General features: G+C 70.6%; 98 protein-coding genes and 15 pseudogenes (1 of these 113 running past the window's edge). 59 read left to right on the forward strand and 54 right to left on the reverse strand.

Annotated elements, in window-relative coordinates:
* Positions 1–193 precede the first annotated feature (193 nt).
* The 3 genes from ACZ8ZB_RS34570 to ACZ8ZB_RS34580 all read right to left on the reverse strand — a co-directional run bounded on the left by ACZ8ZB_RS34570 (position 194) and on the right by ACZ8ZB_RS34580 (position 3,202).
* Entirely contained in the window at positions 194–1,057 is an 864-nt protein-coding gene (locus ACZ8ZB_RS34570; protein WP_470741749.1) for an AfsR/SARP family transcriptional regulator, read from the reverse strand.
* 304 nt (positions 1,058–1,361) lie between these two features.
* On the reverse strand, positions 1,362–2,894 hold the full coding sequence (locus ACZ8ZB_RS34575) for an acyl-CoA carboxylase subunit beta (protein WP_470741942.1): 1,533 nt from the start codon (positions 2,892–2,894) through the stop codon (positions 1,362–1,364).
* Between the two features lie 119 nt (positions 2,895–3,013).
* Positions 3,014–3,202 (reverse strand): acyl-CoA carboxylase epsilon subunit, encoded by a 189-nt coding sequence (locus ACZ8ZB_RS34580; protein WP_470741750.1) that lies wholly within the window; start codon positions 3,200–3,202, stop codon positions 3,014–3,016.
* Between the two features lie 231 nt (positions 3,203–3,433).
* Between ACZ8ZB_RS34580 and ACZ8ZB_RS34585 the strand changes: the two genes are divergently transcribed.
* Complete coding sequence (locus ACZ8ZB_RS34585) at positions 3,434–4,420, forward strand: ScbA/BarX family gamma-butyrolactone biosynthesis protein (protein ID WP_470741751.1); 987 nt, start codon at positions 3,434–3,436, stop codon at positions 4,418–4,420.
* A gap of 133 nt (positions 4,421–4,553) precedes the next feature.
* Here ACZ8ZB_RS34585 and ACZ8ZB_RS34590 read toward each other — a convergent pair whose 3' ends face one another.
* The 3 genes from ACZ8ZB_RS34590 to ACZ8ZB_RS34600 form a co-directional block, all read right to left on the reverse strand.
* Complete coding sequence (locus ACZ8ZB_RS34590; protein WP_470741752.1) at positions 4,554–5,198, reverse strand: ScbR family autoregulator-binding transcription factor; 645 nt, start codon at positions 5,196–5,198, stop codon at positions 4,554–4,556.
* Positions 5,199–5,686: 488 nt separating this feature from the next.
* Positions 5,687–7,294, reverse strand: coding sequence for an alpha/beta hydrolase (locus ACZ8ZB_RS34595; RefSeq protein ID WP_470741753.1), 1,608 nt, complete (start codon positions 7,292–7,294; stop codon positions 5,687–5,689).
* Between the two features lie 297 nt (positions 7,295–7,591).
* The gene (locus ACZ8ZB_RS34600) at positions 7,592–8,311 is read right to left on the reverse strand and encodes an HAD family hydrolase (RefSeq protein WP_470741754.1); all 720 of its coding nucleotides are present in this window, start codon (positions 8,309–8,311) and stop codon (positions 7,592–7,594) included.
* A 170-nt stretch (positions 8,312–8,481) separates the two neighbouring features.
* Between ACZ8ZB_RS34600 and ACZ8ZB_RS34605 the strand changes: the two genes are divergently transcribed.
* From ACZ8ZB_RS34605 to ACZ8ZB_RS34615, 3 genes are all read left to right on the forward strand, one after another.
* Positions 8,482–9,246, forward strand: a complete 765-nt coding sequence (locus ACZ8ZB_RS34605; protein WP_470741755.1) for an SDR family oxidoreductase — start codon at positions 8,482–8,484, stop codon at positions 9,244–9,246.
* 238 nt (positions 9,247–9,484) lie between these two features.
* Positions 9,485–10,579: a hypothetical protein gene (locus tag ACZ8ZB_RS34610; RefSeq protein WP_470741756.1), complete on the forward strand. Its 1,095-nt coding sequence runs from the start codon at positions 9,485–9,487 to the stop codon at positions 10,577–10,579.
* A gap of 113 nt (positions 10,580–10,692) precedes the next feature.
* Complete coding sequence (locus ACZ8ZB_RS34615) at positions 10,693–10,938, forward strand: recombinase family protein (protein ID WP_470741757.1); 246 nt, start codon at positions 10,693–10,695, stop codon at positions 10,936–10,938.
* A 645-nt stretch (positions 10,939–11,583) separates the two neighbouring features.
* Here ACZ8ZB_RS34615 and ACZ8ZB_RS34620 read toward each other — a convergent pair.
* Positions 11,584–12,879 carry an ATP-grasp domain-containing protein gene (locus ACZ8ZB_RS34620; RefSeq protein ID WP_470741758.1) on the reverse strand — a complete coding sequence of 432 codons (1,296 nt, stop codon included), beginning with the start codon at positions 12,877–12,879 and terminating at the stop codon, positions 11,584–11,586.
* A gap of 640 nt (positions 12,880–13,519) precedes the next feature.
* Here ACZ8ZB_RS34620 and ACZ8ZB_RS34625 point away from each other — a divergent pair.
* The 3 genes from ACZ8ZB_RS34625 (at position 13,520) to trxB (ending at position 17,309) form a co-directional block, all read left to right on the forward strand.
* The gene (locus ACZ8ZB_RS34625; RefSeq protein ID WP_470741759.1) at positions 13,520–14,452 is read left to right on the forward strand and encodes an isopenicillin N synthase family dioxygenase; all 933 of its coding nucleotides are present in this window, start codon (positions 13,520–13,522) and stop codon (positions 14,450–14,452) included.
* A 333-nt stretch (positions 14,453–14,785) separates the two neighbouring features.
* Positions 14,786–16,309, forward strand: coding sequence for an FAD-binding oxidoreductase (locus tag ACZ8ZB_RS34630; protein ID WP_470741760.1), 1,524 nt, complete (start codon positions 14,786–14,788; stop codon positions 16,307–16,309).
* 40 nt (positions 16,310–16,349) lie between these two features.
* On the forward strand, positions 16,350–17,309 hold the full coding sequence (trxB, locus tag ACZ8ZB_RS34635) for a thioredoxin-disulfide reductase (protein ID WP_470741761.1): 960 nt from the start codon (positions 16,350–16,352) through the stop codon (positions 17,307–17,309).
* A 52-nt stretch (positions 17,310–17,361) separates the two neighbouring features.
* Here the strand turns inward: trxB and ACZ8ZB_RS34640 are convergent, their stop codons facing one another.
* Positions 17,362–18,351, reverse strand: a complete 990-nt coding sequence (locus ACZ8ZB_RS34640; protein WP_470741762.1) for a helix-turn-helix transcriptional regulator — start codon at positions 18,349–18,351, stop codon at positions 17,362–17,364.
* A gap of 158 nt (positions 18,352–18,509) precedes the next feature.
* On the opposite strand from ACZ8ZB_RS34640, the gene ACZ8ZB_RS34645 reads away from it, so the two are divergent.
* Both ACZ8ZB_RS34645 and ACZ8ZB_RS34650 read left to right on the forward strand, forming a co-directional pair.
* Complete coding sequence (locus ACZ8ZB_RS34645) at positions 18,510–18,932, forward strand: VOC family protein (RefSeq protein ID WP_470741763.1); 423 nt, start codon at positions 18,510–18,512, stop codon at positions 18,930–18,932.
* A gap of 176 nt (positions 18,933–19,108) precedes the next feature.
* Positions 19,109–20,203 (forward strand): winged helix DNA-binding domain-containing protein, encoded by a 1,095-nt coding sequence (locus ACZ8ZB_RS34650; RefSeq protein ID WP_470741764.1) that lies wholly within the window; start codon positions 19,109–19,111, stop codon positions 20,201–20,203.
* A gap of 159 nt (positions 20,204–20,362) precedes the next feature.
* Here the strand turns inward: ACZ8ZB_RS34650 and ACZ8ZB_RS34655 are convergent, their stop codons facing one another.
* On the reverse strand, positions 20,363–21,481 hold the full coding sequence (locus tag ACZ8ZB_RS34655) for a helix-turn-helix domain-containing protein (protein WP_470741765.1): 1,119 nt from the start codon (positions 21,479–21,481) through the stop codon (positions 20,363–20,365).
* A gap of 325 nt (positions 21,482–21,806) precedes the next feature.
* Between ACZ8ZB_RS34655 and ACZ8ZB_RS34660 the strand changes: the two genes are divergently transcribed.
* Both ACZ8ZB_RS34660 and ACZ8ZB_RS34665 read left to right on the forward strand, forming a co-directional pair.
* Positions 21,807–22,037 carry a type II toxin-antitoxin system CcdA family antitoxin gene (locus ACZ8ZB_RS34660; protein ID WP_366482501.1) on the forward strand — a complete coding sequence of 77 codons (231 nt, stop codon included), beginning with the start codon at positions 21,807–21,809 and terminating at the stop codon, positions 22,035–22,037.
* The gene (locus ACZ8ZB_RS34665) at positions 22,034–22,351 is read left to right on the forward strand and encodes a type II toxin-antitoxin system PemK/MazF family toxin (RefSeq protein WP_470741766.1); all 318 of its coding nucleotides are present in this window, start codon (positions 22,034–22,036) and stop codon (positions 22,349–22,351) included. Before ACZ8ZB_RS34660 ends, ACZ8ZB_RS34665 begins: the two co-directional genes overlap by 4 nt.
* 298 nt (positions 22,352–22,649) lie before the next feature.
* Here ACZ8ZB_RS34665 and ACZ8ZB_RS34670 read toward each other — a convergent pair whose 3' ends face one another.
* Positions 22,650–23,012 carry a DUF1304 domain-containing protein gene (locus tag ACZ8ZB_RS34670; RefSeq protein ID WP_470741767.1) on the reverse strand — a complete coding sequence of 121 codons (363 nt, stop codon included), beginning with the start codon at positions 23,010–23,012 and terminating at the stop codon, positions 22,650–22,652.
* A 247-nt stretch (positions 23,013–23,259) separates the two neighbouring features.
* The gene (locus ACZ8ZB_RS34675; RefSeq protein WP_470741768.1) at positions 23,260–23,709 is read right to left on the reverse strand and encodes a DUF5707 domain-containing protein; all 450 of its coding nucleotides are present in this window, start codon (positions 23,707–23,709) and stop codon (positions 23,260–23,262) included.
* Between the two features lie 1,168 nt (positions 23,710–24,877).
* Here ACZ8ZB_RS34675 and ACZ8ZB_RS34680 point away from each other — a divergent pair.
* The 3 genes and pseudogenes from ACZ8ZB_RS34680 to ACZ8ZB_RS34690 all read left to right on the forward strand — a co-directional run.
* Entirely contained in the window at positions 24,878–25,417 is a 540-nt protein-coding gene (locus tag ACZ8ZB_RS34680) for a hypothetical protein (RefSeq protein WP_470741769.1), read from the forward strand.
* Between the two features lie 2 nt (positions 25,418–25,419).
* Positions 25,420–25,965, forward strand: coding sequence for a hypothetical protein (locus ACZ8ZB_RS34685; protein ID WP_470741770.1), 546 nt, complete (start codon positions 25,420–25,422; stop codon positions 25,963–25,965).
* 179 nt (positions 25,966–26,144) lie between these two features.
* A pseudogene (locus tag ACZ8ZB_RS34690) lies at positions 26,145–26,340 on the forward strand (TetR/AcrR family transcriptional regulator); the annotation flags it as partial.
* A 306-nt stretch (positions 26,341–26,646) separates the two neighbouring features.
* On the opposite strand, the gene ACZ8ZB_RS34695 reads toward ACZ8ZB_RS34690, so the two are convergent.
* The gene (locus ACZ8ZB_RS34695) at positions 26,647–27,045 is read right to left on the reverse strand and encodes a VOC family protein (RefSeq protein ID WP_470741771.1); all 399 of its coding nucleotides are present in this window, start codon (positions 27,043–27,045) and stop codon (positions 26,647–26,649) included.
* A gap of 93 nt (positions 27,046–27,138) precedes the next feature.
* On the opposite strand from ACZ8ZB_RS34695, the gene ACZ8ZB_RS34700 reads away from it, so the two are divergent.
* A complete protein-coding gene (locus ACZ8ZB_RS34700) occupies positions 27,139–28,152 on the forward strand; it encodes a helix-turn-helix transcriptional regulator (protein ID WP_470741772.1) in 1,014 nt (337 codons plus the stop codon).
* 211 nt (positions 28,153–28,363) lie between these two features.
* Here ACZ8ZB_RS34700 and ACZ8ZB_RS34705 read toward each other — a convergent pair whose 3' ends face one another.
* On the reverse strand, positions 28,364–29,464 hold the full coding sequence (locus ACZ8ZB_RS34705; RefSeq protein WP_470741773.1) for a hypothetical protein: 1,101 nt from the start codon (positions 29,462–29,464) through the stop codon (positions 28,364–28,366).
* Positions 29,465–29,917: 453 nt separating this feature from the next.
* Here ACZ8ZB_RS34705 and ACZ8ZB_RS34710 point away from each other — a divergent pair, with 453 nt between their 5' ends.
* The 5 genes from ACZ8ZB_RS34710 (at position 29,918) to ACZ8ZB_RS34730 (ending at position 35,072) form a co-directional block, all read left to right on the forward strand.
* Entirely contained in the window at positions 29,918–31,081 is a 1,164-nt protein-coding gene (locus ACZ8ZB_RS34710) for a ParA family protein (RefSeq protein WP_470741774.1), read from the forward strand.
* Complete coding sequence (locus tag ACZ8ZB_RS34715) at positions 31,078–32,214, forward strand: ParB/RepB/Spo0J family partition protein (protein WP_470741775.1); 1,137 nt, start codon at positions 31,078–31,080, stop codon at positions 32,212–32,214. Before ACZ8ZB_RS34710 ends, ACZ8ZB_RS34715 begins: the two co-directional genes overlap by 4 nt.
* A 397-nt stretch (positions 32,215–32,611) precedes the next feature.
* The gene (locus ACZ8ZB_RS34720; protein WP_470741776.1) at positions 32,612–33,955 is read left to right on the forward strand and encodes a hypothetical protein; all 1,344 of its coding nucleotides are present in this window, start codon (positions 32,612–32,614) and stop codon (positions 33,953–33,955) included.
* Positions 33,956–34,012: 57 nt separating this feature from the next.
* Positions 34,013–34,249, forward strand: a complete 237-nt coding sequence (locus tag ACZ8ZB_RS34725) for a hypothetical protein (RefSeq protein ID WP_470741777.1) — start codon at positions 34,013–34,015, stop codon at positions 34,247–34,249.
* A gap of 226 nt (positions 34,250–34,475) precedes the next feature.
* Entirely contained in the window at positions 34,476–35,072 is a 597-nt protein-coding gene (locus ACZ8ZB_RS34730) for a hypothetical protein (protein WP_470741778.1), read from the forward strand.
* Between the two features lie 181 nt (positions 35,073–35,253).
* On the opposite strand, the pseudogene ACZ8ZB_RS34735 reads toward ACZ8ZB_RS34730, so the two are convergent.
* Positions 35,254–35,538: pseudogene (locus ACZ8ZB_RS34735) on the reverse strand (SAM-dependent methyltransferase); the annotation flags it as partial.
* A 498-nt stretch (positions 35,539–36,036) separates the two neighbouring features.
* Positions 36,037–36,507 (reverse strand): nuclear transport factor 2 family protein, encoded by a 471-nt coding sequence (locus ACZ8ZB_RS34740; protein WP_077797483.1) that lies wholly within the window; start codon positions 36,505–36,507, stop codon positions 36,037–36,039.
* 161 nt (positions 36,508–36,668) lie between these two features.
* Here ACZ8ZB_RS34740 and ACZ8ZB_RS34745 point away from each other — a divergent pair, with 161 nt between their 5' ends.
* Positions 36,669–37,112: an Rrf2 family transcriptional regulator gene (locus tag ACZ8ZB_RS34745; protein ID WP_470741779.1), complete on the forward strand. Its 444-nt coding sequence runs from the start codon at positions 36,669–36,671 to the stop codon at positions 37,110–37,112.
* Positions 37,113–38,091: 979 nt separating this feature from the next.
* Here the strand turns inward: ACZ8ZB_RS34745 and ACZ8ZB_RS34750 are convergent.
* The 5 genes from ACZ8ZB_RS34750 to ACZ8ZB_RS34770 all read right to left on the reverse strand — a co-directional run bounded on the left by ACZ8ZB_RS34750 (position 38,092) and on the right by ACZ8ZB_RS34770 (position 42,394).
* Entirely contained in the window at positions 38,092–39,696 is a 1,605-nt protein-coding gene (locus tag ACZ8ZB_RS34750; protein WP_470741780.1) for a polyamine aminopropyltransferase, read from the reverse strand.
* Positions 39,697–39,708: 12 nt separating this feature from the next.
* Entirely contained in the window at positions 39,709–40,146 is a 438-nt protein-coding gene (locus tag ACZ8ZB_RS34755; RefSeq protein ID WP_470741781.1) for a DUF350 domain-containing protein, read from the reverse strand.
* Positions 40,147–40,244: 98 nt separating this feature from the next.
* Complete coding sequence (locus tag ACZ8ZB_RS34760; protein ID WP_470741782.1) at positions 40,245–40,649, reverse strand: DUF4247 domain-containing protein; 405 nt, start codon at positions 40,647–40,649, stop codon at positions 40,245–40,247.
* On the reverse strand, positions 40,646–41,152 hold the full coding sequence (locus tag ACZ8ZB_RS34765) for a DUF2617 family protein (RefSeq protein WP_470741783.1): 507 nt from the start codon (positions 41,150–41,152) through the stop codon (positions 40,646–40,648). Before ACZ8ZB_RS34765 ends, ACZ8ZB_RS34760 begins: the two co-directional genes overlap by 4 nt.
* A 207-nt stretch (positions 41,153–41,359) precedes the next feature.
* Positions 41,360–42,394 (reverse strand): endonuclease/exonuclease/phosphatase family protein, encoded by a 1,035-nt coding sequence (locus ACZ8ZB_RS34770; RefSeq protein ID WP_470741784.1) that lies wholly within the window; start codon positions 42,392–42,394, stop codon positions 41,360–41,362.
* Between the two features lie 193 nt (positions 42,395–42,587).
* Here ACZ8ZB_RS34770 and ACZ8ZB_RS34775 point away from each other — a divergent pair, with 193 nt between their 5' ends.
* From ACZ8ZB_RS34775 to ACZ8ZB_RS34785, 3 genes are all read left to right on the forward strand, one after another.
* A complete protein-coding gene (locus tag ACZ8ZB_RS34775; RefSeq protein ID WP_470741785.1) occupies positions 42,588–43,487 on the forward strand; it encodes a bifunctional helix-turn-helix transcriptional regulator/GNAT family N-acetyltransferase in 900 nt (299 codons plus the stop codon).
* A gap of 230 nt (positions 43,488–43,717) precedes the next feature.
* Positions 43,718–44,518 carry a GAF domain-containing protein gene (locus tag ACZ8ZB_RS34780; RefSeq protein ID WP_470741786.1) on the forward strand — a complete coding sequence of 267 codons (801 nt, stop codon included), beginning with the start codon at positions 43,718–43,720 and terminating at the stop codon, positions 44,516–44,518.
* A 100-nt stretch (positions 44,519–44,618) separates the two neighbouring features.
* A complete protein-coding gene (locus ACZ8ZB_RS34785; RefSeq protein ID WP_470741952.1) occupies positions 44,619–44,810 on the forward strand; it encodes a hypothetical protein in 192 nt (63 codons plus the stop codon).
* 196 nt (positions 44,811–45,006) lie between these two features.
* Here the strand turns inward: ACZ8ZB_RS34785 and ACZ8ZB_RS34790 are convergent.
* Positions 45,007–45,213, reverse strand: a pseudogene (locus ACZ8ZB_RS34790) (hypothetical protein); the annotation flags it as partial.
* A 191-nt stretch (positions 45,214–45,404) separates the two neighbouring features.
* Here ACZ8ZB_RS34790 and ACZ8ZB_RS34795 point away from each other — a divergent pair.
* The 7 genes and pseudogenes from ACZ8ZB_RS34795 to ACZ8ZB_RS34825 form a co-directional block, all read left to right on the forward strand.
* A complete protein-coding gene (locus tag ACZ8ZB_RS34795; RefSeq protein ID WP_470741787.1) occupies positions 45,405–45,614 on the forward strand; it encodes a hypothetical protein in 210 nt (69 codons plus the stop codon).
* Between the two features lie 314 nt (positions 45,615–45,928).
* Entirely contained in the window at positions 45,929–46,150 is a 222-nt protein-coding gene (locus ACZ8ZB_RS34800) for a hypothetical protein (RefSeq protein ID WP_470741788.1), read from the forward strand.
* Positions 46,151–46,316: 166 nt separating this feature from the next.
* Positions 46,317–46,787 (forward strand): hemerythrin domain-containing protein, encoded by a 471-nt coding sequence (locus tag ACZ8ZB_RS34805; RefSeq protein ID WP_470741789.1) that lies wholly within the window; start codon positions 46,317–46,319, stop codon positions 46,785–46,787.
* 145 nt (positions 46,788–46,932) lie between these two features.
* The gene (locus tag ACZ8ZB_RS34810) at positions 46,933–47,403 is read left to right on the forward strand and encodes a DUF4158 domain-containing protein (RefSeq protein ID WP_470741790.1); all 471 of its coding nucleotides are present in this window, start codon (positions 46,933–46,935) and stop codon (positions 47,401–47,403) included.
* A gap of 52 nt (positions 47,404–47,455) precedes the next feature.
* Complete coding sequence (locus ACZ8ZB_RS34815; protein WP_470741379.1) at positions 47,456–47,755, forward strand: transposase; 300 nt, start codon at positions 47,456–47,458, stop codon at positions 47,753–47,755.
* A complete protein-coding gene (locus tag ACZ8ZB_RS34820; RefSeq protein WP_470741791.1) occupies positions 47,752–48,639 on the forward strand; it encodes an IS3 family transposase in 888 nt (295 codons plus the stop codon). The genes ACZ8ZB_RS34815 and ACZ8ZB_RS34820 overlap by 4 nt, the downstream gene beginning before the upstream one ends.
* A 6-nt stretch (positions 48,640–48,645) precedes the next feature.
* Positions 48,646–48,876: pseudogene (locus tag ACZ8ZB_RS34825) on the forward strand (site-specific integrase); the annotation flags it as partial.
* 449 nt (positions 48,877–49,325) lie between these two features.
* On the opposite strand, the gene ACZ8ZB_RS34830 reads toward ACZ8ZB_RS34825, so the two are convergent.
* Complete coding sequence (locus tag ACZ8ZB_RS34830) at positions 49,326–56,471, reverse strand: polymorphic toxin-type HINT domain-containing protein (RefSeq protein WP_470741792.1); 7,146 nt, start codon at positions 56,469–56,471, stop codon at positions 49,326–49,328.
* Between the two features lie 539 nt (positions 56,472–57,010).
* Here ACZ8ZB_RS34830 and ACZ8ZB_RS34835 point away from each other — a divergent pair.
* From ACZ8ZB_RS34835 to ACZ8ZB_RS34850, 4 genes and pseudogenes are all read left to right on the forward strand, one after another.
* The gene (locus ACZ8ZB_RS34835; protein WP_470741793.1) at positions 57,011–60,478 is read left to right on the forward strand and encodes a DNRLRE domain-containing protein; all 3,468 of its coding nucleotides are present in this window, start codon (positions 57,011–57,013) and stop codon (positions 60,476–60,478) included.
* 52 nt (positions 60,479–60,530) lie between these two features.
* Entirely contained in the window at positions 60,531–60,656 is a 126-nt protein-coding gene (locus tag ACZ8ZB_RS34840; RefSeq protein ID WP_470741794.1) for a Scr1 family TA system antitoxin-like transcriptional regulator, read from the forward strand.
* Positions 60,657–60,901: 245 nt separating this feature from the next.
* Positions 60,902–61,029, forward strand: a pseudogene (locus tag ACZ8ZB_RS34845) (transposase); the annotation flags it as partial.
* A 193-nt stretch (positions 61,030–61,222) separates the two neighbouring features.
* Positions 61,223–61,771: a hypothetical protein gene (locus ACZ8ZB_RS34850; protein ID WP_470741795.1), complete on the forward strand. Its 549-nt coding sequence runs from the start codon at positions 61,223–61,225 to the stop codon at positions 61,769–61,771.
* On the opposite strand, the gene ACZ8ZB_RS34855 is transcribed toward ACZ8ZB_RS34850, so the two are convergent.
* The gene (locus tag ACZ8ZB_RS34855) at positions 61,728–62,519 is read right to left on the reverse strand and encodes an IS5 family transposase (RefSeq protein WP_470741796.1); all 792 of its coding nucleotides are present in this window, start codon (positions 62,517–62,519) and stop codon (positions 61,728–61,730) included. The two genes, ACZ8ZB_RS34850 and ACZ8ZB_RS34855, sit on opposite strands and share 44 nt — an antisense overlap.
* A 229-nt stretch (positions 62,520–62,748) precedes the next feature.
* Between ACZ8ZB_RS34855 and ACZ8ZB_RS34860 the strand changes: the two are divergent.
* Positions 62,749–63,483: pseudogene (locus tag ACZ8ZB_RS34860) on the forward strand (transposase); the annotation flags it as partial.
* A gap of 18 nt (positions 63,484–63,501) precedes the next feature.
* Here ACZ8ZB_RS34860 and ACZ8ZB_RS34865 read toward each other — a convergent pair.
* The 3 genes from ACZ8ZB_RS34865 to ACZ8ZB_RS34875 all read right to left on the reverse strand — a co-directional run bounded on the left by ACZ8ZB_RS34865 (position 63,502) and on the right by ACZ8ZB_RS34875 (position 66,175).
* Positions 63,502–64,041, reverse strand: coding sequence for a GNAT family N-acetyltransferase (locus ACZ8ZB_RS34865; RefSeq protein WP_470741943.1), 540 nt, complete (start codon positions 64,039–64,041; stop codon positions 63,502–63,504).
* A 474-nt stretch (positions 64,042–64,515) separates the two neighbouring features.
* Complete coding sequence (locus tag ACZ8ZB_RS34870) at positions 64,516–65,046, reverse strand: hypothetical protein (RefSeq protein ID WP_470741797.1); 531 nt, start codon at positions 65,044–65,046, stop codon at positions 64,516–64,518.
* A 64-nt stretch (positions 65,047–65,110) separates the two neighbouring features.
* Positions 65,111–66,175 carry an alpha/beta hydrolase family protein gene (locus tag ACZ8ZB_RS34875; protein WP_470741798.1) on the reverse strand — a complete coding sequence of 355 codons (1,065 nt, stop codon included), beginning with the start codon at positions 66,173–66,175 and terminating at the stop codon, positions 65,111–65,113.
* A 121-nt stretch (positions 66,176–66,296) separates the two neighbouring features.
* On the opposite strand from ACZ8ZB_RS34875, the gene ACZ8ZB_RS34880 reads away from it, so the two are divergent.
* Both ACZ8ZB_RS34880 and ACZ8ZB_RS34885 read left to right on the forward strand, forming a co-directional pair.
* Complete coding sequence (locus ACZ8ZB_RS34880) at positions 66,297–66,932, forward strand: GNAT family N-acetyltransferase (RefSeq protein ID WP_470741799.1); 636 nt, start codon at positions 66,297–66,299, stop codon at positions 66,930–66,932.
* Positions 66,933–66,979: 47 nt separating this feature from the next.
* Positions 66,980–67,825 (forward strand): PaaX family transcriptional regulator C-terminal domain-containing protein, encoded by an 846-nt coding sequence (locus tag ACZ8ZB_RS34885; protein WP_470741944.1) that lies wholly within the window; start codon positions 66,980–66,982, stop codon positions 67,823–67,825.
* 56 nt (positions 67,826–67,881) lie between these two features.
* On the opposite strand, the gene ACZ8ZB_RS34890 is transcribed toward ACZ8ZB_RS34885, so the two are convergent.
* Positions 67,882–68,538: a class I SAM-dependent methyltransferase gene (locus ACZ8ZB_RS34890; protein WP_470741800.1), complete on the reverse strand. Its 657-nt coding sequence runs from the start codon at positions 68,536–68,538 to the stop codon at positions 67,882–67,884.
* A gap of 524 nt (positions 68,539–69,062) precedes the next feature.
* Between ACZ8ZB_RS34890 and ACZ8ZB_RS34895 the strand changes: the two genes are divergently transcribed.
* The 3 genes and pseudogenes from ACZ8ZB_RS34895 to ACZ8ZB_RS34905 form a co-directional block, all read left to right on the forward strand.
* Positions 69,063–69,464: a hypothetical protein gene (locus ACZ8ZB_RS34895; RefSeq protein WP_470741945.1), complete on the forward strand. Its 402-nt coding sequence runs from the start codon at positions 69,063–69,065 to the stop codon at positions 69,462–69,464.
* Between the two features lie 125 nt (positions 69,465–69,589).
* Positions 69,590–70,114, forward strand: coding sequence for a hypothetical protein (locus tag ACZ8ZB_RS34900; RefSeq protein ID WP_470741801.1), 525 nt, complete (start codon positions 69,590–69,592; stop codon positions 70,112–70,114).
* Between the two features lie 551 nt (positions 70,115–70,665).
* A pseudogene (locus ACZ8ZB_RS34905) lies at positions 70,666–71,695 on the forward strand (Tn3 family transposase); the annotation flags it as partial.
* A 290-nt stretch (positions 71,696–71,985) separates the two neighbouring features.
* Here ACZ8ZB_RS34905 and ACZ8ZB_RS34910 read toward each other — a convergent pair.
* Entirely contained in the window at positions 71,986–72,807 is an 822-nt protein-coding gene (locus tag ACZ8ZB_RS34910; protein ID WP_470741802.1) for a hypothetical protein, read from the reverse strand.
* Positions 72,804–73,346 carry a SigE family RNA polymerase sigma factor gene (locus tag ACZ8ZB_RS34915; RefSeq protein ID WP_470741803.1) on the reverse strand — a complete coding sequence of 181 codons (543 nt, stop codon included), beginning with the start codon at positions 73,344–73,346 and terminating at the stop codon, positions 72,804–72,806. The genes ACZ8ZB_RS34910 and ACZ8ZB_RS34915 overlap by 4 nt, the downstream gene beginning before the upstream one ends.
* Positions 73,347–73,668: 322 nt before the next feature.
* Here ACZ8ZB_RS34915 and ACZ8ZB_RS34920 point away from each other — a divergent pair.
* Together ACZ8ZB_RS34920 and ACZ8ZB_RS34925 are read left to right on the forward strand one after the other, a co-directional pair.
* Positions 73,669–73,899: pseudogene (locus ACZ8ZB_RS34920) on the forward strand (transposase family protein); the annotation flags it as partial.
* Positions 73,900–73,913: 14 nt separating this feature from the next.
* A pseudogene (locus ACZ8ZB_RS34925) lies at positions 73,914–74,362 on the forward strand (IS701 family transposase); the annotation flags it as partial.
* Positions 74,363–74,385: 23 nt separating this feature from the next.
* Here ACZ8ZB_RS34925 and ACZ8ZB_RS34930 read toward each other — a convergent pair.
* The 3 genes and pseudogenes from ACZ8ZB_RS34930 to ACZ8ZB_RS34940 all read right to left on the reverse strand — a co-directional run bounded on the left by ACZ8ZB_RS34930 (position 74,386) and on the right by ACZ8ZB_RS34940 (position 77,540).
* Positions 74,386–74,805: a hypothetical protein gene (locus ACZ8ZB_RS34930; protein ID WP_470741804.1), complete on the reverse strand. Its 420-nt coding sequence runs from the start codon at positions 74,803–74,805 to the stop codon at positions 74,386–74,388.
* 437 nt (positions 74,806–75,242) lie between these two features.
* Positions 75,243–76,099 (reverse strand): annotated as a pseudogene (locus ACZ8ZB_RS34935) (IS5 family transposase).
* A gap of 97 nt (positions 76,100–76,196) precedes the next feature.
* Positions 76,197–77,540: an MFS transporter gene (locus ACZ8ZB_RS34940; protein WP_470741946.1), complete on the reverse strand. Its 1,344-nt coding sequence runs from the start codon at positions 77,538–77,540 to the stop codon at positions 76,197–76,199.
* A gap of 467 nt (positions 77,541–78,007) precedes the next feature.
* On the opposite strand from ACZ8ZB_RS34940, the gene ACZ8ZB_RS34945 reads away from it, so the two are divergent.
* The 3 genes from ACZ8ZB_RS34945 to ACZ8ZB_RS34955 all read left to right on the forward strand — a co-directional run bounded on the left by ACZ8ZB_RS34945 (position 78,008) and on the right by ACZ8ZB_RS34955 (position 80,789).
* Positions 78,008–78,475 carry a hypothetical protein gene (locus ACZ8ZB_RS34945; RefSeq protein ID WP_470741805.1) on the forward strand — a complete coding sequence of 156 codons (468 nt, stop codon included), beginning with the start codon at positions 78,008–78,010 and terminating at the stop codon, positions 78,473–78,475.
* Positions 78,476–78,487: 12 nt separating this feature from the next.
* Positions 78,488–79,293 (forward strand): IS5 family transposase gene (locus ACZ8ZB_RS34950; RefSeq protein WP_470741806.1). Its coding sequence is split into 2 segments (ribosomal slippage): positions 78,488–78,829 and positions 78,832–79,293, totalling 804 coding nucleotides; the frame shifts between segments, so codons are not numbered across the junction.
* Positions 79,294–80,006: 713 nt separating this feature from the next.
* Positions 80,007–80,789, forward strand: coding sequence for a TSUP family transporter (locus tag ACZ8ZB_RS34955; RefSeq protein WP_470741807.1), 783 nt, complete (start codon positions 80,007–80,009; stop codon positions 80,787–80,789).
* A gap of 122 nt (positions 80,790–80,911) precedes the next feature.
* On the opposite strand, the gene ACZ8ZB_RS34960 is transcribed toward ACZ8ZB_RS34955, so the two are convergent.
* On the reverse strand, positions 80,912–81,706 hold the full coding sequence (locus ACZ8ZB_RS34960) for a hypothetical protein (protein WP_470741808.1): 795 nt from the start codon (positions 81,704–81,706) through the stop codon (positions 80,912–80,914).
* A 278-nt stretch (positions 81,707–81,984) separates the two neighbouring features.
* Entirely contained in the window at positions 81,985–82,404 is a 420-nt protein-coding gene (locus ACZ8ZB_RS34965; protein ID WP_470741809.1) for a hypothetical protein, read from the reverse strand.
* A 187-nt stretch (positions 82,405–82,591) separates the two neighbouring features.
* Between ACZ8ZB_RS34965 and ACZ8ZB_RS34970 the strand changes: the two genes are divergently transcribed.
* A complete protein-coding gene (locus ACZ8ZB_RS34970) occupies positions 82,592–83,767 on the forward strand; it encodes a site-specific integrase (protein WP_470741810.1) in 1,176 nt (391 codons plus the stop codon).
* Between the two features lie 350 nt (positions 83,768–84,117).
* On the opposite strand, the gene ACZ8ZB_RS34975 is transcribed toward ACZ8ZB_RS34970, so the two are convergent.
* On the reverse strand, positions 84,118–84,762 hold the full coding sequence (locus ACZ8ZB_RS34975) for an SMI1/KNR4 family protein (RefSeq protein ID WP_470741811.1): 645 nt from the start codon (positions 84,760–84,762) through the stop codon (positions 84,118–84,120).
* 209 nt (positions 84,763–84,971) lie between these two features.
* On the opposite strand from ACZ8ZB_RS34975, the gene ACZ8ZB_RS34980 reads away from it, so the two are divergent.
* Positions 84,972–85,247, forward strand: coding sequence for a hypothetical protein (locus ACZ8ZB_RS34980; RefSeq protein ID WP_470741812.1), 276 nt, complete (start codon positions 84,972–84,974; stop codon positions 85,245–85,247).
* Positions 85,247–85,645 (forward strand): PIN domain-containing protein, encoded by a 399-nt coding sequence (locus ACZ8ZB_RS34985; RefSeq protein ID WP_470741813.1) that lies wholly within the window; start codon positions 85,247–85,249, stop codon positions 85,643–85,645. The genes ACZ8ZB_RS34980 and ACZ8ZB_RS34985 overlap by 1 nt, the downstream gene beginning before the upstream one ends.
* Before the next feature lie 135 nt (positions 85,646–85,780).
* On the opposite strand, the gene ACZ8ZB_RS34990 is transcribed toward ACZ8ZB_RS34985, so the two are convergent.
* Positions 85,781–86,341, reverse strand: a complete 561-nt coding sequence (locus tag ACZ8ZB_RS34990) for a TetR/AcrR family transcriptional regulator (protein ID WP_470741814.1) — start codon at positions 86,339–86,341, stop codon at positions 85,781–85,783.
* A 153-nt stretch (positions 86,342–86,494) separates the two neighbouring features.
* On the opposite strand from ACZ8ZB_RS34990, the gene ACZ8ZB_RS34995 reads away from it, so the two are divergent.
* Positions 86,495–88,093: a carboxylesterase/lipase family protein gene (locus ACZ8ZB_RS34995; protein ID WP_470741815.1), complete on the forward strand. Its 1,599-nt coding sequence runs from the start codon at positions 86,495–86,497 to the stop codon at positions 88,091–88,093.
* A gap of 70 nt (positions 88,094–88,163) precedes the next feature.
* Complete coding sequence (locus ACZ8ZB_RS35000; RefSeq protein WP_470741816.1) at positions 88,164–88,877, forward strand: VOC family protein; 714 nt, start codon at positions 88,164–88,166, stop codon at positions 88,875–88,877.
* A gap of 73 nt (positions 88,878–88,950) precedes the next feature.
* Here the strand turns inward: ACZ8ZB_RS35000 and ACZ8ZB_RS35005 are convergent, their stop codons facing one another.
* From ACZ8ZB_RS35005 to ACZ8ZB_RS35015, 3 genes are all read right to left on the reverse strand, one after another.
* Positions 88,951–90,036, reverse strand: coding sequence for an alkene reductase (locus ACZ8ZB_RS35005; RefSeq protein WP_470741817.1), 1,086 nt, complete (start codon positions 90,034–90,036; stop codon positions 88,951–88,953).
* Positions 90,037–90,284: 248 nt separating this feature from the next.
* Positions 90,285–90,764 carry a MarR family winged helix-turn-helix transcriptional regulator gene (locus ACZ8ZB_RS35010; protein ID WP_470741818.1) on the reverse strand — a complete coding sequence of 160 codons (480 nt, stop codon included), beginning with the start codon at positions 90,762–90,764 and terminating at the stop codon, positions 90,285–90,287.
* A gap of 34 nt (positions 90,765–90,798) precedes the next feature.
* On the reverse strand, positions 90,799–91,713 hold the full coding sequence (locus tag ACZ8ZB_RS35015; protein WP_470741819.1) for an NADP-dependent oxidoreductase: 915 nt from the start codon (positions 91,711–91,713) through the stop codon (positions 90,799–90,801).
* Between the two features lie 232 nt (positions 91,714–91,945).
* On the opposite strand from ACZ8ZB_RS35015, the pseudogene ACZ8ZB_RS35020 reads away from it, so the two are divergent.
* Positions 91,946–92,224: pseudogene (locus tag ACZ8ZB_RS35020) on the forward strand (AraC family transcriptional regulator); the annotation flags it as partial.
* 108 nt (positions 92,225–92,332) lie between these two features.
* Here the strand turns inward: ACZ8ZB_RS35020 and ACZ8ZB_RS35025 are convergent.
* Complete coding sequence (locus tag ACZ8ZB_RS35025; protein ID WP_470741947.1) at positions 92,333–93,340, reverse strand: ArsR/SmtB family transcription factor; 1,008 nt, start codon at positions 93,338–93,340, stop codon at positions 92,333–92,335.
* Positions 93,341–93,400: 60 nt separating this feature from the next.
* Between ACZ8ZB_RS35025 and ACZ8ZB_RS35030 the strand changes: the two genes are divergently transcribed.
* Positions 93,401–94,579, forward strand: coding sequence for an MFS transporter (locus ACZ8ZB_RS35030; RefSeq protein ID WP_470741820.1), 1,179 nt, complete (start codon positions 93,401–93,403; stop codon positions 94,577–94,579).
* 258 nt (positions 94,580–94,837) lie between these two features.
* On the opposite strand, the pseudogene ACZ8ZB_RS35035 reads toward ACZ8ZB_RS35030, so the two are convergent.
* The 5 genes and pseudogenes from ACZ8ZB_RS35035 to ACZ8ZB_RS35055 form a co-directional block, all read right to left on the reverse strand.
* Positions 94,838–95,011: pseudogene (locus tag ACZ8ZB_RS35035) on the reverse strand (DUF4259 domain-containing protein); the annotation flags it as partial.
* Positions 95,012–95,172: 161 nt separating this feature from the next.
* Positions 95,173–95,679 (reverse strand): GNAT family N-acetyltransferase, encoded by a 507-nt coding sequence (locus ACZ8ZB_RS35040; RefSeq protein WP_470741821.1) that lies wholly within the window; start codon positions 95,677–95,679, stop codon positions 95,173–95,175.
* On the reverse strand, positions 95,676–96,092 hold the full coding sequence (locus ACZ8ZB_RS35045; RefSeq protein ID WP_470741822.1) for an arsenate reductase ArsC: 417 nt from the start codon (positions 96,090–96,092) through the stop codon (positions 95,676–95,678). Before ACZ8ZB_RS35045 ends, ACZ8ZB_RS35040 begins: the two co-directional genes overlap by 4 nt.
* On the reverse strand, positions 96,085–96,984 hold the full coding sequence (locus ACZ8ZB_RS35050; protein ID WP_470741823.1) for an arsenic resistance protein: 900 nt from the start codon (positions 96,982–96,984) through the stop codon (positions 96,085–96,087). Before ACZ8ZB_RS35050 ends, ACZ8ZB_RS35045 begins: the two co-directional genes overlap by 8 nt.
* On the reverse strand, positions 96,981–97,385 hold the full coding sequence (locus ACZ8ZB_RS35055; RefSeq protein WP_470741824.1) for an ArsR/SmtB family transcription factor: 405 nt from the start codon (positions 97,383–97,385) through the stop codon (positions 96,981–96,983). Before ACZ8ZB_RS35055 ends, ACZ8ZB_RS35050 begins: the two co-directional genes overlap by 4 nt.
* A gap of 80 nt (positions 97,386–97,465) precedes the next feature.
* Here ACZ8ZB_RS35055 and ACZ8ZB_RS35060 point away from each other — a divergent pair.
* Both ACZ8ZB_RS35060 and ACZ8ZB_RS35065 read left to right on the forward strand, forming a co-directional pair.
* A pseudogene (locus tag ACZ8ZB_RS35060) lies at positions 97,466–97,873 on the forward strand (ArsI/CadI family heavy metal resistance metalloenzyme); the annotation flags it as partial.
* Positions 97,801–98,382, forward strand: a complete 582-nt coding sequence (locus tag ACZ8ZB_RS35065; RefSeq protein ID WP_470741825.1) for a Tn3 family transposase — start codon at positions 97,801–97,803, stop codon at positions 98,380–98,382. The pseudogene ACZ8ZB_RS35060 and the gene ACZ8ZB_RS35065, both read left to right, overlap by 73 nt.
* 170 nt (positions 98,383–98,552) lie before the next feature.
* On the opposite strand, the gene ACZ8ZB_RS35070 is transcribed toward ACZ8ZB_RS35065, so the two are convergent.
* Together ACZ8ZB_RS35070 and ACZ8ZB_RS35075 are read right to left on the reverse strand one after the other, a co-directional pair.
* The gene (locus ACZ8ZB_RS35070; protein WP_470741826.1) at positions 98,553–99,749 is read right to left on the reverse strand and encodes a macrolide family glycosyltransferase; all 1,197 of its coding nucleotides are present in this window, start codon (positions 99,747–99,749) and stop codon (positions 98,553–98,555) included.
* Positions 99,750–99,807: 58 nt separating this feature from the next.
* Positions 99,808–100,461, reverse strand: coding sequence for a CatB-related O-acetyltransferase (locus tag ACZ8ZB_RS35075; RefSeq protein WP_470741827.1), 654 nt, complete (start codon positions 100,459–100,461; stop codon positions 99,808–99,810).
* Positions 100,462–100,560: 99 nt separating this feature from the next.
* On the opposite strand from ACZ8ZB_RS35075, the gene ACZ8ZB_RS35080 reads away from it, so the two are divergent.
* The 3 genes and pseudogenes from ACZ8ZB_RS35080 (at position 100,561) to ACZ8ZB_RS35090 (ending at position 103,017) form a co-directional block, all read left to right on the forward strand.
* Positions 100,561–101,187: a TetR/AcrR family transcriptional regulator gene (locus ACZ8ZB_RS35080; protein WP_470741828.1), complete on the forward strand. Its 627-nt coding sequence runs from the start codon at positions 100,561–100,563 to the stop codon at positions 101,185–101,187.
* Between the two features lie 103 nt (positions 101,188–101,290).
* A pseudogene (locus ACZ8ZB_RS35085) lies at positions 101,291–102,642 on the forward strand (amidase).
* A 138-nt stretch (positions 102,643–102,780) separates the two neighbouring features.
* The gene (locus tag ACZ8ZB_RS35090; RefSeq protein WP_470741829.1) at positions 102,781–103,017 is read left to right on the forward strand and encodes a sigma factor-like helix-turn-helix DNA-binding protein; all 237 of its coding nucleotides are present in this window, start codon (positions 102,781–102,783) and stop codon (positions 103,015–103,017) included.
* A 137-nt stretch (positions 103,018–103,154) separates the two neighbouring features.
* Here ACZ8ZB_RS35090 and thrS read toward each other — a convergent pair whose 3' ends face one another.
* The 6 genes and pseudogenes from thrS to ACZ8ZB_RS35120 all read right to left on the reverse strand — a co-directional run bounded on the left by thrS (position 103,155) and on the right by ACZ8ZB_RS35120 (position 109,969).
* Positions 103,155–104,381, reverse strand: coding sequence for a threonine--tRNA ligase (gene thrS, locus ACZ8ZB_RS35095; protein WP_470741948.1), 1,227 nt, complete (start codon positions 104,379–104,381; stop codon positions 103,155–103,157).
* Positions 104,382–104,587: 206 nt separating this feature from the next.
* Positions 104,588–104,803: pseudogene (locus tag ACZ8ZB_RS35100) on the reverse strand (DUF4158 domain-containing protein); the annotation flags it as partial.
* A gap of 230 nt (positions 104,804–105,033) precedes the next feature.
* Entirely contained in the window at positions 105,034–105,912 is an 879-nt protein-coding gene (locus tag ACZ8ZB_RS35105) for a hypothetical protein (RefSeq protein ID WP_470741830.1), read from the reverse strand.
* 764 nt (positions 105,913–106,676) lie between these two features.
* Positions 106,677–107,762, reverse strand: a complete 1,086-nt coding sequence (locus ACZ8ZB_RS35110; protein WP_470741831.1) for an alkene reductase — start codon at positions 107,760–107,762, stop codon at positions 106,677–106,679.
* 58 nt (positions 107,763–107,820) lie between these two features.
* The gene (locus ACZ8ZB_RS35115; RefSeq protein ID WP_470741832.1) at positions 107,821–108,471 is read right to left on the reverse strand and encodes an SAM-dependent methyltransferase; all 651 of its coding nucleotides are present in this window, start codon (positions 108,469–108,471) and stop codon (positions 107,821–107,823) included.
* A gap of 61 nt (positions 108,472–108,532) precedes the next feature.
* Entirely contained in the window at positions 108,533–109,969 is a 1,437-nt protein-coding gene (locus ACZ8ZB_RS35120) for an MFS transporter (protein WP_470741833.1), read from the reverse strand.
* Between the two features lie 192 nt (positions 109,970–110,161).
* Between ACZ8ZB_RS35120 and ACZ8ZB_RS35125 the strand changes: the two genes are divergently transcribed.
* Positions 110,162–110,731, forward strand: a complete 570-nt coding sequence (locus ACZ8ZB_RS35125) for a helix-turn-helix domain-containing protein (RefSeq protein ID WP_470741834.1) — start codon at positions 110,162–110,164, stop codon at positions 110,729–110,731.
* Positions 110,732–110,742: 11 nt separating this feature from the next.
* Here the strand turns inward: ACZ8ZB_RS35125 and ACZ8ZB_RS35130 are convergent, their stop codons facing one another.
* Positions 110,743–111,086, reverse strand: the 3' portion of a protein-coding gene (locus ACZ8ZB_RS35130; RefSeq protein WP_470741835.1) for an NAD(P)/FAD-dependent oxidoreductase. Its footprint extends 715 nt past the window's final position; the window shows 344 of its 1,059 coding nt (coding positions 716–1,059); the start codon falls outside the window, past its right edge; its stop codon occupies positions 110,743–110,745.

The raw sequence follows: 111,086 nt of genomic DNA on the forward strand, positions 1-111,086 counted from the left end.
GAACTCGAGGAAACGGGCCGGGCGGTCGGCTTCCGCCCTCGGGACCGCGCGTCGCGGTGGGTGTCACCGTGGTACGGCGCCCCGGGGCGGAGCCGGCACCCGGGCCCGGCAGCCCCGGTCACGCCTGAGGGGGCCGCCCCGGGCGGCCCCCTCGACATCACTTCGACGGTCGCTCCCTACGACCGCACGGCCCTCACCGGGCGCTGCCGCCCGCTGGGGCCGGCGCAGCCGCGGCCGCCATCCGCGGCTCCGACAGCGGCGCGGTCTCCTGGGCGGCCACCAGGATCGACCGCTGGAGCCGGCGCAGCCGTTCCGACGGCTCCAGGCCGAGCCCTCGTACGAGCGTGCTGCGCAGCCGCTGGTACACGTCGAGGGCCTCACCGCGCCGGCCCGAGCGGTGCAGTGCCAGCATGAACTGGGCGTGCAGGTTCTCGTGGGTGCGGTACCTGCTGGTCAGCACCGTGAGCTCGGCGAGCAGCTCGCGGTGGCGGCCGAGCCGCAGGTCGGCCTCGATGCGCTGATCGAGGGCGCACAGCCGGCTCTCCTCCAGCCGCCTGGCCTCCGTCTCCAGCAGCGCGCCGGTCTGCACGTCGGCGAAGGCCAGCCCGGTCCAGAGGGCGAGCGCCTCACGCAGCAGGCGGGAGGCGCCCTGGAAGTCGCCCGCGTCGAGCGCGCGGTAGCCCATCCCCGCGAGCCGTTCGAACTCCCGCACGTCGTTGGCGCCGCCGCCGGAGACGAGCATGTATCCCCCGGGCGAGGTGACCAGGACGTCCTTGGCGCTGCGCGGCCGGTCCGCGGCCGGCCCGGCGGCAGCGGTCTCCTTCTCCAGCGCGAGGCCGATGAGATCGCGCAGCTGCAGCACGTACGTCTGGAGCGTGGTGCGCGCGCTGCGCGGGGGCCGACCGGCCCACAGTTCGTCGATCAGCGCGGAGACCGGCACCACTTGATCGGCGTGCAGCGCCAGAAGCGCCAGCGCCTGACGGGGCTTCGGCGCGGTTGGAGTGATGGAGACCCCGTTCTCCCGGATGTTCAATATGCCCAGTAACCCGATCTGCACGCCTTATCCCCCTAGTTGTGTGCTGTCACTCAGCAAATCACGAGTACAAAACAGGCCAGATGGTTTGTCAATATCAAACCATCCGAGATGTTTTGTTGGACCGTGCAACTGTTTCGCCGCGGCTCCCGAAAGAGCCTCTGGCGTGCGCTTTTCTCTCAGCGGGACGCAGGGGGCACAGCAAGTCCCGGTGAACGGCCAGGCATCTCCACCATTGAAAACAGACGATCATGCGGCTGTTCGAGACGACTCGAACCGGGATAACAGACCCTGCGTGCGGTTGCCGCAACCCTACTGGAGTCGGGGGTCACTGCGGTGGGTTGCCGTGCTTGCGGGAGGGCAGGTCGGCGTGCTTGGTCTGCAGCATCGCCAGCGAACGGATCAGCACCTCACGCGTCTCGGCGGGGTCGATCACGTCGTCGACCAGGCCGCGCTCGGCCGCGTAGTAGGGGTGCATCAGCTCGGACCTGTACTCCTTGACCATGCGGGCGCGCATGGCGTCGGGGTCCTCGGCCTCGGCGATCTGCCGGCGGAAGATGACGTTGGCCGCGCCCTCCGCGCCCATCACCGCGATCTCGTTGGTGGGCCAGGCGTAGGTGAGGTCGGCGCCGATGGACTGGCTGTCCATGACGATGTAGGCGCCGCCGTAGGCCTTGCGCAGGATCAGCGAGATCCGCGGCACGGTGGCGTTGCAGTAGGCGTACAGCAGCTTCGCGCCGTGGCGGATGATGCCGCCGTGCTCCTGGTCGACGCCCGGCAGGAAGCCGGGGACGTCCAGGAAGGTGAGGATCGGGATGTTGAAGGCGTCGCACATCTGGACGAAGCGGGCGGCCTTCTCGGACGCCTCGATGTCCAGCACGCCCGCCAGCGACTGCGGCTGGTTGGCGACGATGCCGACGACCTGGCCGTCCATCCGGGCCAGGGCGCAGATGATGTTGCGCGCCCAGCGCTCGTGGACCTCCAGGTACTCGCCGTCGTCGACGATCTCCTCGATGACCTTGGCCATGTCGTAGGGCCGGTTGCCGTCGGCGGGGACCAGGTCCAGCAGGACCTCGCCGCGGCGGCCCGCGGGGTCGTCGCCGCGCACACGGGGCGCCGCCTCGCGGTTGTTCTGCGGGAGCATCGACAGCAGATACCGCACCTCGTGGATGCACGTCTCCTCGTCGTCGTAGGCGAAGTGGCACACCCCGGAGGTCTCGGCGTGCACGTCCGCGCCGCCCAGGCCGTTCTGGGTGATCTCCTCGCCGGTGACCGCCTTGACCACGTCCGGACCGGTGATGAACATCTGGGAGGTGTCGCGGACCATGAACACGAAGTCGGTGAGGGCGGGGCTGTAGGCCGCGCCGCCCGCACAGGGACCGAGCATCACGCTGATCTGCGGGATGACGCCGGACGCCCTGGTGTTGCGCTGGAAGATGCCGCCGTACCCGGCCAGGGCCGACACGCCCTCCTGGATGCGGGCGCCGGCGCCGTCGTTCAGCGACACCAGCGGCGCGCCGGCCGCGATGGCCATGTCCATGATCTTGTGGATCTTGGTGGCGTGGGCCTCGCCCAGCGCGCCGCCGAAGATCCGGAAGTCATGGGCGTAGACGAAGACCGTGCGGCCCTCCACCGTGCCCCAGCCGGTGATCACGCCGTCCGTGTACGGCTTCTTCTCCTCGAGACCGAACCCGGTGGCCCGGTGCCGGCGCAACTGCTCGACCTCACGGAAGGACCCCGGGTCCAGCAGCAGCTCGATACGCTCCCGCGCGGTCAGCTTGCCCTTGGCGTGCTGCGCCCGGGTCGCCTTCTCGCCCGGGCCGGCCAGTGCCCGGGCACGGATCTCGCGCAGCTCCGCCACCTGCCCGTGGACGCTGGCCGGCTTGGGGGCACTGGTGATCGCCATGTCTGGGCCCTTTCGATGTAGCCGCCTGTTCGGTTCCATGTGGCTGTGCCGGGGGCCCGCGGGCAGCGGTCGGCTCACCGCCAGCTGCCGGGCGCCGCGTACCGCCGCGCCTGCTCCCACCAGTTCCATCCGAGGTTCGGCGGCGGTTCGGGCTCTGCCTGGCCGCGTGCCCGCAGGACCAGCAGCACCGCGGCGAGAGCGGCCAGTTCCTCCCCGCCGGCCCGGCCGCGTTCCACGCGGAGCACGGTGTCTGCGCTCTCCATCCGGTTTTCCCCTCCGATACGTACCCGGACATGGTCGGGGCGGGAACTCGAAAAACGCTGAGGAATCGCTCGAGACGCGTGCGGGAGGCAATCCGAAACGGAAGTAATCGCTCCACCTCACGGGCCGCGAGCCGGTGAATGTCTGGAGATTAAACCGGATGATATGTATCTTTGCTGGCTGCGGAGAACCTGTCGCTCAACGCCATGCAACGCAGCTCAGGGGGACCAGACATGTCTGCCAGCACGTTCCGCATCGAGCGCGCGACAGCGGACGAAAAGGAATCGGGTGACGGCAGGGGTGGACGGGGACGTTCCTTCGGATTGTTCCACCCGTCCCTGACCACCACCGTTCCCAGGGAATTCGTCCACCGTGCCGGCATCGCCGAGGTGTTGCTCACCGACTGGGAACGCCTGGACGACAGCCACTTCGTCGTGACCGCCCAGTGGCCCCGGCTGCACGGGTTCTTCACCGCCGTCGAGGGCTGCCACGATCCGCTTCTCGTGGCCGAGACGATCCGGCAGGCCGGACTCCTGCTGGCCCACACCGAGTTCGGGGTGCCGCTCGGTCACCACTTCCTGATGTGGGACCTCTCGTTCGACGTCCGGCCGGAGCATCTGCTCGTCGGCACGACGCCGGCCGCTCCCGAGATCGAGATCGTCTGCACGGACGTCAAACGCCGGGGCGACAGCATCGCGGGGCTCCATCTGGAGGCGGTGATCCGCCGTGACGGACAGGTGGCCGCGACCGGCTCCGCCACCTTCAACTGCACGTCACCGGCCGTCTACCGTCGTCTGCGGGCCCCCTGCACCGGTGACGGTGTGCCCGCGCCGCTTCCGCTGACCAGCCCCTCGGCACCGCAGGACGTCGGGCGCGTCTCGCCCACGGACGTGGTCCTGTCCCCCGTGCCGGCGCCGAACCGCTGGCGGTTGCGGGTGGACACCCGCCACCCCGTGCTGTTCGACCACTCCGTCGATCACGTACCGGGCATGGTCCTGATGGAGGCCGCCCGCCAGGCCTCGGTCGCGTTCCTGGGCCGGGTGTGCCTGCCGGTCGGCATGACCAACAAGTTCGCCCGCTACGCGGAACTCGACGCCCCGTGCATGATCGAGGTGTGCTCCGTGCCCCGCGACGCGGACGGCAGGGAGCGCCTGTCGGTGACCGGCCGCCAGGACGGTCACACGGTCTTCACCTCTCTCGTGACCGCGGCGCCCGCCTGACCCCTTTCCAGTGCCCCGGCGTCGGGTCGCTCCGGTCGCCGCCCGCCCCGCACACCCCCCCGGCTGTCGCTCTCCTCGGCGGCCGGAGCGGCCCGGCGGCGGCCCCCGGTCCCGCCCGGCCGGGTGGCGCGCGTCAGACCGCGGGGGCCAGCGGAACCGTCTCGCTCATCAGCCGCGCCCCGCGGTCCGGGGCCGCGTCCAGGCGCATCAGGACCGCCGGTGAGGCGATGGAGGGCAGCAGGTGCTCCAGCAGCACCGAGACCCGCTGCTCGACGTCCTGCAGACCGGTTTCGAGCTGGGCGTAGAGCTGCACCCCGTTGAACGCGCTGACCATCATCTCGGCGGTCTCGCGCGGCACCACGTGCGCCAGCGTCTCGCCGCGCCGGTGGGCCTCGGCCACGAGGTCCGTCAGCTTGTCGACCCACAGCGGCCACGCGCTGCCGTAGTGCTTGCGGCCCACGGGGTCCGCGGAGAGCCGCGCGCCCGCGCGCAGGAGGACATCGTGCTTCAGCCGGTGGGCCACCGACATGGCGACGTCCACGACCTCCTGGAGCTTGATCTCCTGCGGGAGCACCCACTGGGCGGTCTGGATCTCCAGGATCCCCTTGGCGAGAGCTTCCTTGGAGTCGAAGTGGAAGTAGAGCGCACCCTTGGTCACCCCGGCGAGCTTGAGGATGTCCGCAACCGTCGCGGCCGAGTACCCGTGCTCCGCGAAGACGGCCGCGGCCGCCTCCAGCACCGCACGGCGGGTTCTGACCGCTCGCTCCTGTCGGACCACCGGACCTCCCTGTCAGTGGACCGCGGCGCGCAGGAGCGCACCGGGCCCCATAAGAAACCGCCTGAGAGGTACCGTAAGCCGCGACGGATCACCGCACCAGTGTTTCCGGTCCGTTCACTCCCCCGCCTCCGCACCCCACCTGGGAAAACCGCGGCGGTAGACGAAGCCGGAGCCTTCTCGGGAATCCGCCGCGTCCGCTCACGGATCGCCCCCTCGGGCAGGGGTTTCCGGGCTTGAACATTCCAGCACGACGGTTTCTTTCCCCCGGCCGACCGGAACCGGGGCTGCGTCGTTCAGGCGATGCGCCTCGGTTGATCATGTGATGCCGGGGGTGAGCAGCGGACGGATGGCGTTGCGGGTGTGGTGGCGGAGTGCGGCGGCGATGTTCGTCTGGCCGGTGCGGCGTCGGCGAGTCGCCCCGGAGGGCACCGTCGAGGCGACACCGACCGGACAGCGGGCCGGACAGGGAAGCACCGTGTTCCGGCGGGTCACTTCTGGGTGACGTCGGTGCAGTAGACGTCCTTGTCCGGCAGGTGGCCGGTGGCCAGGAAGCCGACGGCGGCCTCGTCGGCGCAGGCGGAGCCTTCGCCGTAGACGTGGTGCCCGCCGTTGTCGACGCCGACGAAGGCAGAACCGTCGCCGAGGGACTTGCGCAGCCCGAGGCCGCTTTCCCACGGGGTGGCGTTGTCCCGGCGGTTCTGCAGGATCAGGGTGTTGCGCGGGCCGCCCTTCACGACCTTGACCGTCGCCTCAGCCGGCTTGTCCCAGTAGGCGCACGCCCAGATGTTGGCGGGCATGCCCGCGGTGAGCGGCCACTTCTCGCGGTCGGCGGCGGTGCGGGCGGCGTAGCCGTCCACGTCGTGCGGCCATTCGGCGTCGCCGCAGGTGAGAGCCATGAACATGGTGGCCTGGTTGTCCGCGGGGATGCCCGGGGACACCGGTGTGCCGGCGAACACCTCCTTGAGAACCGCGGTGTCGGCGGCCGTGGTGCCGCCGTGGGTCAGGTTGTCGGCGGCCTTCCAGAACTTGGCGAGCACGGGAAGGGTGTCGTTGCTCAGAAGCAGGGCGTAGGTCATGTTCCGCAGCAGCGCCCCGTCCAGTGACACCGAGGCGCCGGGAATCGCTGCGGGCGTGCGGTCGAGCCGGTCGGCGAGGGCGAGGTAGGTGCGGGTCACCTGCGCGACGTTCGTGCCCAGTTCGAGGGTGTCGGCCTGCGCCGCGGCGACGCGGGCGGCATCGGGGAACCGGTCGGCCATGCCCTTGCCCCAGGTGCCCGCCACCTGGTCGGCCCATACCTTGGTGGGGTCGACGTTGCCCTCCAGGATCATCCGGTCGGTGTGGTGCCGGAAGAGGGAGCGGTAGACGGCGCCGAGGTAGGTGCCGTAGGACTGGCCCCAGTAGGAGATCTTCTTCTCACCGAGCGCCCGGCGGATGCGGTCCATGTCGCGGGCGGTGTTGGCGGTGTTGTAGTACCGCAGGTTCTTGCCCGCCGTGTCGGCGCACTGCTTGGCGTCGGCTTCGGCGCGGGCCACGTTCCCGGTGATCGAACCGTCCGCGGCAGGATAGGGGAAGAGCCCGGGCACGCCGGGGTCCTGCAGACCGCAACTCTGCGGGGTGCTGTGTTCGACGCCGCGCGGGTCGAAACCGATCAGGTCGTAGCGGTCCAGCACGGACTTCGGCAGTGTGGACGCCATGGTCTCGGGCATGCCGAGACCGCCCAGGGCCGGCCCGCCGGGGTTCAGCAGCAGAACGCCACGTCGCTTCCCGGGCTGTGCGGTGGACAGCCGGGAGACCGCCACGTCGATCTTCTTGCCGCCCGGGTTCCGGTAGTCGAGCGGCACCTTCAGCGTTCCACAGGCCAGGTGGGGGTCACGGGTCCGTCCCTCGGCCAGGGCCGGACACTCGCCCCAGGTGATCTTGGCGCTGCCCGCGGTCCCGCCGACGCTCTCGACGGAGACCTCGGCCGGTGGCGAACCCCCGGCGTCGGCACCACACGCGACCAGCGCGGTTCCTGCCAGCGTGGAAGCCAGCAGAGCTGCGGCGACTCGGCGGCCTCCGGGGAAGCCGTACTGCGTGGAACTGCGTGTCGCGGTCATGGTGCCGTCCTTGGCTACTGGGCTGGTCGGCCTTGTCCGGCCGCTGTGTTGACGGTTCGAGTCAACAAGAGACCACCGGTGGCGCGCGTCACCCTGGAGAGGACAAAACAGGTAGCTCGCTCGGGGGACCCGGGGCCGGTCCGGAGAACGGAGCGGCCGCCGTGGGGCGTATCGGATGAGCTGTGGACGGGAACCGCCGTCCGACCGCCGATCGCCCCCGGCACCACGTGATCGACCAGGGCGCCTCACCTGAACGACGCAGTCCTGTCCGGGACATGCTGGACTTTCGCGACAGGCCTAGGACTCCAGCGCGGCCCGTTGGTCGGCGTCCGCGGCAGTCCGCGGCCACAGGCGGCCCTCGGCGGCCTCGGCGTCGACGGTCCGCAGCAGCCGCCCGTCGATCGCGTCGAGGGATCCGACCAGGTGCCGCACGCCGGCCTCGTGCATCAACTGCCGCTGGAAACTGTGCTCGTAGGCGGTGGGGTGACCGATGAACGCCGTCCCCAGGCGCCGTGCGGCCTCGGCCACGCGCGCCACGTCGTCGATGAACAGCGCCTGGTCGCAGCGGACCCCGAAGACGTCCTCGGCGATCTCACGGATCCCGGGACGCATCGCGTCGGTGCAGACGTACCGCGGCTCGTCGAAGTACCCGGCGAAGGGAGCGAGGTGGCGGTCGAAGTGGGCGCGTCCGAGCCCTCCGTAGCACACCAGGCGCGCACCGGTGGCGCGCAGCCGCTCCAGCAGCGCGCCGGCGCCGTCCAGTACACGCACCGGGTGCTCCTCCAGATACTCCGCCCGCTCACGGAAGTACGCCTCCACCACCTCCTCGGCCGGCATCGGAAGGTTCAGTGCCGCCGCGGCCCGCAGCTGCGGCTGGGACAGCAGGTCCCGCTCCAGCCCGGCGGTCCAGGTCCGGCCCCGGCGCGCCACGAACCGGTGGATGACCGGGCTGAAGGTGTCGCTCAGCAGTACGCCGTCGATGTTCACCGCGATCAGACGCAGATACCGTAGGGCCATCGGAACCGCCTGGCGTCGAGCCGCACGGACACTGCGTGCGGCGGCTGGTGGGGGACGTGCCGGCTCTGCGCCGGTCGCCGCCGCCACCGAGCCATCCAGGACGATAAACCGGACACGAGGCCCGTTCAATGGTCCTCGGACCGCCGCGCACACCACACAACGGGGGACCGATGAGCGCGCTGAAGGGAAGAACGGCGCTGGTCACGGGTGCCGGACGAGGAATCGGCCGGGCCATCGCCCGTCGGCTGGCCGCGGACGGGGCGCTCGTCGCCGTGCACTACGGCAGTGACGAGTCCTCGGCCCGGGAGACCGTCGACCTGATCACCGGCGGCGGCGGCCGCGCCGTCCGCGTGCACGCCCCGCTCGGCGTGCCCGGCGACGTGCGGACGCTGTACGAGCGGCTGGACCGCGCTCTCGAGGAGCTGGGCGCGGCGCCGGGCCTGGACATCCTGGTCAACAACGCGGGTTTCAACATCCGGGGCGGGGTGGCCGACGTGACGCCGGAGGACTTCGACCGGCTCATGGCCGTCCACGCCAAGGCGCCTCTGTTCCTGGTGCAACAGGGTCTGCCACGGCTGCGGGAGGGCGGCCGGATCGTCAACATCGGCTCGGCCGCCACCCGGGTGGCCTTTCCGACCTCCCTCGCCTATGCCATGGCCAAGAGCGCGCTCGACGCCCTGACCCGCACGCTCGCCAAGGAGCTGGGGCCCCGGCGGATCACGGTGAACTCCGTGGCCCCGGGCTTCGTCAAGACCGATCTGAACAAGCGGCGCTGGTCGACGCCCGAGGCGGAGGCCGCCCACGCCGCCCTCTCCGTGTTCGGCCGCATGGGGCAGCCCGGGGACGTCGCCGACATCGTGGCCTTCCTCGCCTCGGACGACTCCCGCTGGGTGACGGGCCAGTGCATCGACGCGTCGGGCGGCACGGCCCTGTGACGTACCGGGCACCCGCGCGGGCGCACCCGCACACCCTGACGGCCCGATCACGGTCTGTCAGAAGTTCTGACAGCAACACCGGTTTCCTGGTCCGTTCCTGCTCGGCCCCCGAGTCCCTGAAGGACGGGGAGGCGCCTGCACCGCGTGCCCGGCCGGCTCCGCTGTCAGCGCCCCGTGTCATCATGCGGGCGCGCCCGGGAAAGTGGGCTGCGGTGTACTGACTGCCAGGGGGTAGGGGATGGGTGCGGGTACGGGGCCGGACGGTTCGTCCAGGTCCGACGAGGAATGGGAGCGGTTCCTGCGTGAGTCGGTGGCGGGTGCCGTCGACGCGCCCAAGGAGCCGTCGGCGCGGGCCCGTGACGTGGCGAAGCGGCTGCGCGCGGAGCCCGGCCGCAGCCCGGAGGGCTGGCGCAGCTACACGCCCGCGCGGCCCGCGCGGCGCACCGGCTGGTACGTGGCCGGGCTGCTGACCGCGCTGGTGCTGCTGGTGGTGGCGCTCGCACCGGGGCGGACAGTGGACTTGTTCACCGGCGACGACCCTGACTCCGCGCCACTGTCGGCCGAGACCGCCCGCCCGGCCCAGGCGCCTCCGACGGAGGCGGCCCGACGTGCCACCACGGACGAGCCGTTCCGCGGCTCGCCGGCGGCGAGCTGGGCGAGCGGAGCGGCGGGGATCACCGTGCCCGAGGCCCGTGCGGTCGGCTGGATGAGCGCGGCCGAGGTGGAGCGGGCCCTCGCCCGCAGCCGGGACTTCCTCGTCACGTCCAGCCTGGACCGCGGGGTGCTGCGGGGCGAGCGTCCCGAGAAGGCGATCTCACTGATCAACCCGCACCAGAAGGACGTCCAGGACCTCCTGAGAACCGCTTTCCGGACCCCGAGCGGGAAGAACGACCCTCTTCTCCTCTTCAGCCGCTTCCAGCCCTCCCACACCCGCCTGATCGGCGACGTCGTGAAGACCCGGGGCCGGCTCACCTACCGGGAGGGGGAGCGCGGCGCGCTCCAGGTGACCGCCGACGTCACCTTCGTCTACCCGGTCGCCCGCGCGGGGAGCGACGACGAGATCGTGCGCACGATCGTCCGGCGCGAGCTGGTCCTGAGCTGGGACGACCCTGACAAGGTGATCACGGAGCCGGGCACCTTCTCGATCGTCTCGTACAAGTACCACGTGACCAACGGCGGTTGTGACGCTTCCACGGGTTACTTCACCCCGCCCTTCGGCACGGGCAGCCGGGCGGACGAGGCCGGCACGGAGATCGACCCGTACGACCGCAGCGCGCCGGTCGGACGAAGCGGGTCCGCCGGGGGCGAGTGCGGGAAGGCGACGCGTTCCTGACGTGATCCCTGGCCTGTCCGGCGGGGTCGTGGAGAGCTGACGGACGCGGCGTGCGAGCGGATGGCGCCGCCGGCGGCCGTCGACTGTCAGTGCGCGTCGTAGATTCCCCGGTAGTGCCCCAGGGCGGTCTCACCCCGCTCCAGCGGCCGAAGTTCGGCGAGCTGCTGACGTACGCGCGGCCGGGCGACACCGTGCACATCTCCGAGATGTTCCGCCTCGTGCGCGGCACCGGGCACATCCTTGGCGTACTCGACGTCCTCCACCGTGACCGCCTCGCCCTGCGCATCCACGACGGCGCGTTCTCCACGATGGACCTCACCGCCTGCCACCCCGCACCGGAGAACTGCTGTCCACCGTGAAGTTCATGGTGCAGACCCTCGCCGCCGCCGGCGAACCCCAGCGCGAGCTGACCTACGACGGACTGCGCGTGGCCGAGGCCAAGGGCAGCAAGGGCGGGCGTCGCCCCGCCGTGGCGGCCGAGAAGACCGGCGACGTACGCACCGCGTCGACTGTGGGAAGAGGACACCGGTTCTTCCGGGCCTCCCCGCCCCGGGCCCGCAGGGGAGCCGACTCCCACGGGTCCCACTCGCCGGCCGGCCCAGGAGCCGCCGCTGCCGCCTCCGCGGCGTTTCCGGCACCCTCACAGGCCCCCGGCCCCCGGCCCCCGCCACCGGAACGCAGGCTTCCCCCGGCGCGGACGGACCGCTCGCCCCGGCCGGCACAACCGTCCGCACGACCGCCTCCACCGCGGCCCGGCGGCCCGGGGACGCGCAGGCGACCAGGCCGCCGCCGCGCCCAGCGCCTGTTCGAAGGAGGCGACCGCCGCCAGGGCGAGGGGCACGGCCCCAGCAGGAACGCGACCCCCGAGGCGCCGAGCACGGTGCCGATCCGGTGGTCGGCCGGTTCGGCCGCCTCGTCGGGGAACAGCGCCGACAGGGACAGGTGCGTGCCGGGACCGAGGGCGTCGCACGGCCCCGCCACCTGGAACCCGCGCGACGGCGGGTTCAGTCGCGGTCGGCCCCGGTCGTCGCGTCGAACCCCGGTACCAGCCGGATGTCCAGCGCCCGCTCCACCTGCCGGGTGACGGCGCGGGCCGTGTCCCGGTCGGGGGCGTTCACCATGAAGCTGACCAGGTGCAGGGTGCGCTGCCGGCTGACCCGCTGGCCGGGGGCGAAGCGGGGGGAGAGGTGGACGAGTTCGGGGAAGGCGCGCAGCACCTCCTCGACGGGGGTCTGCGCGGCCACCCGCCAGTTGCCCACCGGGATCGGCAGGAACCGCAGCAGGGCGACCCGGGTGAACTCCGGCAGCCCGCTCGGCTGCAGACCGAGCGCGGCGCGGCCGATCTCGGCGGCGTAGTCGTAGCCGGCCGCCACCTCGAACATGGTGGGCAGCGGGCCGCCGGCGCGCGCGTTGACCTCGATGACGCGGGGCCCGTCGGCGGTCAGCGCGATCTCGGTGTGCACCGCGCCCGAGACCAGCCCGATCGCCCGGATCGCCCGGTCGGCGACGTCGACGGCGGCCGCCTGGGTGGCCTCGTCCAGCCGGCTGGGCAGCAGGACGCCCTCCTCGGCGTAGCCGTGCTCCAGGGGCAGCCGGTCGGCGACCGCCAGGTGGTGGGCGGTGCCGTCGGCCAGCAGCGACTCCACGCTGCAGTAGGCCGCGTAGCCGCTGTCGCCGTCCGTCTCCAGCGCCATGCGCTGCTCCAGCAGGTACGCCTCGTCGGACTGGAGGAAGGCGGTCTTCTCGGCGCGCGCGGCGGTGAAGGCGTGGATCAGCTCGGCGTACGTGGACACCAGCCGGACGCTCTGGCCGCCCGCGCCCAGCGAGGGCTTGAACACACCGGGCAGCCCGACGCGGGCGGCGGCCGCCGCGAGGTCCCGCTCGCTGGTGATGATCTCGAACTCGGGCGAGGGCACCCCGTCCTCGGCGAAGGCCAGCCGCTGCCGGGCCTTGGACTGGGCGACGGCCACCGCCTCGGGCGGGTTGCCGGGCAGGCCCAGGCGGGAGGCGATCTCGGCCTGCGGGCGCAGCAGCAGTTCGGAGTAGGTCACCACGCCGTCCAGGGGCAGCCGGCCGTGCAGGTCGGCGGCGGCCAGAACCGCCGCGTCCAGGTCGGGGACGTCCAGGAACTCGCCGCGCAGACCGCGTTGTTCCCAGTCGGCGCGGACCGGATCGGAGGAGCGCCAGGCGGTGACGTACACGACGCTGACGGCTTCGGTCAGCGTGGACAGGGAGTCGAGGGCCTCGTCAGGGGCGTGGCCGCCGATCCCGGCGAGGAGCAGAACGTGGGGGGTGCCCATGATGGTGGGACCTTTCATCCGAGGACGGGGAGGAACGGGAGGGCGTACGGAAGGACAGGGGTCCGCCGACCAGGTCGTCGAGCCTGTGGTCGAGGAGGTCGAGTGGCTCCCCGGGCGTCAGGCCGGCCGCGGTGGTGCCGCACGTGGGTGGGTGCGGGCCCGGCCGGCGGGACCGCCGCGGGCCGGGGACGGCACCTCGACGACGCGCGCGGCCCGTGAAGGAGCGTCCGCATCCCGGCTTTCCCCGGCAGGCGTCCGGACCGCCGGTGACGAGACCGGCCTCGATTCCCGCGCCCGCCGTTTCCGCGACCCTGTCGGATCCGCGGACGGACGCCGTCTCCACCAGGACCATGTGCACTCCGCTCAGCTCCCCGGCCCGGTCCTGCCTTCCGCGCCAGCGTCCGCCGGGCTCGCCGGACTCCTCAAGGAAGCCGGGACGAATGGGTCAAGTGGCCCGCTCACAGCGCCCGTCGGCGCGGGCCGGGCCCGCTGTCAACCCGGCGGAGGGGGATACCGGAAGTTGCCGGATTCCGTTCTGTCCGCTCGCCGCAGGGAAATCCGCCCGTCTACTTTCGGTACTCGGCGCCGCCCGATCCCCGGTGGCCGACGGACGACCCCGCCGCCCGTGAAGGGACGGAACATGCTCAAGGAAATCGACCTGGAACGGCCCGGCGGCCGGGAACACCTGCGCGGCGCGCTGCGCGACGGGTTCTTCCTCGTCCGCAACACCGTTCCCGAAGGCCTGCTGGACGAGGCGTGCGCCTTCCTGCACGCCTTCTTCGCCCTGTCCCCCGACGCCAAGAGCACCTGCCGGGTGGCGGGCGGCAACGACCAGGCCGGCTACACCCCGCCCCTGGTGGGGCATGCCGGGAAGGACGCCGTACCGGACTGGAAGGAACTCTTCCACTGGGGGGCGCCGCTGCCCGCACGGCATCCGCTGCGCCTGCGCTACCCGGCCCGCTACCCCGACCCGTACTTCCCCGACCACCTGGTGCCCGGCATCGGCTCCGCGCTGCGCGAACTGCACACCCGCACGGTGCGCTTCCAGCACGACGTCGTCCGCACCCTCGCCGACGCCCTCGGCGCCCACCCCGACTACTTCACCGACATGCTGGAGGACGGCCCCGTCGTCAACCGGGCCACCTGGTACCCGCCGATGGACCGGGCGCCCTCCGCACGCCACGTGTGGGCGGTGGAGCACCAGGACCCCGACCTGATCACCGCCCTGCCCCGGGCGACCGCGTCCGGCCTGGAGGTCCTGGTCGACGGCGAGTGGCTGGCGGTGGACGCGCCGCCCGGCCACGCCGTCGTCAACGTCGGCATGGCCCTGGACCGCCTCACCAACGGCTTCGCCCGCGCCGCCGTCCACCGCGTCGTGGCCCGGCCCGGCCAGGGCGGGGGCCGTCTGTCCCTCGTCCAGTTCTGCCACCCCGCCCCGTGGACCACCCTCACCCCCCTGCGCGTCCCGGACACCGAACCGGCCCCCCAGCGCTTCGCCACCCTCACCGCGGACGAGCTCTTCCAGCGCGCCATGTACCGCACCAACCGCCTGGACACCGTTGCTGTGGGCTGAGCGGGAGTGAGTCCGCCCGGCCGCACGCCCCGAACGGTCGTGGGCGCTCCCCCACCCCCTTGAGGGACGTGGGAGGCACCCCCAGGTCCCCGGCGTGCTCGACCCCGGGGCGGCGGCACGCGTCCTGTACGCGGTCCGGTCCCGGGAGGCCGCCGCGGCCGCGGACCGCCGAGGGACACCGCCCTGCCCGCCCCAAGCCCGCGCAAGCGGCGCGGAGATGACGGACTCCGCACCGATTCCGCCGTACCCCCGCCGCCCTCGGGGATGCTGCACCTGAACCGCGCACCCGCACACCGCACACCGCCCGTCCGGACACAACGGAGAGTGACCCACGTGCTCAGCAGACGCTCCCTCATACGGGCCTCGGCCGGCTCCACCGCGGCGGTCGCCCTCACCGCCACCACCGGCGGCCTCGTCCTCGCGGCCGGCACCGCGGTGCCCTGGAGCACCCTGCGGGACGGTCTCACCGGCCGCCTCGTCCTGCCCGACGACACCGGCTACGACACCGCCCGACAGCTCCAGCTCGCCCAGTTCGACGCCGTCCACCCGCAGGCCGTCGCCTACTGCGCCACCGACGCCGACGTCGCCGCCTGCGTCCGCTTCGCCCGGGACAACGGCCTGGCCACCGCCGTCCGCAGCGGCGGCCACAGCGCCGCCGGCTACTCCACGAGCCCCGGCCTGGTCATCGACGTCTCCCGCCTCGACACCGTGCGCGTCGGCGGCTCCACCGTCCACCTCGGCGCCGGCAGCCAGGGCGTCGACGTCGTCGACGCCCTCTCCCCGTACGGCGTCCAGGTCGCCGGCGGCACCTGTCCCACCGTCGCCATGGGCGGCTGGATCCAGGGCGGCGGCCTGGGCTACACCTCCCGCAAGTACGGCATGGGCTCCGACCGCCTCGTCTCCGCCCGCGTCGTCCTCGCCGACGGCCGCACCGTACGCGCCTCCGCCACCTCCCACCCCGACCTGTTCTGGGCGCTGCGCGGGGGCGGTGGCGGCAACTTCGGCATCGTCACCGCCTACGAGGTACGGCCCGTGCGGATCCCGGTCCTGACCCTCTTCAACCTCAACTTCCGCTACGCCGACGCCGTCCAGGTGATCCTCGCCTGGCAGGACTGGATGGCGTCCGCGCCCCGCGAACTCTCCTGCGAACTGATGTTCCTGCACTCCACCGACGCCCCCGCCGGCACCGAGCCCGACGTCGTCCTCACCGGCGGCTACCACGGCGCCAAGAGCGACTGCGACCGCCTCCTGGACCGGCTCACCACCGCGGTCGGACACCCCGGAACCAGCCGCACCAGCAGCGAACTCCCCTACACCCAGGCGATGATGCAGGTGTACGGCTGCGGCGACACGACCGTCGACGCGTGCCACCGCGTCGGCTTCACCCCCGAGGCCCAGCTCCCCCGCGACTCCCACACCACCCAGCGCAACCTGTTCTTCGACCAGCCCTGGACCTCCGCCACCGCCCGGGCCGCCCTGGACGCCTTCACCGCCGACCCCACCCCCGGCCAGTTCCGCTTCCTCGGCCTGTTCCCCTACGGCGGCCGCATCAACGAGGTGTCCCCCACCGCCACCGCGTTCGTCCACCGCGACGCGGTGCTCAACGCCGGCTACGCCGTCACCCTGCCCACCGCCGACCCCGCCGCGGGCGACCGCGACCGGGCCCAGGCCTGGGCGGACGAGGCCTACACCACCCTGGACCCCCGGTCCAACCACCGCTCGTACCAGAACTACATGGACCCGGCCCTCACCACCTGGCGCCAGGCCTACTACGGCGACAACTACGCCCGCCTGCGGACCGTCAAGCGGGCCTACGACCCCGACCGCTTCTTCCGCTTCGCCCAGGCCGTCGACTGACCCACCCCGCCACGGCCCGCCTCCGACCGAAGGACCCACCGTGACCCGCACCGGCGACCGCGTACGCGACGTCATCATCATCGGCTCCGGCCCCGCCGGCTACACCGCAGCCCTCTACACCGCCCGCGCCCAGCTGGCCCCGCTGGTCTTCGCCGGCTCCCTCCTCGTCGGCGGCGCCCTCACCACCACCACGGAGGTGGAGAACTTCCCCGGCTTCCCCGAGGGGGTCATGGGCCCCGACCTGATGGACCGCATGCGCGAACAGGCCGAGCGGTTCGGCGCCGAGATCGTCGACGACGACGTCACCGCGGTGGACCTCGCCGGTGACATCAAGTCCGTCACCGACTCCACCGGCGCCGAGCACCACGCCCGCACCGTGATCGTCGCCACCGGCTCGCAGCACCGCAAGCTGGGCCTGCCCCGCGAGGACGCGCTCTCCGGCCGCGGCGTCTCCTCCTGCGCCACCTGCGACGGCTTCTTCTTCAGGGACCGGGACGTCGCGGTCGTGGGCGGCGGCGACACCGCGATGGAGGAGGCCACCTTCCTCACCCGCTTCGCCAGGTCCGTGACGGTCGTCCACCGGCGCGACGCCCTGCGCGCCTCCAAGGTCATGCAGGAGCGTGCCTTCAACAACCCGAGGATCTCCTTCGCCTGGAACAGCGAGGTCGCCGAGATCCACGGCGAGGACCGCCTCACCTCCCTGACCCTGCGCGACACCGTCACCGGCGAGGACCGCCCCCTCCCGGTCACGGGCCTCTTCGTGGCCATCGGCCACGACCCCCGCACCGACCTGTTCAAGGGCTGGCTGGACCTCGACGACGCCGGCTACATCGTGGTCGCCTCCCCCACCACCCGCACCGGCGTCCCCGGCGTCTTCGCCGCGGGCGACGCGGTCGACCACACCTACCGCCAGGCCGTCACGGCCGCCGCCACGGGCTGCGCGGCGGCCCTGGACGCGGAACGCCACCTCGCGGACCACCCCGGGATCAGACTCTGCTGAGGAGTCGCGGCCGGAGGCCGGACCGGGGCGAGGGGCTGCTCGTCGTCGGTCCTCACGGCGGCGGACCGCTCCCCGGTCCTGCGGCGCGGGCGTAGCGGGCGGCGAGGTCCGCGAACGCCGTGGCCAGTTGCGGTGGGCCGATGACGTCGAGGTCGGTGTCGAAGCGGCCGAGGGTGGTGGCGAGTTCGGTCCAGGACCAGGAGCCGAGGGTGAGCCGGCAGCGGCGGGGGCCGAGTTCCTCGACGACTCCGTCCTGGGCGAAGGGTGCGACGTCGGCGGCCGGGAGGTGGAGGACGACTTCGCCCCGGCAGGGCCAGTCGGTGGTGGTGCCGTCGTTGCCGCGGAACCGGCCGGTGATGAAGGTGGAGACGTCGCCGCCGGGGAGCTCGCGCGGGGTGAAGCGGGGGCCGGCGGGTGTGCGGGGTCGGATGCGGTCGACGCGGAAGGTGCGCCAGTCCTCGCGGTCGAGGTCCCAGGCCACGAGGTACCAGCGATGGCGCCAGGTGACCAGGTGGTGGGGTTGTACGCGGCGGGGGACGTCGGCTGAGGTGCTCGGGCCCGGGACGTGGTCGAGGCGCAGTTCCTGGCGGGCGTGGATGACGCGGCTGAGCTCCATCAGGACCTGAGGGTCCACCTCGGGGGTGCCGTCGGCCGCGGGCGGCCGGACGGCGGTGACGCGCAGCAGGTCGATGCGGTGGCGCAGGTGGGGCGGCATGACCTGGCGGAGGGTGGCCAGGGCCCGGGCGGCGTCTTCGGCGACGGCGGTGCCGGTGGCCGCGGTCTGCAGCGCGACGGCCAGGGCGACCGCCTGGCCGTCGTCGAACAGGAGGGGTGGCATGCGGGTGCCGGCCTCCAGCCGGTAACCGCCGGCCGGTCCCTTGACCGTGGTGATCGGGTAACCGAGGTCGCGCAGCCGGTCGATGTCGCGGCGCACGGTGCGCGCGGTGACGTCCAGACGCCCGGCGAGGTCCTCGCCGGACCAGTCGCGGCGGGTCTGGAGCAGCGAGAGCAGCGCGAGCAGCCGGGAGGACGTCTTCTGCATGGGATCCATCATCCCCGCAGTAGAGGACACATCCTGTCCGGTACTCCTGCCACTGTGGCGTACAGCCGCCCAGGAGACATCACCCCTGGTCACGGCAGCCGCCCCCGGGCAGGACCGGGTCGGCGGCGCATCCGTCACACCGAGGCGAGGAGCAGGCCGTGTCCGTCACGACCACCACCCATCTGAACTTCCGGGGCGCCGCACGCGAGGCGCTGGACTTCTACCGGTCCGTCTTCGGCGGACGCACCGTCGCGGTCACCTACAGGGACGCGGGCGCCGTGCAGAACGAGAGCGAGGCGGACTGGGTGATGTGGGGCGAGGTGGCCGGCGACGACGGCTTCCACGTCATGGCCTACGACGTGCCCTCGCAACTGCCCTGGAACCAGGGCGAGAACCCGTTCTTCGTCTCCGTACGCGGGGACGACGCCGAGGAGATCAGCGCCCTGTGGGGCAAGCTCGCCGAAGGCTCGGCCGTCGTGCGTCCGCTGGAGCCCGCACCGTGGGCGCCGCTGTACGGCATGCTCACCGACCGCTTCGGCGTCACCTGGGTCCTGGACGTCACCGCCCCGTACAACGGCTGAACCGGGCGGCCCGACATGAACCGCGCCGTCCGGACCGCGGCCACACGCGCGGCCCGGACGGCACGGGCACCGAACACGTACAGCGACGGAAGGAGACGGGGCACCGTGCGGATGCGGAAGCTGGGACGAACCGGCATCGACGCCCGCCCACGACCGAGCCGCGGCCTGAGCACGCCATGACCATCCTCGACAACCGCGCCCTCAACCGCGCCACCCTCGCCCGCCAGCACCTGCTCACGCGCACCGACACCTCCGTGCCCGAGGCGGTGGCCCACCTGTGCGGCCTGCAGGCGCAGGAACCCCAGGAACCCTTCATCGGCCTGTGGTCCCGCCTGACCGACTTCAAGCCCGAACTACTGGACGACGCGCTGACCGGCCGCACGGTGGTGCGCACCCACCTGATGCGCCGCACCGTCCACCTCGTCACCGCGGGCGACGCGCTCGCCTGGCGGGCCCGCCACGACACCATGCTCAGGCAACGCGTACTGGGCACCTACCGGAGCGAACTGGCCGGCATCGACCTGGACGAGGTCGCCGCGGCCGGCCGCGCCGTGATGGCCGACCAGCAGCCCCGCACCATGCGCGAACTCGTACAGGCACTCGAAGACCGCTGGCCCGGCCCGCCACGCCGCGTCCTGGGCGAGCTGCTCGTCGCGGCCCTCGTCCCCATGGCCCAACTCCCGCCCCGCGGCCTGTGGCAGCAGAGGGCAGGCGTGCGCAACCTGCCGTTGGCCACCTGGCTGGGACGGGACATCGACCCCCTGCCCACCGGGGACGGCGATCCCGTGGGGCAGCGGCTGCTGCGCCGCTACCTCGCCGCCTACGGGCCCGCCGCCGGCGCGGACCTGCGCGCCTGGTGCGGCCTCGCCGGTCTTCCCGCAGCCGTCAAGGCCTGCCGGGAGGAACTCGTCGTCTTCCGCGACGAACGCGGCCGCGAACTGTTCGATCTGCCCGACGCACCCCGCCCCCACCCCGACACCCCGGCCCCCGTCCGGTTCCTCCCGGCCTTCGACAACGCCGTCCTCGGCTACCACGACCGCAGCCGCATCATCGACGCCCCCCACCTCGGCCTGTCCGTGGCAGGCCACCGCATGGTCCTCGTCGACGGACGTGTCACCGCCACCTGGACCGTGCGCGACCGCCGGCTCCGCATCGACCCCCTCCGCCCCCTCACCGCCCCGGAACGAGAATCCGTCCGCGCCGAAGCCCGGGACCTGGCCGCCTTCCTGGACGAAGGCATCGAGGACGTCCGGCTCGGCGCCGGGGACTGACGGGCACGCCTCCCGGTCCCCGGCGTGAGGGGACCGTCCGGGAAAGGACCGGCCCCTCGCCCTCGGTCGTCCCGTCCCGGAGCACCGGCACGACACGACGTCCGACCGGCGCCTCCGACGAGGACCGGGACCACCGCCCGCACCGCAGGCCGTCTGCCGTCACCAGACCGGTTCCGACATCCGCGCGCACCTGGGGCACACGTCGCCCTCCGCCGGGACGGGCACCCCGCACATCCCGCGGTTCCCCTGGCACTCGTACGCGCGGCGGATCACGGGGTCCGCACCGGCGACGTGCCGCCGAGGGGCCGGCGGTGCCTCCTGGGCGTCCTCCCACGCTCGGCGAGGGCCGGGCACCGGAGAGACCAGGGCGTCACTCAGCCGCTTCGCCAGGACGGCGCTCACGTCCTTCCGCAGGGGCATGGGGAGCGGGCGGGCCAGCAGCTCCCACAGGACCTCGTCCTTCCAGCCGAGACGGAACAGCTCCTCGACGACCCGGCCCTGGTCGCGCAGTGGCTTGCCGGTGAGCATCAGCTTCGGATGGGCGCTGCCGAGCGACTGCAGGAACCGCACGCCCTCGGTCGGAGCGATCACCACCTCGGGCGGCTTCCTGCCGTCCGTCCCTCCTTCCTTCCGAGGGGCGGGGCGGGAACCTACGGAGGGACGGACGGTTCCCTGAGGTTTCTCTGGTGGGTCACTGAGGGTTAGTGGCTCAACTTGACCCGAGGTCGGGCTCAAGTTGAACCCGACCTCGGGCTCATCTTGAACCGGGGTCGGGCTCAAGTTGAGCCCAGGGTCGGGCTCATCTTGAGCCATCAGCAGGTCGGAGGGGGTGCCGGGGTTATCCACAGGGTCGGGCTCATCTTGAGCCGTCAGCCGGTCAGCGCCCCGTGCGGCGCCCTTCGCCGTCTTCCTCCTCTTGGTCGGTAAGGGGGTGTCGGCGGCGAACGTGAGCTGCTCGATGACGTTGTCGTCGTAGTCGGTGCGCCTGCGCTTCATGGCGGCCAGGAGTTCGAGGTTGACCCGTGTCAGGTTCGAGATCGGCTCACCCGTCTTCGGATCGACGCGGCGCATCGAGGCGATCAGCCTCTTCTCGATCAGCCTCTTCTTGACCCTCTTGACCGTCGCCACGGAGGTGCCGCAGTCGTCGGCGAGGCGCTGCTGGCCGGGCCAGCAGTACCCGTGGTCGTCGGTCCTGTTGCAGTAGGCGAGCAGGAGCAGTTTCTCCGCTCCGTCGAGGCCGTCGGCCTCGAGGACCATCGCGATGTGCTTGATGGTCACGCCTGGCCCCCCTCGCTGCCGTGCGCGGCCGCTTCGAGGGCGAGGGACGTGGTGCTCATGAGCACCCTCTCCGTTCGGGCAGAGAGGGAGGAACCGCGCATCGAGGTCCACCGGGTCGGCGCGGAGAACCGTGTCCGCGCCGGACAGCCTGTATGCTCGGTGCCCAGCAGTCCCCCGCCTCTTTGGTAATGGGTAGGTGGGGATTCAGGGGCATCGACCGGGCGTGGTCGATGCCCCTTCTGCGTATCCTTGTATATGTACCACTACTGTCCGTAGTAGCGATCACACCTTATACCCATGTCATCCGAACGGTAGGATGGTTGGCATGACTGCACCGAAGACGCCCGCCCGGAAGAAGGTCAGCATCACGCTGTCACCCGATCTGGAGCAGCGTGCGAAGGCCGCCGGCGGCGACAACTTCTCCGCGTACGTGGAGCAGGCCCTCGAGGAGAAGATGATCCACGACGGGATGCTGGAGTACGCCCGGCTGCGCGCCGCGGACGCCGTCGACGACGTGCTCGAGGCCGTCGAGGCGGACGTCGAGGCCGCCGCGTGACCGAGATCCAGCGGGGGGCGGTGTGGCGTGTGCCCACCGTGGGCCGGGAGCGGACCGTCCTGGTCATCGAGAACAACGCCGTGATCCGGCTGCACCCGGGCGGCATCATCTGCGCCGTGATCCAGGAGGCCGAGGACGCGCGCGACACCCTGGTCACGGTCCCGATCGAGCATCCGGTGCGCGGGGTCGTCATGGCCCCCGACATCGCGGCGTTCCGGCCTCGGCGCTTCGAGGAGGGCAAGCTCCTCGGATACGTCTCCGATGAGGACCTGGAGCGCGTCGGCCGCGCCGTCCGCGCCGTCCTCGACCTGTAGCCCCGCGGACGTCACCCGTCCCCCGGCCGGTCACCGGCCGGGGGACGTCGTCGTGTCCGGACCGGTTCATCCGTCAGCCCGGGTCCGCGTCACCGCCCGGCCGTCGTGGTCGGTGTCCGGCGCGCGGGCGGGGCCGGCCCTAGGAACAGTTCCGCACCCGGCCGCACGGCGGATCTCCGCCGGCGCCGGGGTTCCCTTCGCGTCGTGCCGCCGATGCCGGGCCGCAACGGACGCGGACGGCAGGCCGACGGTCGGCGCCCGGGGCGGACTTCACCGCGATCGAGTTCTCCGGCGACCGTCACCGGGCCTGCAGGACCGCGACGAGCGCCAGTGCTCCGGGCAGTGCCTGCGCCAGGAGGATGCGCCGGTTGGCGGTGAGACCGCCGTACACGCCGGCGACGACCACGCAGACGAGGAAGAAGACCTGGACCCGGGACCCGGTCGGGTCCCCGGCGGTCGTTCCCCAGACCAGCCCCGCCGCCAGGAAACCGTTGTAGAGGCCCTGGTTGGCTGCCAGCGGCGCGGTGGCCCTGGCCAGGGACGCGTCGAAGCCGGAGAGAGCGCGGCCCGGCTTCCTCTCCCACAGGAACATCTCCAGGACCAGGAAGTAGACGTGCAGCGCGGCCACCAGGCCGGTCAGCACGTTCGCGGTCGTCTCCATCGGTGTGCGTGCTCCTCGAAGTGCGTGGACGGGACCGGGCCGTTCCTCGGATGCCGTGCTCCCCGGACGGGGGAGGTGAGGGTCTGCCGCTGGGGAACCACCGTACGCGGGGGCGGGACGACGAGGTTCTCGGCCATGAGCGGCCGCAGCAGGGTGCGGCGCCGCGGCGGGGTGCGGGGCTCGGGGTGGTGACGGGGACGGCGCCGGACCGGACCGGGCCGGTCCGGCGCCGAGGGCCGGTGACGGGTCAGCGGGTGACGTCGAACGTGGCGGCGCGGGGTACGAAGGTGGTGTCGCCGTCCTTCGCCGTCGCCAGTACGGACACGTGCCAGGTGCCTTCCGCCAGGTCAGCAGCGTCCTGACGGGTCACCTTCAGGGTGTAGGTGCAGCGGGAGGTCTCCTTCGAGGTGCTGCGGCACTCGGCCTTGTCCACGTACCGCATCTCCGGCTCGGTCGGGTCGAGCGCGGAGCCCGCCGGCCAGGCGATGACCCTGACCTCGCGGACACCGGAGTCGTCGCTCACGTCGGCGGTGTGGGAGAGCATGCCCGCGTTCCGCTGGGACGGGGCGACATAGCGGGCGGAGCCGTTCTCCACGGTCGGCCCCGTGGCGGTGGAGGCCATGGCGTAGCCGCCGGCGGCTACGGCGCCGAGGGCGAGGGCGCCGACGAGGGACGGGACGAGAACGCGCTGGGACATGGGTGTTCCCCCTGGGTGCGAGTGGAGTGTCGAGGTGCGGGAGAGTCCGGAGGAACCGGTGGTCGGCCGGGCGCTTTCCCGATGTGATCGAGCCTATGGCCGGGAGCGGGAGTGATCCTCAGGCTGCGGAAGGATCCACCGTGTGGAACCGCGGGTGCAGCGTATGCACCCCAGGTAGGAGAACGGGGTCCGCCTCGAGCCCGAGGACCGCTGCCCGGACGAAGAGCCGCACATGTCCCTGCCCCGGAACGCCGAAGAGGCGCCGACCTGCCCGGCCACCTCGTCCCGGCAGGAAGCTCCCTGAGGTGAAGGAAGCCGTACGGGCCATCGGCGTGCGAAGGGCGTTCGCCCGGATGACGACGGGACCGACCCGGTTCACCTCGGCCGAACGCCCTGTCCCGCGCCGCGACCGCACCCGTGTCGGCTCTCCACCCTGGAGACGTGCCGGCTCACCGTGTGAGGCGAACCCGTCCGTCGGGGTCCTCGAGAAGAGGGAGGCGTGGCTGGGACCGGAACGGGGTTGCTGGAGACATACGCGCGCCTGATCGTTCGGGTGCGTCCACCGTCGTGGCTGACTTTCGGTGGTGCGGGTTTCCTCGGGGCGGGGGGTGCTCCGGGACCGGATCGAGGCGACTGCAGGGAGGGGGCGAAGCCCCTTGAGGCCGGGGTCCCCCACCTGCGGAGCCGTCGACGAGGACGTCGAACGGACGGCCTTCGGGAGCGGCCCGGGAAGCGCAGGAAGACACGGACCCGCACTTATAGAGAAGAGAGAGGATTACGTTTCCGCAGGTCAGATAGGGTGGCGAGGCCTCAGAACATGACTCTCGACGCAAGTTGGGCCTGCTGGACTTGCGCCCGGAGTCAAGTTGCCCCGTATTCATTGCGACTTATGTGCGCAATCTCGCGACGGACTTCGGAACCCTCGCGAACATGTCTCCCAAGTCATGTTCGACGCGCGCAACGCGCAGATAGGTCGCGTCGTTGCTATCTATATGCGCAATCACTACTGTGCTCCGCGTCTAGGTTTCGATCTTGAGGAGCACGTAGCGACATGCCCCCACAGCCTCAGGGGAACCCCCGCCGGGTCCCCGGCTCGTCCCCGCCCCGTGCACCGAGTCCCAGCAGTCCGTACACGGATGCGCTCGGTCCGCGGAAGAACCTCGTCGAGTTGCCCGTAGGACACACGGCGGAGGTGAAGCCCCCGGTCACCGCAGGCGACTTCATCGGCAAGTACTTCTCCCAGGACAGTCTGGAGTTCCTGCGCTGGGCCGCCAGGTACTTCAGGGACGACAACGTGACCCTGTGCGTGCTGCTCTACATGATGGGAAGCCAGGAAGTGGGAGGAGCGGTCGAGCTCAAGCAGGCCGAGATCGCCGCCGAGCTGGACATGAATCCCGCCCAGGTGTCACGGGCCCAGGCCAAGCTGAAGAGGCTGGGGCTGGCCTACTCGCCGAAGAGGGGGGCGATCCAGCTCCAGCCCGCGGTGACCCTCCGCGGAGGCTACCGGCTGATCGAGAAGCCCGTTCGGGGGTCGGCGGCCAAGAGCGTCAAGGTCCAGGTGGAGCAGCTGAGCCTGCTCAACGAGCTGGTGCTCGACCCCCACGTTCCGGAGGAGTTCAGAGGCATGGCCCTCCCCGGTGCGAAACTACCCAGACCATCGTCGAGGACCCGCAAGCGCAAGCGTACGGAGAAGAAGCCGGAGGCGTGAGGATGAGGACTGCAGCGTCTGCGAACCCGGAGCCGCCGGAGCTGACATACGGCACCTTCAACGGCTTCGCCTACATGCCCGCGATGCCGGGGATCGCCTACCGCGTGCTCTTCCGGCTCCTGGGGACCCAGGAGCCGGGAGGGCGTTGCCTGGTCACGGAGGAGGAACTGGCCGAAGCCCTGGACGTGCACCGCTCCATGGTGGGGCGGGGCCTGCAGGCCCTGATCCTCGCCAAGCTGGTGTTCCGCCAGGCCAAAGGCATCTACTTCCTCAACCCGATGATCAGTGGCGCGCGCAGCGTCACCGAGCACCTGGAGGCCATCGGGACGCTCGACCCCGCGGACCGTCTCGACGTCGACGACTACCAGGAGCGTTACGAGGCCTCCGTCGCCCGGGCCGAGCAGGAGAAGAAGGAGAAGCGCCTGGGCCGCGGGAGTTCGTCCGGCCGCCCGAAGCCGGCCAAGGCCGCCGCTTCCGAGGGGACCGCGGAGGTACTGAGCCTCTCGACGGCCCGTGACCGGTCACGGCGGAGGCCGTCCCGTCCCTGACACGACCGGCACACCAGTGAGGCCCCCGCCGAAGCGGGGGCCTCACTGTGTCTAGGTTTCGGAAGGGAGCTTACCTTCCCCTGCGCATCGGTGCCACGGAAGACCTCGACGCCCGCGTCCGCCTCCGAGCCGGACGACCGGCGCCGGTACTTATCACGCCGTGATAATTCGGCCCGCCCGGAGCAGTGATCCGGCACCTGCTGGACTGGACCGGGCGGCAGTTCCGCCCTGGGCCCGCCCGACCCGGACGGCCTTGCCGTCACCCTCGTCTCCGCCTGTCAGGGCATGTCACTCCTGACCGACGCCCTTCGCGACCCGGACATCATGGCCCGCCAGGGAGCGCGTCTCCTCCGCCGGCTCGACTCCCCCGGGGCCTCGGGCCGGACCGTCCGACCCGAAGGGCGAGCACCGATCGAATCCGCCCGCCCACGTCCCCTCGGTCACCCGGGGGGCGAGGGGACGTGGGCAGCGGAGTCAGGCCGCACCGCCCGGGAGACGGCACCTCGATGAGGCAGCGTCGGCGATTATCACGGCGTGATAATCCGGCCCGTGACATCGCCCCGGTGATCCTGCCCATGAGGGCAGCAGAAGGCGGCCGCCGACGGAGGCGTCCTTCGAGGGCAGCGGCGCGCTCCGCCGTCCCCCTGCCGCCGGTGCTCCTGAACGCGGTGGTGCGTGGCGTCAGCGTGCGTACTTCTCGATGGCCGCCGGGGTGACGGGGGTGAAGAAGTTGACGAGGTTGCCGTCGGGGTCACGGAACAGCAGCGAACGGTTGCCCCAGGGCATCGTGGTGGGCCCGTTGACGAAGTCGGTGACGAAACCGGTCAGGTTCCGGTGGACGCGGTCCACGTCGTCGACGAGGAACTCGAGGATCACGCTGTGGTTGTCCGCCGGGCGGGCGGAGCCGGGGGCGAACAGCGGGACGGTGCCGGTGCCGGCGATCGCGAGGGTGGCGCCCGCGGTCCTGAGTTCGGCGAACTCCTCGGTGGCCCACGTCGCCCGCGCCCCGGTAGCGCGCTCGTAGAACTCGACCAGGCGCGCGAGGTCGCTGGTGATGATGCGGACAGAGACGAACTCCATGGGATCTCCTTGGCCGTGCTGGAGGCGTACACCGCGCAGACTAGGAGTAATAGTGGACAGAATCGGTCCTGTAATCGCGTTAGGTTGTGCCCCATGCCCCGACCCACCGCCCGCGTGCTGACACTCCTGGAGCTGCTGCAGTCGGGCGGCACCCGGACGGTGGCCGAACTGGCCGACCGGCTCGGCGTCGAAGGGCGCACCGTGCGGCGGTACGTGAACCAGCTGATCGACCTGGACGTGCCCGTGGAATCGGTGCGCGGCCGCTACGGCGGATACCGGCTCGCTCCCGGGTACCGTCTGCCTCCGCTCATGCTCAGCGACGACGAGGCGCTGGCCGTGCTGCTCGGCCTGGTCGCCGGCCGCCGGGCAGGGCTGACGACGGCGCAGCGCACGGCCAACGAGACCGCATCGGCGAAGATCCGGCGGGTGCTGCCCCGGCACATCGCCCGTCGGCTCGACACACTCCTGGAATCCCTCGCCTTCACGGAGCAGCCCGGAGAGTTCGACACCCCGGACGCCGGGGTCCTGCTCACCCTCGCCGATGCGGTGCACCACCGCCGACCGGTCTCGATCCGCTACACCGACCGAGACGGACGGCCCAGCGAGCGCACGCTGCACGCGTACGGGATCGTCGCGCACGCGGGCCGGTGGTACGTCACGGGCGAGGACGCCCGGATCGGCGAGGACCGCACCTTCCGGCTCGATCGCATCGCGGACGCGCGGGCCCTGCCCGGCTCGTTCGAAGCGCCCGAGGGCCCCGGTCCGGCACAGCGCGTGCTGTCGGCGTTCGCCACGGCCGAGTACCGGCACGAGGTGGCCTTGCGGATCCACGGGACGGTCGAGCAGATCCGCGCCCGCCTGCCTGCCGGCATCGCGAGCCTGGAGGAGCACGAGTCCGCGGCAGACCGGGGCCGGGCGAGCGAGCGCTGGCTGCGCGTCGAGCTGCGGGCGGAGCGGCTCGACTGGCTGCCTCCCGTACTCGCCTCACTCGACCGGCCGTTCGTCATCGAGCGCCCCGACGAACTGCGCGACCTCGTCACCGCGCTCGCCGATCGCCTCGCGTCCTACGCCCGCCAGGCCGCACCACGCGAGGAACCACGCTCATGAGGAGCGCCTCCGGACGAGGCGGACCGGCGATTATCACGGCGTGATAATCACTGACCCCGCGGCACCCCGCGGCATCACCTCTGTGCTCCCGTCCATGAGAGCGGCGGCAGAGGTCCACCACGGCCGGAGCCCCCGCTGTCCGGCGCCGTCTGCTCCAGGTGGCACGGTCCCGGAGAGTCCGGCGACCGGAGGCCGGCCTCCACCCGGCTGCTCAGAAGAGGCCCGCTCGCAGGTGTGACATGAGGTTCTCGAGGATCTCGCTCAACCACGGGCTGCGGACGGCGGGCAGCCGGACCAGAGTGTGCCGGAACACTCCCGAGTCGGCCCGGAACAGGTGACAGGGGCGAGGCGCGGGCGGATCGTCGCGGAGGACGCCGTCGGGCATGACGCCCGACGCGGGGGCGGACAGGTGCGGTTCGGGGGAGACCAGCCACAGCCACACCCCGAACGGCAGCGGTACCCGGTATGCCGAGGTGGATCCGGCCGGGGACCACAGCTCCTCCGTCTGCGGATGGACCGGCACGAGGAGGATGTCCGCGTCCGCGCCGGGGGCGGGAAGTCCCGGCCCGGCCAGGACGGCGCGCCGCGCCGTCGGGCCTGCCGGCAGCAGGGCGTCGAGGGAGCGTTGGAACACCTCCTCGGCCAGGCCGTCCGGGACGGCCACCGGTCGGCCCCCCGAGGCCGCCAGCAGGTGGGCGAGCGCCCGGCCGGCTGCCGCCTCCCACCGCGGACTCCACGACCACCAGTGGTGCGTCCCCAGTCGCGGCCCGGCCCATGCGGTGATCGGCTCGAACGGAGGCGTGCCCTTCCCCTCCGCCGTCAACTCCGCCCAGGAAAGCGGTACGACATCGGAGACGGGGCGGCGGTGCACGGCGTCCGGGGCGAGCCACACGGCCTGCCAGAGCGAGCAGTCGTCGATCCGGCTCGCCACGGGCAGGCCGCACGCCTCGCAGGCCATGTTGGGACCGTCGGCTCCGTCGAGGCCACAGCAGTAACCCCCGGCCCTCTCCGGGATCAGCCGGGTGCCACGGGTGTCTCCGGGAGCGATGACGATCGCTCCGGGCGCGCCGTCGGACAGCGCGTGGACCGGCGCGTGGACGCCGCGGGCCACAGCCTCGTCGGGACCGATCTCCTCCCACGTCCGCCAGGGCGGCCCCCAGGGCTCCGGCTCCACGGCGAATGTGCCCGGCTCCATGAGCACGGGCAGCTGGATGCCGTTCCCGTACTTCTGGTGGGCGTGGGCCGGCAGGGCGACCCGGGACAGCGGGACGGTCAGCTCGGCGCCGCACCCCGCACACATGAAGACGAACACATGCCCTCCGCTGGGGAAAGAGGGGCATCGTCGCAGCTCGGCAGCGGTCGGCCAACGTGTTTTCCCGTCCGCCACAAGGCCGGATCGCGACCCCGGCGTGGAGCGTCGGCGGTGGTCGTGGCGGACGCGGGAGGTGCACCGCCTACTCGCCGAGCATCAGGGGCCGTTCACGGGCGCCGAGGAGGAGGCGGACCGCAGCGACGAGTCGTCCTCGGGACGGCCGACGTCGCTGTGTGCGAACGGCACGCGCCAGGAGGCGGCCCGGTCCCGCAGGGCCTCGATGAGGACCGGTTCACCCCTGAGGCACGCCGGAGTTCGTTCCCATGGGCGCGGTCGCGCCGGACGGTGATTATCACGGCGTGATAATCCGGCGGGGGAGCCCATCGGGTGAAACAGCGTCAGAGCCTGCAAAGCGGGTGTCATTACCCCTGCGGGAGTCAGTATGCTGACGTCATGGCTTCCCCTTACCCCGACGGAGACCGGGAAAAGGTAGCGTCCAAGCTGCCCTCGGCGCTCCAGCAAGCACTCAAGGTCCGCGCCGCCGAGCTCAGCCTGGACATCCAGGACGCCGTCGAGGCGGCCATCACCGACTGGCGCGGCAGCACGAGCGGTGGCGCCGAAGTGGACACCGCCGGTGCGAAGTCGTTCTCCACGTGGCTTCCGCCGGGTCTGTACGAGCAGTTCAAGGAGACCTGCGCCGACCGCGGCGTCTCCTACACCCAGGGCCTCGCCCAGTCGATCCGTGACTGGCTCGACGCGAACCCCTCCCCCCGGCACGGCGCCCGCGGCACCGATCCCGAACGGAAGATCGTCGGCAACCAGAAGGGCGGGGTGGGCAAGACCGCCATCTCCGCCGGCATCGGCGAGGCCTACGCCGAAGCGGGCAAGCGCGTCCTCGTCGTCGACTTCGACCCGCAGGGGCACCTCAGCGAACAGCTCGGGGTCCCCCAGATCGAGCCCAACCACGACAGCCTGGTCTCCCACATGTGCGGCGAAGGCAGTGGAGACCTGCGCGACCTCGTCGTGGAGATAGAGGACCCGCGGTTCGAGAAGCGCCTGCACGTCCTGCCCGCCTGCTTCGACGGGTTCCTCCTCGACGCGAAGATCGCCGTCGTGGCGACGCAGAAGCGCGGCTTCCAGAAGGAAGCGGCCCTCGAGCTGGCCCTGCGTCCCCTGGAAGCCGACTACGACGTCATCATCATCGACTGCCCGCCCAGCCTCGGCATCGCCATGGACGCCGCCCTCTACTACGGGCGCCGGCGGCGCGGCGAAGCCGCCGGCGTCTCCGGGGTCGTCATCCCCGTGCTCGCCGAGGACTCCTCCGCCACCGCCTACGGCATGCTCGCCCAGCAGATCGAGGACCTCTGCGAGGACCTCTCCCTCGAGATCGACTACCTCGGCCTGGTCGTCAACCTGTACGACTCCCGCCGCGGTTACGTCGCCACCTCGTCCCTGGAGAACTGGAAGTCGCTCGGCGACCCGAAGGTCCTCGCCGTCATCGGCGACCTGAAGGAACAGCGCGAAGCGGTCCGCAAGCGGATGCCGCTGCTGTCCTACGCGCCCCACAGCGACCAGGCGGAAGCCATGCGACAGGTAGCGAGGGGAGCGACCCGTTGAGCAAGGCGGACACCCTGGGATCGGCACCCGCGTTCGGCGCGGCCCGCGGCGCCCGGTCCTCCCGGCGCAGCCTCATCGACAAGACCATCGCCGGCGAGGAGTCGACCGCGGCGGCCCTCACCGAGCTGCCGGTCACCCTCATCAGCGACAACCCCGACAACCCGCGCAACCACCTGCGCAACCTCGACGAGACGGTGCAGAGCGTCCGCGAGGTCGGCATCATCATCCCCATCGCCGTGGCCACGGTCGAGGCCTACCTGCGCAACCGGCCGGAGCGTGCCGACGAGCTCGACGCCGGGGCACAGTACATCGTCGTCGACGGCCACCGCCGCCTCGAGGCCGCTCGCCGTGTCGGGATGGCCACCATCCCGGTCCGCGTCGACAACGGGCGGGTGGCCACCGACGAGGCGCTCCTGGAGGCCGCGTTCGTCGCGAACTACCACCGCGACGACATGACGGACCTCGAGGAGGCCCACGCCCTCAAGGGCCTGGTCGACTACTACGGCTCCCAGACCAAGGCGGCCAAGCGGCTGGGCATCCCGCAGAACACCATCTCCAGCAAGCTGTCCCTGCTGAAGCTCACTCCCGAGCTCCAGAAGGACCTGGTGACCGGGGCGCGGAAGGTGGAGCACGTCCGCAACCTCGGCAAGCTGTCCCCCGAGGAACAGAGGGCCAAGGCGGACGAACGGGCGGAGTCGGCCCGCAGGAAGGCGGAGGTCCGGCCGCGGGAAGTCGTCGAGCGCTCGTCGGGCCCCGCCGATTATCACGGCGTGATACTCCCGGAGGCGCCCGCCGGACCGGCCGCTCCGCCGCCTCCTGCGCTCCGGCCCGCCGCGGCCACGCCGTCCGACCGGCGTGAGCAGGCCCCCGAGTCCGTCCCGGAGCCCGCCGCGGAGTCCATCCCGGAACCGCGCACCGGCACCGGGGGACCCAAGGCGGCGAACGCGGAACCGGAGCAGCCCAAGCAGCCGAAGCGGCTCCCGTACGACGACGCCTTCTACTGCGTGCACCATCTCCACCAGAAGATGGAGTCCGGGACGTTCGTCCAGGGGGCCCGGGTGTGGCTGGACATCCTGCGGGAGCAGCACCCGGACGAGTACCAGGCCCTGCTGGCCGAGCTGGCAGCCCGCTAGCAGAACCGCCCGTCGGCCCCGCTCACCTTCCCCCGCGGCAGGGAGCGGGGCCGTTCCGGCTCCCGTGACGTCAGGGAATCCTGCCGTCCGGCAGCGGTCGTCGACCGGGACGACAACCGGCCGGACGGCGGCGGGGCGGCGTCGAGGAGCTCGGGTCCCCCTGATCCGACAGCACCTGCCCGGCCACCCCTCCCTCCGGTGCCACCGACGAACGCCTCGGACCACGTCGTCCCGTGGACGCCCTCGACCGTTCCCCGTGCCGGAGGCCCGCACCTGCGGGGGAGCCGGACGCCGTTGCCGCCGACCCTGTTGTCGGTGGCCTGTTGCATGATGCGGGAGAAGTGACGGCCCGTCCGACGGAGGACCCCGGGGCCGTCGGCGACGAAGGGGGCACACCGTGCGCAGGCCGGTCACGGGCGAGGTGCACGTTCACTACGGTCAGATCTACGTCGAGAGCGATCCGGACAACGCCACCCCGAGCCTCTCCGAGGCGTTCGCGGGCCAGAGCGGGGGACTGTGCGGGGCCGCCGTCCCGGGCGCGCTCTGGCTGCGCACCGGACTGCACACGGGCAACGTCGGCTTCGACGTGGAGGTCCACGACGAAGCCCCTGCGCTGGACCCCGTCTGGGAGGACGTGGTGGAGGTGTCCTTCCGCCCGTCGTCGGAGCGCACCAGCCTGGTGCAGTGGGCGGGCGAGGCCGCGTGGGACCTGGACCTCGCCCGGACCGACTACCGGGTGCGGTACTGCGCCCGGGGGGTGGACGAGGGACGGGAACTCGACACCAGGGGGGACGGGAAGCCGCGGACGGACAGCTACCTGCTGCAGTTCTGGCCCGCGCCGCCCTCCCCGGACCGCGTGATCCGCCAGACCTCACAGCAGGCCGCGTACTGGCACGGCCACGCGCGCGCCCTTCCGCCGCCGCCCACACCCGAGCAGCGCGCCGAGACCGAACGCCTGGCCCGCCAGGCGGAGGAACGGGCCGCGGAGGAGCGGCGACTGCACCACGAGAGGTGGGTGTGGGGCGGACGGCTGCCGAGCGAGGGGCTGCGCGGTGCCCGCGGGAGCAACGTCCGCGCTCTGCTCCGCTTCGACAGCGACCTGGTGCACGCCCTGGATGCCGCCGGCCCCGACGTCCAGCGTGCGGTGGCGTTGCTGGCCGCCCGGCGGGCCTGCGAGAGGGCGGGCCTGACCGACGTGCCGTGGGTCGTCGACGCGCTCACCGCGCTGGCACAGGAACGTCCGCTGCCGCCGCCGTTCGACGACCGGGACCGGCTGTGGGAGGCCCTGCGCTCCGACCCGCGCGTACCGGAGCGGTCGGTGCTCGAGGCGGTGCCTCCGGAGCGGCCGCCCTACCAGCCGCCGCCCCGTTCGGCGGAGGTGACAGCCGGGTGGGAGTGGGTCCCGGCCGATGAGTCGGACGATGACCTGCCGAGGCGGCCGGGCCTCGGCCGGCTGCTCGGCAAGCTCGTACCGACGACGTCCGCCGACCGGAGCGCGACACCGGCCGCGAGCGCGGAACACGGCTCCGCCGTGGTGGTGCGCCCCGCCGTCGCCCCGCGCAGCCCTCGCCGGATCTCACAGCCGCACTTCGCCCTTCCCGCCGTGCACGCCGCAGCCGGACCCGCCCCGCTCAAGGCGGCACTGGACGCGGTGTCGCACGCGGTGCACACGTACGGCGAGCACTACCCGGAGCTGCTGGAGGAGATCAGGTCGGTGTGCACCGGGACGGCGGGGGAGTAGGCGGGCCTTCCCGCGGCCGCGGCCGGGCTGAGCGGTGACGTCGAAGGCGCGATCGCCGTGTACCGGCAGCCGGGCGACTCACCAGTCCGTCGCAGCCACGGCGCGGTCGAACCGGCGTGGCTCCTGGCCCGGCACGGCCGGGGCGACGAGGCGATCGCGGTGATGCGCACGCTCGTGGACTCACCCGGCGGCGCGGACGACTGGCTCGTCGACACGCTGTGCACCCCGTACGCCGACCACGGCCATGCCCGGTTCGGGAGGGCGCCCCGCTCCACGGACGTGCGGTGTCGATGAGCTGGGGAGGCACCGGGTCCCTTGCCAGGACAGCGTCGGGGTGCTCTTGGTGAAACGTACTGGTCATGCGGCAGACGGGTACCGAGGTCATCCGCCGGTCGGACCACTTCGTCGACCGTCGGACGGAGCCGAGCCGGCCTTCAGGGCGATGATCGGAGCCCCCGTGACTGGGATCTTCCTTACTGAACGGGCCGAACAAGTAGTTCATCCAAGCCGAGGACCGCCCATGCAGCAGTTCCAGCACGCCGAAGCACCCACTACCGTCCACCCCGGACGCTTACGCGCCGCATGGCGGGCGGCCCACGAGCCCGTTGCCGGAGTGTCACGACGGATGCGGCGCGTGGCCTATGCCGTGCCCTTGGCCGTCCTTCCTTCCAGCATCTGGCGGCTCCCGTCCGCGTTCGGCGACGGTCACGGACTCGGCGAACGGATGTACGTCGTCTTCCTGTCGGTCCTGTCCGAGGTCTTCGCGTTCGCTGCGATCGGTCTGATCGCCCGCTGGGGTGAGGTGTTCCCCCGCTGGATCCCGTTCCTCCGCGGCCGCCGGGTCCCGAGAAGGGCGGCCGTCCTCCCGGCCGCCATCGGAGCCGCGGGCCTCACCCTCCTGTTCACCCTTCTGTTCATCGTCTCCGAGGTCAGGGGCACCATGATCCGAGGTGGTGACCTGCCGGCCGACTACCCCAGCCGAGCCGGCGGCTGGGAAGCTGCTTGGTTCTTCTTCTGCTACGCGCCGCTGACCCTGTGGGGGCCGCTGCTGGGCGTGCTGACCGTCGCGTACTGGAAACGCCGTTCCGCGGCCGAGAGGACACCTGCAGCGGCGTGAGACCGTCGCCGCCTCGATGCCCACTCCGGAGATCAACGAAGCCAGGTGGCTCTGTCCGTGAGGGGGAGCAGTGCTCCGACGGCACTCCGGAAGGCGTGCGGCGCCTGGCCGGCGAGCCACGTGCTCACGAGTTTCGGCAGCGCGGAACAAGCCCGACGGGCCGCTCGCGCGGCGTCTGGGTTCAGTCCTGGTGCCGCACCAGGGCGTAGCGCCAGAACAGCCGGCGGCGCAGTCGTGCACCGGGCAGCACGCGCCGGGCCTCCCGGACGATCTCGGGAAAGCTCATGGTCGCCGGCCGGACGGGCGCCGTCATCGAGACCGGTGGACGTGCCGTGCGGCCCTTGTTCCTGAGCCGGCCCGTGACGGCGTTCAGCGGAAGGGCGGCGGCACCGAGCAGATGGTCGCCGGGAGTCCGCGCACGCCGGAGACCGACGACCACCAGCGTCCCTCCGGGCGCCAGGCGCCGACCGGTCCGCGAGCTGACGCACCTGTTGGCCGACGCGTCGGAATCGGCCGCGGTCGCCGCCGCCGGCCACCCCGGGCTGCCTCCCGACCACATGCACCGGCTCCTCGCCCTGACGGGCCTGTGAGACCGACACGTGCGCTGCGAGCAACCACTGTGGGCCTAGCTCCTCGACCGGGCCGCGGCCGACCGGTTCGCGGGTGGTGCGGACGAAGCAGGCGTCCTCGGGGTGGAAGCGGATCTGCGCGTAGGCGTGGTAGCCGCCCCCGGGGTGTCCGGCCAGGTAGCACAGCGGTACCAGGCCCGGTGCGGCATCGGCGCCGGCCAGACCGCGCAGGGCGACGCCGGCGATGCCGTCGGGGAACAGCGCATCGCTGTCGATCAGGGCTGTCCCGAGCCGCGTGCCCCCGGTACGCAGTGCGTGGGTCGGAAGAAGCAGCGCCGGACGTGCGGCCCGAAGAAGGGAGTGTCTTGTCGCACACTCGGCGCTGACCGGCGGAGTTACGCCGTTGTGGCTGCTGTCTCGGTGGCTTCGACTGCGGACTTGAAGTCAGGGTGGACCCCGATTTGATCAAGCCACACGCTCATCAAGTTGTAGCAGTTGAACCTTTCGATCTTTCCGTCACGGAGGTACCAGAGGTCCGCCGCCGGCACGTCGATCCGGTTCCCGGTCGGGGGGATCTCGCCGACCGGAGTCGGGAACCCTCCGAGATGCGTGCCCTGGATTCGCAACTCGACGGCGACGACATCACCGAAGGCATGTACCTCGAGCAGCTCACGGTGTACATCGGGGAACGAGCGGGCGAGGCCCGCGATCACCTGAGGAATCTGCTCCCCGCGGAAACTCTGCGAGGTCGACATGTCGTTGAACGACCCGTCCTCGGTGAACAAGGCCAGGAAACCGTCACCGTCGAGAACGTTCCCTTCCGCGAGCCGGTAAGCCTCGCGAATGATCTTTTCGTTACTTTCCATTCCTGTTCTCCTTTGAATTCGCAACACGCTCACGGTCCGCGCTTGTCCGTGATCGGCCCTTCCCGGCTGTCGTAACGATAATCGTTACGACAGGTTGTCGCAACCTTCACTGTTGCGACTGTGCTGTCGTAACATGGAGCGTTGCGACCGGAGGAGGGGTCATGAGCGCCAACAGCAGGCTGACCATCGCCGCCCACGCACTGGCCTGGATCGGTCTCTACCAGCGCCAGGGCCACGATGTCGCCACCTCCGAGCAGATCGCGACCAGTGCGAACACCAACCCCGTGGTGATCAGACGGCTGCTCGGCGAGCTGCGCAGAGCCGGACTCGTGGAGTCCCGGCGGGGCGCGGGCGCGGGCTGGTCGCTGGCGCGCGAGCTGGAGTCGATGACCCTGCTCGACGTGTACGAGGCAGTGGAACCCGGCCCACTGTTCGCGATGCACCGCACCGCCCCGGACCAGGGGTGCGTGGTGGGTCACGGCATCCAGCCGGCAATGCGGGGCATCTACCAGGACATCGAGGAGACCCTGAGACACGAACTGGCCCGCGTCACGCTCGAGAAGGTACTCGGGGACGTACTCGCGGCACCTCGCCAGCCTCTCTGATCAGCTGGGCGACACCGTGCGAACCGTGGGGTTCGGCGTGGGTTCTGCCCACCGGGGCGGAGTGACGTGAGCGTGGAGATGGAATCCCGCGCCGAACGCGTTGGATCCGCCGCCGGAACAGACGGCGGGCGCAGGCCGAGCTCACCGCGGACCAGGCCGTGCTCGTCCAGCGGCTCTACGACGACGAGCGGGAGAAGACCGTCCAGCAGATCCCCGACAGATTCGGCGTGCCCCGTTTTACGGTGCACGGGCACCTCGACTAGGGCATCGGACCGTCCAGGCCGCACCGGACACCCCGGGGCGTGAGGAAACCCGCCCCCGCCTTCCCCGACCACGGACCCGATCCGTGCCGCCCGACGCGGAGCGAACGCGGGTGACCAGCGCATCCACAACCGTTCGGGATGCGCCAGTTGACCAGGTTCGTGTCCAAGGCTCACTCCTGCTCACTGATTAGGAACGGTTGTAGACAAGCCCCACAGCGCAGGGCTGGAACACCGGGCGGTGATCAACGAACTGGTAGAAGGAATGGGCATCGTCGGGGTTGACGGCGTACCCCCTCGTCAGCCCAGTCCTCGGGTGGCACTCCGGTCACCGTCCAGGCCCACGTGCTCCGGTCGTTGATGTCGAACTCCACAAACAGCTCCTTCCGCACCAAACGACACTATTCGTGGACCCATCCTGTCCGACTCCCGTGAGTCCACTCAAGGACCGACCGCAGCCGCTTCACCGGCCCACCTCAAACGGTGGACGGCACCGCGAGCTGAACACGTCCACCTCGTACGAGCTCGCCTGCGCTACGACCGGCGTGACCGCTCGCCGCGTCCTTGGCGCCGGCCCCGGGGATCCCGCCCGGGACGTTCGCGCCGCCCAGGTCGATCCGAGGGGGCTGCCGACCGCCGGCGACCGGAGGGTCATAGGACCTACGGGCGCGAGCGAACCCGTCCCCGCCCACCACGCGGGTGATCCCGGGCGTGGGCGGTCAGTAGTTCTTCCACTCGTCCAGCACGTACTCCAGCACGGCCGGCTCCATCAGCGTGCTCGGCCGTACGTCCTGGCGGCGGCGGTCCACGGGGAAGACCGCGGCGGCCTTCAGGACCGCCTCGTCCAGGTAGCGCAGGCGCGGGGCGTCCGATGCCAGCCGCAGCGGCGGGGACGTGCCCTCGCCCGGGGCGGCCAGGACGAAGCCCCAGTTGCCGAAGCTCGGTACGTCGACCTGGAACTGGGTGGTCGAGTAGCCCGCCGTCTCGATCGTCTTCGTGATCGACCAGTACGTCTTCGGTGCGAAGAACGGCGACCCGCTCTGCACCATCACCCTGCTCCGCGGTGTCAGGACCTGCTTGAGCAGGTGGTAGAACTCCACCGAGTACAGCTTGGCCAGCGCCGCCGTGTCCGGGTCGGGGAAGTCGATGACGACCGCGTCGTACGGCCGGCGGGCGTCGCGCAGCCAGTTGAAGGCGTCGGCGTTGACGACCTCGACCCTCGGGTCGTCGAGCGCCTCGTCGTTGAGGTCGCGCAGGGGCTCGTAGTCGCGCGCGAGCCGGGTCATCGCCGGGTCCAGTTCCACGAGGGTGACGTGCCGTACGTCGTCGTAGCGCAGCACCTCGCGCAGGGCGAGCCCGTCGCCGCCGCCCATGATCAGCACGTTGGCGCGGGAGTCCGCGAGCGCGGGGTGGACGAGGGACTCGTGGTAGCGGTACTCGTCGACGGAGCTGAACTGGAGGTCGCCGTTGAGGAAGAGCCGGATGTCCGGTTCGCCGGTGAAGGCCGTGGAGCGGGTGACGACGATCTCCTGGTACGGCGTCGTCTCCGCGTGGACGATCGGGTCCCGGTACATCTGCTGGCGCGCGGTCACCTCCAGGTCGTCCGCGAGCGCGTACGCCGTACCGAGCACGGCCAGCACCGCCGCGACCCCGGCCAGCAGGGCGCCCCGCACCCGGCGCCGCATCTGCCGGCGGAAGATGAACACCACCACGATGACACCGGCCACCGCGTTCACGCAGCCGACCACCAGCGCGCCCTTGAGCTGGCCGAACGTCGGCAGGAGCCACAGCGGGAAGCCCAGGCCGCCGACCAGCGCCCCGATGTAGTCGACGGCGAACATGTCGGCGACCGCGCTGCCCGCCTCCTGCCGCCGGATCCGCTGGAGCATGGTCATCAGCAGCGGGATCTCGGCGCCGATCAGCAGGCCGACGGCCACCGCGACCACGATCATCGCCGGGGTGTACAGCTGGAGCCAGGCGAACGCCGAGTACAGCACCAGCACCGACAGCCCGCCGACCAGCGCGAGCACGCCCTCCACGAGCGCGAACGCGCCCACCGCGCGGCGGCGCAGGGGTTTGGCGGCGAGGGAGCCGAGCCCCATGGCGAACACCATCACGGAGATCACCACGGAGGTCTGGAGCACCGAGTTGCCGATGAGGTAGCTGCCCAGCGCGGTCAGGGCCAGCTCGTACACGAGGCCGCAGGCCGCGCAGAGGAAGACGGCGAGCAGCAGCAGGAAACGAGCCCCCCGGGTGGGCTGCGCGGCCGGGGGGCGGGAGGGTGTCGCGGTGGTGTCGCTGCCCTGCACGGTGGTGGTGCTCATCGAGGGGCGTCGTTACGAGATCGCCGCGCCGACCATGAACCCGGTGCCCAGGTACATGCCGGCCTGGACCCAGGCGGCGGGGTGCGGACGGCCGTCCTGGTCGTCGAGGACGACCGCGCCCATCTGGCCCGGTGTGAACAAGCCGATCACGATGCCGACGACGGTCATCACCAGCACCCCGGCCAGGCCGTACAGCAGCGTGCTGAGCAGGCCGTGGCCGAGGCCCTGCTCGGACTCGCTCGCCTCGATGGCCTTCATGATGACCAGACCCACGGCGACGGACTGGCTGCCCAGCAGGACGGCCGCGCCGCGGTTCCGGTCGGTCCATACCACGTGGTACAGCTTGCCCGGCGTGACGAGGTCGAGCGCGATGAAGCCGACGGCCATCACGACGAGGCCCACGACTCCGTAGAGCAGGGCCTGGCCGGTCGACTCGAAGATCTCGGTCACTGCGTTGCCTTTCTTGGGGGCGGGGTCGGGGCGTGATCCGGTGGTGTGCGGGAGGGACGGGGGATGCGTCGGCGGATGGGCCGGCCGGTCACCGGGCGCTACTTGCCCTCGCCGGGGCCGCCGCCGCGGAAGCTCGCGCTGTCCGGGTCCGGCCAGTAGGTGAGGTGCCGCTGGTGGCGGTGGTAGCCGTTGCGGTAGTCCTCGATCTCGATCAGGCTGCCGCTCCGGTACGGCGAGACGGTGACCATGTCGTCGCGGTAGCGCAGGAACTCCATGTTGTCGCCGGAGGCACGGTCCAGTTCCGTCCGCTCGGCGCGGATCGCTTTGGAGACCTCGCTCGGGGTGCTGTCCGGGTCCACCCAGTCCGCTCCGGTCGGGGTGTAGGTCTTCCTGATCCACTCGCGCGGGACCGCGTTGTCGTCCCCGTCGCCGGAGCAGGCGGTGAGCAGGGGCGCGGCCAGCAGGGCCGCCACCGCTGCGCGGACGAGTCGGGCGCTGTTCATCGGGCCTCCAGCCGGCTGTGCGTCGATACGATCTGGCCGTTCTGCGGATACGTGTGCCAGGTGCGCCAGGCGAGTCCGGTGCCGTACGGTCCCCCGGCCGGCTCGACGACCACGGCCGTGACCGCCTCCGGCGAGCCGGGGAAGACCCCGCACAGGCTGTGCTCGGCGTCGGTGGCCCGGCCGAGGACCTGCGCCACCTCGGCGCTGAACTCCTCGGGGGCCAGCCGGCGGGTGGTGGCGCCGAATTCGTAGACCCAGCCCGGCAGGTGCTGGGTGCAGGTCTCGGGCAGCCCCTTCACCGCGCCCCGCAGACAGGCCACCGTCTCCCGCACGGGCCCGGCGAACACCTGGTGCGAGGCCCCGAGCAGCCGCAACCGCACATCCAGCCCGCGGAGCGACACCACACGTTCTGCCAGCGCCGGACGCTCCGTCAGGCTCAGCGAGAAGCAGAGTTGATCCGCGTCCGTGTCCAGATAGGGGGCGTCCAGAGAAACGGCGTACACACGGCCCCCCGGTCGTTTCCTGCCATGATCGGCGCTCGAGTATGGCACAGGCGTTCGCGGGACTGGAGGGGCGGGGGAGGGAGGGGAGGCGCGGGGACACCGGGCAGGGCCGGCCCTCCCGGACACGGCCGCGGGATCGGTGAGCGCCGGTGTCACGGCGCCGCGGTGTCGCCCTGCCGCGCGCACCCCCGCCGGTCCTGTCCCTGGTCAGGCGGCCCGGTCCTCCTCCTGCTCCGGCAGCAGCGCCAGTACCGCGACGACCGCCCGGTGGTCCGTACCCGGCACGGTGCGCTCGCCGACGGAGACCCCCGCCAGGCCGGAACCGTGCAGGACGTGGTCCAGCTGGATCAGAGGGGGGACGAGGGCGTGGCCGACGGGCCAGGTGGGGGCCCATCCGCGGCCGAGTTCGGCATGGGTGTCCGTGAGGCCGGCCGCGAGCAGCTCCCGCATCGGGGTGTGGTCGAGGGAGGCGTTGAAGTCGCCCAGGAACACGGTGTCCGGGCCGCTGCGCCGGGCCAGGGAGGTGAGGGCGGTCATGTCCCGTGTCCAGCGCTCCGGGTCTCCGAGCGGGTAGTAGGTGTGAACGGCCACGAACCGCACCCTGTGCCCGCCGACCGCGACCTCGGCGGTGGTCTGGGGCCAGGCGGTGTCGATACGCGTCGTGCCGCCGTGGGACAGCGGGTGCCGTGAGTAGAGCGAGGAGTCGTACCCGGGGTGGAGTTCCCGGTACGGCATCAGCTTGCCCAGGCCCGCCCCGTCGAGCGCGTCCACCCCTGACGGGGGCATCTGCTCCACGGCCAGCACGTCGATCCGCTCGGTGCGGACCAGCTCCACCAGTGCGCGGGGATCGGCGCCGCCGGCGTTCACGTTGACGGTGGCGACACGCAACCGGGCCGATCCCGTCGGCACGTGCCGGTCCTCGGGTACGAACCGCGGTGCCAGCAGCGCCACGTGGGCGACCACCACGGCCGCGGCGACGGCCACGGCCCACCGGGACCGCAGGGCGGGGACCGCGGCGACCACGCCCAGCACCAGCACACCGAGAACGGTCGTATGGGGGAGGAGCACCACGGGCATCGCGAGCGGTGTTCCCGCGTCGAGTCCCGTCAGCCGGACGACGAGCAGAGCGGCGGGTACGGCGAGCACGACGCCACAGCCCAGCAGCCCCCACACCCGTCCGCGCCGGCCGGGCGTCCGCCGCCGGTCCGAGTCGTGCGGGGCGTCGGTGACCGTGCCCGTCATGCGTCCTCACTCCGGAGTCGTGCCCGGCAAGATCACCGGTTCCCGGTACGGGGACGCCGGCACGGGCGCGCACGGTTCCGGTCGCGGACGGCTGCCCGGCCCCTCCGTCGGAGGCATCCCACCGCTGCCCGGCGACGCGGGCGCCTCCCGCCGCCACTTGTCCCGGAGCATTCCTCTGACTAAGGTCAGAGAAATGGAGAAGGGGCAGGTGGAGCAGGTACGGCGCTTCAACCGGGCGGTCGCCGGACGGGTGGGAGTGCTGCACGACCGCTACCTGGGCGGCACGCGCCCCTACGGTCAGGCACGGCTGCTCTGGGAGATCGGCGACGGGGACACGCACGACGTCCGCGGCGTGCGGGACCGGCTCGACCTCGACTCCGGCTACGTGAGCCGGCTGCTGCGGGCGCTCGAGCACGACGGCCTCGTCACGGTCGAGCCCCACCCCCGTGACCGACGGGTGCGCACCGTACGCCTGACCGAGACGGGCCGGCGGGAGCGTGCCCTCCTCGACGCCCGCAGCGACGCCCTCGCCGCCTCGCTGCTCGCTCCCCTCGACGCCCGGCAGCGGGATCGGCTGACGTCGGCCATGGCCGAGGTCGAGCGGCTGCTGACCGCCTCGGTGGTCTCCCTGGCGGTGCTCGACCCCGCCCACCCCGACGCCGCGCACTGCCTGCGCTCCTACGCCGCCGAACTGCGCGAGCTCCTCGAGGGCGGCTTCGACCCCGCGAACAGCCTGCTGCCCGACCCCGGTGAACTGCGTGCGCCGCGCGGCCTGTTCCTCGTCGCCCGGCTGCACGGCGAGCCGGTGGGCTGCGGCGGGCTCAAGCTGCCGGCCGGCGCCCCCGCGGAGATCAAACGGCTCTGGGTCTCCCCACGGGTACGAGGCCTCGGCCTGGCCCGGCGCCTCCTGGCCGAACTCGAGGAACGCGCCGCCCGCCACGGCGGCGAGCTGGTGCGGCTCGACACCAACGAAGCCCTGGAGGCCGCCACACGCCTCTACCGCAGCAGCGGGTACACCGAAGTCCCCGCCTTCAACGACGAGCCCTACGCCCACCACTGGTTCGAGAAACGACTGCCCCCGAAAGCACAGTAGGAGCGAGGGGCACTCCTCGACCTCGTATCGTTTCCGTGCGATCGTGATCGGGAAAGCGGCTCGAACGGTCATTCAGGGGGCGTGCGCGCTTGCGGCGTGCGCCATCCGTGCTTCACTGTCACCCGTTCACCCGGCGGAGCAGTTTCCCCTCTTTCCAGGAACCGCGCATAACGCGATGCCGTCACCGTTGACACCGCCCTGAAAATGTCAACGGAAGGCTGTCTGCACTGGTGCTGAACAAACTGCTGGGCCCCAGAAGAATGAAGCCCTGGGGGGTGGCCACCCTCAGTGCCGTTTCCGTCGGACTCCCCACTGTCCCGGCCTTCGCCGCGAACAGCCTGGGCGTCTACTACATCGTCACCTGCGTGCTCTGCGCCTTCACGGCTTCCTTCTTCACCCTGAACACCAGCCAGAAGAAGATCGAAGCCGACAGGTCGGTCGTTCTCGAAGCCGCTCTCGAGCCGATTTCGCGCCTCGTGGGAGAAATGCTCGTCGACCCTGCGGGATTCGAGGAGAAGCGGGAGAAGGCCCTGAAGCGGCTCGTCGAAACCGCAGGCCAGCTGGCTCATGCCGACGCGGCGAGCGGTCTTTACTGGCTGGCTGAGAACAATGACGAACTCCACCTGGAATCCGCCAACGATCAGGCGACTCAGCGACACTTCCAGGAAAAGTTCACACAGAGTACCGAAAAGGGAGGCTTCCTCGTGGGGGTCGCTCTTTCCACCCTCGGACGCCCGGTCTCGGACATCCGCGACGATTCCGACCGTGAGCGCGTCTACATGGCCGAGGACTGCCGCAGCGCCCTCTTCGTCCCCGTGCGGGCCGGCGCGACGAAACGGGGTCTCCTCATGATCCAGGCGCTCAAGCCGGGGCACATCCCCGCGAACTTCCGGGAGGACAAGCGCCTCAAGTCGGTCGTGAACCTGATCGGTGTCGTCAGGGAGCTGAGGAATCCCTCTCCTGTCACGGGGGCCAATGTTCCCAGCCAGAACAAGCCTCCGGCGGACGACCCCGAAGGCGCCCCCTCATGACACAGTGCGAACACGGTCAGTTTGCGGATATGCGCACACGGTTACACCTTCCTTGTGTAGAACGGGTACGCGCAGCATTCCGACCTACTCGGGGGCCAGCATGAGTCACAGCAAGCACACACTCACCGTGACCCACAAGGACGCGGACACCGCCAACCAGTGGGTCAACGGGCAGCTGAGCAGTGCGGACTACTTCGCCGAGGCACGCAAGGAAGCAGCCTCGCGCGGCATCGCGGGACGTCTGCTGTGCGCGGTGCGGGAAGCGTGCGCGCGCCTCGTCCGGCACTCGTGAGAACCCGCGGGTGAGGCCGGACCCCGCCGCCACCGGGACGGGCCTCGACACCACTCCGCGACGTCCGATCATCGAGGGGGGCCCGGCACATGTGCCGGGCCCCCCTCACCCCCGGGTCGCGCTTGTCAACGCGAGGACGTGGGGCGGCGCGGGGGCGGCACCGCCCGCAGCAGCTCCCACAGCGGACGCGAGCCCGACGCCCACGGACGAACCCGCCGGTCCCCTCGAGCCGGGCCGCGAAGTCGTTCGTGTACTGCACGTGTGCCGAGATCTCCTCCGGCGTCCACCGCTCCATCGGCACGTCGTCGACCGGGGCCGGGGCGCCGCGGTAGTGCTTCGGCAGCAGGTACTCGGCCGTCGTGTCCCTCCTCGGTGCCGGTGCGGCCGTTGTGGTCGCGTTCACCCCGGGGACGGAGCAGGCCGCGGCTTCTCGACATCGCCGTCCGGTTTTCCTTCGGGAATCACGCGGACGAGCCCGGCCGGCCGGGCACGGGGCGGGCACGTCCCCTGACCACACCGGAATGGCCGAGCGGGACGGTCGGCCATTCCGGTGCACCGACGTGCCCGAGGGAGAGCGCGATCGTTGTCCGAAGCATGATGTCTACGCGAATCCTCCTTGCCTCCACCGCCCTCGTCCTCGGCTCCCTGGTCGTCGCCGCTCCTGCTCACGCGGTCCAGGCAGCCGATCCGGAACCGTCCACCAGCACGTCCAGCACGTCCTCCAGCCAGCCGAGCCAGGGCGAACAGGCCCTCAAGCCGGTGCGCGACCTCCTCGCTCCGGTCGCCGGCCTTCTGTCCTTGTAGCAGGGACCGCGCCAGGTGTCCTTGCGGTGACGAGTGCCGTGGACGGCCGGACCGGCCGTCCACGGCACTCGTCGAGCAACCCCTTGTGAGGCGGCCCGGGAGAAGCCGGGTGACGGCGGCGGGTGTGTCACGGGAGCACGGCATCGAGCACGAGCCCGGACCGGCCTCCGGCACGGACGGGCGAGGACTCCTGCGGGCGCGCGGCCGCCTGAACCGGGGAGTCGTCGGCGGCGGGCAGGGAGGCGCAAGCAATTGACCTCACGCGACTTCGGGCCGCCGGTCTTCCGCTCCGGGGGAGGAGGCAAGATCGTCCCATGACACGCAGAGCGCTGGGCATGGGACCGACCACGAGCGAGTCGGCCGCGGAGACGACAGGGGAGAGGCTGCTGCCCGTGGAGCGGCTGCTCGGTTCGCCGGGAGCCAGGGCGGCGACCGAGGGTGGACAACGGGCGCCGGAAGGCGGACGGCAGCCCGGTCGGCGAATCCTGCGCCTCGCGCCCGAGGAGGCGGAGGGCACCCCGGACACGGCTGTGTGAGAGCCGCGGCGTCCGTCCGGGAGCGTGGGGGACGGCAGTGGGGTCGGCGGGCAGCGGGCACGGCAGTGTGCGGGGAGCGTCGCGTGCTGGTGGCAGACCGTGTCAGGCATGGAGGCGCCGGATCGAAGGAGGCCGACGATGCATGCGTCGCACCCTTCGCTCTCGCGTGACTGAGCGCGAGACGACCAGGCTCGTCGCCTGGAACCGAGAAATCCGCCGAGTGCACGGCAGACTGCGGGAAGCGCTGTCCGTGACCCGCGCTTCCCTTGCCGACGGCACCCCCGGTGAGGCGGCCACCCGTGAACTGCTGCTGTACTGCCATGGCTTCTGCACGGCTCTCGACGGCCACCACCAGGGCGAAGACCGCACCCTGTTCCCGGCCGTCGAAGCCGCTCACCCGGAGCTGCGCCCGGTGCTGCGCTCGCTCGAGCAGGACCACTCGATGATCGCCCACCTGCTGGGCGGCCTGCGCGATGCTGCCGACCGGGCCGCAGCGCCCGAGGAGCTTGACCAGCACCTCGAAGGCATCGCCGCGATCATGGAGAACCACTTCCGTTACGAGGAGCGGCAACTGCTCACCGTGCTCGAAACCCTCGAACTGGCAGCCGCGCCGGAAGAGGCGCTGGGCCCGCTGTGACCCTCGACCGGACAGCGGGTCTGAGTAGTTGCGGTACAGGATGTAGCGCTGAGATTGATCATGGTCGCCACCACAGTGGCCAGCCCGGGTGGGGGCTTCCGGGAAAGATCGTTGAGCGGGTGCGGGGGCTGCATGCGGTCCGGCTGTGCCGGTGGAATTTCTGACTGATGAGCAAGCCGCTACCTACGGGACGTTCGGTGAGGTGCCCACGCGCCCGGAGCTGGAGCGGTTCTTCTTCCTGAACGACGACGACCGCGACCTGATCGCGCTGCGGCGGTCGGACGGGCATCGTCTGGGAATGGCGTTGCAGATCTGCACCGTCCGCTACATCGGCACGTTCCTGGGCGACGATCCCCTCGCGGTGCCGCGTACGGCCGTGGCCGTCGCGGTCGCGACCGTCGAGGCCCTGGTGCCCGAGGACGACGGCTCGGCCGAGGCAGCGATGCGCGAGAAGCTGGCCCTGCGCTACAACACCGTGCGCCCGTTCCTGGCGCTGCTGGGCGAGTCGGACGCGCTGAGCGCGGCCCAGGGCGGCAAGCGCATCTTGAAGGCGGTGCGACGGCTGCCGGCGCTGTCGCGGCGGCGGGGCAAGGAGCGGCCTGAAGCTTCCCCTTGATCGTGGACACCTGGAGACTGGGATCTTGAGGTTCCAGAGGAAGTAGCACCAGGTGGGAAGCAAGTACACAAAGCGGTACACCGAGGAGTTCAAGCGGGACGCGATCGCGCTCGTCGACTCCTCGGGCAAGACGGTCACCGCCGTCGCCCGGGAACTCGGCATCAGCTCGGAGTCCCTGCGCGGCTGGTACCGCAAGGCCAAGGCCGACCGGGGCGAGGGCGAGTCCGGTGAGCTGACCAGTGCCGAGCGCGAGGAGCTCAAGCGGCTGCGCAAGGAGGTCCGCGAACAGCAGCAGACGATCGAGATCCTGAAAAAAGCGACGGCCTTCTTCGTGAAGGAGAACGACCGGTGAGCGAGCTGTACCGGTTGATCCATGCGGAGAAGGCGACGTACCCGATCGTCCTGCTGTGCCGGGTGCTGAAAGTCGCCCGCTCCTCCTACTACGCATGGTGCGAGGGCGAGGCGGCCCGCCGTGCCCGGCAAGCCGCCGACGATGCGCTCGCGCACGAGATCACCGTGGTGCACATCGCCTCCCGCCACACCTACGGTGTCCCGCGCATCCACGCCGAACTACGCCGCCTGGGACGGCAGGTGAACCGCAAGCGCATCGCCCGTGTGATGCGTGAGCGCGACACCCGTGGTGTCACCCGGCGCAGACGGCGTTCGCTGACCCGGCCCGACAAGAAGGCGACGCCGGCCCCGGACCTGATCGGCCGCGACTTCCACGCCGAGCGGCCCGGCATCAAGCTGGTCGGCGACATCACCTACCTGCCCACCGCCGAAGGCTGGCTCTACCTCGCCTGCTGGCTGGACCTGGCCACCCGCGAGGTCGTCGGCTACGCCATGGCCGACCACCACCGCGCCGAGCTCGTCGTCGACGCTCTCAACATGGCCCACGGCCGCGGCGGCCTGGAGCCGGGCTGCGTGGTCCACAGCGATCGCGGCAGCGAATACACATCGGCCCAATTCCGCGACCCAATACGTGAGTCGGGACTGCGAGGCAGCTGCGGGCGGACCGGATCGTGCTTCGACAACGCCGCCGCGGAGAGTTTCTGGGCCCTACTCAAAGAGGAGATCGGCACCCGCACCTGGCCCGACCGGGCCACTGCCCGAGCCGAGGTCTTCTCCTTCATCGAGACCTTCTACAACCGCCGCCGCCTGCGCAAGCACCGGACTTTCGGCTATCTCACCCCGGCCGAGACCAGGCAGCGGCAGCAGCACACCCTCGCGGCATAACGATCACGTGTCCGGAATCACGGGGAAACTTCAACCGCCACCCTGCTCCTGGAACAGGGCGTCGACCTCGTCGTGATCAAGGAACTTCTCGGCCACGCCCACATCGGCGTCACCGCCGGCGTCTACGCCCACGTACGACTCCGCCTCCAACGCCAAGCCATCGACGCACTGGGCGACGTACTGGCTGAGGGCGACGACTCCGAGGAGCCGCCGCCCTCAGCGGTAGCCGTCCGCTGACGTTGCCGTCAGTGTTGCCGTCAGGCGCCTCGTGAGGAGCCGTCGGAGTTGGAGGAGTTACGAGCCGCATCGATCTCGTTGCGAAGCTCCTCCAGCTCCTCTTCATTTGGAACGAAGGGCGCAGAGCAGGTTTTCAGCACCTCAATCTTCTGGCTAGCTCCCCACTCATCCCATGCCTCCAATGACGAGGCATACCGAGCGATAATACCCCTCTCGTATTGTCTCGTGGACCACCGCCGCCAGGACTCCCAGCGCGCCACCCGACGCGAATCCCCGATTCGCCCACTTTCCGTAATGATGGAATCGACGATTCGGCGATGCGCTGCCGCAAGCCTGGGGCTACCGAAATACGGCTCTGGAGGTTCCTCATCCTCGAACTTCAAGCGCACCAGCGCTGAAGCCAGAGTCTCCAACTCCTCAAGAGTTAGCTCTACTTGCACAAACTTCTCCTAGCCAAACAGGTTCGGGCCAGCGTACAATATGTCGGATCGGTCAAATCGCAGGGACCCCTGATGTATCAACTCGTTAGGCTGCTCCCCCACCCGGAGAGAGACACCTTGCCGCCTACGGATCGCGATCATGAAGCCACCCTTACCCGCATAAGCGGGGTTACCGGCGAAGAGAACGTTGTGGATCTCGCTTGGCGACACCATTTCCTGTGTTACGTACGCGCGCCCCTTTGAATCCGCTCGAATCGTTCCAGAACCGAGAATCCCCTCGTACCCCTTCTGGTCCGAGTAATGGAAGATCACGTCATCGTCGAGATTCTCCATGAGGTCATCGACGGACCCAACGGTCGGACAGCCTCCGGAATTGTGAACGAGTACCGGAGTCTGCCCAGCCAGCACATAGTACGTGTGCAGGTCTTCGACTGTGAGGTTGTACGTCCGGGCGTGTTTGGTGTATGCCCGGTTGCTGATGATGCGGACGGTGGTGCCGTCGGGGGTTCTGAGGGTCATGCCGGCGGCGAGGTTGCGGGCTTCGACCCAGGCGCCGATCTCGGGAACCCAGAAGGGGTGTTCGTGTGTAGCGGTGAGTTTCTCGGGTCCGTCGGGTGTTTCGATGGTCAGTTCGTTGAAGTGCTTGTCGTCTTCGGTGACGATCAGGCGGGTGACCTTCCGGAGGCGGGTCTCCCCTGTCTCCGGGTCGGTGGCCACAACCTCGTCGCCGACCTTGATCTTCTCGATTTCCTTGGTCTTGCCATCGGCCATGAGGACTTGAGTGCCGGCAAGGAAGCACTTGCATCCCGAGGCATACTTCTTGAGCCATTCTTCGACGGCCTCTTTACCCTTTTTCGCAACCGAATCGGGTACCAGCTTCAAGGCCTTAAGGAAGGGGGCATCCGAGGCGATGCCAAGGTAGTCCCAGCCGTTTGCCTCTCCGTTGACCACCTTTTTCCATGACTCGACGTCAGGGACGACGAGGGAGGCAACGAAGTTGAGTGTTTTCTTCTGGGCCGCCACGTTGTACGGCTTGATGACGGTCGTTGTGCCGAGCGTCGGATGATAGTGGCCGGTTCGGGTGACGCTGTGGAGGTCGCCCTCCACGTCATAGGTGTAAGTGGTGGTTTCGCGACGGTAAGACCAGCCTCCGTCGGGATCTGTGACCATCCAGTCCCGGTAGGTGGTGTTGTTGCCGTCCTGGCAGCCCCTGTAGCAATTACTGACGGGCTTCAGGCCGTCGGGATCGCTGGTACTGATGGGGCTGTTCTTGGCGTAGGAGTAGCCGTTCATCTGCAACGGGTCGGTGATGTCCAGCAGGGGATCTGCGCTGATGAAGCGGCCGTTGGCCTGGTCGTACTCGCGTGCGCCGATGTGCGTCAGTGCGGTGGCGGTGTCGTCGATGCCGACGCCCAGGTAGCTGCGCTTGTCCGGCCAGGAGGTGGGTTTGGGGCCGCGGGCTTCGCCGAAGGGTTTGAAGGCCCGCCTGGTGACCGGCTGGCTGGCGGCCATCTGGATGGTGGTGTTGGCGGTGCCCAGATGGTCGGCGAGCTGGATGTTGAGGGTGTGGCCGGTGCTGGTGCCGTTTGAGGTGCGGACGACTGTGGGGGCGCCGGGGTGGGGGTAGTTGCGGGTCGCCTTGATGATCTTTCCGGTGGCGTCGGTGGTGAGTTCGCCGCCGGGGAGGTAAAGGGTGGAGCCTTCGCTGGAGTTCTCCAGGAGGCGTTGGCCGCCGGTGTCGTAGGTGTAATTGACGGTGGTGGCGCCGGTGGTCACGGTGGCCGGCTTGTTCTCGGTGTTCCAGGTGAAACTCTGGGTGTCGTCGGGGAGGTCGCGTTTGGTGGTGTTGCCGGCCGGGTCGTAGGTGTAGGCGCTGCCGGAGCCGGTGGGGGTGGTGGAGACCCAGGCCAGGGTGTGGGGCTGGGTGGTGACCGGTTCGGTGGCGCCGTTTCCGGCGGTGGTGCCGTAGCCGGAGTGATAGGTGATGTTTTTGGTGGGGTCGGTGACGTTGTGCTCGGTGAGGGTGGAGCGGTTGCCGATCCAGTCGTAGGTGAATGCCTGGCGGTAGGCGGTGGCGGAGGTCGCCACGGTGCCGGCGGCCGGGGCGGCTGCGGCGAGGGTGCTGGTCAGCGAGGCGTCCGGGCTGGAGGTGTCGCTGGCCGCGTTCGGGGCGTCCGCGACGGGGCCGGAGGAGGTGGCGTAGTCGGTGCGGTAGCCGAAGGCGGCACCATTGGCGGTCTTGCAGCCGTTGCCTGTGCCGGTGGGGGCGATGGTGGAGGTCCAGGCGTGGACGAGTTCACCAAGGGCGTCGTAGGTGTAGCACTGCGTGTCCCAGGTGGAGCCTGAGGCTTCGCTCAGCTTGCGGGAGTTCGATGTGATGGTGCCGGAGGCGTCGTAGGAGTAGTAGCTGTCGGTGATGCGGTGGGGTGAGGCGGTCTCGCGGTCGGCGACGGTGCGCTGGAGGCGTCCTGTGCGCGGATCGGTGAAGTTGGTGGTCCACACGCGGTAGGGCTGGGAGCCGGAGACGGTGCGGAGGGCTTCGCCGAACGGGGAGTAGGTGACGTCGGCGGTGTACCAGCTGGAGCCGGACGTGGACTCGGGCAGGCCGTCCTCGTTGTAGCGGGTGACCACCTTCTCGGAGGAGATGCCGCCCTTTGACGGGTAGGTCACCGAGAGGAGCTTGCCGGTCGGCGTGTAGCCGTAGGTGTAGCTGTAGGTACCGGAGAGCCCAGTGGTCTTGGTGCCGGCGGGGATGGTGATGTCCTGCCCGGTGGGCTGGTAGTCGGTGGTGTAGCCGGTGATCTTGGTGACGTAGTCGCCGTCCGCCGTGTGGCGGGTCGAGGCGACCGGCAGGCCGAGGGCGCCGACGGCGTCGAAGGTGAAGGACTTGATCGGGCCGGCGGTGGCTGACCCCTCGCGGACGGCCGTCACTCGTCCGAGCACGTCGTAGGTCGTGTGCAGGGTCTTGCCGTTGGCGTCGACGGTGGTGAGGGGGCGGTCGGCGCCGTCGTACGCGGTCGTCTTGGTGGTGCCGGTGTCCGGGTCGGTGGCCTCGACTATGCGGCTGCGTACGTCGTACTTGTACGTCCATTTGTTGCCGGCCGGGTCGATGATTTCCGAGCGGTTGCCGCGGACGTCGTAGGTGTAGCGGGTCGATCGGGTGGTGGACTGGCCAGCATCGGTGTACTGCTCGATCTCGGTGACCCGGCCGAGGGCGTCGGTGGTGGTCCACGTTGCCGGAGTGGTGTTGCCCGGGGGGTTCACGTGCACCGTGTTCGGCCCGTACGACGTGAAGGTCTCGTGCTGGAAGTCCCCGTCGTGGTAGGTCGCCTGGCGGACGGTGCGGCCCATGCCGTCGTACTGGGTTTTTACGTAGCTGGGAATGAGTGTCGTGGACTTGGGGGCGAACAGTGCTGTGGCCGGTTGGCCTGCGGCGAGGTAGCCGCTGGTGACGATGCTGGGCCGGCCGTGGTCGTCGTAGGAGGTGTCGGTGATGATGCGGCCGGGGCCGTGGGCCTCGTTCTGGGTCTGGACCGGGCGGAGCAGGCCGTCGTAGATGGTGACCGATGAGGCGTAGCTGCCATCGTCCTTGATCGTTTTGGTGGTGACGGCAGCGGGGCTGGTCTTGGAGGGGGTGGCGGTGGCCTGCTGGTAGCTGATCTGGACGTCGGGGGTCTGGGTGCCGCTGGAACGGATGGGTGACCAGCCCTTGACCAGGCGGCCGAGATCGTCGTACTCGTACCGGGTCACGCGGCCGTTGGGGTCGGTGACGGTGAGGGGGAGGGAGCGGCCGGGGTCGAACGTGGTCGTGGTGGCGTGCCCGAGGGCGTTGAGGGTCTTGAGGCCGGTGAGCGGGCCTCCGGTGTCAGCTGGCGTGTAGACGTTCTCGGTGGTGCCCTGATCCGGCCTGGTGACCTTGCGGATACGGCCGAGCGGATCGTATGTGGTGGTGGTGATGACGCTGTGGGCGTCGCCTGCGCCGTTGGATTCGGCGACGGTGGTGGGCAGGCCCTTGAGCGGTGTGGCGGCGTGGGCGAGGGTGTCGTAGCTGGTGCGGACCGATTTCAGCAGGTGCGTGGCGTAGTTCGCGCCGACGTATCGGGCGCAGGGCACGGCGATCGTCCGGCTTAGGGAGATCAGGCCGATCAGGTGCGCGTCGGTGTTGTGGACGTAGGTGTTGCGGGTGCACTCCTGCTCGGAGAGCGTTTCGCCGCTGCCGTCGGGTTTGACGACGAAGCTCTCGACCTCGGTGGGCAGGCCGTAGGTGTCGTCGACGGTGGTGAGGGTGCGCTTGGACTGCCATCCGTCGTCGAGGGACTGGATGTCGTCGGTGCGCTTGATGCCGACGCGGTGGGCGAGGAGCGGTTCCATGGCCGAGCCGTCCTCTGCCTCCCGGGCGCGGGAGGCGGTCTGCTTGGACCAGGGGAAGTTCAGGGTGCGCTCGAGGAGTTGCTTGTTGGAGTCCTTGTAGGTGAGGATCTCGGCGGCCAGGCCCGCGTACTGGCGGGCGTCGTCGCTGACCAGGGTGTGGGTGCCGGTGGTGTCCTTGACTTCGCCGCCGGTGCCGAGGAAGTAGCGCGTCTCGGTGTACGACTGTGCCTGCGGGTCGTCGTTGCCGGTCTTGCTGGAGGTGGTCTTGCTGCCCTTGGTCACGGAGACCTGACGGTATCCCTGCCAGTCGCTGTATGTGCGCAGGGCGGGTCGCTGGAACTCGTCGTCGGACTTGGCCCAGGCCGGGCCGGTGTACTTGTATGTGGTGACGATCGGTACGCCGTGGTTGGTGACCTTGTCGGTCTCCACGACGGAGGCGACGACGTACTTGTTGAACCACTGCTTGGGCGGGGTCCGCTCGTCGCCGTCGGGGGACCAGCGGACCGGGAAGCAGGTTCCGTTCGCCTTCTCCTTGTCCTCGGACGGCGGGGTGGCGCAGCCGCCGGTGTACTCGACCTCGATGTCGGCGCCGGCCTCGGTGGCGACGGCGCCGATACGGGGGCGGGTGAAGGCGGGACGCTGGTCCTTGGGGCCGGTGCGGACGAGGTTGGGGAGCTGGCGGTCACGCAGGCGGGACTGGAGCGGAGAGGAGGAGCCGACGCGGTACTCGGCGAAGCTCACGCCGTCCTTGGACTGGATGGTGCCGACTGTGTCGCCGGGGCCGTATCCGGTGCGGGTGATCGAGTTGAGCCAGAGGCCCGGGGAGGTGTCGTACCAGTCGTCGGGAAACGACTGGTGGAGGGCGTAGACGTCGACCTTGCCCAGGCCGGTTACGCCGGGGCGGGCCCCGAGGGTGGTGATGGTGTCCAGGCGCATCTGCGTCCAGAAGGACGGGAAGCCGGGGCAGAGCTTGGACGTCGATTTGCAGTTGAGGTTGCCGGGGGTGTCCCACCAGGGGCGGTAGGCGCCGGGGTCGTCGGTCTTGGCGAAGTTCTCCGCGTCACAGGCGGTGGCGGACTTCAGGCAGCGCTGCTTGACGCCGAAGCTGACCTGCGCGGAAGGCTTGGACAGGTCGCCCGAGCGCATTCCGTAGTCGATGCCGGTGGGGTAGGCGAAGCGCTCGTAGGCTTCCGGGGTCTTGCGCTTGTCCCGGACGGCGTAGTAGTTCGTCTCCTGCTTCCAGTTGACGACCATCACGTTGCCGTGGACGTCGGTGACCTTGTCCAGGCCCCAGCGCCAGGCCTGCTGCTTGCCCGCGCCGCAGCGGGAGTCGGCGAAGGCGGTCGCATGGCAGGGCTCGCCGGGATGGTTGCCGAAGACGGGAACCGTGGAGACCGAGTCGGTGTTGGCGTGGCCGCCGCCGACCTCGTGACGGCCGAAGGTGTAGACGGTTCCGTCGGTGGTGGTCACCTCCCAGTACTCGCCGTCGTTGTCGCCGTTTGTCGCACCGGTCTTGAGCGTGACCCGGGTACCGTCGTCGGACGCGAGACGGTAGGTGTCGGTGGTGCCGACGCGGACCAGCTCGGTGGTCCGGCCGGCGAGGGACATCACCGCATTGTGCGAGACCCAGCACAAATCGGAGGTCTTGTTGGTCTTGGCCGTGTTGTTCGGAGTGCCGGCATCGAGGGTCTTCCGGTCGTCCTTGCAGCTGCGGTAGCGGCGCTCGATGTGGCCGGGGTCGTAGTCCCAGCCCTCGCCGATCCACGAGGCCTGAGGGGAGGAGACGGCGGTGCGGCCGTCCACGGATTGCGAGTTGTAGGTGAGCGCGATCGTCGGAGTGGGGCCGGCCGGAGGCGCTGGAACGGTCAGCGGGTAGGACCAGACGAAGGCGCCGGAGCTGCCGGCGTGTGACCAGGAGCCGGTCGAGGCAAGCGGGGTCGCCTTGAAGGAGCCGCCGGGACCGGCTCCGGAATCGACCGCGCCGATCACGGTCGAGTCGCCGCTGCCTTCCGCCTCCAGCAGGCGGGAGCCCGCCGACTGGACGGAGAGGCCTTCGGACGCCGTGGCAACGGTGTCGTCGGCGGCCGGGTTGATGGTCGCGGAGACCGTGTTGGCGTCCGGGTCGTTGACCGTCTCCAGCTCCGTGTATGCCTGGCACTCCTCGGCGTCGGGGGTGGTCAGGTAGCACGCGGGGAACTGAACCAGACGCAGGCGGGAGCCCCAGTCGGCGCCGTAGAGGTTTTCGAAGGTGCCGTAGTCCAGCGAGAGCGAGACCGGCACCGCGCCCGTGTCCGGCGGGTCGACGCGGATGACCGCACCGTCCACGCCCTGAGTGGTGACCTTGGCGCGGGCGTCCACGCTCACGCCCCATGTACCGGTGGGGGCGGGCTGCCCCTCGGCCGGGGCGAGCGTGACCGGGACCTGGTCCGCCGACTGGGACTCAACAGCTGCGGACGAGCTTCGTGCGGCACTGGACGGAAACGTGACCGTTGTGCTGGATGGGGGAAGCGGAGTGTCGGTGCCGGACGGTGCCGCCTCCCTGCCCGGCGGGGCATCGATCTTCAAGCTCTCGACGCCCTCGTTGACCGGGGCGCCGTCGGCAGGGACGACTTTGTCGAGCGACTCGAGGATCAGGGTCTCGCGCCCAGGTTCGTCGACCAGCGGAACTGGCGGCACGGCCATCGCCGCTGTGGGCAGCAGACCAGTGAGCACGGTGGCACCGGCTGCGGCGACAACGGCTCTGCGTACGCGCAGGCTTCGGGAAAGGCGGGTTCGACCGAACACGGAGGGTCCCCCCGGACCACTTGGAGCGGGGCCGGAAACGGACCTCGCGCAGGACGAAACGGATCGGGCGAATTCTGTGAGAGCGATGTGAAGAAACGCTAGAGGTTCAGACCACTAGTGATCATTATCACGCCACGCAACGAAATAATTACTCACGGATGACATTGATCGGGTGACACTCTTTCAAGGAGTAATACATTCCGACGTAGGTCCGATTTCACCTGATGGCGTCTGATGTTGCCTCAAATACCCTGAGTAAAAGGGAGTTCGTGCCGATATGGGACCCTCTCTCGGCGTGGTGGACACCCACCAGCCTCAGCAGGGCGGCACCCGGACAAACAGAGATCACCCGGCCCGCGTTCCCGGCGCGAGAATCCACAGGGTGACGACACGCGGCTCATGAGTCATCATCAGCTCGCCCTGCCATGCCCGCGCCCCCGTACGGAACGGTCCGCTTCGCCATGGCCGGCCACATCGTTCCGGAGGAGCCCGCACGCGTCGATCCGTGTGCCGGGCATGGGGAAAGGGACCTCTTCACGATGCCAACCACTCAGCCTCGCAGGCCCGGACGCCGCACCCTGGCGTTCGCCCTCGCCACGGCGGTCGCAGCGACCGGCATCGCTTATGCCGGGTACACCCGCTCTGACGACGGACAACAGCAGACCGAGCCCCAGCGGGCGAAGGCGGTCACCGAGAGCACCGCCTTCGTCCAGGCCGCCCGCACGGGCAAGCAGGTCGAGATCACTGCGGACCGCACCGAGCGCTCCACCACCTGGGCCCGTCCCGATGGCCAGCTCGCCAAGCGGTTCCACGCCTCACCGGTCCGGGTCCGCAAGGACGGCCAATGGCGCGCGATCGACACGGATCTGCGGCGCAGCGAGGCTGGCTGGGAGACCACAGCCACCAGCGCCCGGATAGTGTTCACCGCAGGGTCGGGCAAGCAGAACCCGCAGCGGGCCTCCCGAGCCGGGGGCCAGCGCGTGTCACTGGTAAAAAATGCCCCGGCCGCGGCCGGAGCAAGCGACCTCGTCACGCTCTATGTGGGCGATGCCGGTGAGTACGCCATCCAGCTCACCTGGCCAGGACCGGTTCCCGCCCCCATCATCGACGGCTCACGCGCCCTGTACCCGGAGATCTTCCCCGGCGCCGACCTGGTCCTCACGGCGGACAACGACGGCTTCGCCCAGCTCCTCGTCCTGAAGAACCGGGCGGCCGCGGCCAACCCGCTGGTGCAGCAACTCTCCTACGGCATCACCTCCGAAGACCTGACCTTCCGCCTCGATCCGCTGTCCGGCGTCCTCACCGCCGAGACCTTCTACGGCAACGAAGTGGCCAGCTCCGGCACCCCGCTGATGTGGGACTCCACCGGCCAGCCCGCCATCACCGACGGACAGGTCGGAGCCACTGCCCAGCCGACCGGCTCGGAGAGCCCCGAACCCAGCAACTCGGCGTCCTGGACACCGGAAGCGGTACCGGCCGAGGAGGCGACGAACGACGCCGAGTCGGACGAGCAGACCGACCGGGAATCCGAAGCCGCGAGCCTGCCCACCCCCACCGACGACCCTGAGGTCCCCCCCTCGGAGACCGCCACCCCCACCGCTCCCCCCGAACCCACCCCAAGCCCGTCGCAGAGCGGATCAGCGGCAACCCTCTCGCTCCCGCTGCTCGACGGGCCATCACCGGACTCCCTGGGCAACACCGTGGAGTCCGACCTCTCGGGCGAGAACTGGGTCATCACCCCGGACCTGAACTTCCTCAACGCTCCGGAGACGACCTACCCGGTCTTCATCGACCCGTCCGTCACCAAGCACATGGACAACTGGACGACCGCCTACAGCCGGCACCCCAACGCCACCTTCTACAACGGCAAGGGCTTCAACAAAGGCGGCACCCACGAGGCCCGGGTCGGCTTCGAGTCCGACACCTGGGGCACTTCGCGTTCCTTCTTCAACATGGACTTCGACAAGAACCTCAAGGGCGCGAAGATCAGCAGCGCCAAGCTGCGCCTCCTGGAAACGTACTCCTGGTCCTGCAGCGCCCGCTCGATGAGCGTCCACGTCACCGGAGCGATCAGCAAGAAGACCAACTGGAAGAACGCCCCAAAACTCACCGACGGCAACAAGCTGCAGACCCGCAGCTTCGCGCACGGCTACAAATCCGGCTGCCGCGACGCCTACGAGACCTTCGACGTGAAAAAGGCCGCACAGAACTACGCCGACCTCGGCCGCTCCAAAATCACCTTCGGTCTGCGCGCCCGAGACGAAAAATCCCAGTACTCCTGGAAGAAGTTCCAGGCCAACGGCGACAACGGCCCGGCACTCGAACTCGTCTACAACCGTCGCCCTTCGTCCCCTACCAACCTCGACCTGTCCCCCGACGCCAAGTGCACCACCACCGAGCCGTACGTCCGGATGGGCAAGGGCAGCGTCACCTTCACCGCACGGGGGAAGGACAAGGACAACAACCTCGACTACCTGGACTTCGATCTCTGGCCCACCGGCAAGTGGGGCACCACCGGCGACATACTCGGCTCCACGGGCAAGGTTTCCACCGGCAGTGACGGCGGTGACGCCCTGCGCTCCACACCTGCCTTCTCCACCAGCAAACTGACCAACGGCACCCTCTACTCCTGGCGGGTCCGCGGCATCGACGACAAGGGCGCCACTTCCAGCTACTCGCCGGCCAAGACACCCTGCCGGTTCATCCTGGACACCGCCCCGCCCAAGCGCCCCAAAGTTACCTCCACCGACTTCCCCAACGCAGACGGATCGGAGAACGGCTTCGGAAACGACGCCGAGGACGCCAACTGGTCGAAGCTGAAGTTCGGTACGGCGGGCTCTTTCACCGTCCACGCCGGCTCCACCGACACCGTCCGCTTCGAGTATTCCTTCAACGGTTCCAACTACAACTTCTCCAAGAGCCGTACCGCCGGAACGGCCGTCACCACCCCGACGACCATCACCGGCGCCAAACCCCCGACAGCCGGCCCCAACGTCCTGTACATCCGTGCTGTCGACTCGGCGGGCAACCCCTCCGACCCGGCCCTCTACTTCTTCTACGTCAGCCCGCGTGACGAAGCCGACAGCCCCGGCGACTTCACGGGCGACGGCCTCGCCGACCTCATGGCCGTGACCGCCGGGGGCAATCTCGCTCTCTACCCGTCCCAGGCCACACCCGACCTCGCTCGCCCCAGCGGCGACCTCGACTACTCCATGTCCGGTGCCTACCGCGCCAATCCCGCCAAGGACCCGGGTTCCGAGGACGGTCTTCCACCGTTCGTCGCCGCACCCTCCGGTCACTTCAAGGGTGCCCTGATCACCCACAACGGCGACATCTACGGCGGTGACGGCCTCCAAGACCTCGTCGTCCGCATCGGCGGCAAGCTCTGGGTCTACCCCGGCGACGGCTACGGCGCGGTCAACATCGACCGACGGGTGGAGATCCTCCTGCCGTCCAACGCGCCCAGCCCCGCCTCCCTCACCCAGATCGTTTCGGCCGGCGACGCCACCGGGGACGGCCGCACGGACTTCTTCGCCACCGTGGGCGAGGAGATCTGGGCCTTCACCGGCTACCACGGCGCCACCATCGACAAGGCGATCCGCCTGTCCTCCACCCCCTGGGCCGACCGCGACATCGTCACCGTGGCCGACATCAGCGGCGACGGGGTGACGGACTTGGTCTACCGCACCGACGTCTCGGGCCGGCTCCTCTTCCGCAAGGGCATCAAGGCCGCCGGCGGCGGAACCGACCTCACCTCCCTGGCCTCCGCCGCCAACTCCGCCGACGGGGTTGATGCCGTCTACGGTTCCTCCGGCTGGTCCAGCGCCAACATCCCGCTGCTGATCGGCACCCCCGACGCCAACGGCGACGCCATTCCTGACATCTGGACCGTACGCTCCGACGGAGCCGTACGCTTCTACGCCGGCGGCAAGACCGTCCTGTCCGGATCCGGCACAGAAATCATCGGACAGAACAGTTACTGGAAAACCCGCATCGCCATCGGATGACCTGCCGACCTCAAGCACCCAGGCCCGCTTCCTTGAAAAAGCGGGCCTGGGCGTGCTGAGCCAGGAAGAGATCGAGGCCCGGGTACGAATGAGGGCCGACCGTCAGGCGCTGCTGACGCGGGCGCCCGATCCGCTGCCGATGAGGCTCGTACTGAGCGAAACCGCGCTGCGCCGGTAGACCGGCGGACATGACGTGACGGCCGGGCAGATGGCACGGTAAGGCCGCCGCGGCCCTGCTGGCCGCAGCGGCGGGCGTCCTGCAGGAACACCAGCGCGGTCTGGGTGACGGTCAGCCCGTGCCCGACTTTCAACCGCACCGCGGTTCGACCTGACGCGCCCCGCGGGGGTCGCCGGCCGTGAGGCCGATCCTTTGGAGTGGACACCCTGACAATGGATCTTGATGGTCCAGGGAGGGATGTCCAGATGGGACGCAAATCTCCGTATCCGGAGGAGTTCCGGAAGGACGCGGTAGCGCTCTACCGTGCCGCGGCCGGGAAGCGGACGTACGCGGCGTGGCCGCGGATCTCGGTATCACCGCGGAGTCGCTTCGGATCCGGCGCCCCCGGCGCTGACCCACTGCTGTCTCAACGTCTCGCCGCCACAGCTTGCCACCAAGTCAGGAATGCGATTTAGAGGCTGTTGTCTTTCCGAGTCTGACGACTGCGTTTTCGCTGGTCAGGGATAGGTGCGGCGTCGGTGTGGGAGTGATGGACCATCGTTTCGTCGCTCCCGTGGAGGTTGCGGATGCCGTCGGTTGTCGGACTGCTGGAACAGCACGAGCTTGCCACCCGTCGTCGTGTGGACGGGCTGCGCGAGGAGGCCGACCGCATCCAGGCCGAGCTTGCAACGGCCGAGCAGGAATGGCTGGAGTGGACGATCGCCCGCGAGCGCGTTGGTGCAGTGCTGTCCGCGCCGGGCGGCGATTCAGCCGACGCGGTGGCCGCCGAGCAACCGGGCCGTGCCGGGCTGGAAGCAGGGGTGCAGGCGTCGGCGCTCGTGGCGGCGAAGGCGAAGTCGCAGGTTCCGGTATGGCGCGAAGGGCTGGCCCGGACGGCACTGTCGGCGGACTACCAGCGCATCCTGGCCGCGCTCGCGGATCGGGTCCGTCTCGGCCAGGGCCCGCTGACCTGCCAGGAGATGACCGTCCTGTTCGGCATGGACGTGGTGCCGGCCAAGGTGGAGGCGCTGCGGTCGAAGGCGAAACGCCTGGTCTCGCGGGGCTGGCTGGCCGAGCCGGCACCGGGCCGGTTCACGCTCGCGCGGAGCGTGAGCGGGCCAGACGGCGGGTCATGACCATGGTCATCGACCAGTAGATCATCGCCTTGGCGCTGGTCGTGCGGCGTTCGAAGTCGCGCGCCAGGCGGCGGCTTCGCATCAGGTGGGCGAAGAGCCGCTCGACGATCCACCGCTTGGGCAGCACCGCGAAACCGCGCGTGTCGTCGCTGCGCTTGACGATCGCCAGGACCAGAGCGAGCGCGGCCAGGCAGTGCTCGACGAGGCTGCCGGTGTAACCGCCGTCGGCCCCGACGAGTTCCAGCCGGTGGTGAGCGTCGGCCACCCGCTCGAGCAGCACCTTCGCGGCGGCGCGGTCACCGATGTCCGCTGCGGTGACCATCACACCCAGCAGCAGGCCGAGGATGTCGACGACGACGTGCCGCTTGCGTCCGTTGATCAGCTTCCCGCCGTCGAAGCCGCGGCTGTCGGCACCCACCACGGCGTCCGCCTTGACCGACTGCGAGTCGATCACCCCGGCCGTCGGCTCCGCATCCCGCCCCGCCTCCAGGCGGACTCGGCCGCGCAGCCGGTCGTGGAACTCCCTGACCAGGGCGTTCTCGCGCCATCGGCGGAAGAACGCGTAGACCCGGCCCCACGGCGGGAAGTCGGCCGGCATCGCACGCCACTTGATGCCGTTGTCCACCAGGTAGCGGACGGCGTCCAATATCTGCCGGTGACAGTACGCCTCCGGCTGCCCGCCCCGGCCACGCAGCCAGCCCGGCATCGGCAGCAGCGGCCGGACCACGGCCCACTCCGCGTCCGTCATGTCCGAGGGATACCGCCGAACACGCTCCGGGTGATCGACCGCATTCCCGATCCGGTGGGCGAGGCAATCACACGATGGTGCAGCCGAGTTGAACTCCACCGGCGTGAGCACGTAAAACTGCGGCAACAAGGTCTCCTGGATCTCGGTCGGCTTCGCAACCCCGAGCTACCAAGAGGCCCTGCCTTCATGCCCGCAGTCCGCCGCGATCACCCGATCGAGACTCCCGTTCGACGCCCGCCTCTCAAGACCGGAACGACAACAGCTACTCACCCTGGCTCCCACCCCAGCGAAAGCCGCGAAACTGACCCTCGCCCAGCTGCGAGCTGCTCTCAAGCGCAGCGGCCGCACTCGTTCCTTCGACAGCGAAACCGAGCGCCTGCGGGGCATCTTCCGCTCAAAGTACGCCCGCCAGCTCCCAGCCGTCGAGAATGCCTTCGGCCACCAGCTCCTGGCCCTCCTCAAGCAGTTGGACGCCGCCTGCCAGGCCGCGGACGACCTTGCGGCAGCCGTCGCTGAGGCCTTCCGCCAGCACGCCGACAGCGAGATCCTGCTCAGCTTCCCCGGCCTCGGACCCCTGCTCGGAGCACGCGTCCTCGCCGAGATCGGCGACGACCGCAACCGCTTTGCCGACGCCAGAGCCCTGAAGTCGTACGCCGGGTCCGCCCCGATCACCCGTGCTTCCGGCAAGAAACGCTACGTCGGCCGCCGCTTCGTCAAGAACAACCGGCTCATGAACGCCGGCTTCCTCTGGTCCTTCTCAGCCCTCCAAGCCTCCCCCGGAGCCAACGCCCACTACCGACGCCGACGCGAGCACGGAGACTGGCACAACGCCGCCCAGCGCCACCTGCTCAACCGCTTCCTCGGACAACTCCACCACTGCCTCCAGACCCGGCAGCCATTCGACGAGCAACTCGCCTTCGCGCCGCTGGCTCTGTCTCCGGAAGCGTCAGGCGCTCGGAGATAGTCCCGGCTGCTGTCGGGCTCAATCGGAGGCCAACGCCGGAGACCTCAGGCCGAGCCACTGATCGGCGTCCCAGGCCCGGAACCGTTCCACTTCGGTGAACCCCAGCTTCGCAGCGAGGCGCATCGAACGGACGTTGGCGGTTTGAGTGGCGAGCACCACCGGCTCACCTGGAAGGACGTCTTCGAGCCAGTCCAGTGCCGCCGCGCACGCCTCGGCGGCATACCCGAATCCCCACGCCCGCGGCAGGAACAGGTAGCCGAGATCGACCTTCCCCACGGCAGCGGGGCAACGGTGCTCCGTTGCTCTCCTGAGCAGGATCTGGCCGATCATCGCCCCGTCGAGATCGACGACGAAACTCCCGGGTCGCCGCCCGGGCACCTCGGGCATCTCGCGCTCAAGTTCGTCACGCGGGCGGGGGCCGCCGAGATAGGTATGCACCTCCGACGAGGCGTGCAGCTCGACGAACGACGCACGGTCCCGGGCCTCGGGCTCACGCAACACGAGCCTCTCGGTCTTGATCGGTGCAGGCGGCCACGCAACGGGTCCGAGATCATCCATGTCGGCCAGCCAATCAGCGGCCTCAGCAACGATCAAGACTCGCGGTCCCTCTTGACTTCTTATCCCCCTGAGATGTCTAACGGCGATCGTCGTGTCTGAGGCGTACTCCCGGTGCTTCGGTCTCCACCGTGACTGAGGCTTCCATGAAAGCCAGGTCGTTTGAGAACGCTAGCTCTCGGCGTTCTCAAACCACTTGGTAACCCTGCTGGTCAGGGGACTGACACCTGATAGACGCGCTGCGACGGGACACCTCAGCCCAGGGCCATGATCAATCTCAGCGCTACATCCTGTACCGCAACTACTCAGACCCGGACAGGGGCGGCGGTGGCGACCTGTCGGCCCACTAGGACACCCGTCCACCGGCCGTGCAGCATTTTCCTGCCGGGAGCGGCGCGGGTGCGGGGCGGTGAACCGGCTCGGCGGTGCGCCTTCCCGCCCGGCGGCCGGCCGCCGGGCATGCGGCATCATGTGGTGTCAGTCGACGTGCGAGGCGGCCGCCCACCACAGGCGTACCTCCTTGCGGACGTCCGACGGCCGCAGTTCCCAGCCCTGGCCCAAAGCGACCTCGGCCACGTATCCGGCGCCCACGCCACGGTAGTCACGAAGAGGGATGGCGCACTCCACGGGCGGCCGCGTCTTCTTGGACTCGCGCGGGGCCGAGGCCAGAGCGGTCCAGTGGGCGACGCGCCGGTCGGCCCGGGCCCGGTAGTACTCGGCGTCTCCCTCGTGGCGCAGCTCCGGCCAGGTCACGAACCAGGAACCCAGCCGGGCTATGCCGCCCAGCGTGTCACCCGTGAACCGCATGTAACCGCGTTCGAAGCTGCTGCTCACGGCCGCGATCGCATCGGCGAACAGCCCGACGACGAAGAGCACGGCCGCAACTGCCAGCCACAGCGCGCACAGCACCGGGAAGCACACCATGGTGGCCACAAAACGCAGGGCCAACTGCCAGCGGGGCCGGGTCGGTTCAGGTGTCCAGGTCGCGGGATCCTCGTAAACGCGCATGACGGGATTCTGTCGTGGGCCCCCTGAACGTGCACCATGCGCCGTGACCGGGCTCGCGGGAGCGTCATGGAGTGGCGTGACCGCCTCGGCCGAGTTCCTCGACGAACTGTCTCTGGTCGTCCAGGAATCCGTCCGCGAAGAGCGAGTGGGGGGAGAAGAGCGCGGTGAGCGTGATCCTGAGGTCCGACTGCTCGACGGACTGCTTGAGCAGTGAATGGGTCGCGTCCGGGTAGCGCCTGACCGTCAGTGCACCGCCCGCGTCCAGCACCTTGTGGTACGTGCGCTCCGTGTCGGCGGTGTCCACGTTGATGTCATGACCCGCGAGGGCCAGCAGCACCGGTACGCCGCGCAGGGCGCGGAGGTCCCGCGTGGCGTCCGCGGTGTGGTTCCTGGAGACGAAGCCCCAGCGGTCGGCGGTCATGCCGTCCGCGTCGCCGCCCATCGCCCTGACGTACTCCTCGAAGGTCGCGTGGCGTGCCAGCAGCCGGCGAGTGGTGTCGCTCCTGGCGACCTCCGCCTTGGTGCGGGCCGCCGACGCGCCGTCGGCGCGCAGCTCGGCGAGGAGGTTGTAGCGGCCCTGCCGGAGCCAGTTGACCGCGGGCGAGACGGCGATGACGAAGCTCACGGGCGTCTTGGCGGCGATCTTCGGCAGGACCCAGCCCGCCTGGCTGGCGCCCCAGAGTCCGATCCGGTCGCCGTCGATGTCCGGGCGGGCGCGGGCCCAGGCGATGGCGGCGGCCGCCTCGTCGGCCCGGTCGTCCATGGACTGGTCGAGCCAGTTTCCGGGCGCGCCCGCGACGCCGGGCTTGTCCCAGGACAGGGAGGCGTACCCGGCCTTGGCGTTCGCCTCCCACATGGGCTTGTAACCGTCGTCGTGGGTGGCGTCGACGGGGCCGTCACCGTGGACGTACACGACCAGGCCGTGGTGCTTGCGGCCGTCCCTGGGGACGGCCAGCACGCCGTTGAGGGTGTGGCCGCCGTGGCGGATCGTGACCCGCCGCTCGTCCATGTCGTAGGAGTTCTGCCACAGCACCACACCGGCGAGGCCGGCGGCCACGACCAGGGCCGTGACGAGTGACCACACGGCGATGCGGAGCCCGCGCCGTCGGGGCCGGGTCTTCGGACACATGGGAGGGCCGCCTCTGTTCGGGGTCGAAGCAGACACCGAAACTATCATCACGGGAACGGGCGTTGAGAATCTGATAGTTTCAAGCCCTGGTCTCAGAGATCTCGGAGAGAGGAGGTACGGCATGGGACTGGACGCGACGGGCCCCGGGGTCGGACCGGTAACGGTGCGGCGGGGCGTTCCGGCCGGAGCCGAGCGGCGGGTGGCCGAGCTGTACTGGGACGCCTTCGGCCGCAAACTCGGCCCCGCCCTGAACCCGGCGGACAAAGCGGTGCCCTTCATCGCCGCCCACCTGAACACCGATCGAGCGGTCTGCGCACTCCTAGACGGGCAGCTCGTCGGCCTCGCCGGCTACCAGCACGGCGGGCGGGCCCTCACCGGGGGATCGGCCGGCGCCGTGCTGCGCGCTTACGGGCACCTGCGGGGACTGCACCGACTCCTGCTCCTCGCCCTGTTCGAACGTCACCCGGCCCCCGGGCAGCTCGTCATGGACGGCATCGCCGTGGACCCGGACGTGCGCGGCCGCGGCGTCGGGAGCCTGCTCATCGAGGAAGTGGCCGCCGTCGCGGCGGAGCAGGACTGCCGGGAGATCAGACTGGACGTGATCGACACCAACCCGCGCGCCCGGGCCCTGTACGAGCGGCGCGGCTTCACGGCCGTACGGACCGAGCACACGCCCTACCTGCGCGGTCTGCTCGGATTCGGCGCGGTGACCACCATGCACCGCCCGGTCGGAACGGGAAGGGGGAGGGAACGGTGAGCACCGACACCGACACCGACACCGAACACGTCGAGGTCCCCACCCGGATGCTCGTCCACGCGCTGATCCGCGAGGACGGCACCGTCGGCGCGGACGAGCTGTACACCGTCGCCAACACCCTGGGCATGAGCGACCAGCAGGTACGGCTGTGCGTCAAACGCCTCGTGACCGAGGGCCGATTCACCCACGAAGGCCGAGGCCGCAAAGCGGAACTGCACGCGACCACGGACACCATGCGTGCCCTCGCCCCCAACGCGGACTTCCTGCGGCACGCCTTCCGGCAGGACGCCGGGCTCGCGCCCTGGGACGGCGTCTGGCACCTGGCCGCCTTCGCGGTGCCCGAATCGGCGCGCACCGCCCGGGACGCCCTGCGCGAGACGCTCGTCCACCTCGGCGGCGCCCCGCTCCAGGGCGGACTGTACGTCTGCGCCAACACATGGGAACCGTACGTCGAAGAAGCGGCCCACCGCCTCGGCGCCCACGGCGCGCTCACCCTCCTCACCACGACGGACCTGCGCAGGGGCGACACCCGGGAGCCCGCCGAACTCGCCCGCCGCCTGTGGCCCCTGCGGGAGATCGCCGACCGCTACCACCGCCTCAGCCGCATCTCCCGGCCCCGCCTCGCCCGGCTCACCGGCCCTGTCGAACTCTCCCCGGCCGCACTCCTCACCATCGCCGTCGAGCTGGCCGCCGAACTCACCCGCGCCATGGAGCCCGACCCGCTGCTGCCGCCTCAGCTCCTGCCCCACCCCTGGCCCGGCACCCAGGCCCGGGAGCTCATCGCCCGGTGCTGGGCGGCCCTGCGCGAACGCGACCAGGGCGAGGCCCGCCCGGCCCTCTTCCGTCTCTACGCCGACATCACCCGGGAAACAGCCGGCCGGACCACACACTGAAGACGCGACAGACGGCGCGGGTCATGCCGGTCGGGCCGCTCGCGTGGCCTGTGGGATCACTCCCGGCGCCACACGAGCGTGTAGCGCCAGAACAGCCGGCGGCGCAGTCGTGCACCGGGCAGCACGCGCCGGGCCTCCCGGACGATCTCGGGAAAGCTCATGGTCGCCGGCCGGACGGGCGCCGTCATCGAGACCGGTGGACGTGCCGTGCGGCCCTTGTTCTTGAGCCGGCCCGTGACGGCGTTCAGCGGAAGGGCGGCGGCACCGAGCAGATGGTCGCCGGGAGTCCGCGCACGCCAGAGACCGACGACGACCAGCGTCCCTCCGGGCGCCAGGCGGCGGCGGAAGTGGGCGAGGGCGTCGGTGAACGGCAGGTGGTGGAGGGTGGCGACGCAGGTGATGACGTCGTAGGAGGCAGCGGGGGTCCCGGTGAGCGCGTCCGCGGCGGTGAAGGTCACCGGAGCATCCGCAGGGGTCAGTTCCCGTGCCCGGGCGACGGTCGCCGGATCGGAGTCGATCGCGTCCACCGCCGCGGCGCGCGTGGCCAGGAGCCTGGCCAGGTCGCCGGTGCCGGAGCCGACGTCCAGGGCCGTGCGGAAGCCTCTGGGGAGCTGCCGCATGATCCACCGGTGGTAGTGGGCGTTGTGGTCCCAGGGGTGGGCGGCGTTGAACCGGTCGAGGGCGTGCAGGAAGCGGTGCGGCGGTGTCGTCATGCCGTGAGTCCATCAGGCCCGACCCGGCCGGGGGGGGCGGGCCGGGCCGCATGGGTCCGGTCGGCCGACTCAGTCGACCGCGCGCAGTACCAGCCGTACGGCCGTCATGAATCCTCGCCCGATCCATCCGAGCAGTCCCGTCTCCACGGCCAGTTCGGCAGCGTCCGCGGCCACGTCCCCCCGGTCCGACCGGAGGCGGCACCGGGAACAGGAACGGGGCCAACGGCGCTTGTCCGCACCGCACTTCTTGCATATCGCCATGACCTCATTCTCCCCTTGTCCCCGGACCACCCCGTACACGTGGTGGATCGGGTCGTGGCCGGGGCCGACAGCTCCCCCCGGCAGCACAACGACACCGCCTGACGCAGCACCGCCCGGGGAACGGACGCCGCGCCGTCGCCACGAGGGCCGTGCGGCGGGCGGCCGGGAAGGACGGCCTGGTGACTGGTAGGCCCGCATGTCCAAGAGTCGCGTGTTCGCCGTAGCCGTAGGCCGATCGTCACCCTGTGTCGGTGCCCTGCGGCATGATGACCGGCGTGAACACCGAGATGGTGATAGACGTCTGGCAGCGGCTTCTCGCCGACCCTCGCAAGTCGTGGGTGCTGTTCGAGCATGGCACCTGTGTCGTGCTGACCGCTCCGGAAGGGGAGCTTGCTGAACAGGCAACCGACCTCCTGAAGAAGTTCGGCCCGACGCATGCCGGGTCTTCAGCAGGAGACTTCGGGGTGATCGACCTCAAGGACGTCGAGGGATGGGTCGTCACCGGGCATCACAACGACGTCCTTACCTATGTCGGCCCCGATGAGCCTCAGGATCAGTCGCAGATCGCTGTCGGGCTGTTCGGGCGTTCCAAGCGCCACCGGGACGGCACCGAGCTTCACGTCGTCCATGTTGAGGACAGACGCGGCTCAGCGGACCCAGCGTAAGTGCCGCGCTTCATCGCGGGCGGTCGCCGGGGGGCGTATCGGCTCCATGTTCCTCCGGCTTCGGTGACCAAGCGAGTGGCTGTCTTGTCGTGGTAACCGAGCGCCTTCGCGCTGCGGGAGTGCACATGGTGCTGGAGGCGGCCGCCGAGGAAGAGGAACCGGTGAGCGCGGAGCCGCTGCGCGCGGCCGCGGACGTCCTGGACCGGCTCGTCGGCGCCGGCCACATCGGCAACCCCGCGATCCACGGCGTGCAGGCCGGCGGATGGCTCACAGAGCCGAGGATGCTCGAGCGGATCCACACCACGACCACCCCGGCCACGGTCGTCGCGGCGGCGGCCCTGCGCACGATGCGCAAGGCCGCCCGCATCCCCGACGAGGACGAACTGAGCGACACCGACTGCATGTCCACCCTCCACGAGGCCGCCCGCTTCGCGCACACCGCCGCCGACCTCGCCGCCCGCCTGACGCACGCCGGCGGACCCGCTGCCCCGCGCCGCACCCGACACGGGGCAGCACACGCCTCGATGCCGCCTTGGCCCCGCGCCCCGCAGTCGTCCTCTGGTGCCGGGACCGCTGCGCCCGACGGACCGGCAGCCGGCAGGCGAGCCGCTACAACACCGTGCGCCTGCTGGGCGAGTCGGACGCGCTGAGCGCGGCCCAGGGCGGCAAGCGCATCTTGAAGGCGGTGCGGCGGCTGTCGGCGCTGTCGCGGCGGGCGGTGTTCTCCAACGCCAAGCTGCCGCAGGGCGCGGTCGACCGGGACGCGTACGCGGTGTGCGTGCTGGAGCAGCTGCACCGGGCGCTGAACAGGCGGGACATCTTCGCCGCCCCCTCCAACCGCTGGGCCGATCCGCGGGCGCGGCTGCTGGACGGGCCGCGGTGGGAGGCGATGCGGGGCGACGTGCTGGCCGGCCTGTCGCTGAGCGAGGACGTCGGCGAGCACCTGGCCACGCTGACCCGGGGCCTGGATGCGGCCTGGCGGCAGATGGCGGGTCGCCTCGCCGAGGCCGGGGACGAGGCGAAGGTGGAGATCGTCGTCCCCGAGGGCGGGGGCCGGGCCCGCCTGAGTGTGGACAAGCTCGGAGCGGTGGGCGAGCCGGAGTCGCTGACCTGGCTGAAGACGACCACGGAGGCGATGCTCCCCAGGATCGACCTGCCGGACCTGCTGTTCGAGGTGCGCTCCTGGACCGGGTTCCTGGACGCCTTCCGCCGCGTGTCCGCCCGGCCCACGCGGATGGAGGGGATGCTCGTCTCCCTGGTGGCGCTGCTGGTGTCCGAGGCGTGCAACATCGGGCTCACCCCGGTGGTGGACCCGGAGAACAAGGCGCTGACCCGCTCGCGGCTGTCGCACGTGGACCAGAACTACCTGCGCGCCGACACCATCGCTGCGGCGAACGCGGTGCTGATCACCGCCCAGGGCCGCATCGAGCGGCGGCGTGCGCCCGGAGGTGGTGGCCACCGACAACGCCTCGTACTCGGACATGGCCTTCGGCCTGTACAAGATGCTCGGCTTCCGTTTCGCCCCGCGCTTCCGTGACCTGGCCGACCAGCGGTTCTGGCGGGCGGACGTGCCCGTGCCCGTGCCCGAGGGTGAGGAGCCGGCCGGGGACTACGGGCCGCTGGAGGCCATCGCCCGCCACAAGGTGAACCTGAAGCGGATCGAGACGCACTGGTCAGACATGCTGCGGGTGGCCGGGGCGCTGACCACCAACCAGGTGCGGCCGTACGACCTGCTGCGGATGTTCGGCCGCGAGGGACACCCCACGCCGTTGGGGGCGGCGTTCGCGGAGTACGGCCGGATCGACACGACCATGCACCTGTCGGCCCTGGTCGACCCGATGGACGACACCTACCGACGGCTGATGAACCGGCAGCTGACCGTGCAGGAGTCCCGGCACCGGCTCGCCCGCGCGATCTGCCACGGCGGCCGCGGACAGATTCGCCAGGCGTACCGGGACGGCCAGGAGGACCAGCTCGCCGCCCTCGGCCTGGTCCTCAACGCCGTCGTGCTGTGGAACACCCGCTACGTGGACGCCGCCGTCGCTCAGCTCCGCGCGGAGGGCCACGACATCAAGGACGAGGACTTGGACCGCCTGTCCCCGCTGAAGAACGCGCACGTCAACTTCCTGGGCCGCTGCCTGTTCAACATCGCCTCCCCCGGCCCCGCCCAGGGCCTGCGGCCCCTGCACGACCCGGACGAGGTCGAGCCCGACGACGGGGACGAGGACTGATCCGCGCGTACCGGCCGCGCTGCGCCCGAGGGCCGGGTCAGGCCGTGCAGCGGCGCCACGGCTTGTCGTACTGTGCGACATCCCGTGAGTTTCCCTGGGCGGCGAACAGTTGCCGTTCCTCAGCATCGAGTTCGTGGACAGGCGTACCCGCAGGTGCCGGTGCCGGCTGGAACCTCGCGTGCCCTTCTCGATGTCCTGGTGCATATGAACGATGCACTTCGTAACGTGGTGCCCGTCGGGGTTGTTGCCGTGGTTTTCCTGCCCCTCGGAGCGTTAGTCTCCCGCTTGATCTACTTCGTGACCTTGATCCCCTCCAACTCGGTGGACTTCGGCGCCAGGATGGCGAACCAGTCGTAGGGGGAGTGCTTGGGGCTGTGGATGACCGGAACGCCGGCGTTCGCCTCGGTGTCCGCGGACGTACGGCCGACCTTGGTAGACGTGCCGTCCTTCCAGGTGCAGGTGACCTCCCGGGCGGTCTTGGCGACCTGGCCGAACACCAGGCGCGGGGTGGCCGTGCCGTTCCCTGGGAGCAGCGGGAGCGAGACGGTCCCGTGCTCGCCGCCGGTCAGGACGTCGTCCTCGGGTAGCACCAAGTTCCCGATCTGAGTGGTCTTCGCCTCTTCACCGGTGACCCGGTGCACGAAGTGCGCGACCTTGCCCACCAGTTCGGAGGCTGTGGAGACGTCCTGCGGGTGCTCGCCGAACTTCGCCATGGCCGCCAGGGTGGCCCGGGCCTCCGCCGTGTCCGCCGGAGCCTTCCACACGTCGATGTACACCCTCCACGGCACTCCCTCGTCGGTGCCGCTCGCCAGGGTCGTCCGCATGTGCGGCTCGGGTGCCTCCGCGCTGGCGACCGGCTGGCTCGCCGGCGACACCCCCCGTTCCCCGTCACCGGACAGCCCGTTCAGTGCCAGAGCCCCCGTGGAGCCGGCCACGACCAGGGTGGTGGTCGCCACGACCGCCCAGCGACGGGCCCTGCGGCGGCGGCCGCCGCGAATCAGCGCCTGGGCGGGGGCTGTGCCGATCCTCACCTCGTCGGCGGCTTCGGCCAGCAGGAAGGCGATGTCGTGCTGTGTCATGTTGTGGCTCGTCTCCCAGTCCGCGCTCTTCACGTTCGTCCTCCCTGCGTCACTTTCTCCGCCAGCCCCGAAACGGCGCGCAGCTTCGCGATCCCCTTGGCTGCGTTGCTCTTCACCGTGCCGACCGAACAGCCCATCGCCTCGGCCGTCTGTGTCTCAGTGAGGTCCTCCCAGTAACGTAGGACCACTGCTTCCCGCTGCCGTGCCGGCAATTGGGCCAGCGCCTTCAGCAGCGTGTGACGGTCGTCGGCCTGGGCGATCCGGTCACCGGTGTCGGCCACCTCGTGTGTCAGGCCCGCGTCCCCGCTCCTGGGCAACAGGAACTCCCTCAGCTTCCTTCGATATCTGCGGGCATGCGCGTTGATCATCACTCGTCGCACATACGCCTCAGGGGCGTCGGCCGAGGCGACCCTGTGCCAGGCCACATAGACCTGCTCCAGCGTCGACTGGACCAGATCCTCCGCAGCGTGCTGCTCACCCGTGAGCAGAAACGCCGTGCGCATCAGGCGCGGCCAGCAACCGACGACGAAATCGTGGAACTCTCGGTCCCCGACCTGCTTTCGAACCCCCATGAGCACCTCCCTCCTAGATGTTCAAAAGAGTCCATACGAAGCCGAGACCGTTGCCTCACCACGGGATCTTCTTCCGCTTCGCACACACGATCCTTTGCCCGAGGAAGATCAAGAAGAGCCGCACGGAGATCGCGAGGCGACCAGGGTCTTTGAGAAGTGCCGAGGTGGGGTGGTTCGCCTGCTGGGCCCTGGATGTGGCGGCTTGTCGGCTTCTGCCGGAGGTGACCCGGGACGCAGAACAGGCATGGCCGCTGGTGATCATGTGGGTGTCGAGTCCGTATGAGCACCGAGCGAGTCCATGCCTGCGCACCCGTCTTCCCGCATGCCGTCATGCCTCCGGCGACTGGGGGACGCCTCCGACCCAACCCCGCTGAAGACAGCTGCTGACCTGCGAAACTTTCTGGCCGCGGTGCCTGATCCACGGGCCCGGCGCGGCATCCGCCATCCATGGACGGCCCTGCTCACCACTGCGGCCGCCGCCGGTCTGGCCGGCGCCGCCTCGATCACGGCGATCGGCGAGTGGGTCGCCGACGCACCACAGCGCGTCCTGGCCCTGCTCGGCTTCCGCCCCGACCCGCTGACCGGCCTCATCCGCCCGCCCCATGCCACCACCGTCCGCCTCCACGGCCTGCGGCCCTGGATCGAGCAGAGCTACAAGCAGATCAAGGACGAACTGGGCTGGGCCGACTTCCAAGTCCGCTCCGACCGCGCCATCCGCCGCCACCAGACCCTGGTCAACTGCGCCTTCTCCTTCTGCTGGGACCAGTGGTTCGCACCACCCGGGCCCCTGGACGCCACCGCGCCGGACCTCTGCCCCGATGAGGGACCAGAGAGGGGGCCCAGCCATACCCCACCAGCCCCAACCGTCCTGCTGGCCCAAGGCCTTACGAGCCATCCGCTCCTGGCTCACTCCCGCCATCACCCTCACCCGCTGGTGGCGAGCCTGGACGGACAACCGACCCGCCCTCCGAGCCCCAGGCCCCGATCGATGCGGCCACCACAGGACACGGCATTGACCTCTACCTCCGGATTTAACGAACTACCGGTAAGAGTGCGATTCATCCAAGCCGGGTGCCTCAAGACGGTTGAAGCCGACGAGGCGTGGCGAGACGACGAAGGGGAAGGATTCGCCACCGGGGGTCTTGAGAGCCGCCACGATGTCATGGTCCGGTGCGCCGAATATCTCGAAGTGCTGCACGGTGCAGTGCTCCATCACCTCGCGGATGTACGGATCCGACAGCCGCCAGTGGGCGCGGATGGCATCGGAGTCGCGGTAGAGCTGGAAGCTGTGCGCCAGCATCCGCTCCTCGTCGATGAAGACCTCGACCATGAGCTGGGGGCCGTGCTCTTGAGCGAATGCCACCGCCTGCGCGATGGCGCGCCGGAAGCCGTCGAGGTGACCGTCCGTGATGCGCATGGTGTTACGGAAGAGGATGGTGCTGCTCTTTGTGATCTCCATGCGCCGAGTGTTGCGCCTCAACCACGGTTGAGGTCAAGGGAGCAGCCCAGCCGGGGAACCGGCGACGACACCGAGGCTGCTGATGAAGCCCTGACGGGCCGCCTCGCGCTCCCCGAAGTCGGCGGAACCTGGAGTCGATGCGCCCCAGGAGATCACGCAAGGTCACCAGCCGGCTGGGCTCCCCGGGGAACCGACGGCAGTTGAATCCGCGAGCCCACCAGTTCGGGACGCAGGGCGTAGATGTACCCACACCTGGGGACGCCCCTGGACGTGGCGGACAGTGGTGCGGTTATGGGGCCGACTGTGGCCATAGGCGGGGCCTTGGTCGGTGGAACTGCGGGTATGTGGGGCCCCGTTCTCCTGAAGGGAAAGGATCGGCGTGACTTGGAGACGGATCGCGCCGCGGATCGATTTGCCTTACAGTTCGCGCGGATAGGTCACGGGCGTCGGGCGGTCCGTGCGTCCCATCGGTAGGCCGTCCGTGCTTTGTGGATCAGGCGCCGGATCACGAGGACCGCGCCGGCGAGCGCTACCCACGCGGCCTGCACCACCGCACGTCGGTCCGTGACGATCGCCAGCGACTTGAAGCCCCGTGTGTGCCAGGAGTTCGTCCGTTCGACAACCCATCGGTGGGTGTGGTTGATCGGCAGGAACGCGCCCTTTGGGGTGATCCGCCATCCGCAGCCCAGCTCGGTCAGCAGGGTGCGGGTCACGCGCGAGTCGTAGCCCGAGTCCAGGTGCACCGTGATCCGGTCGGGCAGCTGGAAGCCGAAGCGCCCAAGGGTCTCCAAGGTGGGGCGTAACAGCGGCGAGTCGTGCCGGTTGGCGCCGGCAAGCGCGCACCCGATCGGGAGCCCGCCGCCTTCGACCAGCAGCGACCGTTTGGTCCCCGATTTCCCGCGGTCCACGGGCGAGGGGCCGGTGTTCTCTCCGCCGCCGGGGGCTTTCACGATGCACCCGTCCACGGCGAGGCTGTCCAGGCCCAGGCCGATGGCCTGGTCATAGGCCTCCAACGCGGCCTGGTGCAGGGCTTCGAAGACTCCCGCGGCGATCCACTCGTCCCGCCGGGACCGCAGCGTGGTCGCGGAGACCTGGTGGTCGGCGTGCTGCTGGTAGGTGCCGCCCAGCACGAGCCGGGCCAGGAGCTTGTCGAACACGACCCTGTCCGGGACGCGGGGCCGATGACAGCCCAGCTGATCAGCCCCTCCCGAGCAACGGGGGAACCTCAGCGCGGGATCAGCGCGTGGAACTGCTCCCACAGAGGGGCGGTGATGGAGGAAGGCAGGACGGGCACGTGACCTTCTGCTTGACCGGTGGTGATCGTGGACCTGTTGTTTCCAGGGCTGCGCCCGCCCGGCCGGGCCGCCGGGCGGGCGCAGCCCTGCCCGAGATCACCCGAGCGTTTCCTCCGTCACCGCGTCGGGCAGGGAGATCCGCCAGGCGACGCACCCGGCCGCGGCGAGCCCGGCGATGGCCAGGAAGCTGCTGGCGAGGAACGGGTCGGTGCCGTCCAGGGCGGGAGCGAACCCGATGCCGACGTAGAGCGTGATTCCGGTGGAACCGCCCAGTTGGTCGGCGGCTCGCTGGACGCCGGAGGCGATGCCGGCGTCGTCCTCGGTCACGCCGGTCACCGCGACGTACTGCAGCCCGACGATCCCGAACCCCATCCCGGCCGCGATGAGCACCATCGCCGGAACCATCGCCCAGCCGGTGGCCCCGAGGGAGGCGATTAGGGCGATGGCGGCCATCGCCAGCGCGGTGAAGCCGATCCCGGCCAGGACGCAGGCCCGGGCACCCCACCGTCCGAGCAGCCGGGGCACCAGCACCGAGGCCGCGATCAGGGACACCGCCAGGGGCAGCATCGTCAAGCCGGCCTGGAGCGGGCCGGCGCCCGACCGGTCCTGCAGGTAGTAGGTGAACAGCAGGAACGAGGTGGACAGCGCCGCGCTCAGCAGAGCGGTGGCGAGGTTGGCCAGGACGCGCGGCCGGTTGCGGAGGAACCGCAGCGGCACGAGCGGGTTGCGTGAACGGAGCTCCACCCTGACGAACAGGGCTCCGGCTGCCACCGCGCCGGCCAGCGCCGCCGGCGGCAACCAGGGCAACGGGCTGTCCGCCTGTCCCGCTTCGACGACCCCGAGGGTGAACAGCAGCGGAGCCGCGACCAGCAGGAGCGCACCGGGAAGGTCCAAAGGTGCGGGCTCGGCGGGCCGTTCGCCCGGCACGAGAAGGGCCGCAGCCGCGAGCACGACCAGGATGAACGGCACAGACACCAGGAAGATCCACCGCCAGCCGAGCAGCTCGGTGATGATCCCGGAGACCACGAACCCGAGGACGAGACCACAGCTCGCGACGGCCGCCCACACGCCCAGCGCCCGCGACCTGCGCGGCCCCTCGGGGAACATGAGCACGACCACCGCCATCGCCGCCGGAAGCGCGATCGCCTCCCCGGCACCCTGCAGCAGCCGGGCCGTCACCAGCACGGCGAAGGACGGCGCGAGCCCGGCCAGCAAGGACGCGGCACCGAAGAGCGCTGTGCCGAGCAGGAGGATGCGGCGCCTGCCGAGCACGTCGCCCAGCCGTCCGCCGAGCATCAGCAGCCCGCCGCCGGTGATCGTATACCCGACCACCACCCAGACCAGGGCATGCCCGTCGACCCCGAAATCGGCGCCGATCGAGGGCAGGGCGACGTTGACCACAGTCACGTCCACCGCAATGAAGAACTGCAGCATGGCCATGCAGCACAGCACCAGCCACGCGCGCACCGGAGACGATCCGTCCCCGCGCGAAGAGAAAATGCCTGAAACCACCGAGTGCTCCGTTGCCCAGAAGAAGTTCCGAGCAGCACGAACGCGCCGCTCCGGTCCAACCACGAAGCAGCAGAACGTTCAACAGAAGTGAGACGAACGCCCCGCCGCTAGCGGAGCGTCCTCGTCACCGCGGCACAAGCCGCGCACGAAGCACCAGACATGCCGCAGATGCTACCGGAGCCGACGGCAAGTGATCCTTTGACGTCACTCCGCCGCAGACCTACCAGCCACCCCCGCACCACACCCAGCCCCTGTCCCCCGTCACGCCCGGCCGAGCCGACGCCGTCGGACAGAACTCCCGCCTATCCGCGCGCCCTCCTAGAGGTCATCTCATTTGGCGAGTCTGTGCGACGATTCGTCGACCAGTGGGAAGTCATGAGCGGGGGCGAAGGCCGATGGAGTACGTCATTCTCGATGCGCAGGTCGGCGAGCTGTCAGGGGTTCTGGACCCGTCTCGCTACCTGGACCATCTGCCCTCGATCGTTGGTGATCTGCCGCCTGGGGCCCGGGCTTTCGCCACCGACCCGGACCACTACGACTTCCGCAGCAGGCGATGCGTGAAGGACCTGACGCTCCGGGCCGTCCGAGGCGCCGGCGGTGAGGAGATGGAGGTCGAGTTCCGGCACAACTGCTGGAAGCACGACCATGACCTGCTGATCCGCTACGCAGGGGTGTCCAGCTTCATCGTCGATCCCGCCGGCGAGGGCCGGGGAACAGACCTCGGGGCTGTGATTCTCGACGAGATCCTGCCGCACAGGGACGGCTGCAGCCACGAGATCGCCTGCTGGGACGGCACCCTCACCCTTGTCTGCCGTGACCTCCAGGCGACCTGGACCGAGACCGTCTGCTCCAGCGAGGCGTAGGCGCGACGGGGCATGGGGATTGTTGAGCGGCTGGTGCCGGATGAGCTGTGGGAGCTGTTCCAGCGGGTGGTGCCGGAGGCACCGTCGCGGCCTCAGGGCGGCGGTCGGCGTCGACATGGCGACAGGGAGGTGCTGGCGGCGATCGTGTTCGTGACCACGTCGGGCTGCACGTGGCAGCAGCTGCCGGCAGCGTCGTTCGGGCTGTCAGGAGCAACAGCCCATCGGCGGTTCAGCGAATGGTCGAAAGCCCGGGTGTGGGCCAAGCTCCACCGGGTGGTACTCGACGAGCTCGGCGCCCGCGGCGAGCTGGACTGGACCCGCTGCGCGATCGACTCAGTCAACATGCGGGCCATGAAAAGGGGGACCTGACAGGTCCGAATCCTGTGGACCGGGGCAAGTACGGCTCGAAGATCCATCTGATCACCGAGCGAACCGGTCTGCCCATATCCGTCGGAATCTCGGGCGCGAACCTGCACGACAGCCAAGCCCTGATCCCCTTGGTCAAGGGCATACCGCTGATCCGCTCCCGCCGGGGACGCAGGCGACGTAAGCCGGGCAAGCTTCACGCCGACAAGGGCTACGCCTACCCCCACCTGCGGCGATGGTTACGCGGACGCGGCATCACCCACCGCATCGCCCGCAAAGGGATCGAGTCCTCACAGCGGCTGGGCCGCCACCGCTGGACCATCGAGCGCACCATGGCCTGGCTCGCCGGCTGCCGACGACTCCACCGACGCTACGAACGAAAAGCCGACCACTTCCTCGCCTTCACCAGCATCGCCTGCACCCTCATCTGCTACCGCAGACTGGCCAAATGAGATGACCTCTTAGAAGTAGACGCACGGGAGCTCGCCGACGAGAAACTCCTGACCCTGTCGATCGCGTGCGAAAAACACGCCTTTCGTACGACTTTCTGGTACAGACGGTCAGCAGGGCCTTCGCTGGGGAGCCAGTCGACATACAGGCATTCCGCACCGACCTGAATCCGCTCGCTGGAGAGGCCATGGACATCTGCTACAGCCTGGCGCGGTTGCGGATGGCGGGTGGCGGAGACCCCAATGGTGTGCTTCGGGCATTACGGAACGCCTCGGAAGTGATCTATACGGCGCTGAAGGATAACGAGTTCACCAACGCGCCAATGCCTCCCGCCGGGAGGGACGGGTGGAGGCCGCCGCCAGTGCTCGGTCATGGTTCCGCCTGATGATCGACCGCCTAGTGGAGGAGCAGTACCGATCAGATCAGGCGCCGAGTGATCGGCGTCCCCGGTAACAGGTGGTGACCAACTGGGCAGGATCGTCCCAGGAACTGGCGACAGTTGTATACGTGAGCCCACCAGTACCGAGGCCGAAGGAGGCACGCCGTTCCCTGCCGGTGGGCACCAGGTCCGGCTCCGCCCACGCATGGGGGACGGCAGTTGTCCACCGTCTCGGGAGGAGGTTGGATCGGGGCGGGGGCGATGTTCCCGAGGACGGAAGACACCTGCTCCGGAGCCTGTTCCGGGTGCCGGTCGGCGAGTGCTGGGGGGATTGCCGTGGAGTGGTCGACGGGGTTGCTCGGGTTCGCCGTCGGACTCCTGCTATCGGTCATCACCGCGCCCGTGGGCGTCTCCGGAGCGGTCTTCCTGCTGCCCGTCCAGGTCAGTGTGCTGGGTGTGCCGAGCCCGGCCGTGACACCCACGAACCTGCTCTACAACGTCGTGGCCGGCCCCGGCGCCCTCCTGCGCCACTGGCGGGCCGGGCGACTGGGCGGGCCGTTGACCCGCCTGCTCGTCGCGGGCACGGTTCCCGGCGTCGTCATCGGCGCCGGGGTCCGCGTGTTCGCCGTTCCCGGCCCGCGCGTCTTCCGTCTCCTCGTCGCCGCGCTGCTGCTGCCGCTCGGACTGTGGCTGTGGCTGCGGACCCTGCGCCCGGCGTCACCGAGCACCCACGACCGCCTCTCGCCCCGCGCGACGACGTCGCTGGCCCTGGCCGTCGGCGTCGCCGGCGGCATCTACGGGATCGGGGGCGGTTCCCTGCTCGGCCCGATCCTCGTGGGCCGCGGCGTCCCCGTCGCCACCGTCGCACCCGCGGCCCTGGCCTCCACCTTCGTGACCTCCGTCGTCGGCGCGGCCACCTACGCACTGCTCTCCCTGGCCACCACGGGCGACGTCGCCCCCGACTGGCTGCTGGGCCTGTCCTGCGGAGCCGGAGGACTGCTCGGCGGATACCTCGGCGCGCACCTCCAACCGCACCTGCCCGAAACCGCGCTCCGGCTCCTGCTCGGCACCCTCGCCACCGGCGTCGGCGCGCTCTACGCGGTCCAGGTCCTCCGCTGACCGTGCGGCGTCCGGCCACCCCACGGCACTCGGGGGCCGTCGACCCGGGGCCCTGGGCCACTTCTCGCGGTGCGACCGCGCAGGGCGACCAGTGGATGGTTCGGAGTGTTCCGGGCGTCGGCTCAGAACGGCGGGTCTTCGCTGTAGCCGCCTTCCCGGGAAGCGCGTGCGGCTCTGAGGAGGGCGTAGCGCTCACGGGCTGCGAGGTCGGACGCGTTCTCCAGGCTGCTGGTGTCGTGTCCCCAAGCCTTCAGTGCGTCCAGGACGCGGTCTCGGTGGTGCCGGTCGGTGCTGGTGGCCAGGAGACGTCGGGCGTGGCCGGCCAGAGCGGACCGGTGCTGGACGAGGAGGGGGTGTTCCGTGAGGGGGATGGCAGCGACAAGGGCGGTGTGGCGCACATCGGCGTCGGCATGACCGAGGAGGGCGTGAACAGCGGGGAAGAGGGCCGGGCGCGCGTCCCGAAACGCACGCATCTCCTCGTGCTCGTCAGGAAATCCCTCACCGCAGAGACGTTCGCTGGTGGCGACGCACTCGTCGTCGGCGTCGTAGGCGGTGTCGCCGAGCCACTGGAGCAGCCGCACGAGAGTGGGGCGGTTCGGGCGTGTCCTGGTGTCCTGACGGGAGTCGCCTGCCGTGACGGCCGGATGGTCGAGGATCGCCGCGACGTAGAGCGCCACGGGCACCGTGGCCTCGTAAATGCTGTTCTGGTGGGTCACGGGCCCCAGCGCATCCTGGAGGGCGGACTCCCTGATGAGCGGGTCGGGGCTGGTCAGGAGTGCCAGTGCCGCCGGCAGGGATTCACCCGTGCCGCGGGCCGTGGCGAGCGACGCCCAGTCCGTACCGTCCAGCAGTGTCCGAAAGGGAGGGAGTGCGGCGGGGTGAGACTGCTGCTCGGTCCGGCTGCGGTGGTGGGTCACAGGCCGAGGCTATGCCGTCGACGAGTCACCGTTGTGCCAGGGTGTCATGCGCTGGACAGGCCGGCTGTGGTCGCGGCCTCGATTGTCCACCGACCGGAAAAGCAGCTTCTCGAACTGCGGCCGCAGGCCGCACGTCGTCCACGGCGCGGAACCGCCAGCGCCATCACTCTTCGGCGGGTCGTTCTCCGGGCGGCCTCAACCGCCGCCGAACGACGACCGGCCGTCACGTCGCATACGTGACCACATGAAGTGGACCGGAGCCCGTTCTCACGCGGGAGTCATTTCTGCTCGTCGTGCCGCTTGACGGCGGTGAGGAAGACATCCACGAGCTCGGCGGGCATGGAATAGCCCCTGACCTTTCCGAAGCCGGGGCCCTGTGCCTGAATCGGGGGCTGCATCCCGGCCGGCCACCAGCCCTCGCGGACCCCGCGTTCCAGGACGCGTGTGAGGGCGCCGCTGTGGCCGCGGAGGCTGCCGCCGTCGGTGCGGAGTTCGTCGTCGTCGACGAAACCGTCGTGGTCGGCGGCCATGCGGACGATGCGGCGCGCTCGGGCGGGCAGGGTCCGGTAGTACTGCAGGGCGCGTTCGACGGTCCACGTGGCGTCGACGTCGACGTGGGCGGCGTGCTTCTCGAGGAGTGCGAGGAGCTGGTCCCGGAAGTCGTCGGTGGGATCGTCGACCGTGACGGTGATGCGCAAGATCTCTCCGTACCAATAGACGTGGATTTGACGAGGACGGTAGCAGTCCTGCGCGGGTGGCTGCTGCGCGCGGTGGGTCCGCCGTGCATCCGGGGCGCCGTCAGGGCTCCGGGCGAGCTCGGGATCGCCTTCCCCGAGTAGCCTCGTATAATTTCCGTTATACGAGGCTATCCTGACGGAGGGGCACGTGGCCGACTCCAGCGCCGTGGAAGTGGTCGACGCCGAACTGGTCGACGGGGACGAGGGCCGGGCACTTCCCGTCCCCGCGAAGGCGCCGGCGCCCCGGCCGCTCGTCGACCGGCACACCCTGCTCCGGCCGAACGCCCCGATCCCGACGACGGTCGGCCAACCGGCGTACACCGAAGCCGACTTCCGGATCTCGCAGGAGACGGCCGACCTGATCGACGGGGCGCCGCCCGCCAACACCTCCCGCACGTACGGCTCGGCTCTCGGGCAGTTCAGGACCTGGTGCGCGCAGAACGGACGGGTGCCGATGCCGTGCACCACGGCGACGTTCGTGGAGTACGTCGGACACCTGGTGCAACGCGACCTGGCGCCCCCCTCCGTCCAGGTCCACATGTCGGCGATCCGCTCCGCCCACCCCGACGGGCAGCAGCCCGGCATGAAGGAGGCCCGGCAGATCCTCCGCAAGCACGCCCGGGACTGGGCCCGGCGCCGCGCGCCCAGGAAGGCGCCGCCGATCCGTACCGCGGCCCTGTCCGCCATGGTGGCCACCTGCACCGCGGCCGACGACCGCGAACGGCCGAAGGCCCTGCGGGACGCCGCGCTGCTCACCCTCGGGTGGGGGATGCTGTCCCGCCGCAGCGAACTGGCGAACCTCCTGATCGAGCACCTGGTCGTGGAGGACGACGGCGTGACCGTGCGCGTGGCGTTCTCCAAGACCGACCAGGCCGCCCACGGCGAGGACACCTTCGTACCGGCCGACCCGGACGACCCGTCCCTCTGCCCCGTCGTCCGCGTCCGCGCGTGGCTGGAGGAGCTGCGCCGGCACGGCCTCACGTCCGGCCCCCTGTTCCGGCACATCACCCGCGGTGGCACCATCCGCCCGCGCTCCGGGCCGCGCGGCGACTTCCTCAGCCCCGACGCGATCGGGAACATCGTCAAGACCCGCGCCCGGCTCGCCGGGGTCAAGGCCCCCGGCGGTCGCGCGGTCACCGCGCACGGCCTGCGCCGGGGCCCGGCGCAGGAGATCTCCGAAGCGGGAGGCGACCCGACCGCACAGGGCCGGTGGAAGCCCGGTTCCCCCACGGTCCGCAAGCACTACATCGAGCCCGCCCGGGGCAAGACGGACAACCCGCTGCACGCCGCCCGGGCCAAAGCCCGCGCACAGAAAGCCACGTGACCACCCATCACCTCGGGCATCACGCGACGACCGGTCGAGGAGGGCTCATGATGGCGTGCCCCGGCCTTGGTACTGGGCGCGCCGCGGGCCGAATCTCGGCCGGCAGCGAGGCGGGAACGCCGTGGCACTCCACCGAGCTGTTCAGCCGGGCGTGCAGCCCCAAGAAGCTCGTGGTCGTCGACGGCGGCACGCACATGGACTTCTACGACGTGCCCCGGTACGTCGACCGGGTCCTCGCCGAGGCCGTCCCGTTCTTCGGTGAGAACCTCGTCCAGTCGTCCAGCTGGGCGGGTGGACGTCCGGACAGCGGGCCTGCCGCTTTCCCGGGCTCGCGGAGGAAGGGGAGGACCTCAAGAACGGATGACCTCCCATTCGATGCAGGTCCTGCCCGAGGAGTGCTCGAAGGTGGCCGGCCGGTAGTACAGGAACGGGGTGCCCGATTCCAGAGCGTCCGTCAGGGCGCGGACGAACTCGGTCAGGCTCGAGCCCCAGAGGGCGCCCTCCAGATCGCCGGAACCGATGCCCATCTCGTACACGTGCCCGTACGTGGGGCCGGGCCGGTGGTCGACGAACGCGACGCCTCCGTCGTTGGGCAGCGCGAACGGCACACAGAGATGCAGGTGGCCGGCGAGGTCCTCCTCGTCCCACAGTTCGGCCTCGGTGTTGTACTCGCCGACGCCCACGAGGATGTCGTGCATCGACGCGATCTCGGAGGTCGAGCTGAGCCGGTGACCCAGCGGCAGGATGTCGCCGGCCGGGAAGACTCCCGGCCCGGGTCCGCTGCTCGGCTCCGGCCCGGCGACACCGTTGCGCCGCTCCAGCAGTCTTCTGAGCTCAGGATGCAGGGCGAAGCCCAGCCGCTTCTCCAGCTCGGCGATCTCGGCAGCCGTGGCCGGCGGTCGAAGCGCGGCGTGGTCCGCCGGTGAACGGGCGGCCAGCCACGACTCGAACCGGGTCCATGCCCGGTCGAACAGGACGACGTTCGTCGGTGTCATGGGCAGACGATAGACGGCGGCTCCGACAGGACCGGCCGCCCGGCCGCCGGTCTCACGGCTGGTGCGGTCGTCCGGACTGCCGGAGACGGCCTGCCGCACGACCGGGTGACGTCCGGGCCGGCTCGCCTCCCCGCACGCCGGCCCCTCGCATCCGCGCACGAGCGTTCACGCCTCTACTCCCGGTAGAGGACCGCGGTACAGTCGAGGGCATGGCAGCGGACGAGACGAGCATCAAGGTGAGTGTGGCGGCGCGCGACCGGCTGGCCCGGCTGGCGGCCGAACACGGCACGACCATCCGCGCCCTGGTCGAGGACCTCGCACAGGGCACCCCGACCCAGGCCGAGTACGCCGAGCGTGCCGAGCTGGCCCGTGCCGAGCTCGCCTCCGCCCTCGGCGCCGCGCCGGGGCCCGAGGCCGAGGCGAAGGCGCGGGCGCTGCTGGAGCGCCTGGGCGGGGCGCGGCACGCCCCGCGGGCAGCCGCGTAGTGGGGGCGATCCCGGTCGTCCTGGACCACACGACCGCCGCGGCGCTGTACGACCCGAAGGACCCGTTCAACGAGGCGGTCGCGGCGTTCTACGTGCAGGCCTCGGGCGGGCTGGGAACGCTGTACGCGCCGGTGCTGTCGCTGACGGCCGGCGACGCCGAGCGGCCCGGACTCCTCGGCTACGTCAAGGGACTGCGGTTCATCCGCATCGAGGCCTTCGACACCGACGCCGCGGTCACCGCCACCGAGCTGCTGCGCTTCGGGCACTCCTGGGCCGCCGTCCACGCCATCCACGCCGCCCGGCCCTCTCCCGCCCACCCCACCGGGCGCTTCCTGCTCACCCTGACGCCCAAGGCGTACGCGGGGACCGGGGTCCAGGCCGTCCACCCCGACCAGTAGCCGCACGCCCGCAGGAGCGGACGGGCGGCGCCTCCCGGCCCGGCCCAAGGGCGCGGGGCGGTACTGTCCGCAGCGGACGCGGGCCCGCCGCCCGCACGGCCGGGCCGGACGCCTTCGCGGCGCCGGGGCCTTGCCTCACTCCTCCTCGGGCAGGTGGGCGGCCAGCGCGCGCAGACCCGCCAGCACCTCGTCGGCGGTGGGCGCGGACTCGGGGTCGGTGAGGTGCTGGATCATCAGGCCGCTGACGAGGGCGAGCTGCACCGAGCCGAGGGTGCGGACCGTCGTCTCGGGGAGGTCGGTCTCGGCGGTTCCGGTGACCTCCCGCGCCATGCCGCTGCGTCCTTGCCGCAGTCCCGCGGCCATCTGCTCCCGCAGTTCAGGGTCGCGCTGTGCGCGCAGGACGGTCTCCAGGTTGGCGGTCCAGAAGGTCTTGTCGGCCGAGAACGCCTCGATCAGGCGACGCCACAGAGCGCCGAGGTCGGTGTCGCCCTCCGCCGGCCCGAAGGCCTGGCCCCCCGAGTCGAGCGCCTCGAAGAGCGCCTGGTTGAGCAGCGCCTCCTTCGAGCCGAAGTGGTAGCCGATCGCCGCCATGCTGACGCCTGCCGCCGAGGCGAGGTCGCGGACCGTCGTGCGCTCGTAGCCCTTCGCGAAGAGGCACTGCCTGGCGGCCTCCAGCAGCTTCTCCCGGTTTCCCATGACGCGAACCCTAGCAACACCTGCATGTTTGTGTCAGGCAGATGCCTCACGCATACGTCTCATACGCTCGTCTTGGGCAAACTTATTGCGCATTTGCCCAAATCCTGGCTACCGTTCCGGGCGTCGAAGACCACGCCGATCCCGGGAGCCCGGATGATCCCCATGAAGTCCCGCATCACCGTCCTCGCCGCAGCCGTCGTCTCCGCCGCGCTCGCCGCCACGGCGACCACGGCCGGCCCCGCGGCCGCGCGTCCCGGCGCCCAGGACCTCCCCACCCGGGTGACGACCGCCGAGGGTCCGGTCCAGGGCACGGCCACCGGCGCGGTGCGCACCTTCCAGGGCATCCCCTACGCGGCCCCGCCGACCGGGGAACGCCGGTGGAAGGAGCCGCAGCCGGTGCACCCCTGGTCGTCGCCGCTGGACGCCCGGGCCCCGAGGAGCGCCTGCGCGCAGCCGACCGACCAGCCCATCTCGATCGAGGGCGGCGGCAGCGAGGACTGCCTCCACCTGAACGTCACGACCCCGGCCGGGCGGACGACGGGACGGTTACCGGTCATCGTCTGGATCCACGGCGGCAGCTTCACCTACGGCGACGGCGCCACCTACCGCGCGGCCCGGCTCGCCGCCGCGCGGCAGGGCGCGATGGTCGTGACGGTCAACTACCGGCTCGGCGCCTTCGGCTTCCTCACCGCACCCGGCCTGCGCGCACCGGCCAACCTCGGCCTCCTCGACCAGCAGGCCGCGCTGGAATGGGTCAACCGCAACGCCGGCGCCTTCGGCGGCGACCCCGGCAATGTCACGATCATGGGGCAGTCGGGCGGCGGCTACAGCGTCTGCGCCCAGCTGGTCTCGCCCGGAGCCCGCGGGCTCTTCGACAAGGCGATCGTGCAGAGCGCGGGCTGCGTCGGACCGGACGGCTCGTTCACCCGCGCGCAGGCGGAGACCAACGGCCTCGCCGTCGCCCGGGCCGCGGGCTGCCGCGACCCGCGCACCACCGAATCCTGCCTGCGGCGCAGGTCCACCGCCGAACTCGTCGAGGCGTCCGCCTCCGGACACGACGGCTACCGGCCCGTGGTGGACGGCGAGGTGCTGCCCGAAGCCCCGGCACGGGCGATCGCCGCCGGACGGTTCGCCCGGGTACCGGTGCTGCACGGTTCCACCCACGACGAGATGAGCGCGCTGGCCGGGCTCGACGAGGTCAGGACCGGGACACCGCTGACCGCCGAGGGGTACGCCGAGGAGATCACCGAGCGGTTCGGGAAGGACGCCCCCGCGGTCCTGGCCGAGTACCCGGCCGCGGACCACCCGGCGCCCGGGGCGGCGCTGTCGGCCGTGCTGACCGACTCGCAGTGGTCGACCGCGGCGCTCGACACCCAGCGCGCGCTGGCCCGCCACACCTCCGTGCACGCCTACGACTTCGCCGAGGCCGAGACCCCGTACTTCAAGAACGTGCCGCGGCCGAAGAGCTTCCCGCTCGGCACCGGCCACATGACCGACCTGGCCTACCTGTTCGACAACGACCTGTTCGAGCCGCTCGACACCGCGCAGGCCGGGCTGTCGGACACGGTGACCGCCTACTGGAGCCGGTTCGCGAGCACCGGGCGGATGAACGGGCACGGCACGCCCGCGTGGAAGCGGTTCACCGCCCGCAGCCCGTACGTGCAGCGGCTCGCGTCCGGCCGCATCGGATACACCGACTTCGCGGCCGACCACCACTACGCCTTCTGGAAGGCGCTCGCCTGCTCACGGTGAGGCGCAAGGCGGTCGGCTGCCGGCGGAGTCCACGGCGAGCTGATACCCAGTACTCGAGAACAAGGAGGACATGATGACCGCCCTCGGCTCGCTGAACGAGTTCTGCTGGATGGACCTGAAAACCCGCGACCCTTCCGGCACCGCCGCCTCCTTGTCGGAGGCACTGGGCTGGTGCTTCGCAGTGGATGAGGAGGACTGGCGCCAGGCCACCAGGATAACCGTCGGCGGGTACCCGATCGGTGGCGTCAGCGACCTCGCGAACCCGCTCTACCCGCCGGACACGCCCGCCCATGTCGCCTACTACCTGGCCGTCGACGACGTCGACCGCCGCGCCGAAGCCGCGACCGCGAACGGCGCGCGTCTTGTCGTGGCTCCCTTCGACGCGGGCGATCAGGGCCGTACGGCGACGCTGATCGACCCGGTGGGTGCGGCCTTCTCCCTGTGGCAGCCCCATGGGTTCACCGGGTGGAGGTTCCCGCCCCGTCTCGCAGGCGCCCCGCACCACATGGTCCTGGCCTGCGACCGGCCGGACCGGGCCCGGGACTTCTACCAGCAGGTGACAGGCGCTCCTCCGAAGGCTGCCGCGTTCGTCTCGGCGCGCGAACCCGTCGCCGCTCCGCGGTGGGAACTCTCCGTCGGGGTCGACGATCCGGACGGCGTCATCTCCCGCGTGCGGGCCGGTGGCCGGACTCCCGCCACCTGGAGCTGGGAGACCGATCACTCCGTCGGGAGACTGCACAGCCCGGAGGGACTGTCATTCAGGGTTCACGCTCTGGGGCGGTGACGTCGGCACGAACCGCGGTGCCGTCGGACCGCGCCGCGCCGGCGGCCGGCCGGTGCGGGAGTCCTTCTCGCGGTCACGCCTCGCCCCGCAGGGGCGGGTAGTCGGTGTAGCCGTGGTGGTCGCCGCCGTAGAAGGTGGCGGGGTCCGGCGTGTTGTACGGGCCCCGGGCGGCCAGGCGGGCGGGCAGGTCGGGGTTGGCGAGGAACAGCGCTCCGTAGGCGATCATGTCCGCGGTGCCGTCCTGGACGAGGGTGAGCGCGTCCGGGCCGGTGGGCTCGGGGTGGGTGAGCGGGTTGAGGACGAACGTGGCGGGCCAGGTCTTGCGCAGGCGTGCGGTCAGTGTCCGGTCGGCGCCCTCGATCATGTGCAGGTAGGCGAGGTCCAGCTCGCCGAGTTCGGTGACCAGGGTGGTGTAGGTGTGCTCCACGTCCGCCGCGTCCGTCTCGGCGATGTCGTTGTAGGGGTTCCCGGGGGAGATGCGGAAGCCGGTGCGGTGGCCGCCGATCGCTTCCGCGACGGCGGCGGCCACGTCCAGGGCGAAGCGGACCCGGCCGGCGACGTCACCGCCCCAGCCGTCGGTGCGCCGGTTGGTGTTGGGGGCGAGGAACTGGTGGACCAGGTAGCCGTTCGCGCCGTGGATCTCCACCCCGTCGAAGCCGGCGGCGATCGCATGGCGTGCCGCGTCGGCGAAGTCGGCGACGGTGCGGGCGATGGCGTCGGCGTCCAGTTCCTGTGGGGTGACGAAGTCCATCGGCCCCTGGCGGGTGAACACCTGGCCCTTCGCGGCGACGGGCGAAGGCGCGACGGGGTGCAGGCCGTCGGGAAGCAGGCTGGGATGGCCGATGCGGCCGGCGTGCATCAACTGCGCGAAGACCACTCCGCCCTCGCGGTGGACGGCATCGGTGACCCTGCGCCAGGCGGCCACCTGCTCCGGTGAGTGCAGGCCCGGCGTGTCGAGGTATCCCTGGCCGACCGGCGAGGGCTGTATCCCCTCGGTGACGATGAGGCCGGCACTCGCGCGCTGGCTGTAGTAGGTGGCCATCAGATCGGTCGCGGTGGCTCCCGGCCCGTAGGCCCGGCTGCGGGTCATCGGCGCCATCACGATGCGGTTGGCCAGCGACCGGCCGGCCACGTCGATCGGGGTGAATGCGTCCGTCATGGGAATCTCCCTGCTGTCACGAAGGATGGAAGAGAAGGGGAGCCGGCTGAGGCGCGGCCGCCCGGCGTGCCGACGTGCGTGTGCGTGCGTTCCTCGGCCGGCGCGGTGGCGCGCCGCTCCTGCGCGGCGTCGAGGGGCCGCGGGAGGGTTCTTGTCGCCCGGGCGGCGAGACCCCCCCCGGGGCGCCCTCGCTCCGTGCGGGGCGGCGGGCGGTTTTCCCGGCGAGCGGGCCGCCTGCCCGTGCCCGGTTACTCGGCAGGCGCCTGCCGGTTGTGGTCCCTGACCGACTTCTCGATGGTGCGCGCACACGCGGTGAACATCTCGACCTGCTCAGGGGTCAGATCGCGTACGGAGATCCGCTCCAGGGTGCGCCACATGTCGGCGATGGGTTCCCGCAGGGCGCGGCCGGCATCGGTGAGGTGGACCACCATGACCCGCCGGTCGTGGGCGGCGGGCTCCCGGGTGAGCAGTCCGGCCTCCTGCATGCGGCGCAGTGACTTGGAGACGGTGGAGTGGTCGAGGCCGACGCGCTCCAGCAGTTCCGCCTGTGTCCGGCCGTCGCGGTCGAAGAGCTGCATCAGCAGCAGTTCCTGCCCCGGGTGGAGGTTCAGGGCGCGCAGCATGGCGGCGGCGTGGCCGCGGTGGGCGCGGGCGAGCTGGAAGAGGGCGTAGCTCAGCCGTCCGTCGCGCGCCGCGTCCGGCAGCTCCGATGAAGTGGTGTCGGACATTGCTGCTCCTTCGTCACAAGAGTGGGGTGACCGGTCAGTCGATGGTCAGGACGATCTTGCCTCGGTTGTGGCCGGCGTCGCTGGCCCGCTGCGCCTCGGCGGCTTCCGCCAGCGGGTAGGTGGCGCTGATCGTGGTCACCAGGGTGCCGTCGGCGGCCTGCTGGGCCAGTTCGGCCAGCCGCGCGGCGGAGCGGCGCTGCGGGCCCTCGGCGAAGACGACGCCGAGTTCGCGGGCGCGGAAGTCGGCGGTGGTGACGATCCGGTCGGTACCGCCGCGCAGGGTGATGGAGTCCTCCAGCGCGCCCTTGCCCGCGGCGTCGAGGACGGCGTCCACCCCGTTGGGGGCGATGTCGCGGACCCGCTGGACCAGGTCGTCCCCGTAGACCAGCGCGGTCGCGCCGAGCGAGGTGACGTACTCCTGGTTGGCCGGCCCGGCGGTGCCGATGACGCGGGCGCCGCGGGCGACGGCGAGCTGGACGGCGACGGTGCCGAGCGCGCCGGACGCTCCGTGGATCAGCAGCGTCTCACCCGAGGCGACGCCGAGCAGGTCCAGCACGCGTTCGGCGCCGTCGCTCGCCACGGGCAGAGCGGCGGCGTGCGTCCAGTCCAGACCGGCCGGCCTGGGCGCGAGGACGGCCGCGGACGCCAGGGCGTACTGGGCGTAGGAGCCGGTATCGGACCAGCCCAGGACCTCGTCCCCCACCTTCAGGCGGTCGACGTCCTCGCCGACGGCGTCGACCACCCCGGCGATCTCCCCGCCGGGCACGGCGGGCAGCGTGGTGGGGAAGACGGCCTCCATGACGCCGGAGCGGATCTTGCCGTCCACCGGGTTGACGCCGACGGCCCGTATCCGCACACGGACCTGACCGGGGCCGGGCCGAGGAACGTCGATCTCCGCTTCGTGCAGGACCTCGGTGCCGCCGAACTCGTCGAAAACAATGGCCTTCATGACTGGGGTCTCCTCGAGCGGGATGCCGTGCCGACCACTATCTGTGGCCAGCCACATAAAAGTAGCACCGATTGCGTGGCTAGCCAAGTAATTGCTTCGGGCGGCCCCGGACACCGACCGCCCGCGGCGCGACCAGGGGTGCCGGTGAGAACCGCGTCACCAGCCGCAGACGGCGGCGACCAGTCCTCGGACGGTGATCTTCCTGGGCCGGGCGGCTCGTACACTGACGAAGATGGAGGACCACACGGCCACCGGGGTCGGTGCACGTCCGGCGCCCGTCCTGCGGCAGTACGTCGACTCGTATGTCGGCTTCGACCTCCGCGGGCTCCCGACGGGGGTGCACTGCGGCCCGCCGGGCCGCGCGCTCACTGCGGTGATCAGCCTGTCGGATCCTTTGGAGGTGGCGGCGGGCGTTGACGACGGGTCACCGGTCACCCGATTCGGCAGCGTGGCCGGCGGCCTGATGCGCCGGTCCGTCGCGATCCACCACGACGGACGCCAGCAAGGTGTTAACGACTGCCGGAGGTTCCGCTGCCACGGAAGTCCAGGTCGACGTCTCCCTGTGCCTCGCAGGGGCTCGGCGCCGGTTTTCGTTCCGATGGTCCTCGAGCCCCGAGGATCACTCCGCGGCGGCCGTGGCAGAAGGCCCTGACCGGCCGTGCCGGACCGCTTCGACCAGCACGTCGCCCGCCTCGCTGCGGTAGTAGAGCACCGACCGCCCCGCGCGCCGCCGCCGGACCAGTCCCGCCTCCAGCAGCACCTTCAGGTGCCGCCCCACCGAGCCCAGCGCCAGTCCGGTCAGGGCCACCAACTGGGTGGTGCTCATCGGGGTGCCCAGGAGGGCGAGGGCCTGGGCCCGCCCCGGACCGAGCAGGGCGCGCAGCGCCTGGGACGCCGGACGGTCCTCCTCCCCGGTCAGCACGCCCGAGCAGGGATACACCACGGCATACCGGTGAGGCTCGTCCCAGGTCACCCAGCCACGGCGGGAGGTGACGGGGACGAACAGGAGCTGCGCACCGCGGATGTCGCGGGGCGGGTTGTCGTGGGCGTTGATCTGCAGCCGGCCCTCGCCCAGCCAGCGGGTGCGGGGGCGCAGGCCGTCGAGGGCCGTGGCCCAGCCGCCGTCGCTCAACTGCCGGGTACGGGCGACGACGTCGGCCTCCAGGACGCGACGGCGCCGCTCCCAGTCAGGAAACACCGTCCGGGTCCACACCCACTCCAGCAGGGCGGCCGAGCGTTCGGGGAGGTCGTCGCGGCACAGCGCCTCGGGGAGGGAGCCGCCGCCCAGCGCGGTCGTCAGGTCGGCGCGGGCGGCCGCGGGCGGGACGGCCCGGACGCGGTGCAGTTCCTCGTCGATGTGCGGGGTTCCCTCGCCCACCGGGGCGGGGATGAGGAAGTCGGCGATCCAGCTGTACCGGAACCCGGCCCGCACCACGGCCGCCGCGACCGGGTCCCGGGCCAACTGCTCGCGATAGGCCGGAAGATGGGCCGCCAGCCACTTCTGCTGCACCGGGTGGGAGGCCACGGCCTCCTCCAGGTCGATCAGGGCGGCAACCGTCTCGGCCAAGGGCGAGATCACGAACCGGCTGCGCGCCAGGGTGTCCGCATCGAGCAACCACAGTCCCATCGTTTCGCCTCCGTGCGAAACATTAACGCCGCCGCGGCGGCCCCTCGGACACTCCCCGTCATGCGCACCTACCGAGAACTGTTCCGCACCCCGGAGTTCACACCGCTCTTCGCCGCCAGCGCCCTGTCGGTGGCCGCTTCCACGGTGAGCGGGCTGGCCCTGGGCACCCTGGTCCACTCCGCCACCGGGTCCCCGCTGCTCTCCGCCCTCGCCATGTTCGGGCCCTCCCTCGCCCAGGTGGCCGGCGCGGCCACGCTGCTGTCGGCCGCCGACCGGCTCCGCCCGCGCGCCGCCATGACCGGCCTCACCCTGGCCTTCGCGGTGGCCGCCGGCGTCCAGGCCGTCCCCGGGCTGCCGATGTGGGCCGTCTTCGCAGTCCTGGCGGCCGAAGGCCTGATCGCCTCCGTGGGCGGCGGGATCCGCTTCGGCCTGCTCAACGAAATCCTCACCAAGGACGGCTATCTGCTCGGCCGTTCGATGCTCAACATGGCCGTCGGCACCCTGCAGATCTGCGGCTACGCCCTCGGCGGCGTCCTCGTCGCCCTGCTCTCGCCGGGTGGCGCGCTGCTCACCGGCGCGCTGCTGTACGTGGCCGCCGCGGCCGTCACCCGCTTCGGCCTCACCGACCGCCCGCCCCGTGCCACCGGCCGCCCGTCGGCCGCCGCCACCTGGCGCGTCAACGCCCGTCTGTGGTCGTCGGCGCCCCGCCGCTGCGTCTACCTGGCGCTGTGGGTGCCGAACGGGCTCATCGTGGGCTGCGAGTCCCTGTACGTCTCCTACGCCCCCGAGTACGCGGGGCTGCTCTTCGCCTGCGCCGCCCTCGGCATGCTCGTCGGCGACACGCTCGCCGGACGCTTCCTCCCGCTGCGGTGGCGTGAACGCCTCGGCGCCCCGCTGCGGCTGCTGCTCGCCGTCCCTTACCTGCTGTTCTTCCTGGAACCGGGACTCCTCGTCGCGCTGACCGCCGTCACCCTGGCCTCCGTCGGCTTCGCGGCGAGCCTCCTGCTCCAGGAACGCCTGATGCGGCTGACCCCCGACGAGCTGAGCGGCCAGGCCCTCGGCCTGCACTCCTCCGGCATGCTCGTCCTGCAGGGCGTCGGCGCCCTCCTCGCCGGCACCATCGCCGAACTCACCACGCCCGCGGTGGCGATGACGGTCATGGCCGTCGCTTCCGTCACCGTCACCCTGGCGCTCGCTCCGGGACTGCGGGGGCGTGTGCCGGCCATGGCGACCGCGTGAGCCGTGGGGGGCGCGTCCGCCGGACAGCGCCGTGCTCGGGAACCGGGACCGGTGTGGCCGGGACACGCTCGGCCGAACGGGCCGCCGGGACCGCCGGCCCGCCCGCACCAGGCTCAGGGGGGCTTTGTCCACGAGAACCGGTTCTGGCTCGCTTTCCGTGCTGAGTGACGCTCCGTCACGGCTGGACATCGAAGAGAGCAATGGAAGGGGTGGCGGGGCAAGCACTGCGCGAAGGCGCGTCAGTATGGCTCGCCACTGCTTCCAGTCCTCCGGGTCGACCCAGTTTGAGGCCGGCCCGTCCTCGTCGCCGACGATGCGGGCGAGGGCTTCGTCGGCGAGTGCCCGTAGGTCGGAAGGGAACACGGGCATCGGTGTTTCCGGACCGTGGGACATGTCGACGGGTTCGCCTCCCGGGCATTGCGCCGCGATCAAGGCGGCGGCGGCAGTGGGTCAGAACCGTCTCGCACAACACGCGGGTTTTGAGAGGGGTTCCGCCAACGGCGTCCTGCGGATTCGTGAGCGGTTCCGGGGTGTTCGCAGAACTCTCGCAACTGTCCGTTTTTGAGCATGACCACCCGTGGTGGCCGTCATGCTCAGTTCACGCCCGGGCTGCGGCGCTCGACGAGGACGACGTCGCGCCATGTGCCGTGGTGGCGGCCGATGCGTTCGCGGGTGCCGATGACGCGGAACCCGGCGCGCTGGTGCAGGGCGAGGCTGGCGGTGTTCTCCGGGAAGATGCCGGACTGCACCGTCCAGATGCCGGCGGCGTCGGTGGAGGCGAGCAGTGCTTCCAGCAGTGTGAGGCCGATCCCGCGGCCGCGGGCGTCGGGGTGGACGTAGACGGAGTGCTCGACGACGCCGGCGTACGCGCACCGGTCGGAGACCGGCACCACGGCGGCCCAGCCCAGCACCCGGTCGCCGTCGAGGGCGACCACGCGGTGGGCGGGCAGCTTGGCCTTGTCGAACGCCTGCCAGGTCGGGGCGGTGGTCTCGAAGGTGGCGTTGCCCTCGTCGATACCCAGCTGGTGGATCGCCAGGGCCTGCTCGGCGTGCTCCGGCCGCAACGGTGCGATGCGCACGCCGGTCTCAGCGGCCCTCACGCCGCGGGCTCGATGCCGAGTTCGACGAGCAGGCCGCGGATGCGGTACTCGATCTCGTCGCGGATCGGCCGGACGGCCGCGACGCCCTGTCCGGCCGGATCGTCGAGCTGCCAGTCCAGGTACCGCTTGCCGGGGAAGTAGGGGCAGGCGTCACCGCATCCCATGGTGATCACGACGTCGGATGCCTGCACCGCCTCGGTGGTGAGGACTTTCGGGGCCTCGGCCGAGATGTCGATGCCCGACTCCCGCATCGCCTCGACCACGGCCGGGTTCACCGTGCTCGCGGGGGCGGACCCGGCCGAGCGGGCCTGGACCCGGTCTGCGCCGAGGTGCGTGAGGAAGGCCGCGGCCATCTGGGAGCGGCCTGCGTTGTGGACGCACACGAACAGCACGGACGGCTTGGTCTCAGACACGGGCGGAACCTTCCGGAGAGACGACCGGCCCGGCCGCCGGGGCGGTCTGGGGGAAGAAGCGGCGGGCGGCGAGGGCGACGTAGACGAGGCCGATGAGGACGGGGACCTCGATGAGGGGGCCGACGACTCCGGCCAGGGCTTGGCCGGAGGTGGCGCCGAAGGTGGCGATGGCGACCGCGATGGCCAGCTCGAAGTTGTTGCCCGCAGCCGTGAACGCCAGCGTGGCCGCCTTCGGGTAGTCCAGCCCGACCGCGCGGCCTGCGGCCATGGAACCGGCCCACATGACGGCGAAGTACATCAGCAGCGGCAGTGCGATCCGGGCGACGTCGAGCGCGGTCTGCTCCAGGCCGAGCCAGCCGGGGAGCACGGAGAGGTAGAACCAGCCCAGCAGGCTGAACGCGAGCACCTGGAAGACGGAGTTCAGGGCGACCAGGACGGCGGCGGCCTCGCGGTCGCCGCAGGCGAGGTCGTTCCAGATGATGACCATCGCGATGCAGCGGGCGAGGCCGACGATGATCAGGCCCGTGCGGTACTCGGGCAGGTCCGGCAGGAAGATCCAGGCCAGGGCGAACATCAGGGCCGGGCCGACGACCCAGTTCAGGACCAGGGACGGGATCAACAGGCGCCGGTCGCGGGTGACGGTCTCCAGGCGGTCGTAGCGGACCTTGGCGAGCACCGGGTACATCATCACGAGCAGGCCGAGCGCGATCGGCAGCGAGACGCCGGTGACGGTGACCTTCGCGAGGGCGTCCCCGAGGCCGGGTACGAGGCGGCCCAGGCCGAGGCCGGCCGCCATCGCGGTCACAATCCACACGGCGAGGAAGCGGTCCAGGAACGACAGCCGCCCGGCGACCGGCCCTGCGGGCGCCGCGGCTGCGGCTTGCGCCCTCACGACGCTGCCCCGGCCGCCGGCGCGGTTTCCGCCGTGACCTGTCCGGCGGACCGGGTGAGAATCGCCGCGAGACGGTCGGTCATCTGCGGCAACAACCGGTAGTACACCCACGTCCCGCGCCGCTCGGAGTCGATGAGACCGGCCTGCTTCAGCAGTTTGAGGTGATGGGAGATCGTCGGCTGGGACACCTCGAAGGCCGGGGTGAGGTCGCAGACGCAGACCTCCCCGCCCGCACGGGAGGCGATCATCGACAGCAGGCGCAGCCGGACCGGGTCGCCCAGGGCCTTGAACACCTTCGCCAGCGCCTCGGCCTGGTCCTCGTCCAGCGGGGCGGTCAGCAGAGCGGGGCAGCAGCCCTCGACGCCGTCCTGCCCGAGCAGCACAAGCTCTTGTTTCGGCATGCTTCTATGTTGACGTTTTTCAATTCAAGGCGCAAGGTTGAATCGACAGGCATCGATACAACCGATCCGGGGAGACCGCCATGTCCCGTGCCCAGCTCGCGCTCAACGTTGCCGACCTCGAAGCGGCGGTGACCTTCTACTCCAAGCTCTTCGGCGTCGAACCCGCCAAGCGCCGCCCCGGCTACGCCAACTTCGCGATCACGGCCCCGCCGCTCAAGCTCGTCCTCATCGAGGGCGAACCGGGCCAGGAAACCCGCCTGGACCACCTCGGCGTCGAGGTGGAGACCACCGAGGAGGTCACCGCCGCCACCGACCGCCTCAAGGAGGCGGGGCTCGCCACGTTCGAAGAGAACGACACCTCCTGCTGCTACGCCCTCCAGGACAAGGTCTGGGTGACCGGCCCCGGCAAGGAACCGTGGGAGGTCTACGTCGTCAGGGCCGACGCCGACCAGCTGGGCAAGAGCCCCGTCGCCGGCGGGGATGCCTGCAGGTCCTGCGCCGCTTCACGCGCGGCGGGCCCAAGCACCCCACCTATCAGGCGATCGAGGAACTCGGGCGGGCGGTGCGGACGGCTTTCGTTTGCGACTACCTCGCCGACGTCGAGCTGCGGCAGGAGATCCACGAGGGCTTGCAGGTCGTGGAGAACTGGAACAGCGCGAACAAGGACCTCTTCTACGGCAAGGACGGCGACCTCGCCGGGCAGGACAAGGAGTCCCAGGAGGTGTCCATGCTCGCCCCCCACCTGCTCCAGTCCGCCCTGGCCCACGTCAACACGCTGCTGATGCATCAGGTCCTCGCCGACCCGCAGTGGGCCGACACGCTCACCGATGCAGACCGGCGGGCGCTGTCGCCGCTGTTCTGGACGCACGTGAACCCGTACGGCAGGTTCGAGCTGGACATGAACAGCCGCCTCGACCTGGGCCTGGAGTTGCCCCCAGCAGCGACGGTGCCCCGCCCGCGCGCTCCCGAGGGCCAGGGCGCCACGACATCCACCTGACCAGAGCCGGGCGCACGGTGGAGGCATGGCCGGGCGGGTGCGCCGCTGCGCGTACATCGTCTGGATCCACTCCGCCGCCCCGCCCTTGACGGTGATCTTCCCGCGCTCGTCCTGCGGGTGCAGATCCTCGGATGAGGACGGCGCCGGCCGGGGAAGGGAAGCGGCCGTGCTCAGAGCGCGGGGCCCTCGGCGGCGGCCAGCATGTTCTCGATAAGGTCAGCAGCGCGCCGGGTGCCGCCCTCGGCTCGGGCGGCGGCCTGCAACTGCTTGGACCGGTCGACGCGTTCCGGATCCGTGACCAGGTCGTTCAGCGCCGCGCGAAGGGTCTCGGCGGTGGCGTCAGCGGTGTCCACACGGCGGGCGACGCCGAGTTCCACGAGCCGGTCGGCGTTCATGAACTGCTCGGCTCCCTGCGGCACGGCGATCATGGGAACGCCGGCGAGGAGCCCTTCGCTGCAGCCGCCCATGCCGGCGTGGGTGACGAAGGCGTCGGCCTGTTCCAGGATCGCCCGCTGCGGGACCCAGGAGTGCACCTCGACGTTGGACGGGATGGTGCCGAGTTCCTCGGGGTCGGTGTACTTGCCGATCTGGAGTACGACGTGCCAGCCGGGCAGGTCGCCGAAGGCCGCGATGCACTGACGGTAGAACGCGGGCTGGCGTGTGTACGCGGAGCCGAGCGAGATCAGCAGCACGTTGTCCGCGGCCGCCGGGCGGGTCCAGCCGCCCGTGTCCGCTCGGGTGTCGAAGCAGGGGCCGACGAAGGTCACCGTGTCGGTGTCGACTCGATCGGCGTGCGGCTGCATCGCTCTCGGGATCAGGGCGAGGGCCCGGGCGGGCGGACCGGAGAAGGTGTCCACGTTCGTGGTGGTCGCACCGCAGTCGGCGAGCCACCGTGCGAACCTGTCCCGGTACGCGTCGGCGCCCGGCAGTTTCCGCAGATGCGCCGCGACGTCCTCCTGGTAGCCGTCCCAGCCGACGAACGTCGGGGACAGCTGCACGAGGGGACGGCCCTGCGCTTCGGCGAGGGCACGCGCGGCATAAGCGCCGATGTCATAGAGGTACAGGTCGGCCGGATCGTCGTCGTAGGCGGCGCGCAGTTGCGGGAGCACCTGGACGGCGTCGTCGAGGAAGAGGCTCGCCGCGGCGATGGGATCGGCAGGCCAGTCGTTGTCCGCGACGGGCAACGTGGAGGTGCAGGGCACCAGCTCCGCGCCGGCGGACTCGATCCGGTCGGCCACGAACGGGTCGTTGGCGTAGGTGACCCGGTGCCCGCGGGCCACCAGCTCACGGATGAGAGCGAGGCTGGGCAGGACATGACTGACGATGGGGACGCCGACCATCGCGATATGGGCGCGGCGACGGGACATGGGCGATCACTCGTTTCTGGCGCGGGACGGGTGCGGGCGGTGTGGCGAGGACGCGACGTCAGGGCTGGTCGATCTGCGCGGCGACCTCCTCCAGGTCGGCGACGGTCCCCGACATGATCGTCCGTACATGCCTGGTGATGGACTGCACGGGCCAGTCCCACCACGCCACGGCGAGGAGCCGGGCGATGTCCGCAGCGTCATAGCGGGTGCGGATGAGCCGGGCCGGGTTGCCGCCGACGATGCCGTAGTCGGGGACGTCGCCGGTGACCACGGCGCCGGCGGCGATGATCGCGCCGTGGCCGATCCGTACGCCGGGCATGACTGTGGCGCCGTGCCCGAACCACACGTCGTTGCCGACGACCGTGTCGCCCCGGCCGGGCAGGTCGGTGATCAGGTCGAAGTGCTCCGCCCAAGAGCCCCCCATCGTGGGGAACGGGAAGGTGGAAGGACCGTCCATGCGGTGGTTGGCGCCGTTCATGAGGAACCGGATGCCCGTCCCCAGCGCGCAGTACTTGCCGATGACAAGCCGCTCGGGACCGTAGTGGTAGAGAACGTTGCGCGTCTCGAACGCGGTCGGGTCGTCCGGATCGTCGTAGTAGGAGAAGTCACCGACCTCGATCAACGGCGACTTCACCAGCGGCTTGAGCAGAACCACGCGCGGGTGCTCGGGCATCGGGTGGAGCACGGTGGGGTCAGCGGGAACGGGCGGCATCGCGGAGGCGGTTCCTCTCTAGCGGACCTGGAGCGACAACTGTCGCGTTAAGATGCTGGCACAGCCCTGCCGCCTTGATCAACCGGATACTGATTGCCGATGACAGACCCACTGGACACGACGTCGGACCGCCGTCCGGGCGGTCGCACCGCCCGCATCCGCGCCCAGGTTCTCGATGCGGTACGCACCGAACTCGCTGAAGGCGGTCACGAAGGACTCACGATGGAGGGTGTCGCGACGCGGGCCGGAGTGCACCGCGCCACGGTCTACCGGCGTTGGCGCGATGTCGGCGGCCTACTCGTCGACGTCATCGACGCCGCCGGCGAGATCGACTGGCAGCCGCCGGACACCGGCTCCCTGCGCGGCGATCTGACGGCCCTCAACCAGGAGATCCAGGAATCCCTGGTCGTACAACCGTCGCTCGCCGTCGCCCTGATGGCCGCCTCGTTCCACTCCGAACAGGCTGCGCGGGCCCAGACTCAGTTGTGGACGGACCGGTACGCCCAGTGCGAGATCCTCGTCGAGCGCGCCATCGAGCGCGGTGAACTCCCCGCACAGCACACAGACGCGCGGAGCCTGTTGATCGCCGCCACGGCGCCGCTCTACCACCAGCTGGTGCTCCTGCGTGCCGATCCGGACCCGCAACTCCCGGAACGGGCCGCGGAGGCGGCAGTCCTGGCGGCTGCCGCGGGCGCCTTCTCCGTCCGTCGGGAAGAGAGCGTGTGATCGAGGAGACAGGGAACGAACGCAAGCGCAATCAAGAGCGCCACAAGACCTGGATCACGGTCCAGTAGCCGCCGCCCAGGCGGAGGCGGTCCGAGGCGGAGAGATGTCGGCCCTGGAACTGGTCGACAGTCACTTGGAACGCATTGCCGAGGTCAACCCGCAGCTCAACGCGGTCACGCAGTTGATGGCCGAGCGAGCCCGTAAGGCGGCGGCGCAGACGGACCGGCGGCGGGCAGCGGGCGAAGAACTCGGACCGCTGGCCGGCGTGCCGTTCACGGTGAAGGAGACCACCGCTGTCGGGGGCGTGCCGACCACACTCGGAACGGCACGTTTCCGCGATCTGGTGGCTCCGGCCGACGCACCCCCTGTGGCCCGGCTCCGTGCGGCGGGAGCCATACCGATCGGCCACAGCAACATGCCCACTCTCGTCGTGGCCGGGATGCACACCCGCAGCGAGCTGTTCGGCGACACCGTCAACCCGTGGAACCGGAGCCGGGCCCCGGGCGGCAGCAGCGGCGGTGACGGAGTGGCCGTCGCCACCGGCATGGCCGCACTCGGACTCGGCAACGATTCCGGCGGATCAGTACGGATCCCAGCCTCGTTCTGCGGCGTGACGGGGCTGAAGCCGACCACCGAGTCCTCGGCCCGGACGACCCGGGACCGGCCTCACAGATGCTGGTCACCGACGGACCCCTGGCCCGTACGGTCGCCGACCTGCGGCTGGCGTACGAGGTGCTGGCCGGGACCGACCCTCGGGATCCGCGGGCCGTACCCGTGCCCCTCTACGGCGAACCGCTGCCGGGGCCGGTCAAGGTCGCGGTCGTCGCCGACCCCGGCGGCCACGGCGTCCACCCCGCGGTCCGCGGGGCCGTCACAGCGGCAGCGGACGCGTTGCGCGACGCAGGGTACGACGTACGGGAGACGGCGGACGTTCCGCGGCTGGACGAGGCACTCGAGGCATACGGCCGGATCACCCTGACCGAATTCGCGCCGGCCTGGCCGGTGGTGCGGAAACTGCTCGGCGAAGGCGGAGACCGCTACATCCAGATGGCCATGGAGAAGACTCCGCCTGCGAACGCGGCAGAGCTCACGAAGCTGATGGGGACCTGGCTGGGCATCCGCCGCTCCTGGGCAGAGTTCCTCGACGAGTACCCGCTGCTGCTCGGCCCGGTGTTCACCGGGCCGCCCGTCGTGCCGGGACTGGAGTCACGCGATGAAGCGGGGCGGGAACGGGTCGCCCAGGGCATGCGCCTGTGCACGGTGACCAGCTTCGTGGGCGTACCCGCGGTCGCCGTACCGACCGGACTCGGCGACGGACTGCCATCCGGCGTACAGATCATCGGGCGCGCGTTCCGGGAAGACCTGTGCCTGGCCGCTGCCCAGGAGATCGAGGACCGCCTCGGCGTGCTCACGCCGATCAATGCTCGCCCCGAATCCCCGGCTGTCGCGCGGTAGGCGGAGCTACCACAGAGGGCAAGGAGACGGTCAGAGGTCAACGAGCGGCGCGGAGGAGGCAGCATCCGTGCCGCGCCGTTCGCTGGCCCCTCCCCGGTCGAAGTGTCGGCACACGACCGTCTGCCGACACTCGGCGTAGTGATCACGAACCCGCAGGTGGGCAGTGTCGACAACTCGCGCCGGAAATCAACGTCGGTGAACGATCCGCTCGATGGATTCCGACACATGCTCATCGGCTACTACGACGAGCGGGAGAAGACCGTGCAGCAGATCGCCGACATGTTCGGCGTGCCCCGGTCCACGGTGCACGGCCACCTCGACAAAACCAAGACCGTCCCCCGCCAACCCAGGAAGACCACGGCCGCGAAGCCCTGACCGCTCCCGACTGGTTACTTGTCACCTGGTTCGCTGCTCGTTAACGGCACCCCTGCTTCAAGCCCTCGCCCGACGCCATCGCGGAGATCACCGGTCTCCTCGCGCCGGGCGACAGCAGGCGCTGATCGCGACGCCTGTCATGAGGCGGGGCCGGCCCACAGGTCGGTGCTGTGGGCCCCGACGAGAGCGCTGATGCGGGTGAGTGCGTCACTGACCGGCTGCGGGTCGAGTCGGCGTCCGTCACGCAAGCGCAGTGCGACCTGATCGTCAGCGGCCTCCTTGGCGCCGATGACGGCTTGGTAGGGAACCAGGCGGGCCTCTCGGATTCGGGCGCCGAGGCTGCCGCGGTCCGGTCCCGCGATCTGGGCGCGCAGTCCGAGGCGGGTGCAGCGTCGGGCGAGGGCTGCGGCGTTCGGCAGTTCGGTGTCGGAGACGGGGAGAATGACCAGCTGAGTGGGGGCGAGCCAGGCGGGGAAGGCGCCGCCGTGCTGTTCGATGAGATGGGCGACGGCTCGTTCCACGCTGCCGATGATGCTGCGGTGGACCATGACCGGGCGGTGTCTGGCGCCGTCCGCGCCGATGTAGCGCAGGTCGAACTGCTCGGGCTGGTGGAAGTCGACCTGGACGGTGGACAGGGTGGACTCCCGGCCGGCGCCGTCGGTGACCTGGACGTCGATCTTGGGGCCGTAGAACGCGGCCTCTCCCTCGGCTGCCTCGTAGGGCAGGCCGGAGCGGTCGAGGACGTCGGTCAGCAGTGCGGTGGTGCGCTCCCACTTCTCGGGTGCGGCAACGTACTTGCCACCGGGACCTGGGAGGGAGAGCCGGTAGCGGGTAGGGGTGATGCCGAGCGCCTCGTACGCCTGGCCGATCATCTCCAGCGCCGCCTGCGCCTCCTCGGCGACCTGGTCCAGGGTGCAGAAGATGTGCGCGTCGTTGAGCTGGATGGCCCGCACCCGGGTCAGCCCACCGAGCACGCCCGAGAGTTCGGAGCGGTACATGCCGCCCAGTTCGGCCATCCGCAGGGGCAGCTCGCGGTAGCTGTGGGAGCGGGAGCGGTAGATCACCGCGTGATGGGGGCACAGGCTCGGCCGCAGGACGACCTGCTCCCCGCCGAGGTCCATCGGGGGGAACATGTCGTCGCTGTAGTGCGCCCAGTGCCCCGAGATCTCATACAGCTCCCGCTTGCCGAGGACCGGTGAGTACACGTGCTGGTAGCCCGCCCGGCGCTCGGCGGCACGGATGTACTCCTCCAGGGTGTGCCTCACGGCCGCGCCGTCGGGCAGCCAGTACGGCAGGCCGGCGCCGATCAGCGGATCGGTGTCGAACAGGCCCAGTTCACGGCCGAGCTTGCGGTGGTCGTGCACGGTGGTCATCGCGGTCTCCCTGCTGGTTGCGGAGCAAGTGACCGGACCTACGACGAAGCCCCGGGGCACTTGCCCCGGGGCTTCGGATCAGCTCATCTGTCAGCGCGCCGGGACACTCTCCGGCGTCGTCGTCATAGCGGCGCGCTTCATGTCGCAGACGTTAGCAGGACGCAGCGACGTCCACACGGTCATTCATCGTCAGGGTTGATGTGCCGCGGGTCCGGCATGAACCGGCCCAAGCAGCGCACGCTCGTCAGCTGGACCGCGAACCCGAGACGGTTGTGCGAACGCCGTTTGGCCTGCACTTTCCCCAGATCCGAGTCATCCAGGAAGAAGTACCGCTCCGACTGCGCACGTGACGGCGCTCCGTTGAACGCCGCGTACCGGGCTGCCTGTTGATCCGACAGGAACTCGACCGGCACCAGGTCCTCCGAGGATCGACGGCACCGACCCGCGAAGGCTGCGCCGTACGATCAGCCGTCGACGACCCGGCCGGAGCGGCCCGGTACGGCGTCCGTCGGGTCGCCGCCCTCATCCCGATGGTCCGCGACGGCCTCCCGGCCGACAGGGTCGGGTCTGGCGGTCCGCGGAGTCAGGGCCTCGGCAGCGAGGTGTTTCGAGCCGCTGCCGGGCAGCCGGGGCGAGGCCGGGGTCAGTCGGCGAAGGGGGAGGGGGAGTGGGCGACGACGTCGGGCAGGAGGGTGGGGGCGATGTCCTGGAGGTCGGGGTGGGTGGCTGCGACGTCGCGCAGCAGGCGGGGGAAGGTGACGCGGTCCAGGGCGCGTCCGGTGCGGGAGAGGAGCAGGGGGCCTGTGGTCTCGGTGGAGTGGGGGGCTTTGTGGGTGCGTACGGGCAGGTATTCGTCCAGTGCCCACACCACGGGGCGGGGGACGGGCTGGAGGCGGGTGACGGCGGAGGCGCTGTTGTTCTTGGCGGGGAGGCGCCAGGTGGGTCCGGCGGCGTTGTCGCGCTGGATGTGCTGGAGGATCACGGCGATGGACTGGCCGGGGCGCAGGCCTGCGAGGGTCATGTAGACGGCGAGCCGGGCGCGTTCGGCGTGGGGGCCGCGGTAGCGGTCGGCGGCGGTGCGCAGGGCGTCGGTCTGGAGGCGGGTGAGGGTTTCGCGTTCGGCGGGTGGGGTGGGTCCGGCCAGTGCGCGGCGTGGGGGGAGGTTCCAGCGGGCGGCTCCGAGGTCTTCGGTGCAGTGGGCGTAGAAGGAGCGGACGGCGGAGACGGCGCGGCCGCGGGAGGCGGCGGCCATGGGGCTGCCGTCGAGGTTGGTGAGCCGGGCGGCCCAGTCCTGGATGTGGGCGGGTGTGAAGTGCCAGACGTGGCGGCCGATGTAGGTGAACCAGTCCTGGTGCCATCCGGGTGGGGCGTCGAGGCCGGCGAGCAGCAGTCCGTAGCGGTAGCGGGTGTCGTCGTCCCAGGCTCGTCCGCGGACCTCCTGGCCGTCGGGCCGCAGGTAGCTGCCGGAGAGCCATCCGTGCAGGATCGTGTACGGGTCGGGGGCTTCGGTGGGGAAGGTCATTGCGCCACTCCGGGAACTCGCGCGGTGCGGGGTGGCGGGACCGGCGGGGGCGGCCCCGCCACCCAGGACTATGAATTTTACGGAACAGACCTCTACCTTCACCAGTGGCTACGGGTCGGCTGAGCACCGTGGGAAACGCGCGGGACGGCGCCGCGCCCCGCGCCGCCCTCTCGTGGGGCTGGGGAGCCTGGTCTGTTCCGTAAAGTTCAACCGCTTCGGTCACTACGGACGGGAGGACACCCTGATAACGACGCTCACCCCGTTCCGATGTCGTGGGCGGCACCCGCCGCGACGGACCGGAGATCGTCCGGGTCGGCCACATTGTGCAGGGCGGTGATGGTCCTGGGAATCGTCGAGGGGATCCTGGCCCAGTACCGCTCCCCCTCGGCGCACCCCAGGCATCCACCGACTGACCGTCCCGCACCCGCGTGCCCGGTACCTCCGTGCTGCACATCGCCTCCCGGCGCACCTGCGGTGTCCTCCGGATCCACGCCGACCTGCGCCGGCTCGGCGAGCGCAGGGGTGTCAGCCGGCAGTGGTACCGGGCTTGCCGTCCCGTGGCCTTCGTCCGGCCGGCCGGCCGGACGAAGGCCACGTCGTACTCCCACGGGATGTCGCGTTCGTCCATCCCGAGGACGAGGCTCGGGAAGCGGTCGAACAGTGCCCGACAGGCGACGCGGAGGAACAGCTGCAGTGCGTTCTCCCGCACCGCCGGACGTCCGGCGGTGCGGGATGCGGGAGCAGCTGCGCGCATCCCAGGTGGATCAGAGGTCGGCGCCCTGCGCCAGATGCGGGTAGTCGGTGTAGCCACGGTGGTCGCCGCCGTAGAAGGTGGTGCTGTCGGGCCGGTTGAGCGGGGCTCCGGTCTGCCAGCGCTGTACCAGGTCGGGGTTGGCGATGAAGGCGCGCCCGACCGCGACGAGGTCGGCCTGTCCGGTGGTGACCAGTTCCTGTGCGGCGGTGAGGTCGGTGACGGGGTCCCAGCCGTTGCTGACGATGTGGGAACCGCCGAAGCGTTCCGCGAGGTCGGTGAGGAGCGGGGAGGCGGGGTCGCCGATGGTGTGCAGGTAGGCCAGGCCCATCCCGGACAGCGCGTCGACGAGGGTGCGGTATGTGGCCGCGGTGAGGTGGGGGTCGGTCTCCAGCGCGCCGTGGAGGTTGATGGCGGGGGAGATGCGGATGCCGACGCGTTCGCTGCCGATGGCGTCGCTGACGGCCTGTGCCACCTCGATGACGAAGCGGGCACGGCCCTGGGGGGAACCGCCGTAGTGGTCGGTGCGCTGGTTGGTGGAGGGGGCGAGGAATTGGTGCAGGAGGTAGCCGTTGGCGCTGTGCAGTTCGATGCCGTCCAGGCCGGCGTCGGTGGCGGCGCGGGCGGCGCGGGCGAATTCGTCGATGACCTTAGGGATCTCGCCGGTGGTCAGAGCGCGCGGGACGGGGTGGGGCCGGGGGCCGGCGGCGGTGAACATCGTGCCGGGTGCGGCGATGGCGCTGGGCGCGACGGTTTCGGCCTGGTGCTTGTTGTCGGGGTGGGAGATGCGGCCGGCGTGCATGAGCTGGGCCACGATGCGGCCGCCTGCCTGGTGCACGCCGGCGGCGACGGTCCGCCAGGCTTCGATCTGTTCGGGGGTGTGCAGGCCGGGCGAGTTCATGTAGCCCTGTCCGACCGCGCTGGGCTGTACCCCTTCGGTCACGATCAGTCCGGCGGTGGCCCGCTGGGTGTAGTAGGTCGCCATGAGGCTGGTGGGGACGCCGTCGGGGGTGGCCCGGTTGCGGGTCATGGGGGCCATGACGATGCGGTTGTTCAGCTTCCACTTGCCCACCGTGGCGGGTGCGAAGAGGTCGGTCATGAAGGTGACTCCTGAAGTGCGGTTGCGCGGTCGTGCGGTGTGCGTGGGGTGGGAGGGGTCAGGCGAGGCGACGTATGGCGACGACCGTGTCGGTGACGGTCGCGGTCTGTCCGCCGGGGCCGGTGGCCACCCGTTGCGGGGTGGCCAGGCGCTGAGGCGTCCACCGCGCCGGGTCGAGGGCGAGTTCGTCGTAGATGTCTTCCGGGCTGGGGAAGTGGGTGTCGGGATCGGTGTTCCAGGCCCAGGGGCGTACTGAGCCGTGGTCGACGATCAGGAGGATTCCGCCGGGAGTGAGCGCGTGTGCGGCGCGGCGCAGGACGTCGGCACGCGGGAAGGCGTAAGGGGTCTGCAGGTACTGGGCGGAGATGAGGTCGAAAGTGCCGGCGGGGAAGGTCTCCGCCAAGTCGTGCTGTTCGGTGCGCACGCTGTTCGCGAGGCCGTTTCGGGCGGCGAGCCGACGGGTGCGCTGCAGGGCGGTGGGGGCGATGTCGACTGCGGTGACGTGCCATTCGTGGGTGGCGAGCCAGAGGGTGTCTCCGCCTTCGCCGCAGCCCAGGTCGAGGGCGTGGCCGGGTGCGAGGTGCTGGGCCGTTTCGGCGAGCAGAGGGTTCGCGGTGTCCTTCCAGACGCTGTCCTTGCCGCGGTAGAGCTGCTCCCAGAAGCCGGCGGCTTCGTTGACGGCATGGATTTCGCGGATGCTTTCGTCCATTGCGTGTGTGCCTTTCCTTCGGGTGACTTCGGGGCGGATCGGGGCCAGGGCCCGGGTGGGCTCAGTGGCCCGTGCAGGGTGCGGTCGCGTCGCCGGCCGTGCTCCTGGGCGTCCTCACCAGGGCGAGCAGTGCGACGACGGCGGCGGCCAGGAGGGCGCCCGCCACGATGAACGCAAGGCGGTAGCCGTGGAGGTAGGCCTCCATCCGCACGGCCCGGGGGGCCTGGCCGGGGCTTTCGCTGCGGGAGGCGAGGTAGCCGGTGACGGCGGAGACGTAGAGGGTGTTGAGCAGGGCGGGACCCAGGGCCCCGCCGATCTGCTGGCTGGTACTCAGGACGGCGCTGGCGACACCGGCGTCGTGCGGACCGACGCCGGACAGGGCCACGTTGGGGCCGACCAGGAAGAACAGGCCGACGCCTGCACTGACGAGAATCTGGGTCGGGAGGACCTCGCCCGCATAGCCGGACGCGGTGTCGAGTCGGGTGAGCCAGAACAGTCCCACCGTGGCCAGCGCGCTTCCTGCCGCCATCAGAGCCTTGGGGCCGAGGCGGGTGACCAGCGGGGAACCGAGGGTGGTGGTGGCGATGATGCCGATGCTGAAGGGCAGGAAGGCGATCCCGGCCTGCAGGGGTGTGTAGCCCAGGTTGACCTGCAGGAAGTAGGTCATGAAGAGGTTCATGCCGAACATGCCGGCACCGATGAGGAGGTTGGCCAGGAACACGCCGGCACGGGAACGGTCGAGGATGACGCGCAGCGGGAGGAGCGGGTGGGCGCTGCGGTGCTCGACCACGACGAACGCGGTCAGAAGAAGTACGGCCGCGGCCAGGAGCAGCAGTGTGGCCGGGGCGGTCCAGCCACCGCCGTCGGCGGCCTGGGCGAAGCCGTAGACGAGGGCGACGAGTCCACCGGTCACCAGCACGGCTCCGGGGATGTCGTAGTGACGGTCGCCCGCGGCGCGGCTTTCACGGATGTGGGGGCGGGCGGCGAGGGCCGCGGCCAGGGCGATGGGGACGTTGATGTACATGCACCAGCGCCAGCCCGCGTATTCCGTCAGCACTCCGCCCAGCAGCAGTCCTACGGCACCGCCCCCGCCCTGGAACGCGCCGAAGATGCCGAAGGCCTTTGCGCGTTCCTTGGGGTCGGTGAAGGCGACGGTGGTCAGGGAGAGGGCGGCCGGGGCGAGGAGAGCGGCGAAGGCTCCTTGCAGGGCGCGGGCTGCGAACAGGATGCCCGGGGTGGAAGCGAGGCCGCCGAGCATGGAGGCGGCGGCGAAGCCGAGCAGGCCGATCAGGAGGATCCTTTTGCGGCCGGCGAAGTCGGCGATGCGGCCACCGAGCAGGAGCAGGCCGCCGAAGGCGAGTGCGTAGGAGGTGATCATCCACTGGCGGCCGGCGTCACTCATGCCGAGATCGCTCTGGGCCCGGGGCATGGCGATGTTCACGATGGACACGTCGAGGACGACCATCAGGGTGGCAATGGACGCCACGACGAGCGTCATCCACCGATGGGGATCCGGCGTGGTGGGGCCGGGCGCCTTTCGGGCACGGGCGGGGCTGGCCATGGACATCTCTCCTGAGCCGGAACCGAGGACGGGGGCGACAAGGCGGCGTGCGCCGTTGCATGGCCCGGAGGTTGGAACAGGTCATGCCGAAAGCACAAACCTTCATGCTCTTTTGGCAAGATGGGCGTCATGACGAACATCGATCGGGTCCTGACGGCGATCGGACCGCGACTGCGGGCGTTGCGCCTGCAGCGCGGTATCACGCTGGCCGCCCTCTCCCAGACCACGGGGATCTCCGAAAGCACGCTCTCCCGGCTGGAGAGCGGCGGCCGCAAAGCGAACCTGGAGCTCCTGCTCCCCCTGGCCCACGTCTACCGGGTCCCCCTGGACGAGCTGGTCGGGGCGCCCGAGACGGGCGATCCGCGCGTGCACCTGCGGCCCGTCACCCGCGACGGCATGACCTATGTGCCACTGAGCCGCCGCCCCGGCGGGCTGCACGCCCACAAACTCGTCATCAGCCCCAGCAGCGGCGAACCCGAGCTCCAGGTCCACGAGGGCTACGAGTGGATCTACGTGCTGGACGGCCGGCTGCGCCTGTTCCTCGGCGGACGCTCCCTGCTCCTCACACCAGGTGAAGTGGCGGAATTCGACACCCATGTTCCGCACTGGCTGGGCGCCGACGACGATCAGCCGGTGGAGCTGTTGGTCATCTTCGGCAAGCAGGGCGAGCGGGCCCACCTCAGGGCCCGCCCCGCCTGACCGCATCGCGGTCACTTCGTACCGGGAAGCAGGGAGTCGAGGCCGTGCCGCCGCCCGCCCAGCACGTGCTCGGTGACCTGCGCCTCGATCGCGGCGCTGAAGTCCTCGCGCGGGGCGGCGCGCCGGCGTGCGAGGGCCTCGTCGATATCGGCGTCGACGAGGTCGGCGTTGATGGCGGCCGCGGCCGTCGCACCGCCGGCCTGCGCCTGGACGAGCCCGGCCATCACATCGGCGACATTGCCGGCCACCCAGACGCCGGGGACATCCGTTGCGCCGCCGGGACCGGATGGCACATAGGTGCCGACGCCCATGGGGTGCGGCGCCGGGCCTATGCCGAGGCCGGCCAGGACTTCGC

This window comes from Streptomyces sp. 12E, assembly GCF_055633275.1.

Excerpts from the sequence above, each read along its gene's own strand:
- ACZ8ZB_RS34785 (WP_470741952.1), top strand. The coding sequence starts at position 44,619 with ATGAGTCACAGCAAGCACACACTCACCGTGACCCACAAGGACGCGGAC.
- ACZ8ZB_RS34855 (WP_470741796.1), bottom strand. The coding sequence starts at position 62,519 with ATGACGGACGCGGAGTGGGCCGTGGTCCGGCCGCTGCTGCCGATGCCG.
- ACZ8ZB_RS34660 (WP_366482501.1), top strand. The coding sequence starts at position 21,807 with ATGACTGCACCGAAGACGCCCGCCCGGAAGAAGGTCAGCATCACGCTG.
- ACZ8ZB_RS34975 (WP_470741811.1), bottom strand. The coding sequence starts at position 84,762 with ATGACACCGACGAACGTCGTCCTGTTCGACCGGGCATGGACCCGGTTC.
- ACZ8ZB_RS34930 (WP_470741804.1), bottom strand. The coding sequence starts at position 74,805 with ATGGAGATCACAAAGAGCAGCACCATCCTCTTCCGTAACACCATGCGC.
- ACZ8ZB_RS34865 (WP_470741943.1), bottom strand. The coding sequence starts at position 64,041 with ATGGATGATCTCGGACCCGTTGCGTGGCCGCCTGCACCGATCAAGACC.
- ACZ8ZB_RS34995 (WP_470741815.1), top strand. The coding sequence starts at position 86,495 with ATGATCCCCATGAAGTCCCGCATCACCGTCCTCGCCGCAGCCGTCGTC.
- ACZ8ZB_RS34770 (WP_470741784.1), bottom strand. The coding sequence starts at position 42,394 with ATGACGGGCACGGTCACCGACGCCCCGCACGACTCGGACCGGCGGCGG.
- ACZ8ZB_RS35005 (WP_470741817.1), bottom strand. The coding sequence starts at position 90,036 with ATGACGGACGCATTCACCCCGATCGACGTGGCCGGCCGGTCGCTGGCC.
- ACZ8ZB_RS35025 (WP_470741947.1), bottom strand. The coding sequence starts at position 93,340 with ATGGGACTGTGGTTGCTCGATGCGGACACCCTGGCGCGCAGCCGGTTC.
- ACZ8ZB_RS35125 (WP_470741834.1), top strand. The coding sequence starts at position 110,162 with ATGACGAACATCGATCGGGTCCTGACGGCGATCGGACCGCGACTGCGG.
- ACZ8ZB_RS34730 (WP_470741778.1), top strand. The coding sequence starts at position 34,476 with ATGCAGCAGTTCCAGCACGCCGAAGCACCCACTACCGTCCACCCCGGA.
- ACZ8ZB_RS35010 (WP_470741818.1), bottom strand. The coding sequence starts at position 90,764 with ATGTCCGACACCACTTCATCGGAGCTGCCGGACGCGGCGCGCGACGGA.
- ACZ8ZB_RS34625 (WP_470741759.1), top strand. The coding sequence starts at position 13,520 with ATGCTCAAGGAAATCGACCTGGAACGGCCCGGCGGCCGGGAACACCTG.
- ACZ8ZB_RS34685 (WP_470741770.1), top strand. The coding sequence starts at position 25,420 with ATGAGGACTGCAGCGTCTGCGAACCCGGAGCCGCCGGAGCTGACATAC.
- ACZ8ZB_RS34980 (WP_470741812.1), top strand. The coding sequence starts at position 84,972 with ATGGCAGCGGACGAGACGAGCATCAAGGTGAGTGTGGCGGCGCGCGAC.
- ACZ8ZB_RS34610 (WP_470741756.1), top strand. The coding sequence starts at position 9,485 with ATGGGTGCGGGTACGGGGCCGGACGGTTCGTCCAGGTCCGACGAGGAA.
- ACZ8ZB_RS34800 (WP_470741788.1), top strand. The coding sequence starts at position 45,929 with ATGACACGCAGAGCGCTGGGCATGGGACCGACCACGAGCGAGTCGGCC.
- ACZ8ZB_RS34675 (WP_470741768.1), bottom strand. The coding sequence starts at position 23,709 with ATGTCCCAGCGCGTTCTCGTCCCGTCCCTCGTCGGCGCCCTCGCCCTC.
- ACZ8ZB_RS35080 (WP_470741828.1), top strand. The coding sequence starts at position 100,561 with ATGACAGACCCACTGGACACGACGTCGGACCGCCGTCCGGGCGGTCGC.
- ACZ8ZB_RS34605 (WP_470741755.1), top strand. The coding sequence starts at position 8,482 with ATGAGCGCGCTGAAGGGAAGAACGGCGCTGGTCACGGGTGCCGGACGA.
- ACZ8ZB_RS34595 (WP_470741753.1), bottom strand. The coding sequence starts at position 7,294 with ATGACCGCGACACGCAGTTCCACGCAGTACGGCTTCCCCGGAGGCCGC.
- ACZ8ZB_RS34875 (WP_470741798.1), bottom strand. The coding sequence starts at position 66,175 with ATGTGTCCGAAGACCCGGCCCCGACGGCGCGGGCTCCGCATCGCCGTG.
- ACZ8ZB_RS34620 (WP_470741758.1), bottom strand. The coding sequence starts at position 12,879 with ATGGGCACCCCCCACGTTCTGCTCCTCGCCGGGATCGGCGGCCACGCC.
- ACZ8ZB_RS34760 (WP_470741782.1), bottom strand. The coding sequence starts at position 40,649 with ATGAACAGCGCCCGACTCGTCCGCGCAGCGGTGGCGGCCCTGCTGGCC.
- ACZ8ZB_RS34700 (WP_470741772.1), top strand. The coding sequence starts at position 27,139 with ATGCCCCGACCCACCGCCCGCGTGCTGACACTCCTGGAGCTGCTGCAG.
- ACZ8ZB_RS34895 (WP_470741945.1), top strand. The coding sequence starts at position 69,063 with ATGATGACCGGCGTGAACACCGAGATGGTGATAGACGTCTGGCAGCGG.
- ACZ8ZB_RS34990 (WP_470741814.1), bottom strand. The coding sequence starts at position 86,341 with ATGGGAAACCGGGAGAAGCTGCTGGAGGCCGCCAGGCAGTGCCTCTTC.
- ACZ8ZB_RS35000 (WP_470741816.1), top strand. The coding sequence starts at position 88,164 with ATGATGACCGCCCTCGGCTCGCTGAACGAGTTCTGCTGGATGGACCTG.
- ACZ8ZB_RS34945 (WP_470741805.1), top strand. The coding sequence starts at position 78,008 with ATGGAGTACGTCATTCTCGATGCGCAGGTCGGCGAGCTGTCAGGGGTT.
- ACZ8ZB_RS34580 (WP_470741750.1), bottom strand. The coding sequence starts at position 3,202 with ATGGAGAGCGCAGACACCGTGCTCCGCGTGGAACGCGGCCGGGCCGGC.
- ACZ8ZB_RS34585 (WP_470741751.1), top strand. The coding sequence starts at position 3,434 with ATGTCTGCCAGCACGTTCCGCATCGAGCGCGCGACAGCGGACGAAAAG.
- ACZ8ZB_RS34600 (WP_470741754.1), bottom strand. The coding sequence starts at position 8,311 with ATGGCCCTACGGTATCTGCGTCTGATCGCGGTGAACATCGACGGCGTA.
- ACZ8ZB_RS34745 (WP_470741779.1), top strand. The coding sequence starts at position 36,669 with ATGAGCGCCAACAGCAGGCTGACCATCGCCGCCCACGCACTGGCCTGG.
- ACZ8ZB_RS34900 (WP_470741801.1), top strand. The coding sequence starts at position 69,590 with ATGGTGCTGGAGGCGGCCGCCGAGGAAGAGGAACCGGTGAGCGCGGAG.
- ACZ8ZB_RS35075 (WP_470741827.1), bottom strand. The coding sequence starts at position 100,461 with ATGCCGCCCGTTCCCGCTGACCCCACCGTGCTCCACCCGATGCCCGAG.
- ACZ8ZB_RS34750 (WP_470741780.1), bottom strand. The coding sequence starts at position 39,696 with ATGAGCACCACCACCGTGCAGGGCAGCGACACCACCGCGACACCCTCC.
- ACZ8ZB_RS35120 (WP_470741833.1), bottom strand. The coding sequence starts at position 109,969 with ATGACGCTCGTCGTGGCGTCCATTGCCACCCTGATGGTCGTCCTCGAC.
- ACZ8ZB_RS35070 (WP_470741826.1), bottom strand. The coding sequence starts at position 99,749 with ATGTCCCGTCGCCGCGCCCATATCGCGATGGTCGGCGTCCCCATCGTC.
- ACZ8ZB_RS34650 (WP_470741764.1), top strand. The coding sequence starts at position 19,109 with ATGACCATCCTCGACAACCGCGCCCTCAACCGCGCCACCCTCGCCCGC.
- ACZ8ZB_RS34710 (WP_470741774.1), top strand. The coding sequence starts at position 29,918 with ATGGCTTCCCCTTACCCCGACGGAGACCGGGAAAAGGTAGCGTCCAAG.
- ACZ8ZB_RS34880 (WP_470741799.1), top strand. The coding sequence starts at position 66,297 with ATGGGACTGGACGCGACGGGCCCCGGGGTCGGACCGGTAACGGTGCGG.
- ACZ8ZB_RS34795 (WP_470741787.1), top strand. The coding sequence starts at position 45,405 with ATGATGTCTACGCGAATCCTCCTTGCCTCCACCGCCCTCGTCCTCGGC.
- ACZ8ZB_RS34640 (WP_470741762.1), bottom strand. The coding sequence starts at position 18,351 with ATGCAGAAGACGTCCTCCCGGCTGCTCGCGCTGCTCTCGCTGCTCCAG.
- ACZ8ZB_RS34740 (WP_077797483.1), bottom strand. The coding sequence starts at position 36,507 with ATGGAAAGTAACGAAAAGATCATTCGCGAGGCTTACCGGCTCGCGGAA.
- ACZ8ZB_RS34670 (WP_470741767.1), bottom strand. The coding sequence starts at position 23,012 with ATGGAGACGACCGCGAACGTGCTGACCGGCCTGGTGGCCGCGCTGCAC.
- ACZ8ZB_RS35115 (WP_470741832.1), bottom strand. The coding sequence starts at position 108,471 with ATGGACGAAAGCATCCGCGAAATCCATGCCGTCAACGAAGCCGCCGGC.
- ACZ8ZB_RS34850 (WP_470741795.1), top strand. The coding sequence starts at position 61,223 with ATGCCGTCGGTTGTCGGACTGCTGGAACAGCACGAGCTTGCCACCCGT.
- ACZ8ZB_RS35105 (WP_470741830.1), bottom strand. The coding sequence starts at position 105,912 with ATGACCTTCCCCACCGAAGCCCCCGACCCGTACACGATCCTGCACGGA.
- ACZ8ZB_RS34835 (WP_470741793.1), top strand. The coding sequence starts at position 57,011 with ATGCCAACCACTCAGCCTCGCAGGCCCGGACGCCGCACCCTGGCGTTC.
- ACZ8ZB_RS34870 (WP_470741797.1), bottom strand. The coding sequence starts at position 65,046 with ATGCGCGTTTACGAGGATCCCGCGACCTGGACACCTGAACCGACCCGG.
- ACZ8ZB_RS34890 (WP_470741800.1), bottom strand. The coding sequence starts at position 68,538 with ATGACGACACCGCCGCACCGCTTCCTGCACGCCCTCGACCGGTTCAAC.
- ACZ8ZB_RS34915 (WP_470741803.1), bottom strand. The coding sequence starts at position 73,346 with ATGGGGGTTCGAAAGCAGGTCGGGGACCGAGAGTTCCACGATTTCGTC.
- ACZ8ZB_RS35055 (WP_470741824.1), bottom strand. The coding sequence starts at position 97,385 with ATGCCGAAACAAGAGCTTGTGCTGCTCGGGCAGGACGGCGTCGAGGGC.
- ACZ8ZB_RS35030 (WP_470741820.1), top strand. The coding sequence starts at position 93,401 with ATGCGCACCTACCGAGAACTGTTCCGCACCCCGGAGTTCACACCGCTC.
- ACZ8ZB_RS34940 (WP_470741946.1), bottom strand. The coding sequence starts at position 77,540 with ATGGCCATGCTGCAGTTCTTCATTGCGGTGGACGTGACTGTGGTCAAC.
- ACZ8ZB_RS34695 (WP_470741771.1), bottom strand. The coding sequence starts at position 27,045 with ATGGAGTTCGTCTCTGTCCGCATCATCACCAGCGACCTCGCGCGCCTG.
- ACZ8ZB_RS35015 (WP_470741819.1), bottom strand. The coding sequence starts at position 91,713 with ATGAAGGCCATTGTTTTCGACGAGTTCGGCGGCACCGAGGTCCTGCAC.
- ACZ8ZB_RS34775 (WP_470741785.1), top strand. The coding sequence starts at position 42,588 with ATGGAGAAGGGGCAGGTGGAGCAGGTACGGCGCTTCAACCGGGCGGTC.
- ACZ8ZB_RS35110 (WP_470741831.1), bottom strand. The coding sequence starts at position 107,762 with ATGACCGACCTCTTCGCACCCGCCACGGTGGGCAAGTGGAAGCTGAAC.
- ACZ8ZB_RS34885 (WP_470741944.1), top strand. The coding sequence starts at position 66,980 with ATGCTCGTCCACGCGCTGATCCGCGAGGACGGCACCGTCGGCGCGGAC.